Genomic DNA, 115343 nt, shown 5'->3' with positions numbered 1-115343 from the left:
TTTTCTATTTTACGCATGTTCTGGATTAGTTGAACGATCGGTTTGGTAATGCTGCCTGACAACCTAGCTCCCAATGCCAATGCAATAAGAAGCATAATTACAAAAATAGCGCTTACAAATTCTTTAATGATCGTAATGCTGCGAAACATATCATCGAAGGGGGTCATATGCAAATACGTCCAACCCGTATAAGAGGATTTGATTTGAGCAGCGAAAAAGGTTCCTCCTGAGTAGGTCGCAATCCCGTAAGGCTGCTTCCGGCCAAGCTCGGCCTGAATATCACTCTCACTCAAAAGTGGTGTTTCGGGATAAATCATCCGCCTTCCATCTGTAATCATCAGTTGTCCGTCACGGCCGGAGGTCTGCACACGATCTGCTACAATCCGGTCAATTCGCACACGAATCGCAAGCGTTCCGAGCCCATTCAGTGTAAAATTGGAATCGGTAAAGGATTTGAACTGCCGAGCTGCCAGCAAGGAGGAATGGCCTGCCGCATACCATGCATTGGAACCGTCATGTTCGTCTGCCAGCTCCGACAGGGTGGATCGAAGTTCTTGGGGAATACCTTCGCGGTTGCCCGCACTCATGACCTGTCCCTCTTTATCGATCACTATCATAGAATAGACATAGGTCTCAGAGCCGGCAAAGGCGACGAGCCTATTCGTTATTTTTTTACGCAGCACCATTTTGGCATAAGGTGACGTTTCCTTTTCCAATTGCAGCAAATAACGTTGAAGCTGCTCGTCCGTTGTTACCTTGAAAGTAACTTTTTCTACATCTTTCAGCTCATTTTCTATACCGATTGAAGAAATATTGAGTACTTCGGATGTTTTTTTGTACATTTGATTATCATAAATATGAAATACGTACTTAAGTATGACTGCAACAACTGCAAAATTAACCAGCATAAGTACCGTAATCAGTAGTACCATTTTATGATGGATTCCAGCATTTTTGTAAGCGCTTTTAAAGTAGGTAATCAGTGAATGTCGCCTCCTTTATAACATACAAAATACCCCATGCCTTGGTCATTCGGCAAGAGGTATTTGTATTTGCTTAGCGTTGATCGGTTGGTTTCGATTTGTCCGCCTTGCTCATATATTCGTCGTATCGGTCATCAAGTTCACGTGCCATACTCCGGTATTTACGCGTCTCCTCAACAATGGGATCGATATGAGTCTGAACCCGCACCTCATATTTAGGGCTGAGCCGTTCCCGCTTTTTGGCCTCATTCTCACGAATTTCGCCTTCCGTCAGCAGTTCACTGAGCTGGCGTTCCAATTCTTCGGATTGGCTCATCGCGATTTCCTCCTTCAGGATGATGGTCTACGTAGAATTATAACCCGGTTGCGTCTGCTTCTTTCAGCACTTGAATAAGTTGAGAATGAATAGCTGTATTCGTAGCTGCAATATGCCGTACACTCAGGTCATAAGGTCTGCCCAATGTATCGGTGATGGTACCGCCTGATTCCTGTACCAGCAAAGCGCCCGCTGCTACATCCCACGCATTTAAACCAATTTCGCAATAAGCCGACAGCCGTCCTGACGCTACATAAGCCAGATGCAATGCTGCCGAGCCCAGCGCACGAATACCACGTACTTGAGGTGTAAGAACCTGCGTAATTTTCATATTTAGCGGTTGTGCATACGTACGGTCCGGTGGGAAGCCAATGCAGACCAGACTATCTCCCAGTGTTTCTTCTCTCGATGCTTGCATGCGATTGCCATGTACATACGCGCCTTTTCCTTTTTCCGCTACAAACATTTCATCACGGGACGGATCATAAATGACCCCGACAATCACCTCTCCACGATGAGCCAAGGCAATAGACACACTGTAATACGGCAGACTGTGTACAAAATTGGTAGTGCCATCTACCGGATCAATAATCCATAAATATTCCTCTTCACGGGCAGCCTCTAATGCACGAGCCGAAGCTTCGGCTCCCGGCTCTACACTCTCTTCACCCAAAATGGCATGATCGGGAAAATGGGTCAGAATCAGTCTGCGAATCATCTGCTCTGCACCTTTATCTACCTCGGTCACTAGATCCGTAGGAGACTGTTTGGTATTCAAATGTTCAACAGTTCCCAGTCTGCTCTTAATCCATTCCCCGGCTTTGGATGCCGCGTTAATAGCCACGGCAGTATAGCTTTTTCCTGATACGATATAGGGAACCTTTTCGTTTTCATGTTCGTTCAACGTGTTCACTCTACTTTCTATATCATTGTTACGTGGTTTACGAATCTGCCCTACAGCACAGTCTCTTAACCATCTCTGTTTCAGTACAAGTTTGCTAGTTTACACATTCTAGTATACACAATAAACTGCATAAAGTTTCTCTAAATGGGAGCTTTATCCGCGAAATTCCACTTTCTAAGGCATAATTTCTACGGAAGCCCCATCCAGCACTTTAACCCCATTGCCTTCCTGAAGGTGCAGTTCATTCATCAATCCGAATAACGCTTCATCCTTAAGCTTGGCTTCAAGCATGACATCAATCCGATCCGTATATCCGGCAATATTGCGCAAAAAGGTAAGCAACGGCTCCACTAGAACACCGTCCGCATGGCCCCGGGGATCTTTTTCACTTTTGGGACTGGACGCATGGATTTTGGGCGGCAATGGATGATCAACAGAAGATCCGGCTTGGGCCAATTCCCCTTTCCAGGTATCCAAAATATCCGGCCATAGCTCCCACGGCTTTTCCCCCTCATTATTCACCCATTGATGATGAATATCGAGAACCATCGGCAACCCCGTCAATTTGCAAGCCTCCAGCGTTTCCACCGCATTGAACGTTTTATCATCATTTTCCAGCGTTAACCGTTCTCTTAACGAAAGATCCAGCGCACTAACCTGCTCTACAAAACGCTGACCTGAGGTCACCTTATCTCCGTATGCACCACCAATATGAATGTTGTTCTTGGCTTCGGCACCGAGCCCCATGGCCTCCAACATCGCTTTGTGGTACTTCAGATCATTAATGGAGCTCTCCAACACCTCAGGACGGGGAGTGCTTAACACTGTAAAATGATCAGGGTGAAACGATACCCTCATCCTATTCGCCTTGACATAGTTCCCTACCTCTGCAAAGTCAGCAGCAAGTGCCTGAAACGGGTCCCAATCCCGCAGATCCTGATGGGTCGCGAGCGGAATCAGCTTGGATGAGAAACGATAGACCTGGACATCACTCGCGCGATTATGGCGCAGCAGCCTCAAAGTATTATGGAGATTTTCGGCTGCTATCCTTTCTAGCTTGCGGATCGCAGCTTCTCGGTCTCCAATCTTGTTAAAGCTGGCCATTGTCATGGTTTTGGAGGGGGATGCATTTTGCACGGTAACCGACATGGCTACATAACCGAACCTTACGATCATAGGGTGTCTTCCTTTCAGCAGTCGCATTAGATGGTAAGGCCGCTTTCGTTCTGTGACCTAAAACCCTTTTCTACTGATCATACCCGGAAAAGCACCTGCTGATTCGGTGTTATCGTACAAATTGCAAGAAGGAAACAGCTAGGATTGCTGCTGTGCTCCAAAAAACATTTCATCCGCCAATGCGGTCTGAATTCTCGCTTCCTCTTCATTCAGCTTACGAATGAGAATCATTTCAACTTCGGTCACTTCATCGCCCTGGAAATTAATTTCGGCGATACAGCCCACAATCTGCACGATGGCTACTGCCACGTTATCCACGCTGTAAGCGATGACCTTCTGGCCTGTCGGAAACACGCGCAGCCCGGATTTAACCATTTTGCCACGTCCGTATTCCAGGAGTTCGTAAAGTTCTTGTTCGCTCTTGAATTTGCACACTGAGTTAAATTCAGTTTGAAAGCCCATGTGTAGCCGCCACCTTTCATGATTAAGGGTTTAGTGTTGTGCTCAAAGATATGCCATTTATATGAACAAAAAGGAGAGTGATCAGCTCCCCTTTGTTTCGTTTATGAGTTCTCGTAGTGCAACGCAGACCTGCGCTCATAACGCTCCAGTGCAAGAGCAATCATGCGGTCCAGTAGACTTGCATAGGATACGCCAGTTTCTCTCCACAGCAATGGATACATACTGAACGGTGTAAAACCAGGCATTGTATTCACTTCATTAATAAGGATATGTCCGTCCGAGCGTCTGACGAAGAAATCGGCACGGGAAATCCCGCAGCCTTCCAGAGCGCGGAACGCTTGCAATGCGGCTTCACGAATACGATCTGCCACTTCCTCATCCAACGGTGCTGGAATAAGCATTTGCGATTGGCCATCCGTATATTTGGCAGCGTAATCGTAATAATCACTCGACGATACAATTTCACCCGGTACAGAGGCAATCGGCTCGTCATTGCCAAGTACGCTGACCTCAATCTCACGGGCATCGACATACTCCTCGACAATCACCTTCAGGTCAAATTGCAAAGCCAGATCTACAGCCTTTTCCAGTTCTTCTCGGTTGCTGGCTTTGGAAATACCGACACTTGATCCCAGATTGGCCGGTTTGACAAAGCAAGGATAACCTAACTCGGTTTCCATGGTACGTACCAGATCATGACTGGTTTGGGCCCACTGTGTACTATTAAAATAACAGTATTTCACTTGCGGCAATCCTGCATGCTCAAACAGCTTCTTCATGACGCCTTTATCCATACCTGCTGCCGAAGCCAGCACTCCTGCACCGACATAGGGCATATCCGCCATTTCGAACAGACCCTGAATCGTTCCGTCCTCACCAAAGGTGCCGTGCAGCAACGGAAACAGCACATCCAGCGACTGCTCTCCGTACAGCTTGCCGAACAACGTATCTAATGCCGCCTTGGTGCCACCCTCTGCGCGTTCCAGCTTCAATTGCTCTACAGAAGCCAGAGGAGCGTTTAATAGCGCCCCTCTACGCCAATCGCCAGCCTTCGTAATATAAAAAGGAATAATCTCGTATTTCTCATAGTTAAAAGCGTTCATTACCGCATACGCCGTTTGCAGCGAAACCTCATGTTCGCCCGATTTGCCACCGTACACCAGCCCTACGGTCAATTTTTGATTTGCCATGCCTATCCTCCGCTTTCCTGCTTTCGTCATGTGACTGATTTGCATCACTGTACCTGTTATCCATCATCTCATTTAAAAATAGTCGGCGATGTGATAAAAGCGATATACCGTGTTGTCCGTCCACGCATACGAATTTTTATAGTCCCAATAACGATGTCTGGAGCTTACCGTATGTGCATTGACTAGCGGCATGCCACCCGCATCAAAGGCCGTTACCACCGTGCTGTGCTGGAAGGTTCCGTCACCATCCCAATCGTAAAAAATGACGTCCCCCAGCATGAGCTGCTCTGGGCGACTCACCTGCTCAGCGGTCAACCCCCATGAGCTGGAGCCCAAATACCGCTCTAGGCTGTTGGAGACCGCCCAACTATAGCTCCACAGCTCACGTCCGGCGACCCGTCCTTTATACCACCAGCCCGATTCTCTTTTACCAGTATAGTGGATCGGTGCTCCCCCTGCAAAGAGGCATTGCGAGATATAATTGGTGCAATCCACATCAAAACCTTCAAACTCCGGATTGAAGCTATCCCACCACTGATCTGCATAGGCTGCTGCTTCTTCGCGGCGATATCGGCTGGGACGTGCTGATGAACCAAAGCCCAGCACACCGCGATTCAGCAGCGGCAGATTCCCTCCTTGATTAAACGAAGCCTGTTCAAAAGGAACCTCTCCCCCCGCTGGCTTCCTTTCTGCCGGATCGCGCTCAATTCTCGCTACCTGCCAGGCTTCACCCTCGCGTGTGAACGTCAGACGCTCCCGTTCAATCCGATCCTCCCGGTGAGTCATCCCGCCCTTCTCATAAAAGAGTCGGACATGCAGTTGTACATCTACCACAGCCTCATCGGGGGTATCCTGCACCATTCGTAGCGGCTTGGCGCGTGTCTCGCTGCGTAGGGGAACAGCATCCCGTTCGTTGTACCACTGCTCCAATCTGGCCGCACGTGCTGCTCGTTCCATCCGCTGACCCACCTCCAGATACTCATCCGGCTGCGGTACACCATTCACCTCACTGCGATTGTATTGATTCACGTAAGCAAAAAGGGCCTGTTTCCATTCCCGCTCCCCCATCCCTATCCCTCCATATTCGTCCCGCTATCCTTTTCCGGGGATAACCGGAATGATGTATAACTTCCATTCTTGCATCTCTGGTCTGATATGCTCTCTATCTATAAGTATGAATCTCTAAAGCTTGGTATGAACATCGAAACGCGAGGGAGCGGAACGTTTTATTTTCCAATCTGCAATGTATCTTTTAGGCCAAAAAAACTTTACGGAACTGCCTGAAAACGGTATACTTAATCCAAAAGCAATCATTTTGAAATCACGTTTCATCTAATGAAACAAATTACATTGATCGCAACCTCTAACACGTAATGAACCACTGAAGATGTAATTGAGAACGCAACCAATTTAAACCAACTGTGCAAGACGTCGAAAAAACGACATCCCTATTTTCCCCCAAGCATCCACTTCAAGGAGGTAATACTTATGTCAGGAAAAGATCAATTCTCCATTGCCCGTAGTCTCGAAGTTAACGGTAAGCCTTATCGCTACTATAGTCTTAAGGCACTGGAGGAACAAGGAAAGAGCGGTGTTGCCAAGCTGCCTTTCTCCATTAAAGTGTTGCTGGAAGCTGCGGTTCGCCAATTTGACGGACGCGCCATTACAGATGAACATGTACAGCAGCTGACAGGCTGGGCTGAAGATCGGGACACCAACAAGGAGATTCCATTCATTCCTGCACGCATCGTGCTACAGGATTTTACCGGCGTCCCGGTGGTTGTCGATTTGGCAGCCATGCGTGATACAGTGAAAAAAGCGGGCGGTGATCCGAAACAAATCAATCCACTCGTTCCTGTCGATCTCGTTATCGACCATTCGGTCATGGTCGATGCTTTCGGTACCAGTGACGCGCTGGATTACAATATTAATGTAGAGTTTGAACGCAACGAGGAGCGGTACCGTTTTCTGCGTTGGGCGCAAACGGCGTTCAACAACTTCCGGGCCGTTCCGCCATCCACCGGTATCGTCCATCAGGTCAATCTGGAGTATCTCGCCTCCGTGGCCGCCACCAAAACCATTGACGGCGAAACGGTCGTCTTCCCGGATTCCCTCGTGGGAACAGACTCCCATACCACAATGATTAACGGCCTGGGTGTTGTTGGCTGGGGTGTCGGCGGGATTGAGGCAGAGGCGGGTATGCTGGGGCAACCGCTGTATTTTGTCACTCCCGATGTGATTGGCTTCAAGCTGACAGGCAGTCTGACGGAAGGCTCTACCGCCACCGATCTCGCGCTCACTGTAACGCAAATGCTGCGTAAAAAAGGCGTAGTCGGCAAATTCGTAGAATTTTACGGGCCTGGTCTGGCTAACATCAGCTTGGCTGACCGCGCGACGGTTGCCAACATGGCACCGGAATACGGCGCAACGATTGGCTTCTTCCCGGTCGATGCGGAAACGCTGGCCTACCTGCGCAGCACCGGACGTTCCGATGAGCAAGTAAGCCTCGTAGAGGAATATTACAAGGCGCAAGGCATGTTCCGCACATCCGATACGCCGGACCCTGTGTTCAGCGATACGATTGAGCTGGATCTGGCTTCGGTTGTACCGAGTCTCGCCGGACCCAAACGTCCGCAGGACCGTGTTGAGCTTAGCCGCATGAAAGAAACCTTTGAAGGCATTATCCGTACCCCAGTGGACAAAGGTGGCTATGGACTGAGCGATGAAAAAATCGCACAGAAGATTCCGCTCACCCATCCGGACGGCTCCACCAGCGAGTTGGGTACAGGAGCAGTCGTTATTGCAGCTATCACAAGCTGCACGAATACCTCCAATCCAAGCGTTATGCTCGGTGCGGGCTTGCTGGCCAAAAAAGCAGTGCAGCGCGGGCTCAAAAAGCCGGGCTATGTTAAAACAAGCTTGACACCAGGCTCCCTCGTCGTGACGGAATACCTGCAAAAAGCCGGATTAATCGGACCGCTCGAAGCCCTCGGCTTCCATGTGGCAGGTTACGGCTGTGCGACCTGTATCGGTAACTCCGGCCCACTTCCTGACGAAGTGAGTCAAGCCATCACAGACAATGATTTGACGGTTGGCGCAGTTATTTCCGGCAACCGGAACTTTGAAGGCCGTGTGCATGCTCAGGTCAAAGCCAATTATCTCGGCTCACCGCCACTGGTTGTCGCTTATGCGCTGGCAGGCACAGTGAACATTGATTTGGTGAACGATCCGCTCGGTTACGATCAGGACAATCAGCCAGTCTACCTCAAAGACATTTGGCCTACTTCTGAGGAAATCAAGGAAGCGATCAGCCTGTCTCTTAGCCCGGATATGTTCCGCCGCAAATACGAAAATGTATTTACTGCTAACGAAAAATGGAACTCCATTCCGGTTCCTGAAGGCGAACTATATGAATGGGATGAAAAATCAACTTATATTCAAAATCCACCATTCTTTGAAAAACTTCAGGATGGCGTACAAGATATCAAGGAAATCCGTAATGCCCGTGTGCTTGCCCTGTTGAATGATTCGGTCACGACAGACCATATCTCACCAGCAGGCAACATCGCCCCTTCCAGCCCGGCAGGACTGTACTTGAAAGAGCATGGTGTGGAACGCAAGGACTTCAACTCCTACGGCTCCCGTCGTGGTAACCACGAGGTCATGATGCGCGGTACATTCGCCAACATCCGTATCCGCAACAATGTGGCTCCAGGCACCGAGGGCGGCGTGACCAAATACTTGCCAACGGATGAGGAAATGTCCATCTATGATGCATCCATGAAATATCAGGCAGCCGATCAGAACCTGATCGTCATTGCTGGTAAGGAATACGGCACAGGCAGCTCTCGTGACTGGGCGGCCAAAGGTACGCTTCTGCTGGGCGTTAAGGCTGTCATTGCCGAAAGCTTCGAGCGGATTCACCGCAGTAACCTGGTCGGCATGGGTGTACTGCCTCTGCAATTCCAGGAAGGCTATGGCTGGTCCAGCTTGGGTCTGAACGGTCGTGAAACGTTTGACATTCTTGGCATCGACAATGACGTGAAGCCGGGTCAAGAGCTTACGGTTGTAGCTAAACGCGAGGATGGCACGAAGTTCGAATTCCCGGTAATTGCCCGTCTGGACAGTACTGTCGATATCGACTACTACCACAACGGTGGTATTCTGCAAACCGTATTGCGTCAAATGATTCAAGCTTAATATGTAACATTATACATGCAGAACCCCCGAGTGCAGATTCATCTGCGGTTCGGGGGTGTTTTTTTATCTGTATGAGACCCTATATAAAGTAAAAAAATAGGACAAAAAAAGCCGATCCTCTCAGGACCGGCTCCAACTGTGTTCTCCTATAACCTTACCTTCGCAAGCGAGTTACTTCGAAATATCCAAAAATCCCTCTCCAAACACGTCCCGCACGTCATGAATGGTGATAAATGCTGCTGTGTCGATGGCTTTCACTATCTTTTTAAGCGCTGACACCTCTTGTTTACTAATGACGATATACAGCACTTCTTTTGGATTTTTAGTGTAATAGCCGTGGCCTGACAGGACGGTAACTCCACGATCCATTTTCGTAATAACCATCTCAGCAATTTTATCTTGGTGCTCCGAAATGATCATGACCGCTTTTTTAGGGTTTAGTCCTTCGATCATGAAGTCCATCACCTTCGTACCAACGTACAAAATAACGATAGTTAGCATCAATTTTTCTGGACCAATAATAAAATAGGAAGAGAACGCGACAATCAAATCAAAAAACAGCAGGCCATAACTGATATTCCAATCCAGATACTTGTTGGCAATTCGGGCTAAAATGACCGTTCCCGCCGTAGTGCCACCTACCCGTACAATTAAGCCAATGCCGACCCCCACCAAAACTCCGGCAAATACAGCATTAATCGTCGGCTCATGCGAATCAATCCGCCAGTTGACCGTTAAATGTAAAAACAGCGAGTTAAAAGCGACCGCAATTATAGTGTACAGGGTCGTTCTCTTGTCCAAAAATTTATATCCGACAATCAACAGCAAGCCATTAATCACCAGATTAACGATCGAGGGAGACCACTGAAACAGGTAGTACAGGATGATCGTGACCCCTGTAACGCCGCCCTCGCCAAACTCATTCGGGATCACAAACAGATTAACAGCTAGCGCGAAAAAAAACGCACCCAGAATAATAAATGCGATATCTGCAATACTTTTTTTCATATATGCTCTAATCCTTTCTCTAACATTTCAAAGGATGAATCGCCAGATGGATTGGCTGACTCTTGTTGTCAAAATACGCTGACAACCAGTTCATGGTATCTACTACCAAACATAAAGTCAATACAACTTTGACACTTTAATTCGCCACCAGACTGCCTCAATCCTGACTTGGATTTCGCAAAAATTCTCCTTTTACAAGGTTATTCGACAAAAAAACACAATCCCGACTACTAAACTAAGAAAACGGGCCTCTAGCCCTTGTTTTAGACCTAGGCACATTTTCCTCTAAAACGACCATCCTCCTAATCGACATTTTGGACACATATGACCATCTTCCTGTTTTATGTCAAAAGCGTTTTACTTTGAAAAAATGTGGGTATAATGATTGAAACATTACCAAGCAACCTACTTAGCATTACGACATCAAGTACATACAAATAGTCCTATACAGACGTCCTAAGCAACTCAATCTGAATTTGACAATATGGAATTGGAGGAATGACCTACATGAATACAATGAACTTAACCGTCCACACCCTGATGCCCTTTCACCACCAATACCAACGTGCCAACGCGGTGAGTATGCAGAAGAAAGAAGATAGCTCGGAGAAGAAGCTCAGCTTTCAGGACATTTTGAATGAAAAAATGGGTAAAAAATAAGGCGCCGTTTATCCGGTTGCATGATCCCGCTTTACATAAGCTAAAAAGCCGTAGTTTCCTACATCGACTGTAGAGAACCACGGCTTTTTTTAATTCATGTGTTCCTAAACTCACACGTTCGTTTTACTGACCTCCATCCCGATACTGCTCTGCCTTCTCACGCATCCCGGCAGCTACTGCTTCTTGAGTGTTCAGCCCCTTATCCGCTGCATAGGCGCGAATGTCCTGCGTGATACGCATACTACAAAATTTGGGGCCACACATTGAGCAAAAATGTGCTTCCTTGGCGCCCTCTGCCGGTAGTGTTTCATCATGGTAGGACAGGGCCCGCTCGGGATCAAGCGACAGATTGAACTGGTCCCGCCAGCGGAACTCAAAGCGTGCCTTGGACAAAGCATCATCCCGCTGCTGCGCCCGTGGATGACCCTTCGCCAGATCGGCAGCATGTGCCGCAATTTTGTAGGTAATGACACCCTCGCGGACATCATCCTTATTGGGCAGACCCAAATGCTCCTTAGGCGTAACATAGCACAGCATGGACGTCCCGAACCAACCGATCATCGCCGCCCCGATGGCTGAAGTAATATGATCATATCCGGGGGCAATATCCGTCGTGAGCGGCCCCAAGGTATAGAAAGGAGCTTCCTTACAAATCTCCATTTGTAAATCCACATTCTCTTTGATTTTATGCATAGGGACATGTCCTGGCCCTTCAATCATGACCTGAACATCATGCTTCCATGCGATTTGCGTTAGCTCGCCCAACGTTTCCAGCTCTGCAAACTGTGCTTCATCATTCGCATCATAGATACTACCTGGACGTAGACCATCCCCGAGAGAAAAGGCCACATCATAGGCTCTCATAATTTCGCAGATTTCTTCAAAATGTGTATACAAAAAATTCTCCTGATGGTGCGCAAGGCACCAGGCTGCCATGATCGACCCGCCACGGGATACAATTCCCGTCATTCTATTCGCCGTCATCGGTATATACCGCAGCAATACACCCGCATGAATTGTAAAATAGTCCACTCCCTGCTCCGCCTGCTCAATCAGCGTATCGCGATACAGCTCCCACGTCAGCGCTTCTGCTTCGCCGTTCACCTTTTCAAGTGCCTGATAGAGCGGCACAGTCCCAATTGGTACAGGAGAATTCCGAATGATCCATTCACGTGTTGTATGGATATTACGGCCTGTGGACAGGTCCATAACTGTATCCGAGCCCCAACGCACAGCCCAGGTCATTTTCTCCACTTCCTCCTCGATGGAGGAGGTAACCGCAGAATTGCCAATGTTCGCATTGATCTTCACGTGAAAATGACGCCCAATGACCATTGGCTCACTTTCCGGGTGATTGATATTCGAAGGCAAGATGGCTCGTCCAGCCGCCAACTCCTGCCGTACAAACTCAGGCTCCACCCCTTCGCGGATCGCCGCAAATTCCATTTCTGGCGTAATGATCCCTTGCCGCGCATAATGCATTTGTGTCACTGTACGACCTTGCGAAGCACGAAGCGGACGGTTGGTCACGCCGGGAAATTCCACTGTCTCCCGTTTGAAGCCAGTTTTCAGTCCATTATCCTCCGGCTGTACAGCGCGTCCCTCGTAAGCCTCCACATCGCCCCGTTCCAGTGCCCAAGCTCGCCGTAATGGAGGCAGGCCCTGACGGATATCGACCTGATAGGCTTCGTCAGTCATGGGACCGCTTGTATCATATACACGCAATGGCTCATGATGCTCCGTGCCCTGCGGCGTATGTGTAGGATGAAGAGCAATTTCGCGCTCTGGCACGGCAATGTCCGGCCGTGAGCCTTGAATATATACCTTACGGCTCCCTGGAAAGGGCGTTACCCCATTGGCTTGATCCCCGTTTGTCTTCTCTACCTCAACTTCTTTTGTTCCTACCAATCTTACTTCGTTTGATTTCAATTCTGTTCCTTTTGTTCCTTCTGCTTCTGTCGGCTTCATTGTCCATTCCTCCCGTTTCGATGAAATGACACACCGATCCGGAACCATTCCCAGGGTGGCGCTGATCTATGCAAAAAAGCCGGTTCCCTAGGGAACCGGCTAATCTAACGAGGCAGCTATCCAGACAGTACGCATGTGGAATAATCCTATTCCAATGCGTCACCGTAGACAGCAGCCGCGTATACATTTCATTGGCCGATTACTTCCCTACGCTGGTATGATCCAGATCAGGTGCAAAGGGTCCGGAATCTTGCACGATTCCATCTCAGCCCGGCATTACAGGCTCCCCCAGTAACTGTGATACTTCTATTCACATGAGGCGGCTATAACAGACATCCCGCCATCCTTACCAGACTACTTTAAATTTATAGCTTTGGCAACCCTTCTAGGTTCACTTTACCAAGGAGACACTCCCCATCAAATCACTCTGCTTGCTTCAACTGTGTTCATTCTTGTTACGGAAGCATAAGCCCCATTTCCTTCGCCGCTTCAATCAAAATCGGAGCAAAGTCATGTAGCGTCTCGGGTGCAAGCCGACTGACCGGACCGGATACAGATAAAGCCGCAGTGACCTGTCCCTTCCGGTTTACAATTGGCGCAGCCACAGCAGCAGCCCCTGGCTCCCGTTCTTCATAGCTGGTCGCATAGCCCTTCTCGCGGATGTCCTGTAGCTGGGCTTTATAGACCTCCGGGTCTACCGAGGGCGGCCATTCATCCCCGCTTAGCAGAGCTTCCAGCTCCTGCGGCGGCATAAAGGCTGCCAGCACCTTGCTGGAGGCCCCTACAGCAAGCGGCATACGCGCACCTACAGGCGCGACCCTGCGAATCGCCTGATTGCTCTGCACGGCTTGTATGCGAATACGCATGCTGCCGTCCCGTAAGTACAAGCTGACCGTCTCGCCCAAACGGTCACGTAATCCTTCCATTGCAGGCTGTAACAACACCGCCGGCTCGTCACTTTGGGACAAATGCGTGGATAGCTCCCAAATGCGGAAGCCAAGTCGATATTTTTCCGTTTCGGCATTCCGAACGACAAAGCCCCGATCCTCCAACGTAGTCAGCAGCCGATGAACCGTGCTTTTATGTAGACCAATTTTGGAGGCAATCTCCGTCAGGCCAAGATCCGAATCTGCGGTAAAACACAGCAGTATATCAAGTGCACGCTCTACAGCGCGAACGGTTAATTTACGGTCTTCCATCGTGAACCGCTCCTCTTGTATCCATATTCGTTTCACACTATGAAACATGGTTACATAAATTATATAGAATAGTCGCGGCTACTGTAAACCGATGTTTTTGTGACAACCATATTACAGAACGAGAACAAACATCGACAATTCTTTGCATCATTTTTACTTTTCCGGTTCAGGCGTTGACTTTGGATAATCCCCATCATACGATAATAGGTATCTATACGGATCTACACTATCATTTTCAAGTGGAATTATACCTATATTCTATGAAACGAAGATCAATTTTATATAAGGAGGCTCTTACATGATTTCGACATCCCAGCGCAACTCTCAGCTACAGACCGCTGTTCAGGAGCCGTCCACCCCACTCTTTAATCCCCGTCTGCTGCGGTTCAAGCACGTTGTGATTGCTCTGCTGCTGTCGGTCGTCTTTTTTCTGTTGTTTTGTTTTATTGCCTTGCATGCTTACATCGCATGGGTACTTACGAATCCCACCGTTGCACCGCTGTACTCTAATCCGATGCAGGCCAAAAGCATGCCTTATGAGGAAGTCAGCTTCCCTGCCAAGGATGGTAGCCGCATGGTACAAGGCTGGTATATCCCAGCGGATCAATCGCGGAAAACGATTATTTTCAGCCATGGCTATGGAGCTAACCGCGAAGAAAGCTGGATTCCCATGTATGATCTGGCGCATTATGCCCACAGTTTGAACTTTAATGTAGTCATGTTCGATTATGGATTCGCGTCACAAAACAGCAAAGCAGTCGCGACCGGAGGCAAAGCGGAATCCCAGCAACTTCTCGGGGCAATTCAGCTTGCGAAGCAACGCGGCTCGTCGGAGATTATCGTATGGGGCTTCTCTATGGGGGCAGGAACCGCTCTTCAGGCGGGCTTGCAAACCAAGGATGTGGACGCAATGATTTTGGACAGCACCTTCCTGCTGGAACCGGATACGCTGTACCATAACATTCACAATCAAATTAATCTGCCAAGACATCCGTCTTTGGAAATTCTGGAGTTGCTGTTTCCAGTTTTGAACGGCACCAGCTTGCATCAGATTCCATATCAGGAGGTTAAAAAGGAAAACTATCCGTTCCCGATCATGTTTGTGCATGGTACACAGGATGAAAAAGCTCCTTATCCTATTGCGGAAAAGCTCGCTGCCAATCAAACTAATCCGCTTTCCAGTGTATGGATTGTTAAAAACGGGATACATGAGCTTATTTTCAGAGAGCACCCTCGTGAATATTTGCGACGGGTATCGACGTTTCTAAGCAGTGTACAGGAGCTGGAGGACAAGAAAACCGTCGCTGATGCCCACAAACAAACGACTACGAAGTAAATTTTTCGAAGAACTGTATTCTATTCTTCGCCTGGAAGAAGCCTGCCTATGGACACTTAACCCGTGCCGTAGCTGGGTTTCTTTTTCGTTTTCCATGGTTATCCATTGTTCTACGTAACAGATGTGACCGGATTAAGGGAGTTCATAGACATATTCCCGATGGGACAGCGAATATACTGGGTACGTATGCATCCAGGGCAGATCTGCCAGATCCGCCGGATAGCCATAGTAGGATACGGGAGGTAAAAAACGATGCTGAGTACTTATGGGTCTTTCCTGCCCTTACGTGTGCTGGAGGAAATTCGGCATTGGAAGCAGCAGGAAAGTTGGCATGTGGAAGTAATTAAATCCGCTACCGAGGGACTGGAGCCTACTTATGTACGGCTGCTGGATGATTGGCGGACTGTATTCGAACAGACGGAACGCACCGCCATAGAGTTGCTAGAAGAGCAACGGAGCGCACTCGATCCGGCAGATCAGGCGTGGCATCAGGAATGGAAACAGATGTCGGCTGCTCCACAAGCACATACACACGAATTCACTGAACATTCAAAACAGTCAAGGGGATTAGACGCGACATCATCTGTAAAGATACCATTGACAGAGTCAGCCTTAAACTCTCAGCCTGACTCACAAGAACTAAATCGTCGACTGGACGATTTGCTGCAAACCGCAAACCGTCAGTCACAGGAGTATGTACGACAGCTCGGTCTGCTGAGCGAGCACAGTCATGCATTGCGTCAGCAGCCAAAATCCGCCGGAGTTGTATTACACGCGGCACATGAAAGCCAATATTTCCTGATCTCGACAACCCCCTTTCAAGAACCCGGCTCCATCGCAAGGGCTGCTAGGTTGTATCATGTAGCGGAAGAGGGTGCGAATTACCCAGAGGAATCGTTTCGAGAACGGCAGGCAGGCATAAGGGGAGAAGGCGCATGGACGACTAAAAGCGTCAAATCCAGCCAAGCGCAACCTTCGGCAACGGAAAAAACCTCACCCGGCCGGCCGGTTCCTATTGGGGGACATCGGCTACCGCCGCTCCCTTACCCCTATAATGCGCTTGAACCGTATATTGATGAGAAAACGATGCGTATTCACCATGATAAGCATCATTTGAGCTATGTGAATGACCTGAATAAAGCGGAAAAGAAGCTGGAAGAAGCCCGAAAAACAGGTGATTTTGACCTCGTAAAACATTGGGAACGTGAACTGGCATTCAACGGCGCAGGCCATTATCTGCATACTCTTTTTTGGACGATCATGAGTCCTCAAGGCGGTGGAAACCCAAGCGGACCGCTGGCTGAACAGATTAAAAAGGATTTTGGCAGCTACGATGCATTCAAAAAGCAATTCAGCTCGGCAGCCGAAAAGGTCGAGGGTGGCGGCTGGGCTATCCTGGTATGGAGTCCACGCGCGGGACGGCTTGAAATTTTGCAGGCCGAAAAGCACCAGAATCTGACTCAATGGGAGTCCATTCCGCTGCTGGCGATAGATGTATGGGAACATGCATATTACTTAAAGCATCAAAACGAGCGCAACAAATACATTGAGGATTGGTGGCATGTCGTTAACTGGCCAGAGGTGGAGGCGCGCTATACCCAAGCCTCCAAACTGAGATGGCAACCCTTCTAGAGGTTGTTCAAAAAGTCGTCTTTCCATAACGAAGCTAATCAAGAAGCGGATTCGACGTCGAATCTTGAATTCAGCCAGGCCTTCCGTTGCTCACGTAGATCTGTCTACGCTCCCCTACTCAGTCCCTGGCTTCATCCAACCTTCTCGATCCTGAAAAGCCGACTTTTTGAACACGCACTAATAGGCTTCTAAGCTAAATAAAAATTACACCTGCAAATCGTATCGCTCTCTGAGCGCTGCTATTTGTTCGGTCAATCCTTCCGGGTGTACCAGCCAGCCATCGGCAGGTAAAATGGCTGTCCGGCTCTCAACAACACGGCGCAGAGATGCCGTGTACGCCTCAACAGACGGCACGCCAGCCAGCTCTGCCAGGCTACCCATCGTTGCTGGATTCACCCGAGGGTAATCCTGCTGCTGCACGCCTGCCGACGTGTCCCCGGCTGCCTCTGTATAGAACTGCTGCACCGCCTGTGCACGCTCTGCACCGCTGCCCTCAATCATCACGAAGGCTGTGATGATATACGCCTTGGCTTGGCGCCGCTGTGCAATGCCGCAAAACTTGCGGCCCCGGACGCTGACATCGTAATCCCCGGGACAGAAGGACCCGGGGATTTCTCCGGTCTGCGCCTCGCCAGACCACGGAACCAGCGCATCGGCAATTAGCGCTGCCATGAGCCGAAAATCTTCATGCAGGCTGATGGCCCGCTGTGGATTCGGCAGGATCAAGGACAGGTTCAGTACCCCCCTGTCCAGCATGACGGCTGCTCCACCCGAGGGGCGTACGCATACCGAGGTTCCCGCGTTGCGCACTCGCTCCATCGCCTGTGGGGCGTAGGGAAGCCTTCGGTCCCGGTGACCGATCACAAGCGCTGACGGATGCCGCCATAGATGCAAAATGGGTGTAGCTCCTTTCCCTACTTGCCGACAGGCCAACTCCTCCCAAGCCAGCGGAGACAAAACATCCTCCTGAGTGGCCGCGAGTGGCGTTTCAAACCACTGCAACTCAGGCAAAGCTGTTGTTTTTTCTGTTGATCTATGTACATTCTCCATACGTTATCCCCTATCTTAAAAATAACTGTTATCCATAGGCAAATCGTAATTTTAAGGTAGCTATCCCGTCGTCTCTATTTCTGATGTTAACAAAAAAAGGTGGCTACGCCTATGCGTAAACCACCCTTTTTTTGTTCATCACATAAACGTCTTGCGATGTTCGATCAATCCTTGAGCAGCGACAAAAACTCTGCGCGCTGCGCTGCATCATCACGAAACGTACCGCGTACTGCAGACGTTACCGTTTTGCTACCAGGCTTTTTGACACCTCTTGCACACATGCACAAGTGCTCGCCTTCCACGACCACCATAACCCCGTGAGCGGAGACCGCTTCATTTAAAATATCAGCGATCTGTGATGTAATACGCTCCTGTACCTGCAATCGGCGGGTCACTGCCTCTACCAGACGTGCAAGCTTGCTCAGTCCTACAATTTTGCCGCTGGGTACATAGCCGATATGCACTTTTCCGAAGAAAGGAGCCATATGGTGCTCACACTGGCTGTAATAGACGATGTCCTTCACGATCACAAGCTCCTCGTGATTCTCGTCAAATGTCACACCCAACGCATCCCGGGGATCAACCTCATAACCCGCAAATATTTCCTCATACATGCGCGCAACGCGTGCCGGTGTTTCCAACAACCCTTCACGCTTGGGGTCCTCACCGATCAGTTGTAAAATCTGCTCCACATGGTACTCGATTTTATCCCGGTTATCCGCAGCTTTGCGGTTAATATAATCTTTTACGCCAGCCACAGTAATCCTCCTCTATGCAGCAACCTCATGCGGCATCCGTGCTCTCGTTGCTCATTATTTCCGACGGCCCTGATTTTTACGCGGACCAGGCTGATTTTTGGAGAACTGTTGGTTCTTCATCATCTGCTGGGCTTTTTGCATTTGTTTCCCATTCAAGTTGTAACCCATCTGTTTGGCCATTTTTTGCAGCGTTTCAGGGTCGTTTTGCATCTTTTCAAGCTGTTTACGAAGATAATAAGCACCGATGAAAAATCCCCCAACCAAACCAGCAATCAGGGTAATAATCGGAATGACAATATTCCACACCACGAAGTCGTCACCTCTGTATATTTATATGAAACATCTTGAATTGCACGAACCTATCATAGCAAAACATGGGACAGCTAGCAAATCACTTTTTGCAAACATATGTCCTTATTGTTTCTCCAAATCCAGCAGCTTCGTCTTGACTGGTAAGCCTCCTGCATAACCGACCAAACTTCCGTTTGCACCCGATACCCGGTGACATGGAAATAGAATGGGTAACGGATTTTTGTTATTGGCTCCACCCACAGCACGTACCGCCTTGGCTCGTCCGATCGATTCCGCAATATCTTTGTAGGACACACTTTGCCCGTACGGAATATTTTGCAGTGCACGCCATACCTGCTCTTGAAAAGGAGTGCCTCTCAAATCATAGGCTATACTGAATTCCCGTCGTTCTCCCGCAAAATATTCACGCAATTGGTCTGCGGCTTCGCGCAGTTTTTCCGGCTCCTGCACATAGACATATTCCCCAATCCATGTTCGGGCCCATTGCTGAAGCAGTGCTTCCTTTGCATGAAAAACGCCATAGTCTATTCGGCACAGCCCCCGATCCGTAGCGCACAGCGTCAACGTGCCCACAGGTGTCTCCATCTCATCATAATAAATGGTGGTTGGACCCTGTGAATCCCCGGCCGTTACTTCTGATTTTGGTAATTCAGACGCCTTTTGCTGTTCTGCCTGCTCTTGTTCCTCTAGTTTGGAATGCGCTTGCGCGATCATTTCGCGTACTTTCTCATGTTGTTCCTTCTCTGATGCTTGCTTGATCGCTGTCATAGCGTTTTCCCCTCCTATTCGACTCAAAGCCCACGCCGCCGTGCCTCGCAGCTCGGGACGCGGATCATTCAATAAAACCTCCGTTAACTTGGGCACTGCGCTGATATCCTTGAAATTGCCCAGTCCAATGACTGCATTGCGTTGAATGGGCTTCTTCCCTCGCCAAGCCGCCGCACTTTGTCCAAATCGGTCTTTGAATTCACGGTTGCTCAAATCCAATAACGGCAGCAGCAACGGCTTCACAATTTCAGGATCGGGTGTAAGCTCGGGATGGTGATCCCAGTTGAGACCCCGATTTTTGGGGCAAACCATTTGGCAGGTATCACATCCGTACAGCCGATTCCCTATCTTCCGCATAAACTCCTCATCCAGAAAGCCCTTCGTTTGCGTCAAAAAGGACACACATCGCTGGGCATTCAGCTGTCCAGGACCCACAAGTGCGCCCGTAGGACAGGCATCCAAACATTTGGTACACTCGCCGCAACCATCCGTTACCGGTTCATCTGGCTGGAAAGGAATGTTCGTCAACAGCTCACCTAGATAAATCCATGATCCTAGCGTCGGTGAAATCATCATCGTATTTTTGCCGCTAAATCCAATCCCTGCGCGTTCCGCAACGGCTCGATCGGACAATTCTCCGGTATCCACCATGTTTTTCAATATGGCATCAGGTACCCGCTCACTTATAAAAGCCTCAAGCTTTTCCATCGCTTCGCGTAGTACCAGATGATAATCTTTCCCCCAGGCTGAACGTGCCAAAATACCACGGTACTTCCCCTTGTCCGACTTCGGCGGGTCCTTCATTTTGGAAGGGTACGCCACCGCAATAGCAATCAGAGATGCAGGCTGTGAGCCATACAGCTCCGGGTAGATCCGCTTATCAATATCTGGCTCTTCAAAGCCGGATTCATAGCCTTTCGCACGATGCTCTTCCAATATAGCTTTCAGAGACAGAAAGGGGTCGGCGGATGCGAACCCGATGGAGTCGATACCCAGCCCTGGAGCTGCCTCAATAATTTCCTGCTTGAGCGAAGCCCAAGTCGAAGCGGTTCCGGCAGCCGCCTGAGTCAATCCGCGTTGCATCCGATACTCACCTCTCTTCCACTTTTTATCATTACAGATATGAGGATTTGCAAAATTCTCATATCTCAAATTTCAACAGAAAACAGCAGCAGATGCTACCGTAAATTTTTAACAGCACTGGTCGCCAGAAAATCACAGCGATTATTCAGTTCATTGTCACTGTGCCCCTTAACCTTCACATATTCAACCTCATGCTTACCCATCAGTTCCCACAATTCTTCCCATAGTTCCTTGTTCTCCACTGGCTGATTTTTACTGTTGCGCCAGCCATTACGAAGCCAATTCTTAATCCAGCCCTGTTTGAAGCAATTGACGACATAGGCAGAGTCACTGTGTACTTTCACATGGCAAGGCTCCTTGAGCAGCTTCAGTGCTTCAATCACGGACTTGATCTCCATACGGTTGTTTGTCGTCATTTTCTCGGCACCTGACAGCTCTTTACGATGTTCCCCATACAGCAAAACAATCCCCCAGCCCCCAGGGCCCGGATTTCCCGAACAAGCACCGTCGGTATATACCATCACTTCTTTCATAATCCTCTTCCTTTCCTAATCGGTAACCGTCTGCTCCGTCATGATCCTGATCGGTTCGGACGTGTTCCGCATTCATTTCAGACTTTAGTTGCTCTATAGCCATTTCCACTCAGATATCGGCCAAAATATAAATTCTGCACGTCCCAGTAAATCTTGAGATTTAATGCTGCCAAAATAGCGGCTATCCTTGCTCGCTGCATTATGGCGATTATCTCCCATGACAAAAAAGTGCTCCGGCTCCACCGTAAAAGGACCATAATCACCATCCTCCACGTCAGAGTTGGTGTAAGGTTCATTTAGCAGTTCACCGTTCACATACAAATGATTATGTTCAACCCGAATTACATCTCCGGGAATACCTATGACTCTTTTCACTAAAAATCTTGGACTCGACAGCTTGGAATCGGGATCTTTTAAAATCACAATGTCCCCCCTGCCCGGATCATGAAAATTATAAACCAGCTTGTTGACGAACAAATGCTGGCTTTCCATTAACGTCGGCTGCATCGAATGTCCTCTGACCGTGGACAAGTTAAATACAAACAGGTTCAGAAGCAGCAAGACGACCATGGCGATCAGAAGAGTGACTAACCAATCGCGTATGTAACCAGAGCGACCTGCTGGTTTGGACGTTTCCGGCGAGGGAAGTGGGCCTGACGAAGGAGCCAAAGCGTCCATAATTAAACCTCCTCAACCCTGTTATAAATAGAAAAGCATATCCCGTACCCGATTGCAACGGTTACTCAGATATGCTCTAAATGTAAATATTATACTTAATGTTATTCAATTCTCTTTATTTCGATTCCCGATTAATGAGGCGCCAAAATACTCAGCTTCTGAAAAGCCTGTAAAATCTGGCTTGCTCCATAGCCCATCGCTTCGTACAAAGGCATGGCCGCACTGTTATGCTTGTCCCCTGCTACCCAAATACGGCTAACCTTACGTTGCTGAAAACGCTGCTCCATGGATTCCACAAGCGATTTGCCGATTCCCATCCGACGACGATCCGGGTGAATAGCGATACGATAGTAACAACCATCATTCTGATCGATCGTGCCGATCAAAGCACCAACGATCTCACCCTCTTCTTCTGCAACGATGATCAAACCGGAATCCCACGAAAGCTGACGTGCAAACGCACTCACCGTCTCTTTGTAGCACTCCTCTGACAAGGCAATTTGCATGAGTTCCGTTACTGAGTTCACATCACTTAATTGAAAGGAACGAACGTGCATAAGTAATATCTCCCTTTTCGTAAGCATAATAAAAAAATTGAGACAGCACCGTCATTTTTACATAAATCCTTAAATTTCTTATCATGGTGTTAATCACAAGGCATTATGATAAAAATGCATACGATCTGCTATATATGAAATGAAGAACAGGAAAAGGGTGTATGCCCTCAAGTTCGTCATGTCATAGACATGACAGATTATAGCAGACGACAAAAAAGCCGAAATTTCTGCTTCCTTGAACATTAAACCATACTTTTTGATGGAATACATCCCTTTTTCTCATGTAAGCGCTGTATATAAAGCGTTTACATTTTAATGTTCACAATTTACCTCTTATTACCTATGTATTATGTATTCCAATCGGGTTTTTGGACATGCTAACTACCAGGCCGTATTGCCCAGTTTGCTATTTTACAAACAAAAATGTTGATTAAATAGGCTGAATGCGGTTTAATATAACTGTCGAGGGTATTATTACATAGGAACACTTACCCAACCATATAACCAGGAGGGATTTTACTATGGCATTTCAATTACCAGAACTTCCTTACGCAAAAGACGCACTGGAACCGCACATTGATGCACTGACAGTAGAAATTCACCATGATCGTCACCATAACACATATGTAACGAACTTAAACGCAGCTCTGGAGAGCGCTCCTGAACTGCAAAGCAAAAGTCTGGAGGATCTGATCTCCAATCTGGACAGCGTTCCTGAAAGCATCCGCACTGCGGTTCGCAACAACGGTGGTGGACACCACAACCACAGCCTGTTCTGGGAAGTTATCGGTCCTAACGGCGGTGGACAACCGACAGGTGCTATTGCTGAAGCAATCAGCAACGAGCTGGGCGGCTACGACAAATTTAAAGAAGACTTCACTAAAGCAGCTACAACACGTTTTGGTAGCGGCTGGGCTTGGTTGGTTGTCGGCAAAGACGGCAAACTGGCGATCACTAGCACTCCAAACCAGGATAGCCCGCTGTCCGAAGGCCTGACTCCGGTACTTGGACTGGACGTTTGGGAGCATGCTTACTACCTGAAATATCAAAACAAACGCCCAGACTACATTGCAGCATTCTACAATGTAATCAACTGGGATGAAGTAAACAAACGTTACGCGGCTGCAAAGAAATAAGCCAGTAACAACATCTCTATCCTATAATAAAGGGCTGTCTCAAAAGTAGATTTTCTACGAATGAGACAGCCCTTTTGGCATTCCATGGTAAACTGATGGAGATGATTCTTAAATACAGTCCCTGGAGGTTGATGGATGCAGACTTTTTTTCGTTACAACTGGATAATTCGGGAACAATGGTACCGCTGGTGTGAAGAGGTGTCGCAGGAGGAATTACTGAAACAACGCGTCGGCGGAGTCGGCGGCATTCTAAAGACACTCTTTCATATCGTTGATGTGGAGTGGAGCTGGATTCAAACGATTCAGGGTAAACCCGACTTTCAGGAGAACTTCTCTCTGTATGATACGCTCGACAAAGTCCGTGAGCTGGATGCAAAGTTTCGACTCGATGTCGAGCCGTTCGTGCTCACCTGGCATGATGGTCTGGAACGAAAAAGGTTTGAAGATCACCTCCCGGACGGCAGAATTGTAATTGATGCCTGGGGCGAGGTGATGCGCCATGTCATTGCCCACCAAATTCACCATATTGGACAGTTGTCCATATGGTCTCGGGAGCTCGGCAAGCCTCCGGTTTCGGCCAATGTAATTGGCAAAGGACTGATTGAGAGCGATGGTAGCATCGATTAGCTTTAAGCAGTAAATATATATACATGTGAACAAAGGGCCGTCCTCCGTAGTTTTTAACTACGAAGGACGGCCCTTTTACTTTTTTTATATGTTTCACACTACATAAGAACTGCCTGCCGTCGCACACTCATCTGATACTGCTTAGGCGTAATGCCATATTTCTTTTTAAATAGACCAATAAAGTAAGAAACGCTCTCATAATTCAAATCAAAAGCAACCTCCGTTACATTTCTGTGATGGAGCCATTGCTTGGCGAGCTGCATCTTTTGATTCGTAATATAGTCAAGTGGAGTTAAACCGGTTATTTTTTTGAACTGATTCGTAAAATTGGCATGTGACATGTTGTAGTTATCCGCCAAATCCTTCACATGCCTGATGCCGGGCAGTTGCTCCTGAATGTCACGAATCGCGCGGAACACAGGATGTCGGTCATTCGTGAGCAAATGCTGTTCAAGCACCTGCATCTGTAGCAAATGGTAGGCCATTTCCTGAGCGCTTAGATCAATCAGGAATTTTCCACTCTCGGCAGGTTGTTCCATATATTGCTTGATCCGTCCCATGGAAGCGGTAAGTAAATCCGTCTTTTCGTTCAGCTCGCAGCGAACCACTGAATGAGTTGGAGTACTCTCTGAAACCTGAAATTCCTCCTCTACCACATCCCTCAGACGTTCCATTAACTGATCACTTAATTCAAATACCAGCGCCTTGGTGTGTTCTTTAATTTTCATTTCAACGCTGGACTGTGGAGGAAGTAGAATAATTTCCTGAGTATCATATTCAAAATGCTCCACTTCATTGATCTTGACTTCCTTCCTTCCCTCCAAAATAGTACACAGTTTCGGGTATTCATATGAAGCGTATTTCTCATAGTAATTCTCCGGAAGATCATAGTATAAAATTCTGATCAGATCGGTTTCATATCCATATTGAAGCTCACTATAACGATTAAAATCGCCTAAAGTCTTGGATTGTTCCATCCATCTCACCCTTTTAAAAATCACGATATTTTATAATAAAATGCGTTAGTTCCCCCCAATATGGGGCAGTATGATTAGGCTATAAGGATGGTAATGAAATCCTTTAACTCCATCATTATACCTCGACTTAACTCAAAATAATAATAAAGGTGGATGCATACGATGACAGGATCTTCAAAATTCATGATGCCGGGTATGAGTCTTATGGGCTCAGGTTCACTGGCGAATGCAGGTACAGAAATCGGAAAGTTGGGCTTTACAAATGCGTTGATCGTAACTGATAAGCCCTTAGTTGACATCGGTATTGTGAAAAAAGTAACAAACATGTTGGACGGTCTACACGTTACATCCGTCGTATACAGCGGTACTCAGCCAAATCCTACGGTTTCCAATGTGAATGAGGGATTGGACCTGCTGAAGCAATCCAAGTGCGATTTCATTATCTCGCTCGGAGGAGGGTCACCTCATGACTGCGCCAAGGGAATCGCTCTTTTGGCCTCTAATGGTGGACAGATTGGTGACTACGAAGGCGTGGATAAATCTGCGAAGCCTTCCTTCCCTTTGATTGCTATTAACACAACGGCAGGAACAGCGAGCGAAATGACAATGTTTTGTATTATTACGGATGAAGAGCGCCATATCAAAATGGCAATTGTGGATAAGCACACAACACCACTCATTGCTGTTAATGATCCTGATCTGATGATGGCCATGCCCAAATCTCTAACTGCCGCAACAGGAATGGATGCGCTCACTCACTCTATTGAAGCTTATGTTTCCACAAATGCTACACCCATCACAGATGCCTGTGCCCTCAAAGCCATTGAACTGATTCGGGACAATCTGGCTAGAGCCGTCGATGACGGAAACGACGTGGAGGCTCGCAGCCAAATGGCCTACGCTGAATTTTTGGCAGGCATGGCGTTCAATAATGCCGGATTAGGCTTTGTTCACGCGATGGCGCATCAACTTGGCGGCTTCTACAATCTACCACACGGTGTCTGTAACGCCATTTTACTGCCGCATGTAGAACGCTATAACGCCAAGGCCTCCGCCGAACGGCTTACCGACATTGCCCGTACACTCGGCGAGAAAACGGACGGTGTTACACCTGAAGAAGGAGCCAACCTCGCCCTGCAGGCTATCGAGAAGCTGGCTAAACGGGTCAACATCCCATCTGGTTTGGAAGAACTCGGTGTCAAACGTGAAGATTTTGCTGTACTTGCAGCGAACGCGCTTAAAGATGCCTGCGGAGCAACCAATCCGATTCAACCTACACAACAAGAAGTCATCGACATTTTTGAACAGGCCATGTAATTCAAAATAGTCAGAGCTCTTAACAACGAAGCCTTGCCTATACGTATCGTTATTTTATGAAATGTCAGACGGAATAAAAAAAGAACAAAAAAAGCTGCCGGGACTTATCCCGGCAGCTTTCGGGGACCTATACCAAGGTCCCTTTTTGCTTCGCATAATACTCGGTGATCAGATCGAGGAATACCTTGGGAAACGCCAAGGTGGCCATATCTGCCTCGCTGATCCAGCGGTACCCCGCTGGCAGCGCATTGCGCGTGTGCTCCGCCTGCTCAGCCAGCGTAATCAATGCACCCGGCTTCGATCCGGTGCTGTAGCTGGCCCGCTTCTCGGCAGCCAGCGGTTGTCCTCCCGCCTCCCCGGCAGGGGCGGCGACCTCTTCACACTGGAACACACGCAGGTTCCAGTGAATGTGGCTGAACGTGTGCTCCGCCTCACGTACAAACCGCACCGGGCGCGCAAGCACGCCCTCTGCCAGCAAATGAGCCGCCAAATGGTCCATGGCGGGCTCATCCGGCACCGGGCCGTTGTAGCCCTCCGGCCCGGCAAGTTCATGCGGCAGCTCCCACATGCGGGCCAACAGGCCCTTGGCCGGGCGCTGCCGTACGAGCAAGCGGCCGGCGTTCGCTCCGCTGCCCTCGATGAGAGCAACGGAGCGCGGCTCCAGCCGCGGCGGCTTCGCCTTGGTCTTGACTGGCAGTGTCTCCTCGCGACCTGCCAACCTGCCCGAGCAATGCTCCATGACTGGGCAGGTCAGACAATGAGGCGACTTCGGCGTGCAGACCAGCGCCCCCAATTCCATCAGAGCCTGATTAAAATCAGAGGCTCTTCCTTCGGGAATCAGCTCCCGTACCAGACTTTCCATATGCGCCCGCGTGCTGCCCTTCATAATATCCTCTTCAATGAGAAAATAACGCGACAGCACACGCATCACATTCCCGTCCACAGCAGGCTCTGGTCGGTTGAAGGCGATACTCATAATCGCCCCCGTCGTATACGGGCCTACTCCTTTCAGTGCAGCGACAGCTTGTGTATCATCCGGTACCTGCCCGCCGTGAAGCTCAACTACTTGTTTTGCCGCAGTTTGCAAATTCCGGGCCCGCGAATAATAACCCAGCCCTTCCCACAGCTTAAGCACATCCTCTTCGGGTGCTTCCGCCAGCGCTTCAATTGTAGGAAAACGTGCAATAAAGCGGTTAAAATACGGAATGACCGTATCCACACGCGTCTGCTGAAGCATAATTTCCGAGATCCAGATATAAAAAGGATTCCGATGGCGGCGCCACGGCAAATCGCGTTTGTTACGTGTGTACCAATTCAACAGTTCAAAGCTGAAATAACGCTTTTGTTCCAATGTATTTGTAGTCATCACATCACATCTCCTTATATTCGACAATCACAAAAGCAGAGGCAATGTTAGGCTGATGTGTAATACTCAAGTGAATGCTGTAATTCGAGTCACCTGTAGACGGCAACCTCAGTCTATCCCACGCGGATGAAGACAAATAAACTACTGGCTTCCCCCCAGGTTCCGGTAAAATATCCATATCGCCGAACCCAATGATTTGCCCAATTCCACAACCGAAGGCTTTCGTTATCGCTTCCTTGGCAGCAAAGCGCCCTGCTACGAACTCCGTTAGTCTACCCTTGCGTTCCACAGCAAGCTCACGTTCTGCCGGGGTCAGCACCCGATTCAAAAACGAATCTGCATATTTACCTGCCAAAATATGAGCCATACGGCTTATTTCCAGCACATCATGTCCAATTCCGTAGATCATTTGGGTATTCCCCGTCCTTTTTACTTTACTGGATCTATTGTAACAGTGCGTCCACACCCTGGCGAGTCACAAAGGCGTAAAAACAGCACCAAAATATGTTAAAATAAGAAAGGCTATAGGTGAATGTTTTGAAATTCAGCCGATATGCCCATTTTAAAAAATTCCCGTAGAAAGGAAGGATAGGATGTCAGAAACCATTATTGTTGAAGCAGGAACAGATGCGGTGATCCGCGCTTCCTGGTTTCCCGCTAAAAATACAGCCAAAAGCCTGCTCATCATCGCTCACGGCTACAAAGGATTTAAGGATTGGGGCATGTTCCCCTATATAGCAGAAGCATTGAGTATGGATAACCATGTTGTGACCTTCAACTTTTCACATAATGGCATAGGTGAGGATCTAGAGAATTTTACCGAGCTGGAAAAGTTCGCACGTAACACCTATAGCCGCGAACAAGAGGATTTGGAACTATTGCTATCCAATCTGAGAGCACGTCATGAGTTCAGAGAATTGCCGTTGTTTCTGTTAGGACATAGCCGAGGCGCGGGGAGCTGCTTTGTATATGCTCTAGATCATCCCGGCGAGATTGCTGGCGTCATTTCATGGAATGGCGTGACAGATCTTGATCTGTTTACTTTACCGCAAAAAGAAGAAATGCGCGCCAAGGGGCGTAGCTATGTGGAAAACGCCAGAACCGGACAACAGCTTCCGCTGGATGCTGTCATTCTGGAAGACCTGGAACAAAATCGCCAGCGTTTTGCCATTGTAGACAGACTTGCCAACAGCCAGCTCCCAGCTGTACTAATCCAGGGAACCGAAGATTCCAAACGTCTACGGGAAGGCTCTGCCCTGCTCACTTCCGTTCGTCCCGACATCGAATGGGTACAAATTCAAGGCGGCACTCATACCTTTAATACCGTTCATCCATTCCAGGGAGGCAGTCTTCCACTCGATCAGGCGATTACAGAAACCCGCCGCTTCATTGAGTGGATCGCCAATTAATTATTGCCCCTTCAATACAAACGGCGATCCGCCGGGCGGATCGCCGCATTTATTTACTTCAGGATTTTGCAAAATTCGATTCCATTCGCTCCAAGTGCAATATATAGACGAACTAGAACATTTCGATCTATATATTGTTTATTGAAGATCGCTTATTGGATTTTTGCAAAATCTCACTTGAGCATTTTACAATTCCATAATGATTAATGCTTAAACTCCTGGGATGCTTGTCCGCTTATGCGCTGTACGTGTAAAGAAGCTTTCCAGCTTTTCGCGTGCCGCCGGGTCAATTTCCTTGCCTTCCAGGTAGTCGCTGTTTGCTTCGTAGGAGATCCCCAGTTCTTTTTCATCCGTCTGGCCTTCCCACAATCCTGCTGTAGGCGCTTTGTCCAAAATGGCCTGCGGAACTCCGAGATAGCTGGCCAGCAAGCGCACCTGACGTTTGTTAAGCGTGCTAAGTGGCGTAATATCGACCGCTCCATCGCCCCATTTGGTATAAAAGCCTGTGATGGCTTCTGAAGCGTGATCTGTGCCAACGACGAGCAGATTCAGCTCATTCGCGAGTGCGTATTGTACCACCATACGTGTTCTTGCCTTTACATTCCCTCTCACTTGCGGAGTAATGGAACGCTCCAGACCGATATCCTTTAACGTATGCTCCACTTCCACGGCAACCTTGTCCACGGCTTCCTTAATGTTCGTTTCCCCAGCATATTTCAGGTCGAACGCTTTGGCTACCGCGTAGCTATGCTCGATATCTTCCTGTTGGCCATATGGCTGGAATACACCCAGCGTTTTGTATTCGTCCCCTTGCTCCTGCGTCAACTCATCTGTAGCCCGCTTGCACAAAGCGGCTGCTACGGCACTGTCAATCCCGCCACTGATGGCGATCAGCAGCCCTTTGCTTCCCGTTTTCGTTACATACGACTTGAGGAAATCCACACGCTTGCGGACCTCCACTTCTACGTTAATCGTAGGCTGTACTCCCAATTCAGCAATAATCTGTTCCTGCAAACTCATCAGATAAGCACCTCTTTTTTAGGAATTTCCTTCACAAGCCAACATGCAAAAGCCCCGGCAAGTTTCGCAGGCGAAAAATGCGGGGCATAGCTTGAGCAGTCTTACCGGCAAAAACGATCAAATGCACTGGTCAAATCAGCAGCGATCTGATCTGCCGAACGATCCTCCACCTGATGACGCTCGATGAAGTGAACCAGCTCGCCGTCTTTCAACAGCGCGATAGAAGGGGAAGACGGTGGGTAAGGTGCGAAAAATTCGCGAGCCTTTGCTGTTGCTTCCTTGTCCTGTCCGGCAAAAACCGAATACAGATGATCTGGCGTAAGATCATGCTTCAGTGCTTCAGCCACCCCTGGGCGGCATTGGCCTGCGGCACAACCACATACCGAGTTCACAACAACCAGCACTGTACCTTTAGCATTAGGCAGCTTGGCCTCCACATCTTCAGAAGTACGCAGTTCCTGAATCCCAAGATTCGTCAGTTCATCACGCATTGGCTGAACTGAATCTCTCATATATTGATCGAAAGACATAGACATATTCTTTCACTCCTTTTCCAAAAATCATGTATACTACGTTTCTAATTTCATCCTTTGCCGTAGTAAAGGCATGGACATCTAAACTTCATTATACAATCTTTTTCACGTAATTTGCAAAAATCCGGCTATATATTTGCACGATTATTTCTGTATCGAATTCATGACAGGAAACTCAGAATGGTCCCGGTAAGTCGGAACGGTTCTGCGCAATCGAACTTTAAACTGCGTGCCCATTCCCTCCACCGAATCTACGGCAATTGTACCGTGATGACGCTCCACTATACTTTGACATAAGGCCAGACCCAGACCTGTACCTTTCGTTTTGGTGGTGTAAAAAGGTTGGAACAGCTTTTCAAGCTGTTTTTGCGGAATTCCCGGCCCTGTATCCTTTACTTCTAGTTCCACAAAATCCCCTTCCTCATGAGTGGAAATGGTCAGCACTCCCTTTTCCCCCATAGCTTCCATCGCATTACGCGATAAATTAAGCAGCAATTGCTTCATTTCCTTAGGATTCAAATGCAGCATCGTCACATGATCCTCCAGCTTTAGCTCAATCGTCTGTCCCCTCAGATTCGCATCTGCCCACAATAAAGGCGTCAGCTCGCGAATAATATCATGCAGATGACATTGCTCCTTCTCGACAATTCGATTCTGGGCCAGTGAAAGAAAATCGTTAATAATCCCGTTCGCCCGGTCAAGTTCCTCCATCACAATGCGGTAATAATGGTTGAGGGATTCTGGGCTTTTCTCACGCATAAGCTGTAAAAAACCACGCACAACCGCCATCGGATTACGTATTTCATGAGTAATGCCAGCTGCCATCTGTCCAACCAGACTGAGCCTTTCAAAATTGCCCAGCTCACTGCGTAGCGTCTCCAGCTCTGTAATATCTTGCAAGGCGATAATGACACCTGTCGTTTGGTTTGCATGTTTATCCCGAATAGGAAGGAAACTTGAGAAGAATACTTTGGGGGTAACATTTATAAAATCAGCCCCCGCCTCTCCTTCCAACGCTTTCGCAACTCGTTCGTTAACCGCAGGCAAAGCGCTAAAACCATATAACGAGGTGAATGGACGACCTACTACCTCAGGCAGCGTAATGTAGGGATCGTAGTCCCGATAGAGTTCCAGCATCGTTTTGTTCATATGTATAACTCGTTCTTCGCTGTCCAAAGTAACCAGAGATAACGGCATCAAATCCATAACTTGACGCAGCTTATCCACTTCAATTAAATATTTGCTCGTAAACTCAGTCACATCACGCCGTAGCGCCAGCTTCTCAAAGGCATTATGCATCAGGCTCACGACCGTAAAACTTGCCAGTACCCCTGCACCTATATTCCAAAACGTTGTAAGTAAGTCAGGAATGTATACCGCAATATCCTGTTTGCCCCACAGTAGCGGAAATATCGCCTTAAACAGCATATCAGCCACAACATATGCGGAGATCAGGAGCTTTTTGTCCAACATTGTTCCTCTTTGAAAAAACTTGACATGCAGGAGCATAAAAGGAAAAAGGATAAAACCCGTTCCCACATACATCGGGGACATTTCTGTCGACTGGGCTATAATTAGGACTCCCATAAGTGCGGAAGCAGCAAGCACGAAGGCAGTGCGACGTCTACCGTACATGATGCCAACAGCAAGGGGAATAATACCGAGATTGGAAGGTAAACCATACGGAGACTGATATTGAAAGAGTGTACATAGCAATATGGCTGGCAAGCAACACAAATACAGTATTCCTTGATTGGGTCCAGGAAGCAAATTGCTGCCCCAAACCTTTTTCTTATCCCCATAATCCGTTAATATAGAGAAAAAACCCGCCGATATAACGGCAAGGAGAACTTGGAGCACACTTTCCTTCAACGCAATTAACAAGGACTTCTCCCCCTCATCATCTTTCCTTGACGCCGTTAGTTGAATTAAAGCACAGGCTACAATATATTACAATATATGTGTTAAAATCCCGGTGTAGAACGACAAAATATGCTAAATACCAGATGTATATAAGAAAAGCGTTTTTACGTATTTCAGACTCCTGAAAATTGAAAGATATATGCGTTTACTGTGCTCAAAGGCTATCTAAAGCGACGGTATTACGATATGATGAAAAATTGGTTACGCCGTTCTGAATTTTTTTGAAAATTTGTCGACGAAAAGGAAGAGGTTTATGACTTACGACGTTATTGTGATCGGAGGCGGCTCAGCCGGATTAATGGCTGCTGCTGCTGCCAGCGGTGAAGGTGCCAAGGTGCTTTTGCTGGAAAAGGGAAATAAACTCGGGCGTAAGCTGGGGATCTCTGGTGGAGGCCGTTGCAATGTCACGAATGCCAAAGAGCTGGACGAACTCATTCGGCACATTCCCGGCAATGGCCGATTTCTGCACAGTGCACTGGCGGCTTTCGGCAATCGGGATATCATCGCTTTTTTTGAACAGTTGGGTATAGCCTTAAAGGAAGAAGACAACGGGCGTATGTTTCCAGTGACGGACAAAGCCAAAACAGTTGTCGATGCTTTGATCAACAAGGTACGCTCTCAAGGAGTCGAGATACGGACAAGCTGTCCTGTTCAAGAGGTTATTTACAAGGAAGGTCATACGGCTGGGGTACGGCTACGTTCCGGTGGAATCCTACATAGCCGTAATGTCATTGTAGCCGTTGGTGGCAAATCCGTTCCGCATACAGGCTCGGAAGGTGATGGCTATGCATGGGCAGAACAAGCAGGGCATACGATTACGGAACTGTATCCAACAGAGGTTCCCTTGACCTCAGGCGAGACGTTCATCCAGACGAAAGAGCTTCAGGGACTATCCTTACGCGACATCAGTCTAACCGTATGGAATGCGAAGCAAAAGAAAGTTGTCGTCCATGAAGGAGATATGATTTTTACACATTTTGGTCTATCTGGCCCGACTGCTTTGCGGTGCAGTCAGTTTGTCGTCAAGGGAATGAAAAAGGATAAGGTGAACACGGTGTTGTTGACTCTCGATTTGCAGCCTCACAAACATGCCGATGAAGTCTACCGTGAGACGCTGGAATTGGCATCGGTCGATGCTAAAAAAGCGATCAAAAACGTGCTTAAGCCTTATTTGCCGGAACGCTTGATTCCATTGTTACTCCAGCAGGCCGAACTGCGTGAGGACTTGACCTATGATCATATTCCCAAGCAGCAGTGGCAAGAACTTGCTCATCGCATTAAGGCGTTTCCAATCCGTGTGAACGGTACGCTCTCTCTGAAGGAAGCATTTGTTACCGGGGGCGGTGTGAATTTGAAGGAAATTAATCCGAAAACAATGGAGTCCAAGCTGATGCCTGGATTGTTCTTCTGCGGTGAGATACTCGATATTCACGGTTACACAGGTGGTTATAATATTACAGCGGCGTTTACGACAGGGCATACAGCAGGAACCCAAGCGGCCGTAAGCGATTAAGACGCTGCGCGTAGGATTTGATCTTACGATCGCTGTTGCTTCTCCAGATTCAAATCCTCCGCTTCGCTAGAAACCGCCATTACAACTGCATTTTTAGGGAAAACAGGAAGTAAAAAGACTTAAATCAGTTGTATTGCTGATCTAAGTCTTTTTTGGGTACTCGCGTAAAAAACAAGCTCCATCTTGTTTTGAAATTTGCCGCTATTCTATACCTCAATAATGATAGGCAAAATCATGGGTCTTCTCTTCGTCTGACTGTAAATAAACCGGCCAACATCATCTTTTAACATTTGCTTAATCAGTCCCCACTGACTCATTTCGATTTCTGTTAACTCGTTCACTGTGGACATAATCGTGTCGTGGATCTGACTCATGAGCTCTTCGGAATCCTTAACATATACAAAGCCTCTTGAAATGACCTCTGGTGTTGCGAGCATTTGTTTCTCGTTTTTGCTCAACGTCATCACAATAATCAGCATTCCGTCTGAAGAAAGCTTTTTACGGTCTCGCAGTACAATATTACCTACGTCCCCTGTCACCAATCCGTCTACCAAGCTATTGCCGGCTGATACTTTGGGCCCGAGGGATGCCCTTCCCTCTTCGATTTGAACAGTGTCACCGTTATGGACGATAAATACATTCTCCATCGGAATCCCTACAGACTCCGCTAGCTGACGATGCTGATACAACATCCTGAATTCACCGTGTATGGGAATCAAATACTCAGGTTTCATCAGGGTCATCATTAATTTTAATTCTTCCTGGCTGCCATGACCGGATACGTGCATCCCTGTGGTACTGCCTGATCCATAAATAACGTTGGCGCCCAGTACGTACAGGTTATCAATGACCTGGGAAAGATTCCGTTCATTCCCGGGTATGGCCCCAGCAGCAATGATTACAGTATCACCAGGCAAAATTTCGATTCTGGGATGCAAGGAATTGGCTAGTCGGGACAGTGCAGCCATCGGCTCACCCTGACTTCCTGTACATAAAATGGCAATTTCTTCTGCAGGAAACCGTTCTGTTTCTCCCGCCTCAATCAACAAGTCCTCAGGCATGTGCAAGAAACCCAGCTCCTTAGCCACTGACACCACATTTATCATGCTGCGTCCCAGTAGAACGAGTTTCCTGCCTGTTTCTACAGCCGCGTCAATGACTTGCTGGACACGGTTCACATTGGATGCAAACGTAGAAATAAATACTTGCTGTTTGGCTCTGGCAAAAGCATCCAAAATATGTCCGCCAACCAAGCGTTCTGAAGGAGTAAATCCCGGTCTTTCGGCATTTGTACTTTCGGAAAGAAGCACTTTAACCCCTTGCTTTCCAATTTCGGCCATACGATGAAGATCGGGGAAAGGTCCACTGACGGGAGACATATCGAATTTGAAATCCCCGGTGTGGACCACATTTCCTTCCGGTGTCTGAAAAAAGACACCCAGGCAATCCGGGATACTGTGGACGGTAGTGAAAAAGGATGCCTGAATCGTTCCCGCTTGAACGATTGAATCCGCATCTATAAGATGAAGCTCCGCATCACGTAAAAGATTGTGCTCCCTTAACTTAATCTTAATTAGTTCGATGGTGAGCTTTGTGCCATAAACGGGCATATTAATCTGCTTCAGCAGATAGGGAATACCTCCGATGTGATCCTCATGCCCATGAGTCACAATGAGCGCTCTGACTTTATCCTGATTTTCCAGCAGATAGGTAACATCCGGCACAATGAGGTCAATACCAGGCAAATTCTCATCAGGAAACTTGGAGCCACAATCGATAACGACAATATCCTGATCGTATTGGATAAAATACATGTTTTTCCCGATTTCATTAACACCGCCTAGAGCAGCAATGAGTAATCTATTATCAGCATGCATCAATTTTATTTCCTCCTTAGGAAAATGCTATCCATATTATTCATTTTCCACGTAAACTTATGCACAAAAAGAAACCCTTGTCTCTAAAAGACAGGGGCTCTCACTTGATTTATTAGATACCCACCGCAGCCGAAATAGCAGCAAAAATAGCAGCAACTAACCACAGGATCGGGAATAGCTTGAAGATTACCTTTAGCCACTGTCCAAAGCTGATCCGGGCAATGGCCAATCCCGCCAGCAGTACTCCGCCTGTCGGTGAAATTAGATTGGTTAACCCGTTACCGAATTGGTACGCTGTGACTACTGCTTCACGATTGATACCTACAAGATCGCCAAGCGGTGCAAGTACAGGCATGGTTAGTGCTGCTTCCCCCGAAGAAGATGGGACTAGGAAAGTAATAATATTATGTGCAACCAACATAATGGTAGTGAACAAGTAACTTGGTAATCCTTCCAGAATGCTTGCGAGTGCATTCAATACGGTATCGATGATCATACCCTGCTCGGCGATGATCAGAATTCCGCGGGCGAGACCTATGATCACTGCAGCGTAGATGAATTCTCCACACCCTTTTACAAAATTCTCAGCTATTTCCTTCTGGCTCATTTTAGTAACTACCCCAACAAAAAGACCGAGTGCGAAGAAAAGGGCACCAATTTCAGTCATATACCAGCCTTTGGCCAAAATCCCCCAGACAATTGCTCCAAGCGTTACAATAAATCCACCTATTATTAATTTGTCCCGAAACGTGAAGACGACGTCCTCACCTGTATTTTCTTTTATAAATTGCTCACGATTTATAATATCACTCTGAAAAACAATGGATTTCTCCGGATTTCTCTTAACACGATGCGCATACCACATCGTAAAGGCAATAGAAATCATAGTAAATACAAGCCATTCAATAAATCTCAGCCAGAGCTGAGGATTCCCCTCCACTCCTGCAATCCCCTGGGCAATCAATACTGAAAATGGATTAACAGTCGAACCAACATAGCCAATTTGCGTTCCCAGAAATAGAATGAGAATAGCAGTCATAGAATCGAAGCCTAGGGCAAACATTAACGGAATAAAAATCGCATAAAGCGGAATAATTTCTTCGCTCATCCCAAAGGTAGAGCCTCCGAGACTGAATATAACCATGGCAATTGGAATAAGCAGAATCCCCTTATTCTTCAGCCGTCTGGCAAGAGCTGTCAGGGCACGATCGATGGCTCCCGTCTGCAGTATAATCCCGAAGGAGCCGCCCACAATAAGGACAAAAGAGACGACATCCGCGGCATTGATAATCCCCTCAATAGGTGCGCTTAGGATTTGGGGGAGTCCCTGTCTTAAATCACCGTTCTCACCAGTTTTGGGTACAGTGTGATAGGTTCCCGAAACGATCGCCGTTTTGGTCACACCGTTCACTGTCACTTCATTACGCTCAAATTGTCCGCTGGGCACAATCCATGTCAATGCAGCGACTGTAATAATAATCAAAAATATTAAAGTATAGCTATGGGGCAAGGATAATTTCCATTTCATATTCTTGATGTTCATGTTTATCCCTCATTCCAAGAATGGTTATACGTAACCTTCCCTCCCATAATGGTCAATATCACTTGGGCGTCCCTGATATCACCAGCAGATGCGTTAAGGAGGTCGCGATCAAAAACGGTGATGTCAGCATATTTTCCAGCCTCTAGCGTGCCTGTAACCTCTTCCATATAACAATGTCTGGCTCCATTAATGGTCCATGCCTTTAAAACTTCGGATGGCGGCATCCCCCGATCGGGATACCAGCCTCCAGTAGGTGATCCGTCCGGAAACAACCGATGAGAAGCTGAGTACAGTGAAGCGGGAACACTCGTGATAAATAAGGGCAGATCAGTCCCAATGGTTATTGGCACATTAGCCTCCAGCATAGATTTATAATTATAAAATCGGTTTTCATGACCTTTGCCTACCACAACAGGCATATAGGCCTCTTCATAGGTTGGATTCAGTAGCAGGATTTGAGCGTAGACTTCGGCAAAAATTTCGTTTTCGCCCATTCTGATCAGATCATCTGGATGAGGATACTCTAGATCACTGATCGAATGTCTGATAAGGTTATTACCTTGTTGTTCGCGGCATTTTTCAATCATGGATACCGCTTGGCGAATCGCAGCATCACCTTCTGCAGTTAGGCAGCATTTGATACCTTGGCTGTCTGCTTCCAGCACATAGGCTTCAATCTTTTTGTAGTCAACCGTCCTCAAAGTCGTTACTCCGGGCATATCTGCGTAAGGTTCCAGCATGTCCCCCGTATGATCAGCTACGACACCGTCAAGCATCAGCTTGTATCCTTGGAAACGAATAAGGTCTCCATTATAAAGTGCTTTATACTTCATACCGGTGGCAATATCAAGCGATTCAACAACGGGTTCAAGCGAGAAATGAAATCTGAGTGGCAGTTCCCCTGTTTCTTTCAAATCTTCTAGAATCGGCAGCAACTCGCTATGCCGGTCAAAGCCAATATCTTTTATGGAAGTAACTCCTCGTGCAGCTAGTATGCGGCAAAACTCCATAAACTCTTGTTTGACAAGGCTGTGGTCCTGCATCATAGCTTGGAGCAGCAAAGCGCGTGCCTCAGCACTGCATTGATCCGGCAGAAATTGATATTTCTCCTGAGCCAGTCGGTTCATCCAGCAGTAGCTTTTATTTAGGTTAATGGCAATTACCGCCCGATCAGGGAACAGCTCGTCCAACAAGCTTTGCTGAGGCAGCTTGCCCCATCCTTCCTTGCTCCAACCGTAAGCGGTTACATCTTTCCCTGGCGGAAGATTGTTTGCCGCTTGTAGCATGGATTCCACTGCTTCTTCGATCGAGGCTGCATGAGTCAAATCCACGCCCCGATGCATCGACATATATCCGGTAAAAAATACATGGTTGTCATGAACTCCTGGCATGATAAAAGCATCACCCAAATCACAGACAACCGTTCCCGCTCCTATCCAAGCTTGTGCTTCCTCGGGACGCCCCACTGCTGCAATACATTCTCCTTGCAGTGCAATAAACCCAGGTGAGGCTTCATTTTCCAAGCCATTAAAAATAGCATTTGAGAGTAAAACTTTGTCCGCTAATGTGTCATTCTTCCCTTGCACAATTTCACCCCCTCATTATTTATCCGCCCTATAACATAACGTAATATAACGTTATAATGTTACTTCTGCTTCTCTTATGAAGTGGAAGCAGAAGCTGTGCCGTACCTGAATAACATTACCTAACAGGCAACGGATTTATATTGAGAATTGATAACGGTCTCCAATGATGTACTGCTTACCTACATGAACAGGGCTTCCATGCTGATCATAAATAATCGTATGCATGTAGAATAAAGCCTGCCCGATAGCCGTCTCCAGCAGCTTTGCCTGGTATTCATCCGCCAAAGCGATTTGTAATATCGTTTCTCCTGGTTGGTTAGGATCGATGCTGTATTTATGTCGCAGCAGTTCGTATACAGAGCCCTTCAACTGTTCTTCCATTAGAAAAGAGAATCGGTCATAAGGATAAAAATTATTCTCCAGCATGAGCGGTCGATCACCGGCGTATCTTTTGCGCTGAATATATAACACTTTCTCTCCTTGTAGCAGCTGCAACTGATGTGCAATTTCCTCATCTGCTTCTATGATTTCACGTTCTGTGACCACACTGTGTGAAGAGAGGCCGTTGGATTTGCAGGCAGCTGTAAAGCTGATGATATGTTCAATCTTCCGCCCAATTTTGGGTACATTGACAAAGGTACCTTTTCCTTGACGTTTGGTCAGATAACCTTCATGAACCAATTCGGCAATTGCTTTTCTTACGGTAATTCGACTTACATTGTAGGTCTCGCTTAGCTCAGTTTCGGTCGGTATACGACTTCCCTGCGTAAATGTTCCATTATGAATAGCGGTTTTGACTGCTTTTTGTAATTGAATATATAATGGCTCTGCTTGGTCTGAATTCAACATAATGTGCCCTCACTTGTCATATAACGTTATATTACTCCCACTTAGAGTATCAAATGTTACATATTCTTACAAGTGAAGATATTTGAAAATATTTTATTAGTAACGGACGCCGTATCCGAAAGAACCTTCTACCAGACAGCTCTGGGCGGCAACCCTCGAGCCCTCTGCCATAGCGTCCTGAATGTTGTTATTTTTTAAAAAACTCAGTAAAAAGGCGGTTATATAAGAGTCTCCTGCCCCCATCGTATCCACAGCGTCAACGGAATCAGGCATTTGAAAATAGAACTTAGTACCATCATAGGCAATAGACCTATCTCCACCGCGTGTGGCTACCAGGATTTGCCCCTCTTTTTTTCGATTGGAGCGGATAAAGTTCTGTGTCTCTTCATCCGTCATATGGCTGCAAGAGAAGAAAGCGAAATCGGCATACGCAATATATTTCTCCACCTGTGCATCTACGAAATCATCCGAAAAGTCAAAAGAAAGAGGGATTCCCAGCATCTCCAATTCAGGCAGCAAGTGCCCTGTATGACTGTACAAGCCGGTGTGAATAAGGTCGAACCCGCCAACATAGGCCTTGTCATCTTCACTCAGCTTCAGCGGATGGAGACGTGTAACTCCTCCCTCATTGCTGCCCAGAAATACTCTGTCTCCGTCTTCCAGGGTTACACGTGCGCAGCCGTTCTCACCGCTGTGATATCTGCACCGTGAAATGTCGATTTCCAGCTCACGGAGAATGTGTTCTACATGCTGTGCTTCGTTATCATCTCCGAATACTCCTATAAAGGCTGCATCTACTCCCGCTTTTTTGGCAAATACACTAAAATTAAGCGCATTGCCGCCAGGATACATCATGCGCAGATGTACATATTTATCTACCACATTATCGCCAATGCCTAGAACTTTCATGATGGTTTCCTCCTGTTGGTAAGAGCGCTTAGTAAGCTACTTTGCCCATATAACGGCGAGTTTCCAGTGGGTGATTGCGTACATTTGCGAGTGCTTCACGATAAACACATACAATGCTGTAAAATAAAACCGGGTTAAAAAACTCGACGACCTCGTCGGCAATGGTTCCGATTCCAAGCTCCTTCGCATCGATCACTTCCACTTTCTCGGCATATTGACTCAGGAAAGTCCGTGCCCGCTCATCCAGTGCCCGTGTGCGTCCTTCGTTGATCATCAGAATAAATGGAGTTTCTTTATCCGTTACTTCAAACGGACCGTGGAAAAATTCACCGGAATGGATTGAAGCCGCATGAAGCCATTGCATTTCCATCAGAGAACAGATAGCAAATCCGTACGCATGTCCATAAGAAGCCCCGCTAGTCAGAATATAGAAGAGATCTTCATTGCGATATTTGTCAGCAAATACGCTCGCACGCGGTTCAACTTGTATTTTGGCCCGGTTAATAATTCCATTGATTGCTCCCAAGCCGTTCTGGAAAGCTTGATAATGCACATAGCCTTCAGCGATTTGAAGCAGTTCAACAGTAAGCTCTAAAATAATGGCCATAGGATTATTTTTGACATCGCTCTCATCTCCCCATTCGTAGAGGAATGAATAATCGGAATAATTGAGCAGTGTCGCTTCACTATTGTGGGTTAAGCCGATGGTGTAAGCGCCTTTCTCTTTGGCTGATTTAGCAGCCGCAACCGATTCCGGCGTGTTCCCACCATGGGAGCAAACGATGACTACTGAGTTTTTACCTAAACGTTTTGGCAGCGCGTGCACAAACTCATTCGCCGTATACATACCTGCTACCAACTTTTTTGCTTCACTATCCAGAAAATATTTTGAGGGATACATATCGACTAATGAGCCCCCGCAGGCTACTAAATAAACCTCTGAAATCTTCCCACTCGCTTGTTCATAAATCGTTTGAACCGTCTGATGTACATTCATTGTGATCTCTCCCTTTTGTATAACGTTATATAACGTATTGTTTACGAGATAAATATAAGCGCTTTCAATAAAAGTGTCAAGCCCAATTATTCGATCAAATAGACTTTTTTTATAACCTGTCATTAAAAATGCTCTAATCCTTTTGTGTACGGGATTAGAGCTCCTTTTTTAGTTTTAATTCATTGATAGTGGTTGGCAATAACGAGACTACTCCTGCAATATACGTACAAAAAAATGGTCTTACAGATGGGTTTGTCCGAATAAACTAATATAGACAAATACATAACATCCAATAATACTCAAGGAGGAAAAAGGACATTAATACGTTTATCAGTTATATTTTTCTTGGTTTGTCACTTTCCGCTCCCATTGGACCGATTAATGCCGCACAGTTGGATCGAGGTATTAAGAATGGGTTTTGGCATGCCTGGTTTATTGGTCTTGGTGCAATAACCGCAGATATAATCTATATGCTGCTTGTCTATTTGGGAATGATCCACCTTCTTAATGCCCCGTTTGTCAAAGCTTTTTTATGGTTGTTTGGATTTTTCGTGCTTGTGTATACAGGTCTTGAAAGTATTAAAAATGCTGGCGTGATTTCAGAGTCCGAATTACGGGGAAATGGTAATACCCTAACCAACTCATTCCTAGCGGGCTTCCTGATGTCATTATTCAATCCTCTCTCCGTCCTATTCTGGCTTGGGATTTACGGGTCCATACTCGCAAACGTCGCTAATTCATATCCAGTACAACAGCTAATGATCTTTAGCGGAGCGATTGTATTAGGTGTGCTACTCTGGGATGTGACTATGGCAGCCGCCTCAAGTATTTTCCGTAGGTTTCTAAAAACCGGATTGCTTAAAACCATCTCTTGGATGTCTGGATTATCTCTTATCGGTTTTGGCTTTTATTTTGGTGTACAAGCATTTCAATTACTTTTTTTACGCTAACTCTTGGCTTCTTGACAAAATTACCGAGATTCCTTGGTGGGCTTTCGGCGAACCCATTGTACGATAAGGTCACATACTGCAATTAACAAGACAAGCAATAAGCTGATGTACACTCCCGGGCGGCTAAGTTTATGAAAAAATGATCCGACCACAGCCATAGCTATCAACAATAATCCAATCCAACGTTTAATATGGTTTGATCTACTCGATTCCAGTAGCTTACCTGAAGACAGCAAAATAAAGCACCAATTATACAACAGCATTAAACCCGCTGCAGTAGTGATATACTCATATACTTTTCCCGGTAGTAGCAACGACATTACGATGGCTGAGATTAATCCGACGGAGATCAAACTAAGTGCATAAAGAGGATATTTATCCTTCCACTTCCGTGAAAATAATGTGGGGGCATCTCCTTCCTGTGCAAGCGTAAGCATCATAGATGTCTCTGCATATAGGGATGCTGTCATTGTTGAGAACCCTGCAATAATAAGCACTCCATTAAATAAATGAGGCACAAAAACCAGATGATCGCTGCTGAGCGCTAGCACAAAAGGACTTTCTTTCGGGTTAAAGGCACTTAATGGCACCATAGACACAGCCAGACCAATCGAAAGCACATACACTGCAACCAGTGTAACCAGCATTACTTTTCCTGCTTTAGGTGCATCCTCCGGTTTTTGAAGCCGATTTGACATAATTCCGAGCACTTCAATACCTCCATATGCATAAAAGGCAAAAATAAAAGATGACCACAATCCTATACCGCCGGTAGGGAAAAACTCTTTGTAACTGTTGGGGAGCTTTGGATTATATTTTCCTCCTCCGATCCAGCCTGCCAAAAGAGCAACGGCCAAGACCAGAAACATAACAATAGCCGCCATTTTAATGATGGCCAATACATTTTCAACTCGATCAAAACCCTTATTGCCAAAAAAAACAATCACAAGCCCTAAAATCCCGAAGCCTGCCGCAAAGATCCACATCGGTACCTGAGGAAACCAGAAGCGTGAGAATATAGATAGCGCGGTTAGTTGACTCCCATTGATAAGCAATTCTGAAAACCAATATACCCAGCCACTGCCGAATCCTGCCCAACTTCCAAATGCTTTTTGGGCATAGGAACGGAAAGAACCCTGTTCAGGATGATCTGCCGTCATTCGCGAAAGAGCATCAAACACTACATATGTTCCAACCGCTGCCAAAAAGTACGCAATCAGTACGGCTGGACCGCCAATAGAAATCGCTAAGCCGGACCCCAGAAAATATCCTGTACCGATAGTACCTGCAACTCCTAACAAGCTAAGTTGCCACCATTTTAGTTTTTGTTCTTTTTGCATATCAGACGGTTTGTCCATTAAAAAATCACCCTACTCCTAGATTTTGGGACAGATATCTCCATTCTTTAGATTGCCCTCTCCAATATATTTCATGTGAATGAATGACTCTTCTTTATCAATAAAAAAGCACCAGCTAACCCGTTCAAGGTTTACTGGTGCTTTTTACTTCACAAAACATTTGGAACATAAACAACCGCCTAATCGACATAGCGTCATCATTTGGGTCAAATATGGATGCTTCCAGAAAATCCATCCACTTCGTCCTCCGGTTGTTGATCAGAGCTGACGTTGTGCTCCCCCGTTGTGTTGCTATACGTTCGAGAGGAGCCGTTTTTATACGCTTCACTCCAATCCTCGTTGATTGTGTGCGCCGGGATAATCCAGTCCTCCGGGCTATAACCTGGATTTTGTACACCGACGTTTCCTTGCAGATCGGGAATTGCATCCGGTCTAGAGAAAAGAGTTCCTACCTCAATCATACTTCCTTCATAGGCTTGGCAAATCTCCAATGCAGACAGCACATCCTGGTTCTCAATATGAACACTGAGACCTGTGTCACCATTTGTGCTGGCGGAGTATCCAATTTCCTTTAATGTTTCACAGGCTTGGGCGGCTTGCTGCGGATCACGAAATTGAAAACGGAAAGAACCCGTATCCATGTGTTTCATCTCCTCTGAAGTAGCTTATTTTGTTAATTGGGGTTCATTAGTTTAGGTATGTTATTTTTAATATAACCAACCGGAACAGTATTTTTACATTCAAAGCCTTTATTTTTCAAAAATTTACTTTAAAGCTTTGAAATTAAATAGTTAAAAAAGCAGCTACTGTGACAAATCGCATGTTTTCGCTACGTAAATCCCTTTATGCTAGTAACAAGGGTATGGTTGCCCGGTCATCCGAGCCGAGCGGTCAAAGGATGCCCAAATCCATACATAAAGGCGGAATGAAGATGATAGATTACCGAACATTGGTGACACAGCAATCTATGCATTTGTATAGCGTGTTTGCCAAGTCATTCAAAAGTGTAAACGAACATGCGGTTGCTGGCATCAAAACGGTGGGCTTCAACCCAACGGCCTTCGCCGTGATGGAAGTTTTATATCACAAGGGCGCGCAGCCAATCCAACAAATTGGAGCAAAGCTGCTTCTGCAAAGCGGAAATGTCACTTATGTTATTGACAAGCTGGAAAGCCGCGGTTATTTGCACCGTCACCCGTGCGACCAAGATCGTCGGATTATATATGCAGAATTGACGGACGAAGGACAACGTGTCATGGACGAAATTTATCCTGATTATACACGTCAGATTGAACGTGCCTTTAGCGGAATCAGTGAAACCGAAAGAGATCAACTTATCGGCTTGCTCAAAAAATTGGGCCGTAGCGCTGATAACCTGTCACCTTATCACAAATAGAACGAATAGTAATTTTAGCAACTGATCGTTTGTGAATAAACGAACAATCTTATAGCTGTGCTAAACGAAAATTTAGATTTACACAGAAAAGTCCACCCTTATATTCATGGGTGGACTTTTCAAATACCTGAATAGAGCGAAATATGCCCAAGCTTACGAGCAGCATAACCTGCTATCGACTAAAATGTTTGACCACTACATTATTAAAAATTGCTGGACCGCCATCGGAAAACAGAGTGATTTTCTGATCCTCTAATCGTGGAAATATTAAGGAGGAAAAAGCTACTGCTCCATCATCGACAAACACTTCAATACTGGTTTTATCGACGAGAATGTTCAGGTGGACCTTTTTCTTATCGGGATCAAATGGCGCCTTACTCTCTACATATTTTCCACTCTGATCCGGCTGCCCAGTGTTCGCTCTGTTTACGTAAGAGTATTGACCGTCCACTGAGACACCCACATCGACATGGCGCTTGCCATCCGTCGACTCTCGAAGCCTCAATCCTACATTTTTAATCGTGGACCAAGAGACATCCGCCTCTAGCTGATAGGCATCGCCTGCTACCGGAAGCCGGTGAGTACCCTCTACTTTAATCGTTCCTAATGATTTTTTGGATGTTTGGAATCGCTCCAAATTGGGTATAGGCTGTGAAACCAAACGATATCCAGCATCTGCCGTATGTTTCAGTCGAATTTGGCGAACAATCGAATCCATTCCATTAAAGCCTTCCTTTAGGGTAGGCGTGTTATTGGCATAATCCCAATTGTTCATCCAGGCCAGAGCATAACGGTGACTATATTTATCTTTGTCTTTTCCTTCCTCGAACGTAACTGCACCATACCAGTCAAACCCATAATCCAGCCACCCAGGTTCACTGTGATCAGGGAGAAATGCTTCTCCATTAAAATCTCCCGTCCAGTAGGCATACGTGTTGGGTCCGCCTGTTGATTTGCTATTGGCGCTCACGCCTAGAATCCATTGATAGGTTCCATCATCCGCCCGCATCCGGTAAAGGTCAGGACATTCCACAAGTCCGATATTCTCCGTTTGAAAGCCGCTTGTATACCGCCAATTCTTTAAATTATCAGACTCATAAAAGCCAATCTTTGTTCCCTCTGCCATGACCATCACCCATTGATTACGTTGAGTATCTCGGATGATTTTGGGATCTCTGAAGTCCTTTGTACCGGGGTTGGGCATCACAGGCTTGTTGCGGTAAGAAGTAAACGTCTTGCCTTTGTCCTTACTGTACCACAAAAATTGTTCCTGCTTTCCGCCATCTGCGGAGGGCTGTGTCACAATGGCTACCAGCGTGCCTTTTCCAAACCCTGCGGTATTATTATCATCGATCACGACCGAACCGGACCAAGGATCTCCATTCGGGTTCGTATATTTGGGAATCGCCACCCCCTCATCTTTCCAATGAACCAGGTCGGTTGATGTGGCATGTCGCCATTCTGTACCGTTCTTTTTGGGATAGTCACGATTATACAAATAGTAATAATGATATTTTCCATCAAAATAAATGGGCCGTTGAGGATCATTCTTCCACTTATCCGGAACGGTAAAATGATAGGATGCCCGGTAGGTTGGTGTTGTATGCTTACTTTGATTAGCTTGATTTTTTGGATTTACAGCAGGTTTTTGGGGTTCGGCTGCATCCTGTTGGTACATACTCCATCCCATAGCTATAAATATAGTTAAGCCTGTGATGATTACAACGGATCGTATCCAAATGCTCTTGGGAGCTTTTTTTCTCATTATGACGATCCTCCTTACCTCTCATTGCATCGTTATGTATCGTCCGATGGACGACAGATCGGGTTGCTACCAAGCCGCCGCCTTCGGACATACTGCATATACCTACTTATTTCTTTCCATATTCATTTTGGTGTTCTTTTTTATCATTCGCTGGATCAATCGTGATTTGCCCTTGCTCCAAAATACCGTTTTTCACAACAGAGGTTTTCGAGCCTTTAATATTCAGCAGGAAGCTTGGTGCGAAAGTAGATTTGTGATCCGGGAAAAGCCCTCGATTAGTCATATAACTCGAAACGACTACGTTATTGCCTTTGCCTTGCGGGATAGCAAAATGGGCATACGTCCAGGTAATATCATCACGATCCAGATCCTGATGAAGAACGAGACCGGTTCCATTCAACGGTTTATAAGGCCCTGTCAAGGAAGTAGAAACATAACCCAGCATGTAAATATCATCGTCACCGATCGCATCTACAGTCACCTTGGAACCTCTCGTACTCGTAAATAAATACCACAAACCATTCATTTTGAAAACATTCGCCCGTTCAATTTCATCTGTTACCAGATTGGATGCAATCAAAGGGGGCATTACATTTTTCAACGTATAATCATCATTCAATTCAACGATGCCCAGTGCGCCGTTCGCCAGCTCAGCTCCTTTTTTCTTAGGACTTTGCTGCAGGTTAGAAAGCTCTTCACTGAAGAATTTCTTATTGCCGCCATAATAAGCTGAGTTTTGAAGCGAATCTTCGCCTTGGTAGCCTGTCTCAGTCCCTGTATTGGCTTCAAATATAATATATTTGTGGCCTTGATCCTCGACATAGTGAGGGTCTCTAAGGGTATGATTATCCATATCCACTCCGACGCTTTGCTGCACATTTTGATAGGTTTTCCCATCTCCACCGTCATAGATCGATTTCAAATCCTCGACTCCATCTACTTTCAGTGTCTTATCATCAGGCTGAGAGACATTAATTTGAGCCGTACTCAAGGTTTGCTTGCCGAATAATTTGTTATTCGGATCATAGGGCTGTCTGCTGGTATAGAATAAACGTACTTGTCCATCAGAGGTTAAGGTAGCTGAACCTGACCATTCTTCTGACTGATTTTTTAGAATCGGATCGTTGGCAAGCAATTTATCATTGTCCTTAAATACTCTGCCGGCATTTTTCCAGCCGCTAAGTGAAGTATCGCCCGCTTTTTGATAAAACAGGTATATGAATGTATCCTCGCCTCTTTTAGGATCGCCTGCTAATCCAAAAACGATATTATACCCTTTGTAATTGGCTACTGTGCCATCGGCATTTTGTAACGGCCAAGAGTCCCAGACATCGAAATCAATCAGCTTGCCTGAGCTATCGCGACCAATAGCAGAAGGAATATTCTTAATTGTAGAGGCATCGAAGGACGGAACCTCATATTTCTCTTTGCCTTGCTGTTTGAAAATATTCAGCATGTCATTACGCGTAATTTGCGTAAATGCATTGTCTGTTTTGAGATCAGATGCATCATTTTCCTCGGCAAAAGCCTGAACGCCGCCTCCTAACAGCAAGGTAGTTGCTACTGTTGCAGTGGCTGCTTTACTGAACCATTTGTTAAACTTCAAGTACTCCATCTCCCTTAATCTAATTATGCTTCTAGATTTGAAACCCAACTTTTTGGTTGGTAGGGCCATTTTATACGGTATGTCAAACGATTGATATAGACTGAAAAGCCCTATTATGTGAGGTAAGAAAACAGGCGCCTCTTGAATTTCATCCTCATATTTTCCTAGTAATTTTCTGAAAATCCCTTTTTTTTCATTCCTATTACATTCAGAAAAATTTGCTACTTGATTTTTTTTCGTGTCCCATTTTGCTAGGTTGGTTGCTTCATTCACATGCAAAATCGTTCTAAAATAAATCATACAAAGCCCAATTTGTAAGCGAATTCAAAAAAATGGTTCCTTAGTACCCTACAGCTCAATTCAGAAACATATTTTTTGTTACAATTTCTTAAGACTTTTTTACCATTTTGTTACCTATACCCTATGAATATATAGCAATCTCAAGGAGATTTTTATTTTCTTTTTGTATGCTGGGAAATTTTTTGGTCCTATACGAGATGGTTTTTTGTTGAATCAGTAGGAGGAGAGACCTTTGAATAAAGAGATAGCCCGGACTTTTATTCAAAGGTCCGGGCTATCTCTTTTATAATGAAAGATTTATATTATTTTTTATGCGTGTTCTCTTTGTGGTGTCTTTACGCGCTGATCTGCCTCTTCTTCCGTACCCGGCGGACGGTTCCGCAATCCGAGGACGACAAACCAGCTAATAACTGCAATAACGACCATGATAACGAACAGGGAATGCAGACTGTTTTCCAGTACAGAACGAAGTAATCCGGCAACCTTGTCACTTAGACTCTGTGAAGCATGAGGTGCAAGCAGACCGTTAATATCCTCCTGCGTTACCCCTTGCTGTGTAAGCTGTCCGTCTGCTGTCTGGGCAACAATGCGATAATTCAGCCATGAACCGAAGGCTGCAACCCCGATTGTTTGCCCCAACGTACGCAGAAACGTATTCAATGCTGTCGACGCGCCACGCAACTGAAACCCGACCGAGGACTGGGCAATAATCGTAAACACAGTCATCGAGAAGCCAAATCCCAGTCCATACAACAATGTAGACAGGAACAGCAGCCAGATCGGGGCCGTTTGGCCCATCAAGGTCATGACGAAGGCCCCCAATACAATCAGGGTCAGCCCAATCAAAGAGGTTCGACGTGAGCCCAGGGTCAGCAAAATGCGTCCTCCGATCATGGAGCCAAATAGCCAGCCTACGGACATTGGAGCCAGCGCGAGACCCGATGAAGCGGCATCTCCACCGTGTACACCTTGAATCCATAGTGGAAGATAGCTAGTCAGTCCGATCAGCAGGGTGCTGACTAACAATGCTGCGGCACAGGAAAAAGCGATATCCCGTATCCGAAATAGCTTTAGTGGCACCATCGGTTCCTGAGCGCGTTTTTCGATAACCAAAAACAAAATCAGGAACAAAATGGCTACGGCAGCCAAGGCTAGCAATTCAGGAGAAGCCCAACCGATATACTGCCCGCCCAGTGCCAATACGAGCAAGAGGGCCGTCATCCCGATGGTAAAGGTAACCGCTCCCGGCACGTCGATACGCGCGGTACGCTTGCTTACCTGTTCCCGCAGGTAACGGGCGATGAAGAACATAGCCAGCAATCCAAAGGGAACGTTAAAGCCGAAAATCCACTCCCAGCCAAAATAGGTAACCACATAACCACCCAAGAGAGGCCCGATCAGGGAAGAAATCCCCCATACGGAGCTGATCATGCCTTGGACTTTGCCGCGTTCCTCCATTTTGTAGATATCACCGATGATGGTAAAAGTAACAGGAATGACACCACCCGCACCAATACCCTGAATAGCCCGGTAGATAATAAGCTGCTCCATATTGCCAGCCAGCATACAAAGCAAAGAGCCAAGTACAAACAACGAACAGCCGATTAAAAAAATGGGTTTTCGGCCAAACAAATCGCTAAGCTTGCCGAAAATGGGTGTGGTCACAGCCATCGTCAGCAAATATGCCGTAAAAATCCAACTGAGCAAATTCACGCTACCCAGCTCACTAACAATCGTCGGTCCCGCCGGACCGATAACCGTTCCTTCAATTGCGGCCAGAAAAGTGGCCAATAGAACACCTGTCAGCACGAGTCCGCGCTTCATGGGTTTATCGTTTCCCAAGCAAATCACAAATCCTTCCCTTATAAAAACTGTGTTGTATCTGTACGGTTTGCCTTTCCAGGTTGGATTATTACCCGCACTGCATAATCGTAAACAGGCGGCCTATATAGGCCGCCTGTTTTGTACGATGTATATATATTATTGTCTACATATCGTTAATTTTTGTCAACTGTCATCGCATGATAAATCTCGCTATTTTCCACTTTATAGAGATGACCCTCTTCCATGCACAGAACATCGCTGGCAAAGCTTTCAGCCACCTGCATATCGTGGGTGATGACCAGAAAAGCCGCACCTTCGGCAGACTGCTCTGTGCACATACGGAGCAGAATACTCGCCCCTTCGTAATCCGTTCCTGCGGTAGGCTCATCCAAAATGTATAGCTTTTTGGGCAAGATGAACTGTGCCGCAACGCTCAAGAGCCTTTTTTCGCCTCCACTTAGCAGGAACGGGGAGGCATCCAGTCTGTGCTCCAGCCTGGCGGCGGCCAGCAAGCGCTGCGCCCGTTCCACATATGCCGCGGGAACCGGCTCCCCGGTCCGTAAACCAAGCTTGACGCGTACGCTATACAAGCACTCCTCCCACACCGTTGCAGCTGCAAACTGATGCTCTGGCTGCTGGAACACATAGCCGATTCCGGTAGCCAGCTGGTGAATTGGCAGCTTCGCCATATCCTGCCCCTCCCACCGCATGCACCCCTTCGGTGCTGGGAGTAGGCCCATGAGCAACTTGCCGAGCGTGGTTTTACCCGAGCCGTTCTCACCCAGCAGCACGGCTCGTTCACCGGGCGCAAGAGCTAGGCTCACGCCCTTTAGCGCTGCCCGCTGGCTACCGGGATAGGTGAAGGTCAATCCCTTCACCTCCAACAATGGCTGTCCAGCGCGGTCCGCCGCTGAGCCGGGATTCACCCCCGGCTCACGTGGCATGTCTCCCCTCCCTGCGGGAGAGGGGAGCAGCCCCAAGGCTGCCAGCTGCGCACCATGCTCGCGCAGCAGCGTTTCGGGCGGACCCTGGAGCTGCACGGTCCCGCCCTTCAATACGATGATGCGCTGCGCTGCCCGCGCGCCATCGTCTATGCGTCCGGACGCGGTAACCACCGTCCGGCCTGCCGCATGGAGCCGCCGACATAACTCTACGAAGTCGCATACAGCCGACGGGTCCAACTGCGCAGCTGCGTCGTCGAACACGACCAGCGGCGCTTCCAACGCCAGTACCGCAGCAATCGCGGTGCGTTGGCGCTGGCCTCCCGAGAGGCGCCGCACGAAGGAGCCGCGCTCGGAAGCTAGGCCGACGGCCTCCAGCGCAGCAGCAATGCGCTGCGCTATTTCTGTCGGAGGCACACGCAGGTTCTCCGGCCCAAAAGCAATCTCATCTTCGACGATTCCCTGCACCAGCTGGGCATCCGGGTCCTGAAGCACGACGCCGACAGTGGTGGCGACAGTAGCCAGATCAGCGGTATCGGGGTCCATCCCGTACACGGTCAGCTCCCCTGTCCGTTCGCCCTCACCGGAACGGGACAATCCGCCATGAAGCAGTTGACATAGCGTAGACTTTCCACTTCCACTAGCTCCGACAATGGCTACATGCTCACCCACTGCAATGTCCAGTGTCAGACCATGTAACGCTGGCTCTGCCTGATCATCATACCGATAGCCAAAATTCTTCAAGGATACGGCTATTTTACGGCTAGAATTATAATCGCTATGTTCATTCATAACTGAAATACCCTCGATCTCCATTGTTGAAGATATAACCACGTGCATAGCCACGGCTATGCACGTGAAGCGCGTCCCAGTTCAAAACGTTTTAACAGTCCCGTACGATTTAAGGCATCGCCCAGCACTTTCGTCAGCAGACCGCATAGGACAATGCCGCTCAGGATACGAACGACCAGTGCAATCGTCAGCACCTTCCAACCCCAATGCATATAGCCAAACATATTGGCTGCGACAATAAACCACAGCGGAACCATAGCCCCACCCACTAGCATCAGCGAAACTGCGTTCCAGCGCCGATACCGCAACAAGGCAAATACCAACTCAGCCGCAATCATATAGCAGACAGCCGCCGCGATAATAGAAGCAATTCCATAGGCAGATCCCATAAAAGACTGCACTACCGCGCCAAAAGCATAAGCAATAACCGCCGTACCCGGCTTACGAATAATATAATAGGCCAACAAGCCGTATATCATGTACAGTCCGACAATAGCGGAAGTTGCAATAGGCCCTCCCAGACTATTTAATGTTTTGTTAATGAGCGACAAATACACGGTCATGACGCCGTTCAACGTGGCTAGCATCGCCATGAGTACGATATCCAGCGTTGTAAATTTTGCAAACATACGAGATTCCTTCATATGTACTTCTTGACTCCTCTCCCTATCTAATCTATAAGATTACAGCTCTGATCCTTGTACAAGCTGCTACTGTATAAATGTATTCATTTGCAGCTTTATTGTCAACCTAATTATAATTAATAGGTTGACAATAAGAACAAAAATAAGAGGCTTCACTTTATAAGCTCCACCATAAAACAGCCGTAGTTAATACAGCAGTCATAGCACATAAATTGCCTACACGCCCATTGTTCAGTGTACGAAGATATGTCCGTTCTGCATAAGCGCCGAAACCTTTGCCCTCCATAGCCAGCGCCGTCTGCTGAACCCGTCTTACAGCATTCACCAATACGGCAGCCGCATACCCGCTCCACCATGATAACCGATTGCCCCACCCTCGTGGTGGTTCCTGTCCACGAACACGCCGTGCTGCCATAATGGTTCGCCCTTCTTCTTCCAATAAGGGGAGAAACGTTAGTGCCACTGAAATACCGAACGCAAACCGATAAGGAACACGCAAGCGCAGATTCAATGCCTGCACAAAATCTCGGGGATCGGTCGTCGAGAGATAGATATAAGATGCCAAAAACAACACAAAAATCCGCAACGTTAACGCCCCTGCGATATCCAGTCCCTCTGCTGTAATGACAATGGGTCCCCATGAAGCCACGGTATGTCCTTCTCGAATCGCTAGGATAGACAGTATAAAATACGGGATACCTAAACCAATCAGGAACGACATAGCCCGAAGTTGGCGTGCTAAGGTCAAACGTGCGCCCAAGCCAGCCACAGCAATCAGTACAGCCAAGAGTGCTGCTTCCCGCAACGTCGAATCCCATGCCATCGACAGGAGGCTAAAACATCCCACCCATATTAGCTTACTTAACGGCCCTAGCCTGTGCAGCGGCGACGAACCGCCGTTATACTGAAACAGCATTTCGTTGTGCCTCCAATCTGAGCCATTCTTCATGCAGTAAAGAATACATCAGCATATCCTTAAAACCTGTAGATGTATGCTGTACCTGCCGCAGCAGCCCTTCCTTTGTCCAGCCCATCGAGGACAGCAGGGCTTGCGAGCCTGTATTACGCGGGTCCACCAGCGCTTCGATCCGATTCAACCGAATCGTGTTATACCCGAATGACAGCACCAAGCGTAGCGCCTCGGTCATGTAACCCTGTCGCCAATAAGGCTTGGCTATTTCATAACCAATCTCGGCTTTATAGGCTCCCTCCGTCTGCCAATAATTAAAACCACAGCTTCCAATCAACTTCCCATTCTCCTTCAGCTCTATTCCCCAGCGCAGCGCATCCTCCGTCTTCGCCAGCTCATTCAACAGCTCAATCATATCCTCTGCATCCTCACGTCCTGACATACCAGAAAGGTTCATATAACGGTGAACCTCCGGGTCAGACCAGCAAGCGAACATCGTAGCCGCATCCCCACTTTCCATCCTTCGCAGCCGAAGACGCGGACTTTCCAGCGGTGGTATATGCCCCTTACATGCATATGCACACATGTTCAATCATCCTTCCAGCATTAAAATGACTAAATATACGCTACATTTAAGCATACACCTTCAACAAACACAACCTTATTTAAAGCTGAGAAGCTTATATATATAAATAGCCCTCCTGTTCCTAGGATTAGGAATTAGAAGGGCATCTTCTATATTATAAGAGATTAAACCGTTTAAGGGCTTGTCTTCCGAATCAAAAGTATTGAGCATCTAAGCCTTTAAGAAGAGACTCGGGTAGTGGTGCGCGTCGGTTTCTTCACAACATCCTTGTACAGTACGCCCAGCATCGACTGAATTTCCTGTAATTCATCGATCCCTGCACCAGTAATGCTGAACATATCATCATGAGGTGTCAGAAAGTTTTCCTGCGTCAGGTTTTCAAGCTCCTGCTTGACCTCACGTTCTCCTACACGGTAACCGCGCTCTTCCAACACAGGTTGAATATCTCTTACCGTGAGATCGTTCTGATGTGCATAAGAAAGCATCTGTATACGGATAAACAAGTTCTGAACATCTGCATGCATAATTGTAACTCCTCCCTGGCCTAGGCCAACCATGTTACACTGTTTTTACCCATAGAGGATAAGCTGGAAACAGATGAGGGCAACCCTTGCTGAATTACTTTTTATATTGTTTGCCCCGCTAAAACGTATAGCTTTCCCCTTCCCAAAATGATTCTGTACAGAGGTTAGAGTACGAAGAATACCGAAAGGTTACAAAGTGATTTTCCACTTGACTGAATAGATACAATCGTTATATCTTAAATTAATTAACCAATGGTAAAAGCGAATTGCATAATTACCTATTTTTGATAATATATACAACACTTAATGTAAAAATTTAATGTTAGGAGCGTGAACTCTACATGTTTCAAGCTATTCCTTACGAAGGCACACGTCATGAACAATTCGAATCGGTTCTTGGACAACTCCGGGCACTTATTCATGATGAATCCAATACCATTGCCAATCTGGCAAATGCTTCAGCATTACTTGGTCATTTCCTTCCAGATATTAATTGGAGCGGTTTCTATCTTTATGATGGCACTGAGCTTGTACTTGGTCCTTTCCAGGGCTTACCTGCATGTATACGGATTCCATTGGGACGTGGCGTATGCGGTACCGCAGCAGCTGAACAACGAACGCTTGTTATAGATGATGTACATGCGTTTCCAGGACATATTGCCTGTGACGCTGCTTCCAATAGTGAAATTGTTATTCCCCTTGTCAAGAATGGGGAACTGATTGGAGTACTGGACATTGACAGCCCACTAAAAGGTCGCTTTGATCACGAAGATCGTGTATTCCTAGAGGAATTTACGGCTATTCTGGTAGCCAGCCTATAACCAAAAATAGCGCATATATATCGTCTTCCTTCGCCACAATATAGGAGGGTCTGAAACCCAAAACTATCCGGCGAAGGAGATTGATGATTCATGTACAACAACATGGCTCCACAACAACAACTTCATCAATGTGAACAAATCATGCAGCAATTGGTACAACAAACACAGCAAGGAACTGCCATGTATCAGCAGTTGCTGCAACAGGAACAACAAAATGCATCCAGTCTTGAAAGCCTGGTGCAACGTGAACGAAGTGCAGCTCAAATGATCCAAACTGCAATTCAGCATCACCAGCAGGCTATGCAGCAGTACCAGCAAGTTATTCAACTGTGTAGTCAGTTGGAAAACTCTATTCGATCCAGTAGTCAAATGACTCAGCCCGGATTTGGCGATAGCTACGCCTCACGCAGTATGCAACCATCCTCCTATAATGCAGGAAGCCACATGAATCACAGCTTCCCGCAACACATGGGGACGACTGGACAGCATTATGTAAGCGGTAGTGGCATGCAGCAGTACGGAAACAACAGCCAGCAAGGCATGAGAGCGACACAAAGCAGCATGTAAACTGCTCTACACACAAAAAGGGTGAACAGTAGGCCATCGGAATTGGCTTGTTGTTCACCTTTTTTCAGACCTTTTACAGCCCTTCTTCCCCGCTTTGTTAATTTAATTCCCGTTCGGCTAGAACCTTCATCCCGTCTCGCAAATACTCAGCTAGTCCGGGACGATAGCCTTCATACATTTTACTGAAATCCTCATGCTCCACATACAAGTCTCCCAGCCCGCTATAAATTTCTGCTGTAGGAGTATAGAATCGGCTTACCCATTGAAGATGACGGCGGATCAGCGCCTGTACTTCTTCACTATTATGCTTCAATCCTTTATTCATGGCTTCGGCCAGCTGCCGATGAATCTGATCAGCCTCTGCCTGTGAATCCAAATAATCCTCTTTGCTCCAGTTCTTTGTCGCTGTCTTGCTTTCCTGAATTGTTTCCTGAGCCACTTGACCATAACGGTCTGTCAAATCACGTTCGTACATTTCCTGCTTTTCCGGGTTAAACCCTTGGTACATGTGCTCTGGTTTCATTGCTTGTTCTCCTTTCAAATGAGCCACCGTTTCGTCGATGGTCTGTAGGAGAGTATGCAAGCGGAAGACTTTGGCCTCGACCTTGGCTCGATGCTCCTGCAAAACCTCGGCTTTTTGTTCCTTGGTTTGCTCCAGCACATTTCCAATTTCAGATAAAGGCAAATCCAGTTCCCTGTACACCATGATTTGCTGAAGCCTCAAAAGTTGTTCCTGTTCGTAATAGCGATATCCATTATTTCCAATATGATGCGGTTTCAGCAATCCGATTTCATCATAATAATGCAAAGTTCGTACGCTGATTCCCGACAGATTAGATACTTCCTTTACCGTATAGGCCATTCCGCTTCACCTCCCTTGCTTGACAGTCTAGTGTCTCACGTGGCGTGAGAGTCAACACCCCCACTTGCCCACCTTGGTACTACACTTTTACCCGTTAAGCGTGTGATGAACCGTCCCTATGACAAGGATACAATCAATTCTTTTGTTTAAAGATCGTGATCAGACGACTCATATATTCACGCATATTTACAATTAAATTCGAGTCGCCATCATGAAGACACCAGTTGTACATGACCCCACGAGCTGCAATAAATAAGTAGTCTGTCATCTCTTCGGATGTCATGCTTTGATCCAACTCTCCTGCAGCTTGTCCTCTCTCTATAATCTGTTGAAGTATATTTTGCATATCACGACCCTTAGTAATGAAAAGCTTGTTATTAGTTGTATATAACTGTTTCACCGTCTCTAAACCAATATTCTGATTATATTCCGCATAAACTTCAAAATATTGAATAATATCCTGCACAATACTTTCTGAAGGTGGTTCATTCTTAAATTTCAATTCAAAGTAGCCATCCGCCTGTGCATACATCTCCACCAAAATATCACTTTTCGTCTTGAAATGATTATAAAATGAGCCCACAGACACTCCGGCCCTCCGGCAGATATCCTCAATTTTAATTTTTTCCAGACTCTTTTCATGCATTAGCTCTAATGTACTGTTATATATATTTTTTTTAGTCTGCAGGCTTTGCAGCTTTCGTCCACTCAATTGTTGGTTTGGCATTTACCTACTCTTCCTTTCTATTCTAAACATTCCTCTCTTCTGATGCCTTGTCCATGTTACTTAATTATAATAAGAAATGCTATTTTGTTTAATTGTGAAAACAATCACATAATAATGTCCACTACCGCTCTATACTGAATCCATTCAATGAATACATTCACTGAATGGATTCATTGAATGGATTCATAATTAGGAGGCATTGTTATGAAAGAAGAGCATCGAATTTTATTTGAGCCTATGAAAATTGGAAAACTAGAAATTAAGAATCGCTTTGTCATGGCTCCCATGGGCCCTGGTGGGCTTTGTGATGCCGATGGCACCTTTAATGAGCGCGGCGTCGAATATTATATTGAACGGGCAAAAGGCGGGACAGGACTGCTCATTACAGGTGTAACGATGGTTGAGAATGAAATTGAGAAATGTGCCCTGCCATCAATGCCCTGCCCTACTCTAAACCCCTTGAATTTTGTTAAAACCGGTAAAATGATGACGGAGCGGATTCATGCATACGGCACAAAAATATTTCTACAATTATCTGCAGGCTTTGGACGGGTAAGCATCCCTTCAATTGTAGGTAAAACGGCTGTCGCTCCCTCTCCTATCCCTCATCGCTGGCTTCCCGATGTAACCTGTCGTGAGCTAACTATCGATGAAATTCACACCTACGTCAGAAAATTTGCAGAATCTGCGGCTATTGCCAAAAAGGCAGGCTTTGACGGTATTGAAATCCATGCGGTTCATGAAGGCTATTTACTGGATCAATTTGCGATTTCATTCTTTAACCATCGGAAAGACCAATACGGCGGAAATCTGAGAAACCGCTTAAGATTTGCCATAGAGATCGTCCAAGCCATCAAAGCCGAATGTGGACAGGATTTCCCGGTATCTCTTCGATACAGCATCAAAAGCTTTATTAAAGATTGGCGTCAGGGTGGATTGCCAGGCGAAGAGTTTCAGGAACAGGGACGGGATATTGAAGAAGGAATTGAAGCGGCCAAAATATTAGAGGAAGCTGGATATGATGCTTTTAATGGTGATGTTGGTTCGTACGATTCATGGTATTGGGCACATCCACCAATGTATCAGGAAAAAGGACTCTATCTTCCTTATAACAAAATTTTAAAAACCATTCTAAAGGTACCTGTCATTACTGCTGGCAGATTGGATAATCCAGACTTGGCCAGCAAGGCTATACGTGAAGGAAAAACCGATATGATTGCACTGGGTCGGCCATTGTTGGCTGATGCTGACATCCCCAACAAAATCAAGGCCGGGAAAATAGAAAAGATTCGTCCTTGCCTCTCCTGCCAGGAGGGCTGCATGGGTCGACTGGCATCTTTTGCAACGATTTCATGTGCCGTTAATCCGGCTTGCGGCAGAGAAAAAGACTATGCACTCGGAAAAGCAGATCAGTCCAAAAAAGTCTTGGTGATCGGTGGAGGACCCGCAGGATGTGAAGCTGCCCGTGTAGCTGCTATTCGCGGACACCACGTTACATTATTCGATAAAAATAACCGATTGGGAGGTAATCTGATCCCGGGTGGAATTCCAGACTTCAAAGAAGACGATCATTTACTTGCGACCTGGTATGAAGGGGAGCTAAAGGATTTAAAAGTTGACGTCCAATTGAATACCGAGGTTAACCGGACTACCGTAAATGAATATGCAGCAGATGTTGTTATTTTTGCTACCGGCTCCTCTCCCAAAACCTTCTCCATTGGTACATCTACTAAGGTGTATTCCGCAGAAGAAGTTTTGCTTGGGAAAAAAGATCCCGGTGCTTCCACCGTAATTGTCGGAGGTGGGCTTGTGGGATGCGAAACTGCACTTTGGCTTGCTGATCAAGGTAAAAAAGTAACGCTGGTGGAAGTGCAAGAAGATATTTTAACCGTCGGCGGCCCTCTGTGCCATGCAAATGAAGATATGCTGCGTGACCTTGTTGCATACAAGGATATCCATCTCCTGACCAACGCCAAAATTGTCGATGCCAACGATCAAGAATTCGTTCTTCAAAATAAAGATGGTGAAGAAACGATTTTAAGCGCAGACTCAGCGATTCTGGCTGTAGGATATACTCCTCAGCAATCGCTTTATGAAGACATCCAAAATGAGGTTTCCGAGTCCTACTTAATCGGCGATGCCAAGCAAGTACAAAATATTATGTATGCTGTCTGGGACGCCTATGAGGTTACTAGAAATATATAATACCCCGCTACCTCCAAAGCCGTTTACTATGTAAGCAGGCGGCTTTGGCTTTTTTACCTTGCAGCAATTGCTTAGTTAAGAGAGGCTTTTCCCCATAACCACATGATCATAAAAAGCTATCTTTTGAATAATTTTCTCCAAATTGTGCTGCGTTTGTGCCACATGTGCTTCCACTTTCTTTTTGTGGGCTACAAGAAAATCTCTTCTCTCTTGGATTGTAGCTTCTCCTTTTCCATTTAGCTCAAGGTATGCCTTAATTTCTTCAATAGTCATCCCTGTATCTTTCATAGCCATCAGGAACCTAATCCAATCGATTTGTTTTTCGGTATATACCCTTCTTCCACCTTCATCCCGACCGACATCAGGTAATATGCCTTCTTTTTCATAATAACGAAGGGTAGATGCGGGCAATCCGCTCTTGATTTGAACTTCTTTAATGGAGTACATGGTTATTTCCCTCCTCGTTTTTTTATTTTCTCTTCAAGTCAGCTTTAACGATAAGTATAAGTTTTCATAGTAAAGAGTGCAAAATTAAGATTCCGATATTCGTCTAGCAGAAAAGCTAGCCCTCTCCCTGTCCTTCTTCTCTCAATTTCCCAATATAACTCCTAACATTCTCCTCCGAATGGTTCACTTCCCAATGATCCAACAGCCGATTAACCTCCTCATCCAGAGGGTTCAGCCGATAATAAAATATGGCCGCTCGTAATTGGTGATGCTCTTCGACAGGTTCATCGTCGGGCCAGTGGTACTCTTGCTTGCCATTCCCATCGGTAGTCCCTATAGCTCCATCCAGCAAGGGGGAACGGCCTTCTAGGCCTTCACCGCGGGCAATTGCTTTGAGAAAATCGGCATGCCTCATGGCAACATCCGGCGAACAACGGTACAAATTCTCGAAAATATCAAAGGCATCAATCGGATCGTATTCCAGATTCTCAAGGAAATGCCTTTGCAGCAGCGAAGCAACCTTCTTATTGCCCATCAGTCCGGACAGAAAATAGAACGTGGGCATTTGTGCCTCATAGCGAAACTCGTCGACATGGCTGATAATATCGTCCACAATCTGGTCGGTCTGAAGACCTTCACGTGCTAATCGAGTTAGTACCCGTACCGCCTTATATTGCGTCCAATCGTACACACCAAACGCCACCTCATACAGCATGGGAATCGATTGTTCCTTGTAATAGTAGATGATCTCAAAAATCGCATCCTGTTGAATATGAAGCCAGTCGCCCAAACCTTCGTACTTTCCCGCCAAGCTCTCTGGTTTCTGCAACTCCGTCCCAAAAAAATAACGCGGAAATAGAGCCAGTGCCTCTTCCCCCAGCATAGCAGCAGACTTCTTCGCCTCGATGGTAAATTCCACTGGTTGATCTATTAATCCGCCAACCTTTATAATCGCTGCTGGAATAGTAGTATCCAAATCGATTGCCACCACAGCTTTCTTATTCTTCTTCCAAAACTGAAGTATTCTCATATGTAATTCACATCTCCTTATCCCGTGTTACTAACAATTTCATTGCCAACTAGAATATCCTTTATGAATATATATCGGAAATTCTTTATAATCTCCTCAACACGTTTCCCCCAATAATAAAACATATTTTGGTAATTACTTGTATACTTTTCAACAGTTTACTAAATATATGCGATTGCTTCTCTAAGCCTATTCTTTTTTATCATAACTATTTAGTATTATAAGGATATAAAAAAAGGAGGTTATCATTTGAAAAGTACAGGTATGACACGTCCCCTAGATGCGTTAGGCCGTATCGTTATCCCCAAAGAAATGCGAATTTCCATGGATTATAATGTGGGTGATCCTGTTGAGATTTTTGCAGATGAGGAAACTGGTATTCTCGCCTTTCGAAAATATACTGGGGTGACGTGTAAAATGTGTGGTTCAACAGAACAATTAACTTATTTTAGAGACAGCTTTATTTGCGGGGAATGTATTGAAAGTTTAAAAAAGGGAATACATTTTAGCCCTATCCTAAGACCAGCCAAATCAGCTTTATCCAACTCACAACGATCTATTAAAGAGCCCAAACGTCTGCGGCGATCGACACAACAGATGATCGAAAGTCTAAAAGAATTAATGCAAAAACACCCCAATGCAGCACAGCACGAATATGCCAAAATACTTGAGGTTTCCCAAGCCCGTATATCCCAGCTCAAAAAAATGCTCTAACTACAGCTTGATACCCTACATAGATATACACCAGAGATTTCATCATGTGCAGCTACTTTTGAACCGTGATACGCAGCATCATAGCTAACCGACAAAACGCATGAACGTCCATGCGAAAATTCCACACTAGGTATAAAGAACCAGTGAATGACTTGCAAGCGAGAACGCCTATAAGCAGAAGGCTGTGCTACATTTAATAATGGTTCCTGAATTAAAAAATGACCTTCTTTAATTAGAGAAGGTCATTTCATTTATTTATTCATTTTTCTATAGTAAACCACCGCACACTTCTAATAGAGGTAGCTGTCCAGAAGGGATGGGCTGCCTTTTTTAATTAACTGGCTGACAAAAGGGATCGTTGCAAAAATGCTCCTTTTTGTACTTTTTTGGGACAATGAATTTTTTCAAAAGAATATCTTGTAGCAACATTGCCCATTCCAACAAGTACGTTTGCACATATGATGTTGCAAAATTCAATTTAAAGGAGAGATACACACCTTGTCTAAACATTCTTCTCATCGTTCGATGGGACCGTTACAACCACATTTCGCGACCACTACTGAAGTGAGCAATTTTGTTAATTTATGGGGAATATTTACTGTGAATGGTCAACAGATCGTTGCTTTTGTAAAAAGCGTAGATCCCACTAACAAATCAATGTTAGTGCTATATCCTAATGGCACACAGTCTTATATTGATGTTACTCAAATCAGTCAGGCACAAGGCCCTTATCCAAGTATGCCTTCTATTCCAGGACAAAGCGGTGGTCAGGGCGGCGGTCAAGGTGGTGGATCGCATTGGCCTCCTCATGGTCAGGGCGGCGGTCAAGGTGGTGGATCGCATTGGCCTCCTCATGGTCAAGGCGGCGGTCAAGGCGGTGGGTCGCAGTGGTGGCCTCAACATGGTCAAGGCGGCGGTCAGGGTGGTGGGTCGCAGTGGTGGCCTCAACATGGTCAAGGTGGCGGTCAGGAAGGTGGGTCGCAGTGGTGGCCTCAACATGGTCAAGGTGGTGGATCACAGTGGCCTTCCGGTGGATCTCGTAGCGCTAATCGGAAAAATCGGTAAAACTAATATCCCCCCCTTATTGTAGCAATTGCAGCTTGCCATGAGCGAGTGTCGATTGGAATACATTCAATATTGGACCAACCCAAAAGGCATCGCCGGTAGATGCATGCGATGCCTTTTGGGTTAGCTACTGGCTACTTCGATTCCCCTTATTCCTAATTCCCTGCCCCTAAAACATATTTCCATTAGGCTTTGCTGGCCATGTCTGCAATCTGGCGAAGCCACTTCTTACGCGTATCTTCATCAGATTGGGGTACCGACTCGAAAAATAGATGATACATGACGTCAAGTCCACAGTATTCAAATATGCCTTTGTCGGACGTCAAGCGAAGTGCTTGATCCATGCCATTGCTGGCATATTCCGCATGTGATTTTCCTTGCGTATTGAGGATAATTGCTTTCTTTCCCTTGAGCATTCCCATCTGCACTCCATTTACATATTTATAAGCAAATCCGTAAGAGAATACGCGGTCAATATATCCCTTCATAATGGCTGGCATCCCCGTCCACCAAATAGGATAAATAAAGGTGATTACCTCTGCCCATTGCAAAAATTCCTGTTCCCGTACAACATCTTCTCCGATTCCTCCAATAACCTCGCCGCTGCTAACCACAGGTTGAAAGTTGATTGCGTATAGATCACGAACAACCACATCATGTCCTTTTTGCTTTAGCCCCTCAACTGCTGTGGTCAAAATTGCATGATTAAAGCTTCCCTCGGATGGATGTGCGTAAATAATAAGATGCTTCATGTTCTCTCCTCCATTTACTTTAAAATAAGTGATTGATCAATTACTTAACTTCGTACTCCTTCAATCAACTGAATCTGCTCAATCCATAGTTCCGATAAAGATACGTTTGAGTAAACTTGAGCGGTATCCTCTCATAAATATCACCTCCGTTGCTTATTAATCCAGTTAGTGATTGATCAATCACTAATGATTGGCCTCAGTATAGTATATTCCTTTTTACTTTGCAAGTGCTCTTTGTTCAACTCTATATAAAAGATTGTAAAAAGATCTGATCCCAAGGCAGTGTTATTATCGCTGTTCAAAGAAAATAAAGTCCCCCAGTTGATGTCCATTAAGGTGTGATTTCAAGAATCACTTAATATGACTTTATGATGTCATGTTATAAGGTATATGCTATCGAGAGAGGTGAAGCTTATGCCGTTAAGTAGACATTTTGAAATCGTTTATATGTTACTCCATAAGAAAAAAGTGACTGCTGATGAATTGGCGGAGCATTTTGAGGTTTCCACACGAACGATTTATCGGGACATAGATGCCTTAAGCGCAGCTGGGATTCCCATCTACAGCAGTAGAGGCAAGGGTGGCGGAATATCATTGATGGAGGGTTATGTCTTTAACACCTCTTTACTGTCCGAGCAGGAACAAGATGATATCTTAATGGCCCTTCAGAGTGTGGCTACAGCTACCATCCCACAGGTAGAAGAAGTGCTAAACAAGTTGAGTAGGCTTTTTAAAAAAGACATGGGAAACTGGATCGAAGTAGATTTTTCGCCATGGGGAAGCCAAAACAGCCAGAGACAGCTATTCACTCTTATACGCAACGCAATAATCACAAGCCGTGTTATAAAGTTCCGCTATTATAATGTCGCCGGGGAACAGAGTTATCGTAGCGTCGAACCTGCCAAGCTCTTGTTTAAAGATAAATCCTGGTATGTGGAAGGTTACTGTTTAAATACCGAAAGTCATCGTGTATTTAAGATTAGCCGAATGAAAGAGATTGCAGTTACCGAAATTAGTTATGAGCCAAGAACGGTCGTAGCATCTACAGATACAAAGATGAACGACTTGCTTCATACCATTGAAGTAACTCTTCATATTTCTGCTCAAGGAGCTTACCGCGTACACGATGAATTTGCCGAGAAAACAATTACTCAGAAGGAAGACGGATCTTATTCCGTCACGGCACAATTTCCTGTAGGCAATTGGCTGGACAGTTATCTGCTGTCCTTTGGTCCCCTCCTTATAGAGGTCAGCCCCGAACAAGTACGTACAAGAATATTGTCTCATTTAGAAACGATGAAAAGAAATTTAAATGATCCTCTATAATATGACACCATGTAGTCATATTATCACTGCTATGATGAGTTTGAAGTTATCGCTCACAACATACTCACTATAGGAGGTTGAAGGATTAATGAATCCACATAAAACCATGCCACCGGCAGTAGAAACTTACTTTACATCAGCGAACAAATCCCCGCTTGAAGTATTTACTTCCGCTTTCGATAAAGATGCGTTGATCTTGGATAATCATCGCGAAATCAAAGGTATGGAAGCCATAAAATCATGGTGTGAAGCAGAAATATTGGAGCCCAATGTCACCTTCGAGATCGTGGATATGGATGACAGTAATAATACCATCGTCGTAATTGCGAAAGTAGACGGAGACTTTGATAAATCGAATCTTCCCGACCCACTCCTACTTAAACATCAATTTCTAGTAAACAACAATAAAATTAAAGAACTGATTATTACACTTCCATAAAGTAATTAAAAGAGGATTTTGCAAAATCCTGAAAAAAATAAGAAAGGGAAAACGAATATGCCCGCTTATGTTGTTTTTATACGTGAACAGAGTACCGATCAAACTGAACTCCAACTCTATTCTGAGTTGGCACCGGCAGGTTTGGCGGGACATTCCGTCAAACCCCTAGCAATGTATGGCGCATACCAAGTCCTCGAAGGACCCAATATTGAGGGGCTGGCCATCTTGGAATTCCCCACTTTTGAGGAAGCACAAGCTTGGTACTTTAGTCCAGCCTATCAAAAAGCCCTAAAGCATCGACTGCGCGGAGGGCGATACCGGGGTGTCATTGTCGAAAGTTTGTAAGATTCGCAAGACAAGTGAACTCGGAGTGGAGATACCTGGAGGTATATTTCTCAACCAAATCCTAAAATTTAGGAGGAATTATTCGCATGAGTTTTCAATTAGAAAGCATATTAAGTGAGTTTAAAGGCAAAAGGGCCTTGGTCACAGGCGGTACCAAAGGAATGGGAGAGGCTATTGCTAAGAGACTTACGGCTGCAGGTGCTACCGTAATAACTACGGCTCGAACGACTCCAGTTAATTTAGAAAATCCAGACCTGTTTATTCCAGCCGATATTAGTACGCCTGAAGGTGTAGATAAAGTAGTAAACAGTGTTCTTGAGCGCCTAGGCGGTGTAGATGTTCTTGTCAACAATGTTGGAGGCTCGTCAGCCCCATCCGGGGGAGCTCTTATCTTGACAGACGAGCATTGGCAGCAAACTTTTAACGCCAATCTGTTTGCTGCCGTCCGTTTAGACCGTGGACTGCTACCGGCTATGGTGGAAAAGGGTTCCGGTGTTATTATTCATATTTCATCCATTCAACGTCGCTTGCCGCTATATGATGCAACATTGGCTTATGCTGCAGCCAAAGCAGCTTTAACTACTTACAGCAAAGGGCTATCCAAGCAGTTTTCACCTCAAGGCATTCGTATTAATACAGTTGCGCCAGGCTTTATCGAAACGAAGGCAGCACAAAGTTTGATTGATCGGATTGCTGAGACGACAGGTGACCGAGAAAGTGCATTAAAGCAACTGATGGACTCGTTGGGAGGAATTCCAATTGGTCGTCCAGGACTACCAGAAGAAGTCGCTGAGCTTGTTGCTTTTCTGGTATCCGACCGGGCCGCTTCAATTACAGGAAGTGAGTATAATATTGACGGTGGAACAGTTCCAACGGTCTAAACCTCAAGCTAATTACGCTTTATCCAAATATTTTTCAGTCTAAACCTTTATTTTCATCTGACAATCGCGCAAAAGGTGAAAAAAAGCCCATCTAATGAGCAGACATACGCAAAACGTATTATCTATGTTCATCAGATAGGCTTTTAAATAACCACTACCGTTTAATAACGATCAGCTTTGTTTCCAGCATTTCTTCCATGGCATACTTTACGCCTTCGCGTCCCGTGCCACTTTGCTTCACACCACCATACGGCATATGATCAACACGGAAGCTTGGAATGTCATTGATCACCACGCCGCCCACCTCAAGCTTGTCCGCTGCATCCAACGCGGTCGTGATATTACGAGTGTAAATTCCCGCCTGCAGGCCATAGATCGAATCATTCACATGGTTTACGGCTTCATCTATAGAGCTAACAGAATGAATCAGCACAAGCGGGGCAAACACTTCACGACAGGACACCTTGGAAGTCGGGTCCACATTAAGCAAAACCGTCGGCTCCAAGATACCTCCCTTGGCTTGGCCACCCAGAGCAATCCTTGCGCCTGCTTGAACCGCTTCTTCCAGCCATTCACGGACACGTTCGACATCCTTGGCTGAAATAAGCGCGGATACATCCGTATCCGGCTCTAGCGGATCTCCAATTTTTAAACGTTGAGTTGCTTCGATAAATCGGGATACAAAGGTATCATACAGTTCATCAACAACGTAAATACGTTGAACTGAGATACATACCTGCCCCTGATTGGCAAAGGCTCCACTCACACAACGGTCGATGACCGCGTCCACATCCGTATCACGGTCGATAATAACGGCCGCGTTGGAACCCAGCTCCAGCGTGACCCGCTTCAAGCCAGCCTTGGAGCGAATTTCTGTACCGACCGCTGGGCTACCGGTAAAAGTGATATAGCTGACGCGCGGATCAGTGACAAGTACGTCGCCAATGGTTTTACCATCGCCGCTGATCACATTAAGAGCGCCCGCAGGCAATCCAGCCTGCTCCAGCAGCTCCGCAATCAAGTAAGCAGACAACGGCGTCTGCTCTGCAGGCTTCAATACGACCGTATTGCCTGCTGCCAGCGCGGGACCCACTTTATGAGCAACCAGATTCATCGGGAAGTTAAATGGTGTAATAGCTCCTACTACCCCTACAGGTTCTTTGAGCGTGTAGGCCATACGGCCCTCGCCGCCCGGTGCGGCATCCAGCGGAATGGTTTCCCCGTGAATCCGCTTGGCTTCTTCAGCTGCGAACTTGTAGGTTTGCACCGTCCGGTCAACCTCCGCCAGCGCAGCCTTCCATGGTTTTGACGCTTCACGTGCAATGATGCGCGCTGCATCCTCACGCCGCTCTTCCAGCAGGTCGGCCAGCTTCTCCAAAATGGCTGACCGCTGGTGCGCTGGCATGGCCCGCATCTCCGAGCGTGCATCAGAGGCCGCCTGAATAGCAGCCTTGGCATCCTCTGCTGTGGCCTCTGCCACCTCAGCAATGATTTTTCCGGAATATGGTGATTTCAACGTCGTGTACGATGAAGCTGCTTTCCATTCTCCACCAATAAATAAATGCTGCTGCATGCTTTTTCCTCCTTCTCTTGATATCAACGTTCCTTTTAACATCTATTTTACCGTCAACACCGGACAAGGTGCATGCTGAATCACCTGATGGCTCACGCTACCCAGTATCATTTCGGAAACAAGTCCTTTGCCTCGTGTTCCCATAATGATCAAATCCGTCTTTTCCTGCTTTGCACTTTCGCAAATGACACTCGCCGGATCACCATGACCCGCCAGCATACGGTAAGAAATACCCTCGTCCTTCAAATAGTCGGATGCAGGTTCCAAGATATGACGACCTTCCTCTTCGATCCGCTCATCCACATCAATCCCAACCGGGGGCTCATTCATGGACAAAGCCGGATTTACATGCAATACAGTCAGATGCGGATTCCCCTGAAGCTGCTTAGATAACGTTTTAGCTGTCTCCAACGCCTTCATAGCGTGTTCCGAACCATCAATCGCGACCAGAATATGTTTGTATTCGCTCATCCTCTTTTCCTCCTCAGAAGTTCGATCTTAGTGTGCATCCACCTGAATATCCTGCATATGTCGACGACGTACGATCAGCACAGCTACACCAATCAGTACCATCAATGCTCCAAAATAAAACGGGGTTTCTGCTGAGTACCACTCTGACAGCTTCCCTGCAAGCCACGGCGAAATTGCCCCGCCCAAAAACCGCATGAAGCTGTAGGCCGCAGATGCTGTCGAGCGCTCCACTGGAGCAGCCTGCATAACAGCAGTTGTAATCAATGTATTGTTAATCCCCAGAAAAATACCAGCTACAATGACGGCGACAATGACAGTCGTTGGCGAGCCAACTACCGTCCCGATCGCCATAACACCTAAATCAATGGCAAACAGCGTCAGCATGATACTAATGGAAGATACCACGCTCAAGCGTGCTTGAATCTTCGGTGCTACAAACACCGAGGTAAAGGCCAGCATAATTCCCCAGCCAAAAAACACATAACCTAAACCATGCTCGTCCAGATTCATTACATATGGAGAATACGCCATCAACGTAAAAAATCCAAAGTTATATAACAACGCTACAATACCGAGCGTGAGCAAAGCCGGATAACTGAGCGCTTTGAACGGATCGGCAATGGAACCGCGTTTTTTGGGCTTTGGAATCGAAGGCAGCATAAACGTAATGAACAAAAATCCCACTACCATCAGTCCGGCTACACCGAAAAACGGGCCGCGCCAGGAAATGGAACCTAACTCACCGCCCAGCAACGGACCTACTGAAATCCCGAGGCCCAATGCCGCTTCATACAAAATAATTGCTTTAGCTGTTCCAGAAGTGGACAGACCTACAATCGCAGACAACGCTGTTGCGATAAACAAAGCGTTCCCCAAACCCCAGCCTGCCCGGTAGCCCACAATTCCGCCAACTGAACTGGCGGTGCCGCCCAGTCCGGCAAACACAATAATAAACAAAATCCCGGTTAGTAGTGTCCATTTGACACCCAATCGACTAGATACAACGCCTGTAATCAGCATCGCAACACCTGTTACCAAATTATAGCTGGTGAACAGCAATGACACTTGGCTTTTCGTAGCATGAAGCTGATCGGCAATGGCCGGAAGAATCGGATCGACCAATCCCAGACCCATAAATGAAATAACACAAGCAAAGGCGACCGCCCATACCGCTTTAGGTTGAGACAGCAAGCCTGAGCGTTCTTTTAACTCTTCAGGTAATGCGTGTTGTGAACTCATATTATGATGTTACCTCCACATCTGAATGTAAATGTTCTTGTTATGACGGGTCGTGATCAAGTTCCTCATCCAGAAGAATCTTGCGTTCACGCACCCTAACCCGCAACTCCTCCAGCTCAGTCTGGAGCATACGGATGCTATTGATTTTTCCCTCCATTAATTCCAACTGTTCGTTCAGTGTACCTTCCATATCCTCCAACATGGCCCGTCGCTCGTTCGGTTGCAAATGCTCCGTTCGCTCGCGATATTCCTCCCGCTGACCCTTGAGCATTTCCGCTGCGGACATGTAACGCTGAAGCTCTTGCAAGGAGAATCCAAGTACTTCCTTGGCACTCACTATTTTTTTTAGTAAATCCACATCCTCCTGCGTATACAGGCGCATATTTCCTTCACTGCGCTGCGGAGAGGGCAATAAGCCGATTTCCTCATAATAACGAATGGTTCGCTTCGTCAGACCACTTTGCTTGGCGACCTCATCAATTTTATACGTAACCATGACACCCACCTTATGAAAAAGATTATATATAAATACTACGCCTCTATAACGTTAACGTCAACGTAAACTTTTATATAAAAAAAGAAACCGCCCCTGTTGGAGACGGTTCCTAGTTTGGCTTGCATGGTCATAGACCGAAGCATCGGTGCTCGAGCCCATGAATATCGGTTTAGATGAAAATGGTACGTGTGATGATAACCAGCAAAATGAAGAGTACCAGAATAACACCAGTGGAAGTAAACATATTGTAGCCGCCACCACCGCAACCTCTTTCTACTTCACCCATCTTATGTTCCTCCTCCCTCTGTCGATTACAACAAATCGCCCGAAATCAGATTCACGAGCTACGAATTAGATGACGAATGCTTTGGAAATAATAACGAGCAGAATGAAAAGTACCAGAATCGCTCCTGTAGATGTAAAAGCTCCATAACCAGCGCCTACTCCAGACATGGTGATTCCTCCCTTCATGGTTTACAAAGCATCTTATGCTTATGTCGTCATCCATGATAGGGACAAATGCCGCGCCTGCCGCCCAAATCTAGGTTGGGGTTGTACTGTCCTGTTATTCTTCGGACCCGAGCATGCCGTGATACAGGAGGTTTCGTGCCTGCTTGGCAAGCACAGACGGACTTTCACGTCCAGGCAGCAATTTAGTTAACGTCAGCCGTTCAATCAAGCCGATCACGCATTCTGCTGTCAGTTCAGGGTCCAGTTCCTCACGGCAGGAGCCCCATCGTTGCGCCGCCAGCAGATGCTTTTTGATATGCTCAGCCATTTCCGCCTTAATACGCACCGAATCTGTAGCCTGGTAAAAACCGACACGAGTGATCGCCGGATTATTAGACAACACACGAAAAATAGCTTCCAGAAACACCTGTCCCCGTCTCAAAATTTCAGCCTCGCTTAGGTCTGGGCCTATCTTCATGCTTTGTACCGTATCATTCACCAAAGTACCGAAGCTCTCCACAAGCTCCTCGTACAACTGTTCCTTGCTTTCAAAATGAATATAAAAATCCGGCTGCGTCAATCCTGCACGTGCCGCGATCGAACTTACCTTTGTCTGATAAAACCCCGTCTGAGCAAACTCTTCAGCCCCCGCTTCCAGTAACAACCGTCGACTCTCCCGACTTCTGACTCCTGCTCTCATCACGGTCTTGCCCCCTTACGCCACAAATCTATCGTATTATAAAGTTCCTTTGCAGTAAGAACAACGGGCTTGAGGATGATATATACCTGTCCTTCAAAAGTCCTAATACAGAAGGACTGAACGTTTTGGAAAATCAAGGGCATCTCCCTACAAGGTATAATTAACCAATCTGACGGTGAGCGAGCAGGAATTATTACATGGAATTCAAATATTTATACTTGAGGATTTTGCAAATCCTGACTTTCGATATATATCAGTGATGAGGACAATATTTGCGCATCATCTCAATCGTTGCCAGATCATCATCCAGCCCCCGTTGTTGCAAGCCGTCGATAATTTGCTGACGTTCCTGATCTTTAACATTTTGGCCGAATTTAAACTTGGCAGTCCATTCCTCCGGTACAATTTTGATCAGAGCGACCCCTTTTAAACGTGAAGCATACCGAGAATCGCTGGCATCAATCGTGTCATACCCGCCTTCCGGTTGCAGCTTGCTCATAAAAATGGAAAAGGCCGATGCTTTTTCTTCCAAATCCACTACATGCTCCGCATGACCACGCACGGTAATACTTTTAAAAAATGAAGTCGCCGGACATGCCATATGCTCATCCGTAAAATAAGATGGAATGAGCGCATATTCTTTGGCAGCTGAAAAAGTAACTCGATTATCCTCTTTCATCCGTTCCATCTTTTCTCCAGCACGGCTGCCATGAATATAAAAAACGCCATTTCCATAAGCAAAATTCAAGGGAACCACACGCGGAAAACCATCCTCGCTGTTCATGCCTAAAAATCCGAAACTGACCTCGCTTAGAAACTGCTCTATTTCCTCTAGTTCTGCCACCGTAAATTCTTTTCTTCTCACAGGGAACTCTCCTTCCATCTATTGACCAATGATACATTTCAGATTATGTTGAAAATGGATTCATAAAAAGATCCAATATGAACGAAAATGAGTGGCCCAATCGAAGGAGAAGAGTATGGATATTACGATTGCTTATCAGCGTGCGCTTCAAAAGTATCATTTAAAATATTTGGCATTGTATCATGCTCTTCGTGAGGGAATCCTTAATGGCTCCCTTGCCAGTGGTACGCGTCTGCCTTCCACTCGTGATCTGGCTGTGATGTATGGAATTTCGCGAGGGAGCGTTAAAGAGGCATATGATATGCTGTTGGCAGAAGGATATATAGATTCGGCAGTAGGCAGAGGAACCTTTGTTATGGAACAGACCGCGGTGCTGCCCGACAAATCTTTAATCAACCAGCAGAACCAGAATTCACCTGTTGTAAAACAAAAAGCCCCTGCTCTATCAGCTTGGGGACAACGAATCATGCAGATCGAAAGGGAACGAAACTTACAGCCGTCTCCTGCTTCTGCTACAAATAGAGACAGTGCGCAACAGCCTTTGATTTCTTTTCAGGCAGGAGAAGTTGTATTGGAGGGCAATTCACAGATCGCATGGAAAAGCGCAATGACTGCCGCTGGAAAAGATCTGCAAAAGCCCTCGGCTGACGCGACGACTGCACCAGTGAGCGGTGATGAATGGCTGCGTGAAGCGATTTGCCATCATGTTGGCAGAACACGCGGAATTACGGCCACGCCGGATCAAGTCGTATTATGCAGTGGTTCCATGGAAGTGATCACGTTATTAAGTCAGTTGCTTATTCATGAACAAGATCGAATTGTATTGGAGAATCCCTGTTATTCCGGTATCTACCGTGCAGTTACTGCCTCAGGCGGACAGATACATGCTGCTGAAATGGATCAACATGGAATTGTCCCACAGGATTGGGATTCCAAACTCCTATTTGTTACACCTGGACGACAGTTTCCAACCGGTGCAGTGTTGCCATTAACACGCCGTCAACATATTTTGCAATGGGCTGCATCCAAGGGAGCGTGGATCATTGAGGACGATTATGACAGTGAATTCCGCTGGGCAGGACGACCCATTGAACCATTAAAAGCACTGGATCGCACAGAATGTGTCATCTATGTCGGCTCCTTTTCCAAAAGCATGTTCAGCAGCCTTCGACTCGGGTTTGCAATCCTGCCCGTTGAATTAGCCCAAGCGCTGACAGCTGCCAAACGACTATACGATCCCCTGCCGCCTGCTCGCTTGGAACAGCGCGCACTGGCACGTTTTATGATGCGCGGGGACTACGTTCGTCATGTGCGTCGGATGACTCGAATATACAGATCACGCTACGACGTATTCCAGCGTGAAATACAGCAGTTAAGTGAACTGTTTCACTGGCATCAGAACGATTGTGGACTACATGCTTATGCCATCTGGAAGCATGAGTCTGCCCAGTATCATCATTTGATGCAGACAGCACGATTTTACGGAGTCACATGGCGTGATGCCGCCGATTACCAACTGACACCGGGACCTCCATCAGCCTGCTTTATCTTTGCCCATTTAACGGAGCAACAAATTATTGAAGGGTTTAACCGTCTGCGCCAGGCTTGGGACCATATTAAAAATCAGTGCGGAGTTCCCTTATTTAATCACTAGCCCCAACAGCCCTACAAATGATGAAGCCTGATGCGGTGAGATGATGCAGCCATTCAAATCTTCTATATCCACCTGCAACCCATCAAATTCGCAATCGCTCAGATCAATCCCTTTGAGCTTGGACCCGGATAGCATCGCTTGATCCAGATTGCAGCGGTTAAAAAAGGTTTTTTGTAGTGTTAAATGATACAGATCGGCACTTATTAAAGAACAATCCTCAAAACCAACTTGCTTTAAATTAGCAAAACGGAACATCGAATAATCCCCTAAGCAATCTGAAAAACGAACGTTTTGGAGCCTGCTTCTGGAAAAGTCTGTTCCAAGCAATTTGCAGTTTCTGAACTCTACTCGATGGATAAAGGAACCGGAAAAATTAACATTAGACAGATCGCATTTATCAAAAATGACGTCTGTCCATTCACTTTCCGGTAATGACGATTCCATGATCGTTACATTTTTAAAAGTCATCTTTTCTAATGAAACCTTAACCGCTTCCATATTATCCAAAATCATATCCTCTACAGACCCTATACTAAGTTCGTCTTTGGATCGTATGGAGCGCATTTCTTCATTTAATACGGGTAAATCCGCAGGAATCTTCGGTGACTCCATTTTAATTTTCATAATACCTCTACCTCCACGATTGAGAGCCCTCTAGGACATCTATATGAATCTATTTTCTATCAATTCTCATGCATAGGGTAGCAAAAGCATTTCTCACACATATATTAACGTTGTGAGCACTCTCACGAACCTTTGTTAGGAGGTTGATAGCATGGCAGTACAGCTATCTAATCAAGTGTTCTCCATCTCTGTCGGAGATTACGGGGATCTCTCTTCCTTGCGACTGGTAGGGGACACTTTTAATACCAACTATGTTATGAACAGTTCCAACGCACCTAAACAGAATACGGCGGATCATCAGTGGCTAGGTGAACTGATGTTCACCTATCGTCTCGGCAACGGAGCGTGGACTCGGGCATGGACAAGTAATTCTGCTGATGCGCGCCAGATCACCTCTTCTGGAAACAGTGTCCAGGTAGCCTATCAGAATTCATCAAACAATCAGGGAATACGTAATTTCATTTTACATGAAACTTATTCGTTGGTTAACGATTATTTGCATTGGCAAATGAAAGTAACGAACACATCTAATCAAACACTGGAGATCGGAGATTGGGGACTGCCGCTTCCGTTTAACGAGTACTGGTCCGGTGGCAATAATGAACAAATTTATGAAACCAGAGTACTCTCACACTCCTTTGTAGGCCATAATAGCTCCTTTATTACCGCCGGACGACCTAGCGGCATCGGACCGTATGTACTGCTGATCCCTGATGCCTCAACGGGTGCTGGTCTCGAATATCAGGACCATTGGAGAACTGAGGAGCATCCCGGCAGCACATGGGCTATGGAGCAAGGTGGCTGGTCCGAAGGGCTGAATGTGTTCTATATCCATTCCAATGTCATCAAGAGCACCAACCGTGGCTATCTTGGAAGCACCAGTCTGTCGCTGGCTCCTGGTGAAAGCAAAACGTATGCCTTTAAATTTTACAAGGTAGCGGACGAGCAGGCCGTAAAGGACAGGCTGTACAGTGAGGGACATGTGGATGTGACCGTGGTTCCGGGTATGATTTTCCCGACGAATCTCAAGGCCAAATTCGATCTGCATACCAGCAAATCCATTACCTCTGTCACAGCGCAATATCCGTCTGAAACGACCATCAGCTATCTGGAAACAGCCCCTACAAACCATAAAATATATGAACTTACACTGGGACGACTGGGACATAACAATATTACTGTAAACTATGGTAACGGCGAAAAAACCGTTCTCCAGTTCTATGCCATCGAGCCAGTCGAAGCTGCACTTCAGCGTCACTCTACCTTCATGGTCAACAGCACCCAATGGAACGTGCCGGGCGACCTGAGAGACAAGGTCTTTGATGACTGGATGATGCAGTACAAGGCTAGACGCAACAGCTTTGCTGGTTACTGGGGCTGGGGTGATGATTGGGGACTAACTCACGGCCAGTTTCTGGCGGAGAAAAACGTTCAGAAGCCCGTGGCATCTGAGATCAAGGCAGTCGATGATTATTTGGAAGTGGCCATCTGGACGAATTTGATGGAAGGCCATCATACCGATTATCTGGTTCCTGATTTCCTGATGCCGCAGCCTAACACGACACCGACGTACCGGGGCTATGCCTATCCGCACATTTATAATACGTTTTTTAGCATGTATAAACTTGCCAAGCTGTATCCCAACCTGATCAGCTATCGCAATAGCAAAAACACATATTTGCTACGTGCTTATCGTATTTTTAAAGCGTTGTATGAAGGCCCTGTTGCTTATAACTGGAACACGGGACTCATGGGTGAGCTAACTACACCTGATATTATTAAAGCGCTTCAGGAAGAAGGCTTGACCACCGAGGCTAACGACCTGATTGCCAAAATGGCTACCAAGTACAACAATTTCAAAAACACCACCTATCCTTATGGCTCTGAGTATAACTATGACAATACAGGCGAAGAAGCCGTATATACACTCGCCAAAATGAACAACAATACGACGATGATGAGCAAAATCAACGCCAAAACGCGTGCTGCACGCGGTCATATGCCTGTCTGGTACTATTACGCCGATCCGGTCACCATCACCGGAGAGAATTGGTGGAACTTCCAGTACACCACCTCACTTGCCGGCTATGCGATGGATGACTGGACACGTCGGCATTCGTCCAAGCCCGAAGTGGATCAGCGTCTATCCTATGCCGCCAAGTTGGCGAACGTCGGAGCGATTAACTCGGGACAGATCAGCTCTGATCCTTCCAACATCGGGGCGGTATCGTGGACATATCAGGCGGGCAAGGGCAATTATGGCGCACTTGGTCTGGACGGTGGCCCTCTCTTTAACGGATGGCGCGGCATGTCCGGGGAAGCCGATCTGGGACTGTTTGGAGCCATTAAAATCCTAAGTTCGGATGTTGCTGTAGATCCAATATTCGGCTTGTTCGGCTATGGCTGTGACGTTACAGAAAGCAGCAACAGCTACGCGATTACTCCAAAAGACGGTGTATTCCAACGTCTGCATCTGATCACCCAAAAGCTGAGTTTGGAGCTGAATCGGGATCAATATAGCTCGGCCATCGTGTCCAAGTCCAAGAACAACATCCGTCTGACACTGAAAAATATGACCCCAGGCACGACTCATACCACCGTTATGAGCTTGACCGGACTCGCGGCAGGTACGTATGACGTGCTCGTAGACGGCACCAAAACCGGCTCAGTCACGGCTGCTAACAGCTCTGCGACCACGGTCAGACTGAATATCGGTGCAGCAGCCAACTATGATATCCGTATCCAGTCGAGTACAGACAACCCGTCTCCCGCCGGAGATATTGTAGCCCGTTATGAATTTGACGAAACGGCCGGATCTACCGCAGCCGATTCGTCAGGTTATGGACAGCAGGCCAGTGTAAGTGGAGGCGCGTGGGGCGCCGGACGAAAAGGCAATGCCCTGCACTTTAACGGTACAGACGCCTATGCTAGCCTGCCCGGTGGTATCGTTAGCAGCATAAATGACTTTACGATTGCCGCGTGGGTACGGGTGAACACGCATAACGGCTGGGCACGCCTGTTTGATTTTGGAGCGGGCACGGATCGGTATATGTTTTTGACGCCCAAGGCCGAGGGAACCGGTATGCGCTTTGCTATCACCGTCTCGGGGAATGGAAAGGAACAACAGTTGAATGCGCCAGAGCTGGCAACAGGGGTTTGGAAGCATGTCGCCGTGACTTTGTCAGGCAATACTGGAATGATGTATGTGGACGGTGTAGAGGCGACACGTAACACCAACTTGACGCTGAAGCCTTCCAGCCTTGGACTGACAGACTGGAACTATATTGGGAAATCCCAGTTTGATGATCCCTACCTAAACGGTGCAGTGGATGAACTGATCATTTACAACAGAGCCCTGACCGCTCAGGAAATCCGGGGCTTGGCCTCGGCAAGCAGCACCATTACAGCCCATGATGTGGAAGCCCGTTCATATGCCGAAGGAGCAGATTAGAATACATTTACGCATTCGTTCATGCCGTTAACATTTTAGATTGTGAATGATTTGTACTGTGAATCATTTGTCTCGTGAACCATTTTCGTCATAAATGATTGGTATCGTGAATGATTCTTGCTATATTAGCTCCACCCCCCGGATTTCTTAAGTTAAGTCTGTAATCAGGGGAGAAATCCGGGGAAATGATGCTTTCGAAGCGAGCCGTCCTATGGAAAGCATTTAAAGCGACCGCTTTACCGGGACGATCAGCGACAACTTTTCCATCTGGAGAATGCTTAGCTCCGTCTAATGCGTGTCGTCCTTGGTCTTAAGCGAACCAGTTCCTCACTGGTGAGCTGCCTAGTATAAGAGCGAGGGGAAGATCCTGTATCTACCCTGAGCACCCTGCCTGCCCCGTTGGGGCGGGCTACCCGTGTGTTGAATACCTGCATGGCCCACTGCACCGGAAAGGCTATGGATAAGCGACCATCTGCAGTGCCTGCATAGTTAACCGCAGCTGCATAATTATCTGACTGTCTGAGCCATACAGAGCCGGAATCCCCAGGTAGTGATACGGGAGTCGTACCTCTAATAACCGTCTGATCTTCGAAGGTCAGTAAGCCCAACTCTCCACCATAATTGATTTGCAGGTCCGTATAGACGGACTCTACCGTGCCATTGACCCGCCCGGTCGTACGCCCTACCTTCTTCAATCTTTCCCCTATGCGATAAGCGGTCACATGACCCGGAATCGCTCCTACTGTAGCATAACGCGGATTGAGCAGGTTGTTACGGGTCGGAAGCGAAAGCGCCGCATCAATCAGGTTCGTTCCGGTGGGATTCAAGCGTACATAACGATAAAGCCGTCCTATACGATCCTGGGCAACCGTCCCCCCATCGGCTCCGCCTGGCTGAATTGTTGCCTCTCGATTGTCTGTATTGGAGGGATTAAGGACATGGTTATTGCTAAAAAGATAACGTGTCGCCGGCGCTCCAGTTGGGGCAACGATGAGTCCGGTTGAACCGGAGCCTTCAATCGTCCCGACACTGTAGCCGGCGATGACCGGGCGTATGCGCACTTTGTAGTCCGTGGCATTGGCTCTGATCTTTCCAGTCTTTACAATTCGGACTGGAACGTTCGTTTTCTTTCCTAATGCGGTGGCCGACAGGAGTCCAGTAGAGGCCGACGCTAGACGGTCCGTATACACAATGACAGCGGCTCCCTTTTTGGGATGGGCAGGGTCCCTGTACCCTACGCCAATGCCGTGGACACCGGACATTTTTAAGACTCGCTTGGCCATCCGCTTTTTCACTTGAAGCGCGGCCGAGAAGGTAGCCAACATAATCATCTCCTTTTACATTCAGATGAAATATTGTATGGCTAAGGCCGCTTCGCGTTCCATTTGAACATACGATCGCTGTATTGAAAGGCATATGAAAACATTCCAAAAAATGGTATACTCATTTCCGAAATTGATATCTTATCATTTGATTCTGATGTTTAAGGAGGTACTTTATGTTTTCAATCATGTTGACATACAGCATACAAGCAATTGCAATTTTACTAATTATCTTTGAAGTGTTGAGAAAAAACAGAAAAAAAATAGGTTGGGGATCACTTTCACTGCTTTTATCTCTTCTTGGCATGGTTGTTTCTTTCGAATTCGGCAATTACATATTAGGAGACCAGTTGCTTTCCTTTTTAGGATTGCCCGCCTGGTCTAACAGTGTTGATAATACTAGGTTTCACTACACCATTTTTCTATCCAGTATTTTTTTTATTCCCAGTTTAATCATTGGATATAAAAATCCTAAAGAGTTTGGAGCTACAATCGGAAAACGGATTTCCAGTATATATCTATTTTTGATCATCATTTCGCTTTTATTTTTTATTATCAGTATTTTGCATGATTGATTTCCAACGCTCGTAAGTACATATATTACTGATTTGAAAACGCTCTTGGGATTTATGCAAAATGCTCATTATCAGCATTTTCTCGAAGTAACATTGAATGTGCAGTCGTTCCAAAACAAAAGCCTTCCTTGTTTATAGGAAGGCTTTGATATTTATGATATGAAGGCGATGGGAAGTACCATCTGACTGCCCGTCGTCTCCAGTTATCCCTTAACCGCTCCTTCCGCAATGCCCTCCATGATGAATTTCTGAAAGAAGGCATAGATCAGGATAACCGGGATGGAGGTCAGCACGAGTGCGGCCAGAATAAGCGACCAATCCTTGTTGTACTCTCCAAACAGCATATTGGTCGAGAGAATCAGGGTGTAATGGTTCACATCCGTCAGCATCAACAATGGAAGCAAGAAGTCATTCCAAATCCACAGAAAATCCAAAATCGCGATGGTAACTGTGATTGGCAGCAGCAATGGAAATATAATGCGAAAGAATGTTTGAAACTCATTACAGCCGTCCATTTGTGCGGATTCTTCCAGCTCACGCGGGATGGATTTGACGAATCCATGATACAAAAAGATCGCCATATTCACACCCAAGCCGATATAGATCAGGGCCAAGCCGTACGTACTGCCTTGAACGGACAAATCTTTTGCCATCCGCGTAAGAGGTATCATAATAGAGTGAAACGGTACCAGCATCGATGCGACAAACAGGAAGAAAATCGCACTGCTCAGTTTCCCCTGTGTACGAGACAGCTTGTAGCCTGCCAGTGCCGAACAGATCACAATGCCACCAATGCCGATAAAAGAAATAATCGTGGAATTAAGGGCGCTGTTCAGCAAATGAGTCTGATGAAAAGCCTGACTGTAATTTTCAAAGTGAAGCTTCGTGGGCAGCGCCGTAAAGGATGCAAACATCTCACCCTGTGTTTTAAACGAGTTAATTACCGCCATGTAGATTGGGAAGAAGGACACGACAGCGCCCACGCACAGAATCAGCGTAATCAGCAAGGAATTGGCTTTTTTCAGCCTCATGCCTCCACCTCCCTCTTCTTCATGACACGCAGCTGAATCAGGGTGAAAATGAGAACGATTGCGAACAAAATAACGGATTTGGCGCTCGCATAACCATAACGGAAGTTGTTGGAGAACGCCTCCTCATAAATGTTCATCGTAATCACCTGTGTACTGCGCCCCGGCCCCCCGCCAGTCAGTCCGTATACGACCTCATACACCTTGAAGGCACCATTCAGCGTCAGGAAGAAACAGATCGTAATCGCATGGGTAATCATTGGCATCGTTACGCTTCGCAATGTCTGAAATGCATTCGCCCCGTCAATAATAGCAGCCTCCTTCAAGCTTTGTGGTACACCTTGAAGCGCAGCCAGATAGATGATCATCATATAACCGACACCATTCCAGAGCGACACGATAATAATTGAGAAGAAAGATACTTTCGGATCGCCCAGCCACGATTGGCCCAAAAAAGCGATAGCCGTCTTTTCGGCGATCTGTGGCAGCACGGAAGAAAAAACGAAGGTCCACATAAATGCGCTAATAATGGTACTGATCATATTGGGCATGAAAAATATCGTCCGGAAAAATCCTTTGGTACGTGTACGCGACTCAATCAACACTGCCAGTGCCAGGGCCAGTACATTTTGCAGCACAATCATGACCAATACGTATTTAAGGGTAAACCAAAGGGAATTGAGAAAATCGGGGTCTTCCTTCAACGATTCCACAAAGTTCCCCAAGCCGATAAAGCTGTAATTGGGATTCAATCCGTTCCAGTCTGTAAAGCTGTAGTACATGCCGCTGATCGTTGGAATGAGCAGGAAGATAGCATAAAAGATCAGCGCCGGGGCTGTAAACGCCAGTAACATGACGTATTTTTTATAGATTTTAAAAGGCATGGAGTCTCTCCCTCCCGGTGTAATTCTGTAGGTTACCGTTACTTGTTCACTTTGTTATACGATTTCCATGCCTTATCCAGCGCCTTAATTACGTCATCCTGCGAGAGCTGACCAGCATAATAGGATTGTAGCGATTTGCCTGCCTCGTCCTTGACCGCTTGCGGGATAGATGGATCTTGGTACGACTTGCCTGCTTTCACGTATTCGGTAGCGTCATTAACCCAAGGATAGCTTTTAAACGTATGCACTTTGGAGATCGGGTTAAATTTCAATGCTTCATAGAATGCGCTAGAATCCTTGTCATCCAGCACATAGTTAACAAAATCGAGCGCAACTTCCTTATTCTTGCTTGTAGAGGATACTGCCAGCGAAGTCGAAGTAGACAAATTAATCAATGTCGCATTGGGATCGTCATTGATCGGCAGCGGTGCTACCCCAAAATCCATCTTCGGATCCGATTTTAAAATCGTTTCCGCAAACCACGGCCCTTGAATCCACATCGCCGCTTTACCCGAGGCAAACGCAGCCGATCCATCATCCCCGCCGATTTCCAGCGCCTTGTCAGTACCGTTGCTATTCACCAGATCAATAATATCGAACATGCTCTTCATTTCGGAAAAAGAGCCTTTATCCTGATTCATCCGGTCGATAAAATCCTTATTCTGTGTGTTCATCATCGCACCTGCTGTCAGAGGCACGAACAGCTGTGGAATCCAGGATTCCTTGTAGGACAACAGGAACGGTTTTACATTATTCGCTTTCAGCTTCTCGACCACAGCCTTCATTTCGGTCAACGTTCCCGGCGGCTGCAAATCCAAATCCTTAAATATCTTTTTATTGTACAAGTAGCCCCATGAGATCGTCTCCAAAGGTACCGCTACGACCTTTCCGTCTTTGGTTGTCACCGAAGGCTTCACACTATCCATCAATTTGTTAACAAAAGGCTGCCCGGACAAATCCTCCAAATAGCCCGCTTTATAAAACGGAGGAATTTCATTCACCGCGTGCAAAGCAAATACGTCCGGCGCATCGTTGGATGCGAGTCTTGTCTTCAAAATTTGTGCGGCGTTGTCAGCAGGCGGCATCTCCAGTTGGACCGTAACGTCGATATTTTTATCTTTCTTCTCTTTCGCTACGAACGCATTAATGTATTTATCGTAGTGCTCCTTCAAACGGGGCTGAGCAATAAACATTTTGAGATTCACCGTTTTGCCGTCTCCACCGGAACCGCTGCTGTCACTGCCTGAAGAATTCGCTCCACACCCGGCCAATAACGTGCCAACCAGCATCGTGCTCAATACACCTTTCCACATTTTCATGAAAAATGACCTCCCCTATTTTGAAAATAACTGTTACCCATCGGCAAATCAGCTGTTATTCAAAGCAGCTATGCCGCCGGTCTTCAACCTCTATTCAGCTCTGTGCGAACTTCATAAAGGCCAAATTCCTTTGTACTGCTCATTTTGTATACGCTTTCATTATAGAGTGGGAGGTCACTTCTGCCATTGGACACCCTTAGCTTATTGAATTGGACTTTTTTAAACTTCCTTCCTCATTTCACCGGGTGCCATGCCAAAATGCTTTTTAAATACCCGATAGAAATAAGACACGTCCTCATATCCTGCCATCTCCGCAACTGCTTTAATTGAAATCTGTTTATTGGCCAGCCATTCCCGCGCCTTTTCCATTCTTCGCTCTACGATGTAGTCCGTTACATTTTGACCATACTCCTGCTTAAATACCTTGCTCATATACTCTTTGCTCACAAAAAAGTTTTTCGCCAACTGCTCCAGTGTAATCGGCCCAGCAAAGTGACTGTCGATATATCGCCGTACCTCTTCTAAATTCAGCTTGTTTTTGTATTTTCGCTGCCGAATGAGCTGATCCAGTTCCTGAACATAGCACGACGATACGAATTCCAACGCATGTTCTACAGAGGACACGGCATCCTGCGGCAGTGGAAATCCTGCCTTTGTCGTAGAATTATCCAGCCCGTTATCCGCTGCAAGCTCTTTCAGCAGGGAAAGAAGTTCCTGCACCAGCCTGCCTAGCATATGTGGACTTGGTGCTCCATAACTCTCCAACTCCTGCATAACCTGCCTGCAGGTTAAGTTCACCCCGTCACAGTTCAGCTCATTAAAATAAAGACGCAGCAGTTGCTTATACCGGGTCAGCTTGTGAAAAAACTCATAATCCAGCTCTGTCGCTTCTTGCTGCTGTTCAGCCACCTTGACCTCCAGATCGTTTTTGCATTTGAGTAGCACTGCATTCAGCTCTGCAGGATTGACTGGCTTTAGCAAATAATCAACGGCCTTATAGCGGATGGCATGTTTGGCATACGCAAAGTCATCATATCCGCTCACGACAATGATTTTCACATCAGGACAATGATTATTTAGCGCTTGCAGCAGCTCCACTCCGTCCGCACCCGGCATGTGCATATCAGTAATCACAATATGGGGAGCTAACTCCCCGACCAGCCTGAACGCCTCGTCTCCGTCTTCAGCCTCACCCACTACCAACATTCCAAGTTTTCCCCAAGTGCCAAATGTCTTCAGAATATCGCGATTCCACGGCTCATCGTCCACAATTAATACTCTGATCATACTTTTCCCTCCTCTGCTGAGGTGAATGGAATGCGAATGGTGACACGTGTACCGACTCCCTGCTCACTATCTATCGTCACTCCGTAGTGCATTCCAAAATTCATCCGTATGCGTGAAGACACATTGCTCAATCCGATATGACTACCCTGCGCCCAGATCGGTTCCTCCGACGCGTTTTCCAGCTTTGCCCGTAGTTTTTCCAGCTTGTCCGGGGCCATGCCGTTTCCATTATCGCAAACCGTAATACACACATCTTGTTTCATAATCTCCACCCGAATCCCCATTTGCCATGCCCCCGCCTTTCGATCAAGACCGTGCTGAAACGCGTTTTCCAACAATGGCTGAAGCGATAGCTTAGGCAGTCGAATATCCATCGCCTGTTCTTCCGTCTCCACCTGGAACACCAATCTTTGTGGAAATCGCCGTTGCTGGATGCGCATATAATGTCCCACATGGTCGAGCTCTGCGCGTAAAGAGGCCAAATCCTGAGGTTCCCGTACCACGTAACGGAACATCTCACTCAGCGACCGAATGACTTCATAGGTGTCCTCCGGCTTTTGAGAAAATACCATACTTCCGATCATTTGCAGCGTATTTTGCAGAAAATGTGGATGAATCTGCGCTTGGAGCGCTTTCAATTCAGCCGTCTTTTTTTGCAAATTTATACTGTATTCCGCCTGAATATGCTCGCGAATTCGGCCTGCCATCCCATGCAGACTTCTTTCCAGCAGCCCAATCTCATCCGGGCGTGTACTTGGCTGTCCAATCGGTCCTTTGATCATATCCAGCTCCTGTACGGAACGCGCCAAATGAACAATCGGACGTGCAGTCCGCCATGCGATGAAAACGGCAATGCAGATGGAAACCAGGATTGAAATCACGCCTACGATAATACCATACAGCATGGTTGAAAAGGCACTGTGGTTAATGGAGGAAGTGGGTACGATTTTGACCACCTTTAGCCCAACTACATCCAGATCATTATAGAACACATAATGTTCAGCAGTTTGAATCATCCCGGGGCCCGGCTTAACGTCACGAAGGGCTGTCAGCACACCTGCAGGTGGAGGCGACTGCCGAGCCTGTGCTGGATACATAACCCTGCCATCCGCATCTGTAATAAGCACCTGATGCTGATCCCCTCGTCCCAGCAGGCCCAGCGTCTGATCGAATTGCGACCACAATACATCCAATGAAATAGCCCCCGTCTGCTTCTGGTCTTCGAAACGCCGAATACTGCGCGTCAAAGTAAAGCGTTCCGGGTCAGCAGAGCTTGGACGAATCGAATAATCCTTATTCGCTTGCCACATCTCGGTATACTGTGGTGGAATACCGCTCACTGTCGTAATTTCATTTTGCATGCTATTGAAGGTAAACAGGGTTTGCGATTGCTTCAAATAAAGCTGGATGCCGATCACATGACTTCCGGCCGAATAATACACATTCGCCATCGTATTCAGCATTTTTCGCTGGGCATTAAATTGGCTCGAAAGATTGTCAGGCTCGCGCTCATTCAAATAATCGCTCAGATCAGGGCTGATCTGAATGCTGTAAATCAGATGATTCAGACGATCTAGCTGGTCGCTGATATAGATCCCCGTCCATTTCATATTGGACATGTTCGTCTCTACCACTTCAGTTTCCATGGAAGCTCTACTTTTTTCCGCAGCCAGCACCGTGACAGCAATGACCGGCAGCACAGATAGAACAATCATCGTCAAGATCAGCTTAAGCTGAATGCTACGTCGATACGGGGCCGTCAGCGCCCGGAACCAACGGACTGCTCGGGTTGGCATAGCGATGCACTCCTCTATTCAGCCATATGCGAAAACGCCCCGTAATTCGCAGGGGCGCTTCATTTACCGGATACTTCCGGAGAATACCTATATGATATTAATCGTAAATCGATTTCAGCTCATTATTCATCATTTACGCTTCTTCGATAATTATAACACCCCAAGGCTCTATTGAAAGCGTTTGTCCTTGGGTAACTGTACGCCCCCCGATTAACTCCTTGCCGTCCCCATGTGGATATACCACCGAGCCTGCTTGTTCGGAATAGTTAAAATAGTACCGGATTGTCCGTCCCAGCTCATTCGTGCCGGATTTAACAATGATCGGATAAGACGTTTCCTGATCCATTCCCCATACTCCCGCCTTTTTGGCTACAGAGCTGAATAGTTCGCGGATGACCGCTGGGCTGACGATACAGCCGATGTAGGTCGCTGTTCCCTGACCATAGCGGTTTTGCGTAATCGCGGCATATTTTCCCCAATGCGGGTGATCGTAATAGGCCAACACTTCGGCGGTCGTCGGGGTAATCAGCTCCATCCACGTATCTACCTGATTGTCCTCTGGTAGCACCTCAAAAGGATTATTTTTGAGCGTCACCTTCTTCGGCTCCACGAACAAGCTGTAATGAACGCCGCAGGCTTCGCTAATCACGCCCGGCTGCCGGGACGTTCTCACCTGCACATGCTCGTCGGTAAATCCGCTTCGGAATGTGTATACTATATGACCACCTTTCTCCACATATCGGTTCAGCTTCTCCAGTAGTTCGTCTGGGGCGGAATAGAGGACCGGGACGATCAAGAGATCATAGTCGTCAAACGATTCTGTTCCTGGATGAACAATATCCGTCCCAATATTCAGTTTATACAACTCGTCATACAAACGGCGTACGATGTCATTGTAATTCAACGGGCTGCTCATATTAAATTTAAACCAGTCAATCGACGTCAATGCTTCGTTGCTGACCAGAATCGCCGTTTTATTTTTCTTTTTCAGGTTGACCAAATGCGGAGACAATCTTGCAAAATCCTTCCCTATGGTCTGTGCTTCCTCATACACAGGATTCGGTTCAAAATCATGGCTGAGCAGACCCTTCCAGTAGGTTTCGAAGGAATTATGGATGGAATGCCAGTGCCAGTATGCCACCATATTGGCCCCAGAAGCCAGATGGCTGAACGCTTGCAGACGCAATTGCCCCGGATAGGGAACCCAGTGGGTAAAAGCCTGCGCTTCCGTTTCTAGCACTAGATAGTTGCTATTTTTCGTCGAACGCGCTACATCGCCACCGAAGGAAATTTCAATTCCAGTCAGGTCATCCTGTGATGGATGGTAAATATCCACCCCAGTCACATCAAAGGCTTGCGATGCCGCAAAGTGATCCACGTCTGGCTGAACACCAAAGGAATGACCTCTCCATTCAAAATCAAAGTTTTGCGTAACAAATTGGTCTTCCCGCTTATATTCATTCACCAGCGCGACCTGCCATGCTAGGAAATCCGTCACCAGCTTGCGCTGGAATTGGGAAAAGGCTGCGCCCAAACTTCCATTAATCGTTCCGACCACCGAAGGAAAGTCCTCCCAGCTATTGATGCGATTACTCCAGTAGTCCAGACCAAATTTGCGGTTTAGCTCCTCCAGCGATTCGAACCGCTCCCTCAAATACTTCACAAATTGCAATTGCACATTTGGACCGCTCGTGTGGTAATGCTTGGTCTCATTATCCGTCTGAAAGCCAATGACCGCCGGATGCTGACTCACCCGTCCGATCAGCTTGCGTATGATTCGCTCAGCATGGAACAGGTACACCGGGTTCGTAATGTCCATAATCTGGCGAGCTCCATATTTGCCCGGACCTTGAGGCGTTGTCGCCAATACATCAGGATGCTCCTTCACTAGCCATGTGGGTACAGCATAGGTGGGCGTCCCCACAATGACTTCGATACCCGCCTTATGCATGGCGTCCAGCACCCGATCCACAGAGGTAAAATCAAACACGCCGTTTTGTGGTTCATGCGTACTCCAAGTGGATTCAGCAATCCGCACCACGTTGATGCCCGCATCCTTCATCATTTGGATATCCTGGTCCAAACGGTCATAAGGCATATACTCATCATAATAGGCAACACCGTACAGTAGCTTTTTCATCAAGTCGTCCTCCAATTAGGTTCGTTAGGATTTAACAAAATTCGATTCCAGTCGCTCCGAAGCGCAAGATATAGACGAACCAAGCCGCCCTTTAGATTGGCTCGGTCAATGATCACACCGAAGAACGGAGCACTAAGGGCATCCCATATACGGGCTAGTACGAATAAAGTACCGATAATAGAAACAGATATGCCGACATAGTCCGTATAAAATAGCAACGCAAGCGATTTCTTTTATGTAAAAGCTTATACTATAGCATTTGTAAACGCTCTTTTATTATAGTTAAATGTTCGATACAATGAGATTGTCTAAGCGGTGTAAAATTTGCCCTAATCGAAGGTGATCTGATGATATTAAATCCTGATGTTGATCCAGCTCTATTTCATGACTGCCAATGGCTGCCCATTATTGACTGGAATGTGAAATTTTTTGGCGCCCATATTCACCGGGTCAAAGCGGATTGGTGCATGCCTGAGGAATCTCATATCGGTTTTGAAATTGCACTCGTTTTAGAAGGTCGTCAGGAAACGATTATGGAAAATAACGTATATTCGGTTGGGGAAGGTGATATTTTAATTATTCCGCCGGGTTTCAAGCATGTGAGTCAGTGTGTTTCCCCAAACGGCATGTACTATTTTAGCTCTCATTTTAATGTCGATGATCCATTGTTCCGTCAGGAAATGATTAAGAGCAATCAGCTCTTTTTCCCAGCGGGTACTGAAACGAATACCAAGCTGCAAAAGGTCGTCCATAGCTGGATTGGTATGGTGCAGGAAAGCGGAGAATATACGACAGCAGACCGTTTTCGTATGCAAATTGCCTTATTTGAGCTATTCGGGATATTCTCGCAAATGATATCTACCGGTTTGGAGCCCAGAATTGCGCCTTCATCCGTTCAATATGCCAAGGCCATCATGGAAGCCATTCAATCAAGGTTTAAGCCTTATCGGGAAGATGAATCTGACGAGCAAGCGTTCCGCCTTGAAGATGTGGCGGCTTCCCTCGGGATCAGTCCTGGCTACGCCCAGGAAGTATTTCGCAAGGTATACGGCTATTCTCCACGTCACTATCTATCGGAGACCAAGCTGCATGAGGCTAAGGTGCTGATCCAGCAGCCCAATCTGCCACTCAACAAGGTAGCTTCCCTGCTCGGATACTCCAGTTTGGCTCATTTCAGCAGACAGTTCAAACGCTGGACAGGCACCAGCCCACTTAAATACCGCCAGACGTTAAAGCCGATTACTGATGAACAAAGGATTAAGTTATAAGGACGGAAAGCAAAGGCTCCACCGTGTTATTCATACAAAAAAAGAGCGTGACACCGAATATTGCGGTTGTCGCGCTCTTTTCACTCAATTTTCTATAAGCTGTACCGTTGCCTTAATGATCTAAAATCTTGACCAAGTTCTCATTATTCGAATCACAGCCTAATATCCCCTATATGCTGGTGCACCACATACATCATCCCCATCAGGAATACGGCCAAAGCCAAGTAACCGATGCCGAATTTCCAGCGCGATGATGCGGGTACTTCGTAATATTTATCATTTTCAAACGGAATGTAATCAATCCCACACAGCAATCTGAGCTGGTACGCATCCGGCGTCGGTATATGTTCAACACCGTTCAGCCATACATGCTGGACAAGACACTGCTGTGGCAGCAGAATTGTCTGCTCCACATCCAGACTTTCCATGTACACTGTCACATACTGTTGCCCCTCCAAATCCGAGTAGGTATTAAAAGATAATCTGCGCGTGTGCTCCGGTCCGGGTAGCGGATATCCTTGTTCATACAGATGCTGTACATTCACCAGCGGCTTTTGCAAAAAGGATTGGACCTTAACCTCTTCTTTATTGCGCTTAACATATTTTTTGTACAAATCGTAGGCAAAGAACGCCCATATCAAGAAAAATAAAAAGGATTTTAGATATACTACGACTACAATTCCACCCAATAGGCCCACCAGCCACAGCCAACGCGTCACTGCCGTGGAAATCCGTCCTCCGTCGAGCGGATGAATCGGCAGCAGGTTGATCAGGTTCAGGAAAAACCCGACATACGAGAGCGCATACAACAGGGGACTATCTGTTGCATAGGCTCCTGCGTATACCGCCATAGCCCCAACCGTCCCCAGTAACGGGCCGCCCATGGCCACATAAGCCTCTGTCTGCGCATCCAAAGGTTGCCGTTTCATTGTGATCAGCGCACCGAGAAAAGGAATAAATAACGGTGCTGACACGGGAAGCCCCTTGCGCTTGGCGGCCAATACATGTCCCAGCTCATGCACAAACAACAGCAACACGAATCCGACCGCAAATCCCCACGGGTAAATGATCGCATATGTGCCAATCGTTAGCGCCATAGATATCAGCGCACCGCCAAATTTACTGAATTTTAAAAGGGCAAGTAACGACTTACCTTTCAGAAGAAGCAATGCTGCTGCACTACCAAGGTACCATTTGGATGAGCCGGATTTGGAATCGGTCTTTTTCTCTTCATTTTGCAAAAGTATCCGTCTCCTTTCTTTAACACTTCCATTGTATCCTGCTATGTGCAGCTTGTAAAAACTTCTCTAACCCACAGATAAGCGAACCGGGGTAGCCATTTATATTATTCCTCGTGCAGATTTCGATGTCCGCTTAAAGCAGCACGACGAATATAATATAGCTGTAGCCACCTGACAGGCTTTGGTTCAATGACGGACCAAGGCCTGTTTTTTTCTGCTCTCCTTTTTTTGTAAAGTTACGTTTCGCACGCAAGTGTCCATCCTCCTGTCTGTTCTGTTATCATGTAAGAAAACGGAATAACTCAGGAAAGGATTACGAATCATGAGTTTTGAACTTACCCGGCGAGCCATCAGACAACTATGCAGTCAAGCTGCTTATGACGACGGGGATGCCTATTACCGGGCCAAAAGAGTGGCCTTTACACAAATAGATCATGATGAAGGGGTATACGAAGCTACGGTCAAAGGAAGCAGCTTTTATGCTGTTGCGGCGATGATCCGATCCAATGGAAGTATCCGAGCAGAGTGCACCTGTAGCACATTTCAGAACACCGGACGATATTGCAAACATATCGCTGCTGTTCTCCTTAACGCCCATGATATACGCCGTGGAAAAAGTCTGTCAGTGCGTTCCTACGCCTCCAGACTTCATCCTGGTACTGCCCCAGATACAGCAGGAAGCATGGATTCAGACGGGATGTACACATCTACAGATACTCCGTATGATTACACTGCTAAAACGGCACGATCCTCTGACATCACACAAGGGGATCTCCAGCTGACCGACAGTATGTTAAAACTATTTGACCGCAAGAGACCGCTTCGCAGCACGCCTACCCTGCTGGATACTCGTGCGGTCTTGGATTTTCAGTTCGTGATCCGACCTTTTGCCTACGGTTACCAAAAATATATGTTTGGTGTAGAAATGAAGGCTGGTCCCAAACGATTATATATCGTCCAGAAAATTCGTCCGTTTCTGGATAGTATTGACCGTGGGGATAACTACATGTTCACGAAAAGCTTCTCGTACGAGCCTGAGTTGTACCGCTTCCGACCTGAACATGACGCTATTCTCCAGCAATTATCCCAGGTGTGCCACCATGAGCGTATGATTCGGGAAACCTCAGGCACGTATTCATCTTCCAGTAGCCATATGAGCGGAGAGCGAATGCTCCTCATTCCGCCTGCGGCTTGGGAAAAGCTGCTCCCCTTGCTGACAACAGCACAGGGCGTCTACTTTGAAATTCACGGAAACATGAGCGAGGGTATTCCCCAGTCCGACCTGATGCTTCCACTGCAATTTGAATTTGATGAGACCGGGACCGTAACCGACGGCTACCAGCTAAGCATACAAGGATTGGATGACTTGACCATCATGGAGGACTATGGTGTCGTCATTGCCGATGGCAAGCTTGTCAAACAGAAGGCCGATCCCTTACGGCGTTTGTCCGATCTAAAACGGATGGTAGAGGTACACCACAGGCGAAAAGTTCTGATTGCGCCAGAGCAGATGGAATCTTTTATGGACAAGGTTGTACCCGGGTTAATGAAGCTCGGACGTGTTCATATGACTCGGTCCGTCTCAGATCGGGTCACACAGCAGCCATTGAAGGCAAAGCTATATCTGGACCGGGTAAGAGACAAGCTGCTGGCAGGGCTGGAGTTCCAATATGGGGATATCATCATCAACCCGCTGGAAACAGATGCACGAACGCCTGGTAACGACCGAATTCTGATACGTGATGGGGAACAGGAGCAGCGGATTTTGGAACTGATGGAGCATAGCTCCTTTGCCAGAACAGACAGCGGATATTTTATGGAAGATGAAGATGCAGAGTATGATTTTTTGTACCATACCGTTCCGCAACTGGAAAAGCTGCTGGACGTCTATGCTACAGGTGCAGTCAAAGCGAAAATAAACAATACTTTGCCTACCCCAAGGATACGCGCGGAGTGGGATGAACGTACGGATTGGCTTGAATTTAAATTTGATATGGAGGGCATACCGGAACCGGAAATTCGCAAGTTGCTCAAATCGTTAGAGGAAAAACAGAGATATCACCGTCTGCCAAATGGCGCCTTGCTGCCGCTAGAAACAGAGGAGTACAAGGAATTGATTCGGTTCATGAATGAAACAGGTATCCGCAAAAGCGATCTGGATGCAGCGCAAATTCGTGTTCCCGTCACGCAAGGACTGTACTTAATTGATCCTCACGATCATGGGAAGAACCTGACTTTGGGTAAAACCTTTCGCCAGCTGCTGGAAAATATACGCAACCCTGACCATCTCGACTTTCCAGTTCCAGACATGCTTGCCCCCATCTTGAGAGATTATCAGGTTTACGGCTTTCAATGGCTTAAGACATTGGCGCATTACCGTTTTGGGGGCATTTTGGCAGATGATATGGGGCTGGGTAAAACGCTGCAAAGTATCGCCTTTCTCGTCTCAGTATTGCCGGAGATTCGCAGCCAGCAGCTTCCAGCCATGATCGTGTCCCCTGCATCACTGGTGTACAACTGGCGGAATGAGCTGGAGAAATTTGCTCCACACGTCCGCGTCACTATCGCAGATGGCAGCCCGGAAGAACGCGGCCGGATCATACGGGATGCCGCCAGTTATGATGTCGTCATTACGTCCTACCCGCTGCTACGGCGCGATGCAGATGTGTACAGCAAACCATCGTTTCATACGCTCATTCTGGATGAGGCGCAGGCTTTCAAGAACCATGCCACCCAGACAGCACAAGCTGTTAAGGATGTAAAAGCCCGTTACCGTTTTGCCCTGACAGGAACGCCTATAGAAAATACATTGGAAGAGCTATGGTCCATCTTTGACGTTGTATTTCCTGCGCTATTTCCCGGTGGGAAAAGAGTGTTTCACAACCTGCCTCGAAATGTGATTGCCAAGCGGGTTCGTCCGTTTCTGCTGCGCCGCCTTAAGAGTGATGTCCTCAAGGAGCTGCCGGAGAAAATCGAATCCGTGCAGGTATCCCGGCTTCTGCCAGATCAAAAAAAGCTGTATACAGCCTATCTGGCCAAGCTCCAGCACGAAACGTTGAAGCATCTCAACGAGGAAGGATTTCAGAAAAATCGGATCAAAATTCTCGCAGGTCTGACCCGACTTCGTCAGCTCTGCTGTCATCCGGGCTTGTTTATCGAAGGGTATACGGGAAGCTCCGCCAAATTTGAACAGCTGTTGGAGATCATTACGGAATGTCTCAGCTCCGGGAAACGGATACTCATTTTTTCACAGTTCACTACGATGCTTCAAATGATCGGACGCGAGCTTGCTCGAGAAGGGGTGTCCTACTTTTACCTGGATGGGCAGACTCCCGCTCCGGAACGAGTCGAGCTGTGCAGTCGCTTCAACGAAGGAGAACGCGAGCTGTTCCTGATTTCCCTAAAGGCAGGAGGCACTGGTCTGAACCTCACCGGCGCAGATACAGTCATTCTGTATGACCTGTGGTGGAATCCCGCTGTAGAGGAGCAGGCTACCAACCGCGCACACCGAATGGGCCAGAAAAAGGTCGTGCAGGTTATTCGTCTCGTCGCCCAAGGCACGGTAGAGGATAAAATGTATGAGCTGCAACAAAAAAAGAAAAACATGATCGACCAGGTCATCCAGCCGGGGCAAGAAACCCTTTCGGCACTGACCGAGCTGGAGATTCGCGAACTGCTCATGATCTAGCCGACTCTTCCACGCTTATTTATACGTTAGTATGACAATTCCACACGCAAAAAAGGTCCAATCACGGTAGAAATCTTCCCGTATTGGACCTTTTTGCTTCTAAATATGATTGTTTGGATCGAGCAGATTAATCCTGTTTTAATACTCTAGGTTCAATCGGAACCAGATTAGACTCAATCTGGGTGCGCTGAGGCTCATACCATTCAGGCAGCATTAGCTTGTGACCTAACTCATTCAATTCCTCATCCACGGTAAATCCGGGTGGATCGGTTGCGATCTCGAATAAAATACCGCCCCGCTCGCGGAAGTATACGGCATTAAAGTATTGGCGATCTACAATACCACTGGTCCCAAAACCATGCTGATGAACCCATTCGTTCCACACCTGATGCTCCGTATCGTCCTGCGCGCGCCAGGCAATATGGTGAACCGTACCGGCGCCGCCATTCCCCCACGGGACATCCTTGACCGGAATGTCGATCAGGTTGCCCAAATCACCTGTCGTCTGATAGCGGATGTAGCCTGCATTTGCGTCTTCTCCGATGGGAGTCATCCCCAAGACGTTCTCCAACACCTCTTGCGTATGCTTGGAATCCGCACTGTACAGTACCGCCCCGCCAAAGCCCTTGATAGCTTTATCCGTAGGCACGCCGCCTGCTGTCCACGTGTTCACCGGGCCATCTTCCCGCTCCACCAGCTCCAGATGCAAGCCCTCGTTGTCTCGGAACTGGATGAATGACTCGCCAAAACGAGTGGCCTTTGTGAAAGATACTTTCAAGCTGTGCAGACGGTTTTCCCAGTATTCCAAAGCACCGGACGGCACGACATACGTCGTAATCCCGACCTGTCCGCCTCCAATCTTACCCTTGCGTGTACCCGGAGCCGGAAAAAAGGTGATGATCGTTCCCGGGCTGCCCTCTTCATTACCAAAGTACAAATGGTATACTTCTGGAGCATCAAAGTTGATCGTCTTTTTAATCAATCGCAAACCAAGTACGCCTGCGTAAAAATCAACGTTGCCCTGCGGGTCTCCTGCAAAGGACGTGATATGGTGAATTCCAGCGGTTTTCAATGACATCTTTATCACTCCTTCATTAACATGTTGATTTATTTACACAAATGATTTACAAATTTCAAAACCCATTGTAGCTGACAAATTGTCCAACCGGCTTGCGATATCCCCGTGCCCGCTGACCCGATTCGTCCTCTTTACCCAAGGTAATCATCATCACGGGTACAAATTGCTCTGGAATATTCAGTACTTCCTGTACCTTCGCCGGATCAAAACCGATCATCGGGCAAGTATCCCAGCCTTTGTCCTTGGCAATCAACATCAATTGCATAGCCGACAGGCTGGCATTACGGATCGCTTCTTCTCTCTGGAAGACAGGTCCCCGCTCGCGATAAAACTGAGTCACCGATTCCACTGTACTATCATATTCCTGCTTGCTCAGGACACCTAAATTCAGGAATCCTTCGTTGAGGTCAGCTACCTTGGTATAAGCTTCTGTATCCCCCAGCACTACAATGGTTGCCGAAGCCGTTAATATTTTATACTGCTTACTTGCCTCATCATGCAGTCTTTGTTTGGTATCAGCATCCTGTACTACGATATAACGCGCATGCTGTAAATTAAAAGCTGATGGAGCAAACTTCACCAGCTGAAATATTTCTTCTAGTTCTTTTGCATCTATAGTAACATCAGGAATAAATTTAGAAGCCGATCTTCTCTCTTGAATAATATTCACCAGTTCGCTCATGTTAAGTTCCACTCCTTGATATTATTTTCAAATGAATTATCTTTAAATTAAGAATATATCTATTCGTGATTTCTGTCAAGTAAAACTATAATCATGTTAGTAAGTATTTTGGGATACAACCTAAGGACTTCACCAGCCCTTTACAAATCCGTTGCCCGTATTCTCATCGTAATCGCTTCGCGTTGCGCTTTGGTTAAGCTCTTGAAGACGAGCTCATACGAATGGTCGATCATGCTGTACAAATCCTCCATTGGGAAGGTAGCATCAACCTCAATCGTATTCCAATGCTTTTTATTTAAATGATAGCCTGGCTTAATCGCCTTGTTTTGTTCACGCAGATTTACCGCAATGATCGGATCACATTTCAAGGATAGGTGGCTAATACCGTCCTTTTCAGATAATAGAGCAAACATCTTGCCCCCAACTTTCAGTACTAGCGTTTCAGCACCGAATGGATAATCCTTAACAGCCTCTTTTTGGCTTAGACCATACGCTACAATTTGTTCATACACCAGCCTTCACTCCTCTGCTTGAGTCATCATCTATGAAACGATTTGTGCCCTATTATATCACGCTCTCCACATACAATAGTCCCATGCTACAATTAGAATATCTGTGCCAAAAGGAGAGGCATTATGGATACCATCACACACACATTGTTTGGCTTGGCCTTATACGGCGCAGTCAAAAAGCCGGATATGACGCGCAAGCAAAAAAGACTCCGTGGTCACCTTGAGCAAAAGCTCCCTCTGGACAGGCTTTCACACGGTGGCAAAGCTGCCATCCAAGGATGAGGCCAATTTAGATTCACTGTTTGCTGGCAATCCGAAGGCGCAGACGCTTGTGCAATGGTCGCCCTTCGTGGTTGTAGTAGACGACGGACAGCGTCTGGGCGTATATGACCCGCGTTTCTATCGGAAGGGTCAATCCTTTCTATATGATTTATGTGCTTGCGCAAGCCTGCTCAAGCCCTTGAAGTAATGCTTCCAGCTCCTGCCTAGTTTCAGCGTTTGTAATTTTCCCTTCCTGATTTAACTTCAATGTGATATGCGGAATAATGACCTTTCCATTCTCCACAATCTCTGCATTGATCATTTGCAATGTGAGCAGCAGCGAGGCATGCGCCAGATGGCCGCCCATAGGAGACGGTGACGCGCTAATGACCGCTGTAGGTTTATTTACAAATTCACCTGAAGATACGAGCCAATCCAAGGCATTTTTCAAAGCACCTGGCACCCCATTCCCATATTCCGGTGTACAGATCAGCACTCCATCCACTTGTTTCAATTGTTCCCGTAGCTCTCTTACGGAAACTGACCCCTCATCTACATCCAAGTCAGGGTTAAAATGCGGAAGATCCCCCAATCCATCATAAACTGTGAATATCATATTTTCAGAAGCCAGCTCAATAGTAGCCTTCATAAGCGCTGTATTGGAGGACTTTTGACGAAGGCTACCCGATATAGCCAATACCTTAATTTTCTGTTCCATCCGATCATCTCATTTCTTTTAACTTGATCTAATCTTACATATTCAGTGTACTATAATTAAAAAGTAAGTGAAAATTCATTAGATAATGGGTAAAAACAATAGATACAAGAAGGAGGAGATGTACATATGACCCCAAAGCAACATCCCATACGCGGAATCGACCATATTGGAATTACGGTACCTGACGTGGAACAGGCGACGACCTTTTTACAGGACGCTTTCGGGGCCGACATCTGCTACGATGCCCTCAACAAGCAGCAGCCTCCGCAAGAAGGAAAACAAGCCGAACAGCAATTAGGGCTCAAACAAGACGCACGCATCATTCACATTCGTCTGCTTCGCATCCATGAAGGACCGGGTATTGAGCTGTTTCAGTTGGAAAATAGCCCGCAGGCCCCTGCTACCCAATTAGCAGACTATGGTCTGCAGCATTTTGCTATCTACGTGGATGACATGGTAGTGGCAGCAGCACGTTTTCAACAAGCCGGAGGAACACTCTTGTCGCGTCCACATGCGCTAACCGGAATTGAAGCAGGAGCACGTAACCAGTTTGTATATGGAAGATCACCCTGGGGAATGATTATCGAGCTGATTAGTTACCCTGACGGTATTCAGTATCCCCAAGAAAGCGAAGTGTACCGTTGGACACCTCCTGCATGATGATGAACGTCAGCGATTCTTCCTATGAACAAAAGGGCAATAAAAAAATGCCTGCGGCTTCGCAGGCATTCGTGATGAATCAATAGTCACTATACAAGGGTGGAATCTGTAGTGCTGAATCAAGTATCCTTCTCTTGCTTGCGTTTTATCCCAATCAGATCAAGGAAGAAAACAAACAACGGAATACCTACAATCAAGCCCCAAATTCCAATCAGATGCTCAGAGAAAATAAGTACGACAAAGGTAAAGAAGATCGGTAAATTCGTTTTGGATGACATCAGCTTCGGATTTAAGAAATAGGCCTCAATCGCATGAATCACCACGATCAGAATAACTAGATAAATCACATATTGAATGCCGCCGACACTGAAAGCGATCAGGCCGAGCGGTGCCAGTGAGATAAACACACCTGCCACCGGAACCAATCCAAGTACGAAAATGATGAGCGCAAGACCGAGCAGATTAGGGAAGCCCATAATCCAGAGTGCAATCGTGGTCAATATACAATTAATAAGTGAAATCAGCAGTTGAGCCTCCAATACCTTCCCGAACGTATCCAGAAACATACGGCCAAAATGACCCACTTCCTTGAAAAACCAACCCAGCTTGCTATCTACAAACGTAGCTGTAAAACGTGTAATATATGATTTTTCCATCAGGAAGAACAAGCTCAAAATAATCGACACTAGAAGCTGTGTTCCCAATTGACTGACCTTCATCACTGCACTCAGGCCAGGCTCAAATAGCCGCTGAACATTCAGCGTGTCCATAAATTCGATAATCGTTTCGTTCCATTGATTACGATCAGGATACATATACGCTTGCTGAATCATGAGGTACACCTGCTTGACCTGTACAACGATTAGCGGCACCATTCTGTATACGCCCCACACCATAATCAGAATTAGCAACCCATACACCAGTAGCAGCACGATCATTGACGGCACATTGACGAACCGCTTGACCAGCTTATTCACTCCGTTATATATACTACCAATCAAGATCGTAAGCAGCAGTGTTAACAACATAATATTCATCATGCTTCTTAACATAAACAACAGCAAAACGATTATCGCAAGGACGGCTATCCGCCTGACGCCCGCATGATTCATCCAGTTTCTTACCATTCGTCTTTATTCCCTCTTTCCCACTTGACTGTCAACTTTGCAATCTTCCTGAGCATCAATTTTCTCTTTTTATCAATTTACTGTTAGCGATCAATAGAGAACCTACCATGACTAGGATAGCAATAGACCACCAGAATGTATTTTTAGCATCATCATGATCTACAATAATGAGCCTGATGACAGCCGTGATCCCAATATAGATAAAATAACGTAATGGAAAATGAAAATTGGTTTTAAAGTACTTAACTATTAATGCTATGAATTCAAAATACAAGAAAAACACAAGCAACTCTTCCGTGAATTCATAGTAATTTTTGTCGGCCTCTGTGTACAAAAAAACATAAGAAAAAATGGACCATGTTTCTTTTAGAAGTAAGAAGCTTAAAATCAGCCCGACCAGAAACAGCGAGATATTCAAGATCATTTGCAGAAAACTAGGTAACTTCTCAATATACTTCATTAATGCATTCAATACAGATCCCCTCACTGGTTGTACAGTATCTTTATTTATATTATCGGTGGTATACGTGAAAAATGCTACATTACTTTTGAGGTCACCTTAATGAAAGTTTATATTCGCCCCTGCAATATAACCAATGGAGATAAAGATAAGCGTCCATATTAGAGAACCTGCGCTTGCCACCAGCATATATTTTCGGACAGGCATCGCACTAATGCCCGACAAATAGCTTGTCGCATGTCTGACTCCTGGGATAAAATAACCAAACAAAATGGTCCATAACCCAAAGCGCGCAAACCACCCCTTAACTCTTGCAAATCGCTTTGGTGTCAATCCAACCCACTTGCCGTGCTTATCCACCAAGGGCTGACCCAGCTTTTTGCCTAGCGTGTAGCTGATCATCATCCCTGTCATTGCACCGATGAAGCTGACTAATATAGACACCGAATAATTCAGTACCATAATAGAAGATAAATAGCCGACAAACACCATAATAATTTCATCTGGAACCGGTAAGCCGATAATCCCAAGAGCAAGAAGAGCAAAAATAGCGATATATCCGTATTGTGTAATCATGCTGATGACCCATTCCATAGGGGAGCCACCTCCTGACCGATTATTTTTTGAAGGACGGAAAGGGAATACGGCTAACCATCAGGAACGACAGCACTACCATTAATGCAAGCAACAACCCCGGCTTCAAATGCTCACTCCATAAAAACATAAAGGACAAAATCACACCCGCCGCCGTAATCGGCATACCTACAAAGCCTTTGCTAAAAGCCATTAGGTTGAATCTTGCCAATCTTACCGCACCGCATATGACAAACAAAACAGCTACAAGCGGTCCAATCCAATGGGTATCTCCCAGCTTGTATAACAAGATCAAGAAAGCAGGAGCAACCCCAAATGAGACAACATCCGCCAGCGAATCGAGCTGTTTGCCAAAATCACTGGAGCAATGCAACAGCCTTGCCAGCAAACCGTCTAGTACATCCCATAAAGCAGCCACCACCACGAGAATAAAAGCGGTCATGTATTGCTCATGAATCGTGAAATACAGGGATAACACCCCTGCCCCCAGGTTTGCAATCGTGCACAGTGAGGGCAACCAATTCCATTTCATACTCTTAACTCCTTTGCCGTAGCTTAGCCTCCGAATATAACAACAAAACGGACGCCGTCCTTGGTATTCTCCACCTTATAGCGGAATTCGTGCAAATCTAAAATTCGTTTGACGATCGACAGCCCGAGTCCTGTCCCACCTGTCTGGCGGCTTCGGGACAGCTCGGCCCGGTAAAACCGATCCCATATCTGCTCCAGTTGATCGTCAGGAATGGTCTCACCTTTATTTTCAATGGAAAAAATACTGATTTCATCAGATCCTTCGATACGAATCGTGATCGAGCTTCCTTCCTCAGCATGCCGTATGGCATTGACAACAAAGTTGATAATCACCTGTTCCAGCCATCCTACATCGGCATGAATCGGCATCTCATTGGCGGGGATAATGACCACTTCCAGCTTTTTCTCCTTCAACAGATGAAATAGCTTGTCCACGACTTCCTCCACCAGCTCACTCAATATAAAGGTCGTCTTGCGGAGCTTGAGGGTTCCAGATTCCAATTTAGCGAGGTCCAGCATATCTTTGACCAATCGCTCCATTTTGTCCGCTTCCTCTACAATGACTTTCATATAATGATCCTGCTTCCCGGCACTAACCCCATCTTGTAGTCCTTCTGCGAAGCCTTTAATGATACTCAGCGGGGTTTTCAGTTCATGAGAAGCGTTGGCAAAAAAGTCTTGTTGCACAGCCTCCATCCTCTGCTTCTGTTCCATGTCCTCCACCAATTGCTGATTGGCCTCCTGAAGCTCGCGCAAAGCTGTGTCCAGGTTCTGGGACAGGGTATACATGCTGTAGGACAGGCTGCCCAGTTCATCATTCTGCCGGATTGGTGTATGGGCTGTAAAATCGAGCTTAGCCATTCGCTTGGCGGTATTATTCAAAGCAATGAGCGGACGGGTCACCATTCGGGAATAGAACAGGGACAAAATCAAAATGAGTGCAAATCCCCCGATACCCAGATATAGATAAAACCAGCGTAGAGCTTCATTCGTCTCACTAATTTCCTGCAACGATGTCACTGTAAACAGGAGGTCGATCTCGCCTGTGTCCTGACGAACAGGATGGACTATGACTGCATTACGTACCCCTGTCCAAGGTTCCGTCCAATCTTCCTCCAACACTTCGAAATTCTTAAGTTTCTCCAGATGCGCCTGTGATAAAGGGAACCATTCCTCCAGCGCACTAAACAGTAAACCTTGTCGCTGACTCCATGTTTTCAGATCCGGCAGTACAATCTCTGTCACCGTACCGGAAAACCTTACACTGCCATCTGTGCTTGCCTCTTCCGAAGTCGATCCTATATTTTTGAAACCAAGCTTCTGTATGCCGGTTGGATAAATTAAATTGGCGGTAGAGATACCTTCCGTTCCCAATCCCTCACCTTCAACCGTTACCGTATCACCGGGCTGAATCCGGGCAGCTCTCAGTTCATCTCCGTACTCACTCATAAACAGAGACAGCGATATTTTAACGATTTTACCATCTGCTGTTCTTAGATTGATATGAAACGCATCATCCAGCTTTACTTTTCCGTCCAGCGTTACAATCGCCAACTGGTTTTTATTCTGAAGCATAAAGCGAGCTGCCTCTCGCGAAACCCTGCCCGATCCCCAAGCCTCCTGGACATAACTTTGACCGAAGCTTTTCAAACGGCTTTCTACACGACCAATCTTCTGTTGCTGATAAAAATTTTCAAAAAACAGAAATTGACTTAAAATCACCATACCGTAAAAACACAGGAAAAATACAACCGTCATAATGAACAACTTAAAGGTAACTCCCCGTTTGTTCATTCTTCCTCCTCAAACCTATAGCCTGTACCAAAAACCGTGCGGATATGGCGTGATTCACGGCCCAGCTTACTTCTCAGCTTTTTGATATGCGTATCGACAACTCGTGTATCTCCTTCAAAGTCGATGCCCCACACCCGGTTCAGTATCGCATCACGTGAAATAACTATGCCTTTATTATGTATAAGCAGCCGCAGCAGCTCATACTCCTTGGGCGTCAGCTCGACTTCCGCCTGATCCACCTCAAGCCGATGAGCCATCGTGTTGAGAATGGCACTACCGAACCGCAAAATATGCGACTCTGGCTGTACATGTCCCTCCACCCTTTTCATCAGCGCGTTGGCGCGGGCGATCAGCACCTTGGGGCTGAAAGGTTTGGTAACGTAATCATCGGCTCCCAGTTCAAAGCCTAATATTTTATCATCATCACCGGATTTTGCTGTCAACAAAATGATCGGCACACCTGAACGGCTACGCACCTGGCGGCACACCTCCCAACCATCCAGTTCCGGCATCATAATATCGAGTATAATCAGGTCCGGCTGCACAGAATCAAGCCAGATAAGTGCATCTTTTCCATTGCCTGCTTCATAGACTTCCCAATTATTCTGTTTAAAATAATCAGCAATCACTTCACGAATACGTATTTCATCCTCCACGAGAAGAACTCTTTTCTTCAATCGACTTCCCTCTTTCGGTCATTCTAGGACACCAGCATATCAAAGACATGTGTACTTTATGTGTTCTTGACACTTCTTATCGGCAGAAGTTCTCATCCGCAAATTCAACCTTGGATTAGGGCAAATTTGTCGTGGCTCAGACCATCTCATCTCCTATGATCCTACCCTATAATAAGAAGAGATACAAAAAGCTTGAACAGGAGGGTAACGCATGAGTAATCAAACCATTCAGTGGTTTTCCACTTCCAAAGCTAAAGCTTGGCATTCCCAAGCTCATCAATTGACCAATACCCAAGAGAGTGCCAACCTAACCTTTACGAGAGAAACTCATCAGCTTGTCGAAGGCTTTGGTGGCTGTTTTAATGAATTGGGTTATGTGGCCCTGAACCATTTGGAAAAGAACGAACGAGATCGGGTGCTTCATTCTCTCTTTCATCCAGAGGGCGAGCACAAATTTGCAATATGCCGACTTCCTATTGGAGCGAGTGACTACGCGCTGGAGTGGTACAGCCACAATGAAACAGACGGCGACGTGGAGATGAAGCATTTTTCCATTGAGCGTGATCAGCAATATCTCATTCCTTTTATTCGGGAAGCGTTACAACTCAATCCAGACTTGAAGTTGTTCGCTTCACCCTGGAGCCCGCCAACATGGATGAAATCACCGAAAGCCTACAATTATGGCACTTTGCGCTGGGAAAAGGATATTTTGAAAGCGTATGCATTGTATTTTGTCAAATTTGTTCAGGCTTATCGCGAGGCAGGTATTACAATTCATCAGATTCATGTTCAAAATGAAGTCATTGCCGATCAGAAGTTCCCTTCCTGTGTATGGACCGGAGAGCAACTGCGTGAATTTATTCGTGATTATTTGGGCCCTGCTTTTGAGGAACACGGACTGGATACGGAAATTTGGCTGGGCACCATTAACGCTCCCGACCCGTGGGAGGAATTAATGAAAAAAACTTCGACCGGATTCGATGAGTATGCCCATACCGTGTTGAGTGACCCCGAGGCCTACAAATATATTAAAGGTGTAGGCTACCAGTGGGCAGGCAAAAATGCCATTCAGCGCACCGTTGCCAGCTATCCTGAGCTTCGTTACATGCAAACAGAAAATGAATGCGGTAACGGAGAAAACTCATGGGACTACGCCAAATATGTATATAATCTGTACCAGCACTACTTCACCAATGGAGTGAATGCTTATATTTACTGGAATATGGTTTTGGAACCGAAAGGTAAGAGCACATGGGGCTGGGAGCAAAATTCGATGATTACGGTTGATCCAGCGGATCGAAAACCTGTCCTGAATCCAGAGTATTATGTCATGAAGCATTTTTCTCATTTTGTATTACCAGGTGCCCGACGCATCGGACTTCGTGGCTCATGGACTGGAAATGCAGTTGCTTTTCAAAATACAGACGGACAAAGGGTGGTAGTCATCGCCAATCCGTTCAAGGAATCGCGTGTGCTGAATCTGTCTCTCGGTGAAACAACACACCGCTTGGAGCTGGAGCCGGAATCCTTTAATACTATCGTGATTCCTTCTTAACGCCACAGATTTCTGGACTCTTCCAGCTTGCACACATCATTAGGTATCCCTGTCCGGTCTATAAGTGTCCTAGCATATGTATAGTTTCCAAAATGGATGTATATCCTTTTGCGTATAGTAGCTATAAATAGTATACTTGGAATAACTACGGACAGGAGGTCGATGAATATCACTACTATAAAAGACCGGATTGATTTGAAGCTGATTAATTGTGATAAGGAATTGACTCTCGCGGTCATCGGTGGAAAATGGAAGCTGATTATTTTGTGGCATCTCGGTATGGAAGGCACCAAGCGGTTTGGTGAATTGAAGAAGCTAATCCCCCATATTACGCAAAAAATGCTGACCAACCAATTGCGCGAGCTAGAGGAAGATAAACTCATTCTGCGTAAAGTCTATCCTGTCGTCCCTCCTCATGTGGAATATTCACTGACAGAGCATGGCGAAAGCCTGATTCCGGTACTGAGAGCAATGTACGATTGGGGATCAAACTATCGCGAGAACGTGATTTGGAAAGAAGAAGAAGCGATACAGGACGTCACACCCGTGTGACCAACAAAACAAGCATTTTACGAAATGCTGAACTATATTTTTAGTAGAGACGACCCTGGGGAGATCTGGGGTTGTTTTTTTGTGATATAAAGACGTTCCCCAAGATAATAAAAGAAATGGATGCAAGTATCCGTTTCCATTGGCATTAAAGCTCGTTTTCCGCTACATATCCTCATTTTACACTTGTATTCGTGATTTACATTACATCCGCTGTGACGTATGATTCTTCCATCCCTATTTACAGTGAATCCGAGAAGGAGGCCGTTCTAGCATGAGTATGACGCTTGCCCAGCCCACAACGTCCCAAGCGATCCAATTACGCATTGGTTCCATGGAAATGATTCAATATGACTATCGTCAATTTCCTGACTCTAAACCCTATCAACACCATTGCTGTGGCTTGCTTACTATGTCGTGTAACGGCGCTCAAGGTCTGGCGGAATATGAGCTGCCTGAAATTAAAGGTGCCTTTGACCTTGTCCGCTGGGCTTCCGTGTTTACCTCGCTCAAGAGTCTGTCCTTAACCGAGGCTGAGCAATATATTCAGCACCATGCTGATCACTGGGGGCCTGATAAAACAGAGCTAGCTCTATCTGCCTTATCCGATCTGACTACCCATGCGAACCTGCACATTCTCTCCCCATCAGCGACCATACTCCCCCCTCGGATTAGTCGTTCATATCTTATCGAGCATGGCCTGGTCTACTATTCATTCTAAATATCGTCCACCACTCCACTAGCAATCTACTCTCCAGTTCACGTAAAAAAGCCTGGGACTGTTTATCACAGGCCAGGCCTTTACACTTTTAGCACAGAGTTAATTACACTTGCAGTTTACCTGCACGAATATCGTCTGTCATTCCTGCGTAAGGTGCTTGGGAAATTAATTGTTCGTTGTTCACACCCGCATTTTCGATGAATGTAATATCTGCAAATTCAGGAACCACATACTTCGGATATGTTTCATACTTTTCGCGCGATTCCTCCATCAGCGGAATAAAATCGTTTTGATAGCGCACAGTAATTTCCGGATGCTCATGAACCCATTTAGGGAAGAAAATAATGCCGTGCATACGTTTTTCCTCAGGCATAAAGTTCAGAGACACGTCAGTGCCTGTCGGTTCGGTCCACGATACTTTATACACATTTTCCACCAGTTTCACCAGATTGACCTTCTGATCACGTACCCAGCGGCCGCCTACCATACCACTATGAATGCGATAATCGATCGTATCTTCATTTTTAATATATATTTCGTACTCCCAACCATTCTCATAAGTGTAGATCATGTGGCTGCCGATAAACTTATCCATCTTGCATCCTTCTTTCCTAAATTATAAGTTTTTATGAATTGAATAGGAGACCAAAAATTATAAATATTCAATTCAAAACATGTAATATTAAACATGTTGTTAAATACATATAAATTGTAGCACTATGGTATACTAGTGTCAAATTACGTTTGACAAGGAGAGCTACGTTGAAACGCACATTAAAATACGCCATTTTGGGTCTTGTTCACAAAGAGGAAATGAGCGGCTACGATATTACGAGTCAATTCAAGCAGGAAATCGGACAATTTTGGAGCGCCAAGCACAGTCAGATTTATCCTGAGTTAAAAAGGCTGACCGAAGAGGGGCTTATAGAATATCGCACGTCTATTACAGGAGCCAAGCTGGAAAAGAAGCTGTACTGCATTACCCCCAAAGGAACCCAAGAGCTGACCGAATGGCTGTTGAGCCCCAAAGAGTTACCGGAAACGGAAAAGGATGAGTTTATGCTCATGCTGTATTTCTCAGCAGCCATCCCCAAGGAAGAGAACAAACGATTGTTCGAGGATCAGATAACCAAACGTAAAGAGAAGCTAGAGTATCTGTACGAAAGTAAAAAATCCCTCCAACAGCTGGACGAAAACCTTCAAGCCCCCGGTTCTAATCAATTTGGGCATTATCTGGTACTGAGCCGTGCCATTAATCGGGAAGAAAGCTATATTACGTGGCTGAAAGAAACACTATCCCTGTTTGAATAGCCTAAAAAACCTTCAACGCCACGTAGATTCGTGGTATTGAAGGTTTTTCTAAATAGGTACAAACTAGTCTGCCGTCGTAATCGAAGAGCCGTAATCTTCAATATGGATATCTGTACTAAACCGTACAGGAATGGTACTAAAAGTGGTATCCCAATCCTTTTTGACCTTACGCCAAACTTTAGGATGCTGAATCCTCAAGGCTTCTCCGAAACCTCCGACATCAACCTGCAGCTTTTGCATTTTAGCTAAGGTTTGTTCAGCTAATGTATTCACTTTCTCCTGAAAGAGACTCTCTTCTTGTCCAAGCACATTGTTGTTACGCAAATTTTCATTCTTTATATGCACCTCCGAGACACGTCCCTCTGAGGTCATTTTTACCTGAAAGAAAATGTCATCCCCCTGAACGATGGCCTTGATCTTGCTTTTCACTGCTTTGATCTCAAATGCTATGTTTTTACCGGTCTTCGGATCGCTGCTTTTCAGCACACCTCCCTTCAGATCGCCTTTGATCCACATAAGACCCTCAACCTCTGACTCATTCAGATAACCACCGTATGTTTGCGTCTTTCCCTTAATGATGCCCGCACCTGCGAGCTTGATTTGATTCTCTGCCGTAATGACATTGGGTAATATAAAGCTTCTTTCACCCTTCATGGGTCCGATCACTTTAACCAAGGCCATGGGTTTTATCAACCGTGCGTTTCGTTTCCGGTTTTGGAAAATATCCTTTAAAATATAGGCAGGAATCTGACCAGGAATTTTCTCTTGAAGCGCATGCCCCGCCTTTTCTGTACTAATCAGCAGCTGTACGCTGGGCCGAATGTCATTATCCCCTAAAAAAAAGTCCAGTAGCTCATACAACGGAATCTTGCGAAGCAGACTGGAGCTGATAATAATGGTTTTCAAATGTTGCCCAATGGGAGGACGATTGGTCCGCAAAGAAATTTCTCTTATCATTTCAAAAACAGAATCTCCTGTTTCCGTAATATTAAAAAATTTTTTGGCTTGTGGAGAGGAGCTGTTGGAGCCTCCGCTTTCCTCTGGAATAACAAATTGAAAGGTTCCTGTAATTAACTCCTTTTTTGGATAATCTCCCCCTTCCTGATTAATTTGTTTTTCTTGCGAGGATTCTTCTGCAATATCCAAAGCAATACCTGTCTCCAGATTTAGATCCTCCACTGGGGAGCTGCTCCAGCAACCTGAAAGTGTACAGCACATCAGGAGAGCCATCAATCCGAGTAATCCTCGAAAACGATTCATGAGCGTGCCCCCCTCCAGTATGAAATAAGCAATAGTGGCAGTGGAAGCAGCGCGAATAAAGCGAACGCTACATTCCCAATGACCGTTCCAAAAGAAAATAGCTCATTCAGGTTTTTGGGGATTTGGGACAGGACGTAGATGATCGGAAGCAAAATAAACAGCGCCTTGGAATAAGAGCTATTCAAAATTTGCGAAACTCCGAGCGAAGCGCAATAAAAAGCAATACTGAATGTAGCAAAAATTTGCATAATCCAAATAGACAACAATAGGGATTCGAACCGTTCCAATAACAGATACTCCACTTCAAAGCTGCGGGCCAAATCTAAAAATGGCCAGGTTCTGCTTAAGAGCCCTTCTATTGAAAAAGCGCCAATGCACAGGATCAGCGTAGCTGTATAAAAAGCGACCGCGATCCCAATCGCCAGTCCGATCGCCTTGGTTGCTTTCTCCGGTTTTTCCATCCGACAATAAATAAAAAGCAGGGACTCTGTCCCCGTTAATGTCAGGATTGTAGTCTTGAGCGTTCTGAGCACTGGCATTGCCCCCTCCGACAAGACGGGACGCAAATTATTCAATTCAAAAATATTTAAACTCAGCAAGCATATCAACAGAAAGATAGCCGCCGTAACCGGAAATACCAGTTGACATATTTTCCCCAATGCGCCCACTCCCCCCATGCATAGGTACAGAGAGAGCCACATAAAAGGTGCTGAAATCGCCCACGCCGGAGTGCCTTCAAGCAGAAAGAACGACGTTACTTCCTCCACAGATCGGATTTCAAATGCGGCTATACAAACAAAATAAATAACAATCAGCATGCCAATCCCTTTGCCAATGACTTTGCCTGTTATCCGCTGAACATACTGGTAAAAGGTGGTTTCTGGAAACCGTGAACTTAGTTTGATCATAATCCATCCAAACAGGAAAGTGGCCGCCCCTGCTAAAATGACAGATATCCACGCATCCGGTGTTTTTGCAACTTCAACAGCTACTCTGGGAAGGGTAAGCAACCCGGCAGCCAGCATAAAGCAAACCACAATTGCCGTTGTCTGTAACGTTGTAATCTTATCCGCTTTTTTCCCACGGGCCATCTTGCTCCCTCCTGTGTTGAGCTCATCCTTGTCGCTTAGGGTCTTTATGCTTCAATAGAATGGGTCTGTTTTTCATAAATTGCAACGGTGCTCGTATGAAGTAATCTTTCCAATCCTTCAACGAACGGGGGGTGGTCAGACTAAGGAACGGCACGCCGAAGCTGTGTAATTTAACCATATGAATGCTCAGCATCAGGAAAAACATAATCACGCCGTACAATCCGAAGGTGGCCGCCGTGAACATGGCTCCAAAGCGCATGACACGCATGGAGATGCCAGCGCTGTATACAGGGGCTGAAAAGGAAGAAATCGCCGTAACGGCCACCACAATAACGAGAATCGGACTTACAATCCCAGCGTCTACGGCAGCCTGTCCAATAATCAAACCGCCGACGATGCCCATCGCTGGACCGATGGGTTTGGGGAGCCGAAGTCCCGCCTCGCGTAAAATTTCAATGGAAATTTCCATTATCAGGGCCTCAATCAGCGTCGAAAATGGAACCCCCTGTCTCGCACTGATAATGGAAATGACCAGCTTGGTTGGAATCAATCCGGGATGAAACGAGATAAAGGAGATATAGAGCGCCGGGGCAAACAGCGATATGAAGGTTGCCATAAAACGAAGGAATCGAATAAGCGACCCCGGTATCCATCGTTCATAATAATCTTCGGGGGACTGGAGCATCATCCCGTACGTTACAGGCATAAGAAGCGCAAAAGGTGTACCGTCCAGCAGAATCGCCACACGTCCCTCCAGCAATGCAGCCATGACCCGATCCGGTCTCTCCGTATTTTGAATTTGCAGAAAGGGGCTAAGAAAATTATCCTCAATAAGCTGCTCCACATAGCCCGACTCCAATACCTCATCCATATCGATGGTTTTGACCCGCCGCTTTACCTCATCCACAAGCTCCGGGTCAGCAATGTCTCTGAAATACACCACCATCAACTGCTTCTCCACTCTTTTGCCGACTTTGAAGGACGACATGGCCAGTTCCGTACTTTCTCCATGCCTACGCAGCATCGCTGTATTATCGCTGAGGGTCTCGGTAAAACCCACTCGCGGTCCTCGCAGCACCGATTCCGATATAGGATCTTCCACCCCTCGTGTATTCCCTCTGGGTGTACCCAGCACAAAAGCACCCGGTATGCCCTGAATCATGAGTATGACTGAACCGAACAGCACCTTTTGCAAGGAGAACTGTACCTCTAACGTATACTCTGTCTCCGATACCAGCATGACCTGACGAATAAACATATCCCGAAGCTCTTTTCCTCTCGGGAGATCCTCCCCGCCTTGTCCGGAGCTGCCCCAATCCATCAGTGGCTTTAAAATGTTCTGATCCATGCCAGCCTTGTCTGTTAATCCGTCCACAAAAAAAAGTGTACCTACAGCGTTCAGTTTTCCAAGAAAAATAGATCGTTCGTTCACATCCGACATATCCGTGACGGCTTGTCTGACTTTTTCTACATTCGCTTCATAATCTTCGGTGAAGGTCCCCTTTACCTTCTCAGCCTCACTGACAGACGGATTACGATCTGCTTGCTGCGAACGGTCTTCTTCTTCTAAAAGCTTTAATCGTTCCATACGTCTGCTCTCTCGACCATCCAGCGCTTTAAGTTGTCGTACTGTCATAAAAATAATCAAAGGTATGATGAACAAAGAGAAGGCTTCTATCCACACATTCCATTTGGGTATATGAGTTCCGATGACCTGCCACACGTTCTTTCCTCCCTCACTTCAATTGGATTTGTATATAGATTTACCTGGATTAGAAAAAAGATGCATGAAAGATGGACTAGATGGAATAAATTTCTTTGCTCACAAAAGGAATAAAAAGGTGAATTTGATAGATGAACTGTAGTGCCAAAAGTGGAATTCCATGATAATATCTATTCATTCTATGACTAATGTCACAAATTTGTTGAATTCGTGGGCCATTATTCGAATCTAAAAAGGAGTTGTAGGTATGAAGAATCATTTTTGGAAGAAAGCCGCTGTGTTGAGTTTGTTAGCGGTCATTTTGTTAGGGGGAACGGCGATCAGTCCCAAACAGGCACATGCAGGTTATGAGCCTTATATTGGGGAAATTACGGTGTACCCGTACATGTTCGCTCCTAAGGGATGGCTAAAATGCGAGGGTCAGCTCTTATCTATTTCGCAAAATACAGCACTGTTCAGTCTGCTGGGCACTAATTTTGGCGGCGATGGAATGAACACATTTGCATTGCCTGACTTGCGCGGGGCTTCCCCGTTGCCAAATGTAAACTACTACATCGCAACCGAAGGGAACTACCCATCCCGCCCTTAATGAATGCGTTCATCGGTGGGCTAATTAATGAAGAAGAGGTGATGGCGTGCTCGAAGGCAATAACTTCACACGCAACAATTTGAAACCGTATCGCTTGCTGGTTCCATTGCTGCCATTCATCGGCGGTGCGTTCCTGCTCATAGGGACGAATGAGGCACATGCTGCTGGTTGGGAAAATGTGGTACTTAATAAACCAACCACATCCAGTGGCTATAGCCAGCCCTATGATCCCTCCAGAGCTGTGGATGGGTCAATCGGGCCGACAAGCCGCTGGTATCAAGCCAGCGACGGTGAGAAATGGATCCAGGTAGACTTGAGAGATTGGTATATCGTAGATCGATATGTTGTTACAGGTATGGGAGTCCATAACGGGTGGCAGGATCAACGTGATCCATACAGTTTCCGATTGCAAACAAGCAGCAATGGAAGTAATTGGGTGACTGTTGATACCGTCCAGAATAATGGGAGCTCTAATGTTGAAAAGAGCATTACTCCTGTAACTACACGATACTTGCGAGTATATATTGATCAAGGAAATGCAAGAAACAATCAGTGGGCTTCCATCATGGAATTCGCAGCTTATGGGGAGAGATTACCCGTTCCGCAGGCTCCGGGTCATTTTACAGGAACCAAAAATGGAAATACGGTGGAGTTAAGCTGGGATGCTGTTCCTTATGCAACTTCATACAAAGTCATACGAGATAGTGTAACCCTCTATACAGGTAACTTAACCCAATTCATAGACACTTCAGCATTGCCGCCAGGTGAAGCCCTTTACACGGTTCAGGCTGTAAATGCTAAGGGGGAGAGCACTCCCTCAGAGGTTAAAGTGAACATACTTACCGATGCCGAGAGAGTTGCACAGGCCAAAGCCGCTCTTGCTTTAGGCTTCGCATCTGGTGATACAGCTGATTCGGTATCCCAAAAGCTGACACTACCACTCGCTGGATTGAATGATACGACGGTGAGCTGGAGTTCGGATACTCTTGACGTCATTACGAACGAGGGAGCAGTCACACGCCCGCGGTACGATTTGGGTGACCGAAAAGTAAAACTGACAGCTACGATTGCGAAGGGAAGCGCCTCGGATACTCAAACTTTCGAAGTTACCGTACCGAAGATAACTGCACAAGATACTTTGGATCAAGCAGCAGACACCCTCTCGCTTGGCAATTTGTCTGCGGTAACAGAAAATATTTCTCTCCCTTTATCCGGTTATGGTGGAGCGCAGATCGAATGGTCCTCAG

General features: G+C 46.4%; 109 protein-coding genes and 1 riboswitch (2 of these 110 only partly in view). Of the genes, 34 read left to right on the top strand and 75 right to left on the bottom strand.

Annotated elements, in window-relative coordinates:
- From KAI37_RS03660 to KAI37_RS03630, 7 genes are all read right to left on the bottom strand, one after another.
- Nucleotides 1-932 carry the 5' portion of a sensor histidine kinase gene (locus KAI37_RS03660; RefSeq protein ID WP_258383041.1) on the bottom strand. It extends 799 nt beyond the left edge of the window, so the window shows 932 of its 1731 coding nt (coding positions 1-932); the start codon lies at nucleotides 930-932; its stop codon lies beyond the left edge, outside the window.
- Nucleotides 933-1056: 124 nt separating this feature from the next.
- The gene (locus KAI37_RS03655) at nucleotides 1057-1299 is read right to left on the bottom strand and encodes a hypothetical protein (RefSeq protein WP_076293115.1); all 243 of its coding nucleotides are present in this window, start codon (nucleotides 1297-1299) and stop codon (nucleotides 1057-1059) included.
- A 37-nt stretch (nucleotides 1300-1336) separates the two neighbouring features.
- On the bottom strand, nucleotides 1337-2203 hold the full coding sequence (locus tag KAI37_RS03650; RefSeq protein ID WP_023987010.1) for an inositol monophosphatase family protein: 867 nt from the start codon (nucleotides 2201-2203) through the stop codon (nucleotides 1337-1339).
- 174 nt (nucleotides 2204-2377) lie between these two features.
- The gene (gene uvsE / locus KAI37_RS03645) at nucleotides 2378-3379 is read right to left on the bottom strand and encodes a UV DNA damage repair endonuclease UvsE (RefSeq protein ID WP_076293116.1); all 1002 of its coding nucleotides are present in this window, start codon (nucleotides 3377-3379) and stop codon (nucleotides 2378-2380) included.
- A 138-nt stretch (nucleotides 3380-3517) separates the two neighbouring features.
- Nucleotides 3518-3841 carry a hypothetical protein gene (locus KAI37_RS03640; RefSeq protein ID WP_023987008.1) on the bottom strand — a complete coding sequence of 108 codons (324 nt, stop codon included), beginning with the start codon at nucleotides 3839-3841 and terminating at the stop codon, nucleotides 3518-3520.
- A 101-nt stretch (nucleotides 3842-3942) separates the two neighbouring features.
- The gene (locus tag KAI37_RS03635) at nucleotides 3943-5031 is read right to left on the bottom strand and encodes a D-alanine--D-alanine ligase (RefSeq protein ID WP_220030736.1); all 1089 of its coding nucleotides are present in this window, start codon (nucleotides 5029-5031) and stop codon (nucleotides 3943-3945) included.
- Between the two features lie 72 nt (nucleotides 5032-5103).
- Nucleotides 5104-6099: an amidase domain-containing protein gene (locus KAI37_RS03630; protein WP_023987006.1), complete on the bottom strand. Its 996-nt coding sequence runs from the start codon at nucleotides 6097-6099 to the stop codon at nucleotides 5104-5106.
- Between the two features lie 420 nt (nucleotides 6100-6519).
- On the opposite strand from KAI37_RS03630, the gene acnA reads away from it, so the two are divergent.
- Nucleotides 6520-9231, top strand: a complete 2712-nt coding sequence (gene acnA / locus KAI37_RS03625; protein WP_220030735.1) for an aconitate hydratase AcnA — start codon at nucleotides 6520-6522, stop codon at nucleotides 9229-9231.
- 171 nt (nucleotides 9232-9402) lie between these two features.
- Here the strand turns inward: acnA and KAI37_RS03620 are convergent, their stop codons facing one another.
- A complete protein-coding gene (locus KAI37_RS03620) occupies nucleotides 9403-10239 on the bottom strand; it encodes a YitT family protein (protein WP_023987004.1) in 837 nt (278 codons plus the stop codon).
- 507 nt (nucleotides 10240-10746) lie between these two features.
- Here KAI37_RS03620 and KAI37_RS03615 point away from each other — a divergent pair.
- Nucleotides 10747-10899 (top strand): hypothetical protein, encoded by a 153-nt coding sequence (locus KAI37_RS03615; RefSeq protein WP_010348453.1) that lies wholly within the window; start codon nucleotides 10747-10749, stop codon nucleotides 10897-10899.
- Nucleotides 10900-11022: 123 nt separating this feature from the next.
- Here the strand turns inward: KAI37_RS03615 and thiC are convergent, their stop codons facing one another.
- Together thiC and KAI37_RS03605 are read right to left on the bottom strand one after the other, a co-directional pair.
- Nucleotides 11023-12867: a phosphomethylpyrimidine synthase ThiC gene (gene thiC / locus KAI37_RS03610; protein WP_258383040.1), complete on the bottom strand. Its 1845-nt coding sequence runs from the start codon at nucleotides 12865-12867 to the stop codon at nucleotides 11023-11025.
- Between the two features lie 187 nt (nucleotides 12868-13054).
- Nucleotides 13055-13167, bottom strand: a riboswitch (TPP riboswitch).
- Between the two features lie 155 nt (nucleotides 13168-13322).
- Nucleotides 13323-14066 carry an IclR family transcriptional regulator gene (locus tag KAI37_RS03605; RefSeq protein WP_071639527.1) on the bottom strand — a complete coding sequence of 248 codons (744 nt, stop codon included), beginning with the start codon at nucleotides 14064-14066 and terminating at the stop codon, nucleotides 13323-13325.
- A 298-nt stretch (nucleotides 14067-14364) separates the two neighbouring features.
- Here KAI37_RS03605 and KAI37_RS03600 point away from each other — a divergent pair, with 298 nt between their 5' ends.
- Together KAI37_RS03600 and KAI37_RS03595 are read left to right on the top strand one after the other, a co-directional pair.
- Nucleotides 14365-15402 carry an alpha/beta hydrolase gene (locus tag KAI37_RS03600; protein ID WP_071639526.1) on the top strand — a complete coding sequence of 346 codons (1038 nt, stop codon included), beginning with the start codon at nucleotides 14365-14367 and terminating at the stop codon, nucleotides 15400-15402.
- A 252-nt stretch (nucleotides 15403-15654) separates the two neighbouring features.
- Nucleotides 15655-17034 carry a Fe-Mn family superoxide dismutase gene (locus KAI37_RS03595; RefSeq protein ID WP_220030734.1) on the top strand — a complete coding sequence of 460 codons (1380 nt, stop codon included), beginning with the start codon at nucleotides 15655-15657 and terminating at the stop codon, nucleotides 17032-17034.
- 204 nt (nucleotides 17035-17238) lie between these two features.
- Here KAI37_RS03595 and KAI37_RS03590 read toward each other — a convergent pair whose 3' ends face one another.
- The 7 genes from KAI37_RS03590 to KAI37_RS03560 all read right to left on the bottom strand — a co-directional run bounded on the left by KAI37_RS03590 (nucleotide 17239) and on the right by KAI37_RS03560 (nucleotide 22773).
- The gene (locus KAI37_RS03590; protein WP_220030733.1) at nucleotides 17239-18084 is read right to left on the bottom strand and encodes a lipoate--protein ligase family protein; all 846 of its coding nucleotides are present in this window, start codon (nucleotides 18082-18084) and stop codon (nucleotides 17239-17241) included.
- A 164-nt stretch (nucleotides 18085-18248) separates the two neighbouring features.
- Nucleotides 18249-18842 (bottom strand): GTP cyclohydrolase I FolE, encoded by a 594-nt coding sequence (gene folE, locus KAI37_RS03585; RefSeq protein ID WP_013308743.1) that lies wholly within the window; start codon nucleotides 18840-18842, stop codon nucleotides 18249-18251.
- Between the two features lie 54 nt (nucleotides 18843-18896).
- Nucleotides 18897-19151 carry a YneF family protein gene (locus KAI37_RS03580; RefSeq protein ID WP_013308742.1) on the bottom strand — a complete coding sequence of 85 codons (255 nt, stop codon included), beginning with the start codon at nucleotides 19149-19151 and terminating at the stop codon, nucleotides 18897-18899.
- Nucleotides 19152-19256: 105 nt separating this feature from the next.
- Complete coding sequence (gene queG, locus KAI37_RS03575; protein WP_076293121.1) at nucleotides 19257-21005, bottom strand: tRNA epoxyqueuosine(34) reductase QueG; 1749 nt, start codon at nucleotides 21003-21005, stop codon at nucleotides 19257-19259.
- Nucleotides 21006-21100: 95 nt separating this feature from the next.
- Nucleotides 21101-21538, bottom strand: a complete 438-nt coding sequence (rnhA, locus tag KAI37_RS03570) for a ribonuclease HI (protein WP_023986996.1) — start codon at nucleotides 21536-21538, stop codon at nucleotides 21101-21103.
- 93 nt (nucleotides 21539-21631) lie between these two features.
- Entirely contained in the window at nucleotides 21632-22216 is a 585-nt protein-coding gene (lepB, locus tag KAI37_RS03565) for a signal peptidase I (protein ID WP_071639522.1), read from the bottom strand.
- A gap of 131 nt (nucleotides 22217-22347) precedes the next feature.
- On the bottom strand, nucleotides 22348-22773 hold the full coding sequence (locus KAI37_RS03560; RefSeq protein WP_023986994.1) for a GNAT family N-acetyltransferase: 426 nt from the start codon (nucleotides 22771-22773) through the stop codon (nucleotides 22348-22350).
- A 521-nt stretch (nucleotides 22774-23294) separates the two neighbouring features.
- Between KAI37_RS03560 and KAI37_RS03555 the strand changes: the two genes are divergently transcribed.
- Together KAI37_RS03555 and KAI37_RS03550 are read left to right on the top strand one after the other, a co-directional pair.
- The gene (locus KAI37_RS03555) at nucleotides 23295-23909 is read left to right on the top strand and encodes a superoxide dismutase (protein ID WP_023986992.1); all 615 of its coding nucleotides are present in this window, start codon (nucleotides 23295-23297) and stop codon (nucleotides 23907-23909) included.
- Between the two features lie 135 nt (nucleotides 23910-24044).
- Nucleotides 24045-24536: a DinB family protein gene (locus tag KAI37_RS03550; RefSeq protein WP_071639521.1), complete on the top strand. Its 492-nt coding sequence runs from the start codon at nucleotides 24045-24047 to the stop codon at nucleotides 24534-24536.
- A 98-nt stretch (nucleotides 24537-24634) separates the two neighbouring features.
- Here KAI37_RS03550 and KAI37_RS03545 read toward each other — a convergent pair whose 3' ends face one another.
- Nucleotides 24635-25513: a helix-turn-helix transcriptional regulator gene (locus tag KAI37_RS03545; protein WP_071639520.1), complete on the bottom strand. Its 879-nt coding sequence runs from the start codon at nucleotides 25511-25513 to the stop codon at nucleotides 24635-24637.
- Between the two features lie 162 nt (nucleotides 25514-25675).
- On the opposite strand from KAI37_RS03545, the gene yiaY reads away from it, so the two are divergent.
- Nucleotides 25676-26830, top strand: a complete 1155-nt coding sequence (yiaY, locus tag KAI37_RS03540; protein WP_071639519.1) for an L-threonine dehydrogenase — start codon at nucleotides 25676-25678, stop codon at nucleotides 26828-26830.
- Nucleotides 26831-26957: 127 nt separating this feature from the next.
- Here yiaY and mutY read toward each other — a convergent pair whose 3' ends face one another.
- Both mutY and acpS read right to left on the bottom strand, forming a co-directional pair.
- On the bottom strand, nucleotides 26958-28196 hold the full coding sequence (gene mutY / locus KAI37_RS03535) for an A/G-specific adenine glycosylase (protein ID WP_220030732.1): 1239 nt from the start codon (nucleotides 28194-28196) through the stop codon (nucleotides 26958-26960).
- A 4-nt stretch (nucleotides 28197-28200) separates the two neighbouring features.
- Complete coding sequence (acpS, locus tag KAI37_RS03530) at nucleotides 28201-28605, bottom strand: holo-ACP synthase (protein ID WP_071639517.1); 405 nt, start codon at nucleotides 28603-28605, stop codon at nucleotides 28201-28203.
- 184 nt (nucleotides 28606-28789) lie between these two features.
- Here acpS and KAI37_RS03525 point away from each other — a divergent pair, with 184 nt between their 5' ends.
- Nucleotides 28790-29605: an alpha/beta hydrolase family protein gene (locus KAI37_RS03525; RefSeq protein ID WP_071559313.1), complete on the top strand. Its 816-nt coding sequence runs from the start codon at nucleotides 28790-28792 to the stop codon at nucleotides 29603-29605.
- A gap of 210 nt (nucleotides 29606-29815) precedes the next feature.
- On the opposite strand, the gene nadE is transcribed toward KAI37_RS03525, so the two are convergent.
- The 3 genes from nadE to KAI37_RS03510 all read right to left on the bottom strand — a co-directional run bounded on the left by nadE (nucleotide 29816) and on the right by KAI37_RS03510 (nucleotide 33042).
- Nucleotides 29816-30625, bottom strand: coding sequence for an ammonia-dependent NAD(+) synthetase (gene nadE / locus KAI37_RS03520; protein WP_071639516.1), 810 nt, complete (start codon nucleotides 30623-30625; stop codon nucleotides 29816-29818).
- 101 nt (nucleotides 30626-30726) lie between these two features.
- Entirely contained in the window at nucleotides 30727-31161 is a 435-nt protein-coding gene (locus KAI37_RS03515; RefSeq protein ID WP_023986978.1) for a BrxA/BrxB family bacilliredoxin, read from the bottom strand.
- 141 nt (nucleotides 31162-31302) lie between these two features.
- On the bottom strand, nucleotides 31303-33042 hold the full coding sequence (locus KAI37_RS03510; RefSeq protein WP_071639515.1) for a two-component system sensor histidine kinase NtrB: 1740 nt from the start codon (nucleotides 33040-33042) through the stop codon (nucleotides 31303-31305).
- A gap of 292 nt (nucleotides 33043-33334) precedes the next feature.
- Between KAI37_RS03510 and KAI37_RS03505 the strand changes: the two genes are divergently transcribed.
- Nucleotides 33335-34594 carry a BaiN/RdsA family NAD(P)/FAD-dependent oxidoreductase gene (locus KAI37_RS03505; protein ID WP_220030731.1) on the top strand — a complete coding sequence of 420 codons (1260 nt, stop codon included), beginning with the start codon at nucleotides 33335-33337 and terminating at the stop codon, nucleotides 34592-34594.
- Between the two features lie 206 nt (nucleotides 34595-34800).
- On the opposite strand, the gene KAI37_RS03500 is transcribed toward KAI37_RS03505, so the two are convergent.
- The 6 genes from KAI37_RS03500 to KAI37_RS03475 form a co-directional block, all read right to left on the bottom strand.
- The gene (locus KAI37_RS03500) at nucleotides 34801-36471 is read right to left on the bottom strand and encodes a ribonuclease J (RefSeq protein WP_071639513.1); all 1671 of its coding nucleotides are present in this window, start codon (nucleotides 36469-36471) and stop codon (nucleotides 34801-34803) included.
- 112 nt (nucleotides 36472-36583) lie between these two features.
- The gene (locus KAI37_RS03495) at nucleotides 36584-38014 is read right to left on the bottom strand and encodes a YfcC family protein (protein ID WP_220030730.1); all 1431 of its coding nucleotides are present in this window, start codon (nucleotides 38012-38014) and stop codon (nucleotides 36584-36586) included.
- A gap of 2 nt (nucleotides 38015-38016) precedes the next feature.
- Nucleotides 38017-39600 (bottom strand): amidohydrolase, encoded by a 1584-nt coding sequence (locus tag KAI37_RS03490; RefSeq protein WP_220030729.1) that lies wholly within the window; start codon nucleotides 39598-39600, stop codon nucleotides 38017-38019.
- A gap of 135 nt (nucleotides 39601-39735) precedes the next feature.
- Nucleotides 39736-40449, bottom strand: a complete 714-nt coding sequence (locus KAI37_RS03485) for a GntR family transcriptional regulator (protein WP_220030728.1) — start codon at nucleotides 40447-40449, stop codon at nucleotides 39736-39738.
- Nucleotides 40450-40545: 96 nt separating this feature from the next.
- Nucleotides 40546-41358: a PfkB family carbohydrate kinase gene (locus tag KAI37_RS03480; protein WP_220030727.1), complete on the bottom strand. Its 813-nt coding sequence runs from the start codon at nucleotides 41356-41358 to the stop codon at nucleotides 40546-40548.
- A 28-nt stretch (nucleotides 41359-41386) separates the two neighbouring features.
- Nucleotides 41387-42355: an SIS domain-containing protein gene (locus KAI37_RS03475; protein WP_071639508.1), complete on the bottom strand. Its 969-nt coding sequence runs from the start codon at nucleotides 42353-42355 to the stop codon at nucleotides 41387-41389.
- 317 nt (nucleotides 42356-42672) lie between these two features.
- On the opposite strand from KAI37_RS03475, the gene KAI37_RS03470 reads away from it, so the two are divergent.
- Nucleotides 42673-43305 (top strand): LysE family transporter, encoded by a 633-nt coding sequence (locus KAI37_RS03470; protein WP_071639507.1) that lies wholly within the window; start codon nucleotides 42673-42675, stop codon nucleotides 43303-43305.
- Nucleotides 43306-43325: 20 nt separating this feature from the next.
- Here KAI37_RS03470 and KAI37_RS03465 read toward each other — a convergent pair whose 3' ends face one another.
- Nucleotides 43326-44663 carry an amino acid permease gene (locus KAI37_RS03465; protein WP_220030726.1) on the bottom strand — a complete coding sequence of 446 codons (1338 nt, stop codon included), beginning with the start codon at nucleotides 44661-44663 and terminating at the stop codon, nucleotides 43326-43328.
- A gap of 206 nt (nucleotides 44664-44869) precedes the next feature.
- The gene (locus tag KAI37_RS03460; RefSeq protein ID WP_013308721.1) at nucleotides 44870-45304 is read right to left on the bottom strand and encodes a hypothetical protein; all 435 of its coding nucleotides are present in this window, start codon (nucleotides 45302-45304) and stop codon (nucleotides 44870-44872) included.
- A gap of 290 nt (nucleotides 45305-45594) precedes the next feature.
- Here KAI37_RS03460 and KAI37_RS03455 point away from each other — a divergent pair, with 290 nt between their 5' ends.
- Nucleotides 45595-46059 carry a MarR family winged helix-turn-helix transcriptional regulator gene (locus KAI37_RS03455; protein WP_013369372.1) on the top strand — a complete coding sequence of 155 codons (465 nt, stop codon included), beginning with the start codon at nucleotides 45595-45597 and terminating at the stop codon, nucleotides 46057-46059.
- Between the two features lie 172 nt (nucleotides 46060-46231).
- On the opposite strand, the gene KAI37_RS03450 is transcribed toward KAI37_RS03455, so the two are convergent.
- The 8 genes from KAI37_RS03450 to KAI37_RS03415 all read right to left on the bottom strand — a co-directional run bounded on the left by KAI37_RS03450 (nucleotide 46232) and on the right by KAI37_RS03415 (nucleotide 55951).
- Nucleotides 46232-47824, bottom strand: coding sequence for a glycoside hydrolase family 32 protein (locus KAI37_RS03450; RefSeq protein WP_220030725.1), 1593 nt, complete (start codon nucleotides 47822-47824; stop codon nucleotides 46232-46234).
- Between the two features lie 106 nt (nucleotides 47825-47930).
- Nucleotides 47931-49430, bottom strand: coding sequence for a glycoside hydrolase family 68 protein (locus tag KAI37_RS03445; RefSeq protein ID WP_104497318.1), 1500 nt, complete (start codon nucleotides 49428-49430; stop codon nucleotides 47931-47933).
- A 609-nt stretch (nucleotides 49431-50039) separates the two neighbouring features.
- Nucleotides 50040-51554, bottom strand: a complete 1515-nt coding sequence (locus tag KAI37_RS03440) for an MDR family MFS transporter (RefSeq protein WP_076293134.1) — start codon at nucleotides 51552-51554, stop codon at nucleotides 50040-50042.
- Nucleotides 51555-51727: 173 nt separating this feature from the next.
- Nucleotides 51728-53287, bottom strand: coding sequence for an ABC transporter ATP-binding protein (locus tag KAI37_RS03435; RefSeq protein ID WP_220030724.1), 1560 nt, complete (start codon nucleotides 53285-53287; stop codon nucleotides 51728-51730).
- Between the two features lie 56 nt (nucleotides 53288-53343).
- The gene (locus tag KAI37_RS03430; RefSeq protein ID WP_023986963.1) at nucleotides 53344-53931 is read right to left on the bottom strand and encodes an ECF transporter S component; all 588 of its coding nucleotides are present in this window, start codon (nucleotides 53929-53931) and stop codon (nucleotides 53344-53346) included.
- A 157-nt stretch (nucleotides 53932-54088) separates the two neighbouring features.
- Nucleotides 54089-54847, bottom strand: a complete 759-nt coding sequence (locus KAI37_RS03425) for an energy-coupling factor transporter transmembrane component T family protein (RefSeq protein WP_071639500.1) — start codon at nucleotides 54845-54847, stop codon at nucleotides 54089-54091.
- Nucleotides 54831-55427, bottom strand: coding sequence for a GNAT family N-acetyltransferase (locus tag KAI37_RS03420; protein ID WP_071639499.1), 597 nt, complete (start codon nucleotides 55425-55427; stop codon nucleotides 54831-54833). Before KAI37_RS03420 ends, KAI37_RS03425 begins: the two co-directional genes overlap by 17 nt.
- A gap of 218 nt (nucleotides 55428-55645) precedes the next feature.
- Nucleotides 55646-55951: a hypothetical protein gene (locus tag KAI37_RS03415; protein WP_023986960.1), complete on the bottom strand. Its 306-nt coding sequence runs from the start codon at nucleotides 55949-55951 to the stop codon at nucleotides 55646-55648.
- 341 nt (nucleotides 55952-56292) lie between these two features.
- Between KAI37_RS03415 and KAI37_RS03410 the strand changes: the two genes are divergently transcribed.
- Both KAI37_RS03410 and KAI37_RS03405 read left to right on the top strand, forming a co-directional pair.
- Nucleotides 56293-56772: a GAF domain-containing protein gene (locus tag KAI37_RS03410; protein WP_025719270.1), complete on the top strand. Its 480-nt coding sequence runs from the start codon at nucleotides 56293-56295 to the stop codon at nucleotides 56770-56772.
- 90 nt (nucleotides 56773-56862) lie between these two features.
- The gene (locus KAI37_RS03405) at nucleotides 56863-57339 is read left to right on the top strand and encodes a hypothetical protein (protein WP_023986958.1); all 477 of its coding nucleotides are present in this window, start codon (nucleotides 56863-56865) and stop codon (nucleotides 57337-57339) included.
- A 97-nt stretch (nucleotides 57340-57436) separates the two neighbouring features.
- On the opposite strand, the gene KAI37_RS03400 is transcribed toward KAI37_RS03405, so the two are convergent.
- Together KAI37_RS03400 and KAI37_RS03395 are read right to left on the bottom strand one after the other, a co-directional pair.
- Nucleotides 57437-58201 (bottom strand): MerR family transcriptional regulator, encoded by a 765-nt coding sequence (locus KAI37_RS03400; RefSeq protein ID WP_220030723.1) that lies wholly within the window; start codon nucleotides 58199-58201, stop codon nucleotides 57437-57439.
- A gap of 133 nt (nucleotides 58202-58334) precedes the next feature.
- Nucleotides 58335-58928 (bottom strand): TetR/AcrR family transcriptional regulator, encoded by a 594-nt coding sequence (locus tag KAI37_RS03395; protein ID WP_069080927.1) that lies wholly within the window; start codon nucleotides 58926-58928, stop codon nucleotides 58335-58337.
- 204 nt (nucleotides 58929-59132) lie between these two features.
- Here KAI37_RS03395 and KAI37_RS03390 point away from each other — a divergent pair, with 204 nt between their 5' ends.
- Nucleotides 59133-61133 (top strand): oxidoreductase, encoded by a 2001-nt coding sequence (locus tag KAI37_RS03390; protein WP_220030722.1) that lies wholly within the window; start codon nucleotides 59133-59135, stop codon nucleotides 61131-61133.
- Nucleotides 61134-61208: 75 nt separating this feature from the next.
- On the opposite strand, the gene KAI37_RS03385 is transcribed toward KAI37_RS03390, so the two are convergent.
- Nucleotides 61209-61580 (bottom strand): MerR family transcriptional regulator, encoded by a 372-nt coding sequence (locus KAI37_RS03385; RefSeq protein ID WP_071639495.1) that lies wholly within the window; start codon nucleotides 61578-61580, stop codon nucleotides 61209-61211.
- Between the two features lie 115 nt (nucleotides 61581-61695).
- Nucleotides 61696-62610, bottom strand: a complete 915-nt coding sequence (locus KAI37_RS03380) for a transcriptional regulator (RefSeq protein WP_258383039.1) — start codon at nucleotides 62608-62610, stop codon at nucleotides 61696-61698.
- Between the two features lie 249 nt (nucleotides 62611-62859).
- On the opposite strand from KAI37_RS03380, the gene KAI37_RS03375 reads away from it, so the two are divergent.
- Nucleotides 62860-63324, top strand: coding sequence for an AbrB/MazE/SpoVT family DNA-binding domain-containing protein (locus KAI37_RS03375; RefSeq protein WP_013308700.1), 465 nt, complete (start codon nucleotides 62860-62862; stop codon nucleotides 63322-63324).
- 498 nt (nucleotides 63325-63822) lie between these two features.
- Entirely contained in the window at nucleotides 63823-64389 is a 567-nt protein-coding gene (locus KAI37_RS03370) for a hypothetical protein (RefSeq protein ID WP_220030721.1), read from the top strand.
- Nucleotides 64390-64574: 185 nt separating this feature from the next.
- Here KAI37_RS03370 and KAI37_RS03365 read toward each other — a convergent pair whose 3' ends face one another.
- Nucleotides 64575-65141: an NAD(P)H-dependent oxidoreductase gene (locus KAI37_RS03365; RefSeq protein ID WP_071639491.1), complete on the bottom strand. Its 567-nt coding sequence runs from the start codon at nucleotides 65139-65141 to the stop codon at nucleotides 64575-64577.
- Nucleotides 65142-65555: 414 nt separating this feature from the next.
- On the opposite strand from KAI37_RS03365, the gene KAI37_RS03360 reads away from it, so the two are divergent.
- From KAI37_RS03360 to KAI37_RS03345, 4 genes are all read left to right on the top strand, one after another.
- Nucleotides 65556-66467, top strand: coding sequence for a helix-turn-helix transcriptional regulator (locus tag KAI37_RS03360; protein ID WP_220030720.1), 912 nt, complete (start codon nucleotides 65556-65558; stop codon nucleotides 66465-66467).
- An 88-nt stretch (nucleotides 66468-66555) separates the two neighbouring features.
- Nucleotides 66556-66906, top strand: a complete 351-nt coding sequence (locus tag KAI37_RS03355; protein WP_071639489.1) for a nuclear transport factor 2 family protein — start codon at nucleotides 66556-66558, stop codon at nucleotides 66904-66906.
- 18 nt (nucleotides 66907-66924) lie between these two features.
- On the top strand, nucleotides 66925-67251 hold the full coding sequence (locus tag KAI37_RS03350; RefSeq protein WP_258383038.1) for a DUF1330 domain-containing protein: 327 nt from the start codon (nucleotides 66925-66927) through the stop codon (nucleotides 67249-67251).
- A gap of 86 nt (nucleotides 67252-67337) precedes the next feature.
- Complete coding sequence (locus KAI37_RS03345) at nucleotides 67338-68132, top strand: SDR family oxidoreductase (RefSeq protein WP_220030719.1); 795 nt, start codon at nucleotides 67338-67340, stop codon at nucleotides 68130-68132.
- Between the two features lie 154 nt (nucleotides 68133-68286).
- Here KAI37_RS03345 and KAI37_RS03340 read toward each other — a convergent pair whose 3' ends face one another.
- From KAI37_RS03340 to KAI37_RS03310, 7 genes are all read right to left on the bottom strand, one after another.
- Nucleotides 68287-69705, bottom strand: a complete 1419-nt coding sequence (locus tag KAI37_RS03340) for an aldehyde dehydrogenase family protein (RefSeq protein WP_220030718.1) — start codon at nucleotides 69703-69705, stop codon at nucleotides 68287-68289.
- Nucleotides 69706-69747: 42 nt separating this feature from the next.
- Complete coding sequence (locus tag KAI37_RS03335) at nucleotides 69748-70176, bottom strand: universal stress protein (protein ID WP_071639486.1); 429 nt, start codon at nucleotides 70174-70176, stop codon at nucleotides 69748-69750.
- A 27-nt stretch (nucleotides 70177-70203) separates the two neighbouring features.
- Nucleotides 70204-71415 carry an MFS transporter gene (locus KAI37_RS03330; protein WP_220030717.1) on the bottom strand — a complete coding sequence of 404 codons (1212 nt, stop codon included), beginning with the start codon at nucleotides 71413-71415 and terminating at the stop codon, nucleotides 70204-70206.
- A 40-nt stretch (nucleotides 71416-71455) separates the two neighbouring features.
- Nucleotides 71456-71911 carry a MerR family transcriptional regulator gene (locus KAI37_RS03325; RefSeq protein ID WP_039270608.1) on the bottom strand — a complete coding sequence of 152 codons (456 nt, stop codon included), beginning with the start codon at nucleotides 71909-71911 and terminating at the stop codon, nucleotides 71456-71458.
- A 351-nt stretch (nucleotides 71912-72262) separates the two neighbouring features.
- Nucleotides 72263-72364: a hypothetical protein gene (locus KAI37_RS03320; RefSeq protein ID WP_014599460.1), complete on the bottom strand. Its 102-nt coding sequence runs from the start codon at nucleotides 72362-72364 to the stop codon at nucleotides 72263-72265.
- 112 nt (nucleotides 72365-72476) lie between these two features.
- Nucleotides 72477-73061 carry a TetR/AcrR family transcriptional regulator gene (locus KAI37_RS03315; protein WP_023986940.1) on the bottom strand — a complete coding sequence of 195 codons (585 nt, stop codon included), beginning with the start codon at nucleotides 73059-73061 and terminating at the stop codon, nucleotides 72477-72479.
- 253 nt (nucleotides 73062-73314) lie between these two features.
- A complete protein-coding gene (locus tag KAI37_RS03310; RefSeq protein ID WP_220030716.1) occupies nucleotides 73315-73926 on the bottom strand; it encodes a pyridoxamine 5'-phosphate oxidase family protein in 612 nt (203 codons plus the stop codon).
- Between the two features lie 115 nt (nucleotides 73927-74041).
- On the opposite strand from KAI37_RS03310, the gene pdxR reads away from it, so the two are divergent.
- Nucleotides 74042-75580 (top strand): MocR-like pyridoxine biosynthesis transcription factor PdxR, encoded by a 1539-nt coding sequence (gene pdxR, locus KAI37_RS03305; RefSeq protein ID WP_220030715.1) that lies wholly within the window; start codon nucleotides 74042-74044, stop codon nucleotides 75578-75580.
- Here the strand turns inward: pdxR and KAI37_RS03300 are convergent.
- On the bottom strand, nucleotides 75566-76204 hold the full coding sequence (locus tag KAI37_RS03300) for a pentapeptide repeat-containing protein (RefSeq protein ID WP_220030714.1): 639 nt from the start codon (nucleotides 76202-76204) through the stop codon (nucleotides 75566-75568). The genes pdxR and KAI37_RS03300 overlap by 15 nt on opposite strands.
- Nucleotides 76205-76355: 151 nt before the next feature.
- On the opposite strand from KAI37_RS03300, the gene KAI37_RS03295 reads away from it, so the two are divergent.
- The gene (locus tag KAI37_RS03295) at nucleotides 76356-79655 is read left to right on the top strand and encodes a DUF5695 domain-containing protein (protein ID WP_220030713.1); all 3300 of its coding nucleotides are present in this window, start codon (nucleotides 76356-76358) and stop codon (nucleotides 79653-79655) included.
- A 278-nt stretch (nucleotides 79656-79933) separates the two neighbouring features.
- Here KAI37_RS03295 and KAI37_RS03290 read toward each other — a convergent pair whose 3' ends face one another.
- Complete coding sequence (locus KAI37_RS03290; RefSeq protein WP_071639480.1) at nucleotides 79934-80980, bottom strand: hypothetical protein; 1047 nt, start codon at nucleotides 80978-80980, stop codon at nucleotides 79934-79936.
- A 173-nt stretch (nucleotides 80981-81153) separates the two neighbouring features.
- On the opposite strand from KAI37_RS03290, the gene KAI37_RS03285 reads away from it, so the two are divergent.
- A complete protein-coding gene (locus tag KAI37_RS03285) occupies nucleotides 81154-81552 on the top strand; it encodes a hypothetical protein (RefSeq protein WP_220030712.1) in 399 nt (132 codons plus the stop codon).
- A 203-nt stretch (nucleotides 81553-81755) separates the two neighbouring features.
- Here KAI37_RS03285 and KAI37_RS03280 read toward each other — a convergent pair whose 3' ends face one another.
- From KAI37_RS03280 to KAI37_RS03250, 7 genes are all read right to left on the bottom strand, one after another.
- Nucleotides 81756-82583, bottom strand: coding sequence for a carbohydrate ABC transporter permease (locus tag KAI37_RS03280; RefSeq protein WP_013308681.1), 828 nt, complete (start codon nucleotides 82581-82583; stop codon nucleotides 81756-81758).
- Nucleotides 82580-83464, bottom strand: coding sequence for a carbohydrate ABC transporter permease (locus KAI37_RS03275; protein ID WP_023986930.1), 885 nt, complete (start codon nucleotides 83462-83464; stop codon nucleotides 82580-82582). Before KAI37_RS03275 ends, KAI37_RS03280 begins: the two co-directional genes overlap by 4 nt.
- Nucleotides 83465-83502: 38 nt before the next feature.
- Nucleotides 83503-84783 (bottom strand): ABC transporter substrate-binding protein, encoded by a 1281-nt coding sequence (locus tag KAI37_RS03270; protein ID WP_069010949.1) that lies wholly within the window; start codon nucleotides 84781-84783, stop codon nucleotides 83503-83505.
- A 219-nt stretch (nucleotides 84784-85002) separates the two neighbouring features.
- Nucleotides 85003-86070: a response regulator transcription factor gene (locus tag KAI37_RS03265; RefSeq protein ID WP_076293138.1), complete on the bottom strand. Its 1068-nt coding sequence runs from the start codon at nucleotides 86068-86070 to the stop codon at nucleotides 85003-85005.
- Nucleotides 86067-87866: a sensor histidine kinase gene (locus KAI37_RS03260; RefSeq protein WP_220030711.1), complete on the bottom strand. Its 1800-nt coding sequence runs from the start codon at nucleotides 87864-87866 to the stop codon at nucleotides 86067-86069. The genes KAI37_RS03265 and KAI37_RS03260 overlap by 4 nt, the downstream gene beginning before the upstream one ends.
- 133 nt (nucleotides 87867-87999) lie before the next feature.
- On the bottom strand, nucleotides 88000-90006 hold the full coding sequence (locus KAI37_RS03255) for a beta-galactosidase (RefSeq protein WP_220030710.1): 2007 nt from the start codon (nucleotides 90004-90006) through the stop codon (nucleotides 88000-88002).
- A complete protein-coding gene (locus KAI37_RS03250) occupies nucleotides 90006-90224 on the bottom strand; it encodes an MFS transporter (RefSeq protein ID WP_258383037.1) in 219 nt (72 codons plus the stop codon). The genes KAI37_RS03255 and KAI37_RS03250 overlap by 1 nt, the downstream gene beginning before the upstream one ends.
- A gap of 129 nt (nucleotides 90225-90353) precedes the next feature.
- Here KAI37_RS03250 and KAI37_RS03245 point away from each other — a divergent pair, with 129 nt between their 5' ends.
- Nucleotides 90354-91274 carry an AraC family transcriptional regulator gene (locus tag KAI37_RS03245; protein ID WP_071639475.1) on the top strand — a complete coding sequence of 307 codons (921 nt, stop codon included), beginning with the start codon at nucleotides 90354-90356 and terminating at the stop codon, nucleotides 91272-91274.
- A 152-nt stretch (nucleotides 91275-91426) separates the two neighbouring features.
- Here KAI37_RS03245 and KAI37_RS03240 read toward each other — a convergent pair whose 3' ends face one another.
- On the bottom strand, nucleotides 91427-92515 hold the full coding sequence (locus KAI37_RS03240) for a site-2 protease family protein (RefSeq protein ID WP_220030709.1): 1089 nt from the start codon (nucleotides 92513-92515) through the stop codon (nucleotides 91427-91429).
- 322 nt (nucleotides 92516-92837) lie between these two features.
- Here KAI37_RS03240 and KAI37_RS03235 point away from each other — a divergent pair, with 322 nt between their 5' ends.
- Nucleotides 92838-96203, top strand: a complete 3366-nt coding sequence (locus tag KAI37_RS03235) for a DEAD/DEAH box helicase (protein ID WP_220030708.1) — start codon at nucleotides 92838-92840, stop codon at nucleotides 96201-96203.
- A 127-nt stretch (nucleotides 96204-96330) separates the two neighbouring features.
- On the opposite strand, the gene KAI37_RS03230 is transcribed toward KAI37_RS03235, so the two are convergent.
- The 3 genes from KAI37_RS03230 to KAI37_RS03220 form a co-directional block, all read right to left on the bottom strand.
- The gene (locus KAI37_RS03230) at nucleotides 96331-97281 is read right to left on the bottom strand and encodes a ring-cleaving dioxygenase (protein ID WP_220030707.1); all 951 of its coding nucleotides are present in this window, start codon (nucleotides 97279-97281) and stop codon (nucleotides 96331-96333) included.
- 55 nt (nucleotides 97282-97336) lie between these two features.
- Entirely contained in the window at nucleotides 97337-97963 is a 627-nt protein-coding gene (locus KAI37_RS03225; protein ID WP_039270528.1) for a nitroreductase family protein, read from the bottom strand.
- A 140-nt stretch (nucleotides 97964-98103) separates the two neighbouring features.
- Nucleotides 98104-98475: an MmcQ/YjbR family DNA-binding protein gene (locus tag KAI37_RS03220; protein ID WP_071639470.1), complete on the bottom strand. Its 372-nt coding sequence runs from the start codon at nucleotides 98473-98475 to the stop codon at nucleotides 98104-98106.
- Between the two features lie 123 nt (nucleotides 98476-98598).
- On the opposite strand from KAI37_RS03220, the gene KAI37_RS03215 reads away from it, so the two are divergent.
- Both KAI37_RS03215 and KAI37_RS03210 read left to right on the top strand, forming a co-directional pair.
- Nucleotides 98599-98757, top strand: coding sequence for a hypothetical protein (locus tag KAI37_RS03215; protein ID WP_220030706.1), 159 nt, complete (start codon nucleotides 98599-98601; stop codon nucleotides 98755-98757).
- Nucleotides 98732-98944: a hypothetical protein gene (locus KAI37_RS03210; protein ID WP_220030705.1), complete on the top strand. Its 213-nt coding sequence runs from the start codon at nucleotides 98732-98734 to the stop codon at nucleotides 98942-98944. Before KAI37_RS03215 ends, KAI37_RS03210 begins: the two co-directional genes overlap by 26 nt.
- Here KAI37_RS03210 and KAI37_RS03205 read toward each other — a convergent pair.
- On the bottom strand, nucleotides 98906-99454 hold the full coding sequence (locus KAI37_RS03205; protein ID WP_076293142.1) for an NADPH-dependent FMN reductase: 549 nt from the start codon (nucleotides 99452-99454) through the stop codon (nucleotides 98906-98908). The genes KAI37_RS03210 and KAI37_RS03205 overlap by 39 nt on opposite strands.
- A gap of 126 nt (nucleotides 99455-99580) precedes the next feature.
- Between KAI37_RS03205 and KAI37_RS03200 the strand changes: the two genes are divergently transcribed.
- Nucleotides 99581-100114: a VOC family protein gene (locus KAI37_RS03200; RefSeq protein WP_220030704.1), complete on the top strand. Its 534-nt coding sequence runs from the start codon at nucleotides 99581-99583 to the stop codon at nucleotides 100112-100114.
- Nucleotides 100115-100233: 119 nt separating this feature from the next.
- Here KAI37_RS03200 and KAI37_RS03195 read toward each other — a convergent pair whose 3' ends face one another.
- From KAI37_RS03195 to KAI37_RS03170, 6 genes are all read right to left on the bottom strand, one after another.
- Nucleotides 100234-101241 (bottom strand): AI-2E family transporter, encoded by a 1008-nt coding sequence (locus KAI37_RS03195; RefSeq protein WP_071639467.1) that lies wholly within the window; start codon nucleotides 101239-101241, stop codon nucleotides 100234-100236.
- 55 nt (nucleotides 101242-101296) lie between these two features.
- Nucleotides 101297-101713, bottom strand: coding sequence for a phosphate-starvation-inducible protein PsiE (gene psiE / locus KAI37_RS03190; RefSeq protein ID WP_025723919.1), 417 nt, complete (start codon nucleotides 101711-101713; stop codon nucleotides 101297-101299).
- Between the two features lie 87 nt (nucleotides 101714-101800).
- Complete coding sequence (locus tag KAI37_RS03185; protein WP_013308662.1) at nucleotides 101801-102295, bottom strand: DedA family protein; 495 nt, start codon at nucleotides 102293-102295, stop codon at nucleotides 101801-101803.
- A gap of 22 nt (nucleotides 102296-102317) precedes the next feature.
- Complete coding sequence (pssA, locus tag KAI37_RS03180) at nucleotides 102318-102827, bottom strand: CDP-diacylglycerol--serine O-phosphatidyltransferase (protein ID WP_025677988.1); 510 nt, start codon at nucleotides 102825-102827, stop codon at nucleotides 102318-102320.
- Between the two features lie 23 nt (nucleotides 102828-102850).
- On the bottom strand, nucleotides 102851-104620 hold the full coding sequence (locus KAI37_RS03175) for a sensor histidine kinase (RefSeq protein ID WP_220030703.1): 1770 nt from the start codon (nucleotides 104618-104620) through the stop codon (nucleotides 102851-102853).
- A complete protein-coding gene (locus KAI37_RS03170; protein WP_071639465.1) occupies nucleotides 104617-105297 on the bottom strand; it encodes a response regulator transcription factor in 681 nt (226 codons plus the stop codon). The genes KAI37_RS03175 and KAI37_RS03170 overlap by 4 nt, the downstream gene beginning before the upstream one ends.
- Before the next feature lie 211 nt (nucleotides 105298-105508).
- Here KAI37_RS03170 and KAI37_RS03165 point away from each other — a divergent pair, with 211 nt between their 5' ends.
- The 3 genes from KAI37_RS03165 (at nucleotide 105509) to KAI37_RS03155 (ending at nucleotide 108122) form a co-directional block, all read left to right on the top strand.
- Nucleotides 105509-106852 (top strand): glycoside hydrolase family 30 protein, encoded by a 1344-nt coding sequence (locus KAI37_RS03165; RefSeq protein WP_076293145.1) that lies wholly within the window; start codon nucleotides 105509-105511, stop codon nucleotides 106850-106852.
- A 162-nt stretch (nucleotides 106853-107014) separates the two neighbouring features.
- On the top strand, nucleotides 107015-107404 hold the full coding sequence (locus KAI37_RS03160) for a winged helix-turn-helix transcriptional regulator (protein WP_043882049.1): 390 nt from the start codon (nucleotides 107015-107017) through the stop codon (nucleotides 107402-107404).
- Nucleotides 107405-107675: 271 nt separating this feature from the next.
- Nucleotides 107676-108122 carry a hypothetical protein gene (locus KAI37_RS03155; RefSeq protein WP_220030702.1) on the top strand — a complete coding sequence of 149 codons (447 nt, stop codon included), beginning with the start codon at nucleotides 107676-107678 and terminating at the stop codon, nucleotides 108120-108122.
- 103 nt (nucleotides 108123-108225) lie between these two features.
- On the opposite strand, the gene KAI37_RS03150 is transcribed toward KAI37_RS03155, so the two are convergent.
- On the bottom strand, nucleotides 108226-108717 hold the full coding sequence (locus KAI37_RS03150) for a phenolic acid decarboxylase (protein ID WP_013308656.1): 492 nt from the start codon (nucleotides 108715-108717) through the stop codon (nucleotides 108226-108228).
- Nucleotides 108718-108884: 167 nt separating this feature from the next.
- Between KAI37_RS03150 and KAI37_RS03145 the strand changes: the two genes are divergently transcribed.
- Complete coding sequence (locus KAI37_RS03145; protein ID WP_220030701.1) at nucleotides 108885-109433, top strand: PadR family transcriptional regulator; 549 nt, start codon at nucleotides 108885-108887, stop codon at nucleotides 109431-109433.
- Nucleotides 109434-109496: 63 nt separating this feature from the next.
- On the opposite strand, the gene KAI37_RS03140 is transcribed toward KAI37_RS03145, so the two are convergent.
- From KAI37_RS03140 to KAI37_RS03130, 3 genes are read right to left on the bottom strand one after another with little or no spacing between them, the layout of a single operon-like run.
- The gene (locus KAI37_RS03140) at nucleotides 109497-110693 is read right to left on the bottom strand and encodes a Ger(x)C family spore germination protein (protein WP_076293148.1); all 1197 of its coding nucleotides are present in this window, start codon (nucleotides 110691-110693) and stop codon (nucleotides 109497-109499) included.
- Complete coding sequence (locus KAI37_RS03135) at nucleotides 110690-111784, bottom strand: GerAB/ArcD/ProY family transporter (protein ID WP_220030700.1); 1095 nt, start codon at nucleotides 111782-111784, stop codon at nucleotides 110690-110692. Before KAI37_RS03135 ends, KAI37_RS03140 begins: the two co-directional genes overlap by 4 nt.
- A 22-nt stretch (nucleotides 111785-111806) precedes the next feature.
- Nucleotides 111807-113507 carry a spore germination protein gene (locus tag KAI37_RS03130; protein ID WP_220030699.1) on the bottom strand — a complete coding sequence of 567 codons (1701 nt, stop codon included), beginning with the start codon at nucleotides 113505-113507 and terminating at the stop codon, nucleotides 111807-111809.
- 247 nt (nucleotides 113508-113754) lie between these two features.
- Between KAI37_RS03130 and KAI37_RS03125 the strand changes: the two genes are divergently transcribed.
- A complete protein-coding gene (locus KAI37_RS03125) occupies nucleotides 113755-114096 on the top strand; it encodes a phage tail protein (protein WP_071639458.1) in 342 nt (113 codons plus the stop codon).
- Between the two features lie 46 nt (nucleotides 114097-114142).
- Nucleotides 114143-115343, top strand: partial view of an immunoglobulin-like domain-containing protein gene (locus KAI37_RS03120; RefSeq protein WP_220030698.1) — the 5' portion only. The gene runs 2690 nt beyond the window's last position; only the first 1201 of its 3891 coding nucleotides appear in the window; it begins with the start codon at nucleotides 114143-114145; its stop codon lies off the right edge, out of view.

Origin of the sequence: Paenibacillus sp. S25 (assembly GCF_019454085.1) — a bacterium.
GTDB classification, from domain to species: Bacteria; Bacillota; Bacilli; order Paenibacillales; family Paenibacillaceae; genus Paenibacillus; species Paenibacillus polymyxa_B.
Note: the sequence above shows the minus strand (reverse complement) of the source record. Positions and strands in the feature narration are given on the sequence as shown.

What these genes read in the sequence shown, in the direction of transcription:
- KAI37_RS03270 (WP_069010949.1), bottom strand. Translation starts at nt 84,783, where the DNA reads ATGAAAATGTGGAAAGGTGTATTGAGCACGATGCTGGTTGGCACGTTA.
- KAI37_RS03525 (WP_071559313.1), top strand. Translation starts at nt 28,790, where the DNA reads ATGTCAGAAACCATTATTGTTGAAGCAGGAACAGATGCGGTGATCCGC.
- KAI37_RS03160 (WP_043882049.1), top strand. Translation starts at nt 107,015, where the DNA reads ATGAATATCACTACTATAAAAGACCGGATTGATTTGAAGCTGATTAAT.
- KAI37_RS03430 (WP_023986963.1), bottom strand. Translation starts at nt 53,931, where the DNA reads ATGAAGGAATCTCGTATGTTTGCAAAATTTACAACGCTGGATATCGTA.
- lepB (WP_071639522.1), bottom strand. Translation starts at nt 22,216, where the DNA reads ATGGACGCTTTGGCTCCTTCGTCAGGCCCACTTCCCTCGCCGGAAACG.
- KAI37_RS03480 (WP_220030727.1), bottom strand. Translation starts at nt 41,358, where the DNA reads ATGAAAGTTCTAGGCATTGGCGATAATGTGGTAGATAAATATGTACAT.
- KAI37_RS03360 (WP_220030720.1), top strand. Translation starts at nt 65,556, where the DNA reads ATGCCGTTAAGTAGACATTTTGAAATCGTTTATATGTTACTCCATAAG.
- KAI37_RS03495 (WP_220030730.1), bottom strand. Translation starts at nt 38,014, where the DNA reads ATGAACATCAAGAATATGAAATGGAAATTATCCTTGCCCCATAGCTAT.
- KAI37_RS03295 (WP_220030713.1), top strand. Translation starts at nt 76,356, where the DNA reads ATGGCAGTACAGCTATCTAATCAAGTGTTCTCCATCTCTGTCGGAGAT.
- KAI37_RS03265 (WP_076293138.1), bottom strand. Translation starts at nt 86,070, where the DNA reads ATGATCAGAGTATTAATTGTGGACGATGAGCCGTGGAATCGCGATATT.
- KAI37_RS03500 (WP_071639513.1), bottom strand. Translation starts at nt 36,471, where the DNA reads ATGCATGCTGATAATAGATTACTCATTGCTGCTCTAGGCGGTGTTAAT.
- KAI37_RS03315 (WP_023986940.1), bottom strand. Translation starts at nt 73,061, where the DNA reads ATGAGAGCAGGAGTCAGAAGTCGGGAGAGTCGACGGTTGTTACTGGAA.
- KAI37_RS03335 (WP_071639486.1), bottom strand. Translation starts at nt 70,176, where the DNA reads ATGAGCGAATACAAACATATTCTGGTCGCGATTGATGGTTCGGAACAC.
- KAI37_RS03615 (WP_010348453.1), top strand. Translation starts at nt 10,747, where the DNA reads ATGAATACAATGAACTTAACCGTCCACACCCTGATGCCCTTTCACCAC.
- KAI37_RS03285 (WP_220030712.1), top strand. Translation starts at nt 81,154, where the DNA reads ATGTTTTCAATCATGTTGACATACAGCATACAAGCAATTGCAATTTTA.
- KAI37_RS03340 (WP_220030718.1), bottom strand. Translation starts at nt 69,705, where the DNA reads ATGCAGCAGCATTTATTTATTGGTGGAGAATGGAAAGCAGCTTCATCG.
- KAI37_RS03245 (WP_071639475.1), top strand. Translation starts at nt 90,354, where the DNA reads ATGATATTAAATCCTGATGTTGATCCAGCTCTATTTCATGACTGCCAA.
- KAI37_RS03195 (WP_071639467.1), bottom strand. Translation starts at nt 101,241, where the DNA reads ATGGTAAGAAACTGGATGAATCATGCGGGCGTCAGGCGGATAGCCGTC.
- KAI37_RS03330 (WP_220030717.1), bottom strand. Translation starts at nt 71,415, where the DNA reads ATGAGTTCACAACACGCATTACCTGAAGAGTTAAAAGAACGCTCAGGC.
- KAI37_RS03545 (WP_071639520.1), bottom strand. Translation starts at nt 25,513, where the DNA reads ATGGAACAATCCAAGACTTTAGGCGATTTTAATCGTTATAGTGAGCTT.
- KAI37_RS03135 (WP_220030700.1), bottom strand. Translation starts at nt 111,784, where the DNA reads ATGGCCCGTGGGAAAAAAGCGGATAAGATTACAACGTTACAGACAACG.
- KAI37_RS03355 (WP_071639489.1), top strand. Translation starts at nt 66,556, where the DNA reads ATGAATCCACATAAAACCATGCCACCGGCAGTAGAAACTTACTTTACA.
- KAI37_RS03420 (WP_071639499.1), bottom strand. Translation starts at nt 55,427, where the DNA reads ATGTGTGCATATGCATGTAAGGGGCATATACCACCGCTGGAAAGTCCG.
- KAI37_RS03395 (WP_069080927.1), bottom strand. Translation starts at nt 58,928, where the DNA reads ATGCCAAACCAACAATTGAGTGGACGAAAGCTGCAAAGCCTGCAGACT.
- KAI37_RS03380 (WP_258383039.1), bottom strand. Translation starts at nt 62,610, where the DNA reads ATGAGAATACTTCAGTTTTGGAAGAAGAATAAGAAAGCTGTGGTGGCA.
- mutY (WP_220030732.1), bottom strand. Translation starts at nt 28,196, where the DNA reads ATGACTACAAATACATTGGAACAAAAGCGTTATTTCAGCTTTGAACTG.
- KAI37_RS03415 (WP_023986960.1), bottom strand. Translation starts at nt 55,951, where the DNA reads ATGCATGCAGATGTTCAGAACTTGTTTATCCGTATACAGATGCTTTCT.
- KAI37_RS03600 (WP_071639526.1), top strand. Translation starts at nt 14,365, where the DNA reads ATGATTTCGACATCCCAGCGCAACTCTCAGCTACAGACCGCTGTTCAG.
- KAI37_RS03260 (WP_220030711.1), bottom strand. Translation starts at nt 87,866, where the DNA reads ATGCCAACCCGAGCAGTCCGTTGGTTCCGGGCGCTGACGGCCCCGTAT.
- KAI37_RS03655 (WP_076293115.1), bottom strand. Translation starts at nt 1,299, where the DNA reads ATGAGCCAATCCGAAGAATTGGAACGCCAGCTCAGTGAACTGCTGACG.
- acnA (WP_220030735.1), top strand. Translation starts at nt 6,520, where the DNA reads ATGTCAGGAAAAGATCAATTCTCCATTGCCCGTAGTCTCGAAGTTAAC.
- KAI37_RS03255 (WP_220030710.1), bottom strand. Translation starts at nt 90,006, where the DNA reads ATGAAAAAGCTACTGTACGGTGTTGCCTATTATGATGAGTATATGCCT.
- KAI37_RS03435 (WP_220030724.1), bottom strand. Translation starts at nt 53,287, where the DNA reads ATGAATGAACATAGCGATTATAATTCTAGCCGTAAAATAGCCGTATCC.
- KAI37_RS03230 (WP_220030707.1), bottom strand. Translation starts at nt 97,281, where the DNA reads ATGTCATTGAAAACCGCTGGAATTCACCATATCACGTCCTTTGCAGGA.
- KAI37_RS03150 (WP_013308656.1), bottom strand. Translation starts at nt 108,717, where the DNA reads ATGGATAAGTTTATCGGCAGCCACATGATCTACACTTATGAGAATGGT.
- KAI37_RS03140 (WP_076293148.1), bottom strand. Translation starts at nt 110,693, where the DNA reads ATGAATCGTTTTCGAGGATTACTCGGATTGATGGCTCTCCTGATGTGC.
- KAI37_RS03505 (WP_220030731.1), top strand. Translation starts at nt 33,335, where the DNA reads ATGACTTACGACGTTATTGTGATCGGAGGCGGCTCAGCCGGATTAATG.
- KAI37_RS03595 (WP_220030734.1), top strand. Translation starts at nt 15,655, where the DNA reads ATGCTGAGTACTTATGGGTCTTTCCTGCCCTTACGTGTGCTGGAGGAA.
- KAI37_RS03320 (WP_014599460.1), bottom strand. Translation starts at nt 72,364, where the DNA reads ATGTCTGGAGTAGGCGCTGGTTATGGAGCTTTTACATCTACAGGAGCG.
- KAI37_RS03550 (WP_071639521.1), top strand. Translation starts at nt 24,045, where the DNA reads ATGCAGACTTTTTTTCGTTACAACTGGATAATTCGGGAACAATGGTAC.
- KAI37_RS03605 (WP_071639527.1), bottom strand. Translation starts at nt 14,066, where the DNA reads ATGGAAGACCGTAAATTAACCGTTCGCGCTGTAGAGCGTGCACTTGAT.
- pdxR (WP_220030715.1), top strand. Translation starts at nt 74,042, where the DNA reads ATGGATATTACGATTGCTTATCAGCGTGCGCTTCAAAAGTATCATTTA.
- KAI37_RS03385 (WP_071639495.1), bottom strand. Translation starts at nt 61,580, where the DNA reads ATGTACTCCATTAAAGAAGTTCAAATCAAGAGCGGATTGCCCGCATCT.
- KAI37_RS03215 (WP_220030706.1), top strand. Translation starts at nt 98,599, where the DNA reads ATGGATACCATCACACACACATTGTTTGGCTTGGCCTTATACGGCGCA.
- acpS (WP_071639517.1), bottom strand. Translation starts at nt 28,605, where the DNA reads ATGATCTACGGAATTGGACATGATGTGCTGGAAATAAGCCGTATGGCT.
- KAI37_RS03640 (WP_023987008.1), bottom strand. Translation starts at nt 3,841, where the DNA reads ATGGGCTTTCAAACTGAATTTAACTCAGTGTGCAAATTCAAGAGCGAA.
- KAI37_RS03555 (WP_023986992.1), top strand. Translation starts at nt 23,295, where the DNA reads ATGGCATTTCAATTACCAGAACTTCCTTACGCAAAAGACGCACTGGAA.
- KAI37_RS03450 (WP_220030725.1), bottom strand. Translation starts at nt 47,824, where the DNA reads ATGAGAAAAAAAGCTCCCAAGAGCATTTGGATACGATCCGTTGTAATC.
- KAI37_RS03405 (WP_023986958.1), top strand. Translation starts at nt 56,863, where the DNA reads ATGTACAACAACATGGCTCCACAACAACAACTTCATCAATGTGAACAA.
- KAI37_RS03165 (WP_076293145.1), top strand. Translation starts at nt 105,509, where the DNA reads ATGAGTAATCAAACCATTCAGTGGTTTTCCACTTCCAAAGCTAAAGCT.
- KAI37_RS03410 (WP_025719270.1), top strand. Translation starts at nt 56,293, where the DNA reads ATGTTTCAAGCTATTCCTTACGAAGGCACACGTCATGAACAATTCGAA.
- KAI37_RS03620 (WP_023987004.1), bottom strand. Translation starts at nt 10,239, where the DNA reads ATGAAAAAAAGTATTGCAGATATCGCATTTATTATTCTGGGTGCGTTT.
- KAI37_RS03205 (WP_076293142.1), bottom strand. Translation starts at nt 99,454, where the DNA reads ATGGAACAGAAAATTAAGGTATTGGCTATATCGGGTAGCCTTCGTCAA.
- KAI37_RS03155 (WP_220030702.1), top strand. Translation starts at nt 107,676, where the DNA reads ATGAGTATGACGCTTGCCCAGCCCACAACGTCCCAAGCGATCCAATTA.
- KAI37_RS03460 (WP_013308721.1), bottom strand. Translation starts at nt 45,304, where the DNA reads ATGGATACGGGTTCTTTCCGTTTTCAATTTCGTGATCCGCAGCAAGCC.
- KAI37_RS03485 (WP_220030728.1), bottom strand. Translation starts at nt 40,449, where the DNA reads ATGTTGAATTCAGACCAAGCAGAGCCATTATATATTCAATTACAAAAA.
- rnhA (WP_023986996.1), bottom strand. Translation starts at nt 21,538, where the DNA reads ATGAAAGAAGTGATGGTATATACCGACGGTGCTTGTTCGGGAAATCCG.
- KAI37_RS03390 (WP_220030722.1), top strand. Translation starts at nt 59,133, where the DNA reads ATGAAAGAAGAGCATCGAATTTTATTTGAGCCTATGAAAATTGGAAAA.
- KAI37_RS03275 (WP_023986930.1), bottom strand. Translation starts at nt 83,464, where the DNA reads ATGCCTTTTAAAATCTATAAAAAATACGTCATGTTACTGGCGTTTACA.
- KAI37_RS03425 (WP_071639500.1), bottom strand. Translation starts at nt 54,847, where the DNA reads ATGCTGTTTCAGTATAACGGCGGTTCGTCGCCGCTGCACAGGCTAGGG.
- uvsE (WP_076293116.1), bottom strand. Translation starts at nt 3,379, where the DNA reads ATGATCGTAAGGTTCGGTTATGTAGCCATGTCGGTTACCGTGCAAAAT.
- KAI37_RS03365 (WP_071639491.1), bottom strand. Translation starts at nt 65,141, where the DNA reads ATGAAGCATCTTATTATTTACGCACATCCATCCGAGGGAAGCTTTAAT.
- KAI37_RS03125 (WP_071639458.1), top strand. Translation starts at nt 113,755, where the DNA reads ATGAAGAATCATTTTTGGAAGAAAGCCGCTGTGTTGAGTTTGTTAGCG.
- KAI37_RS03200 (WP_220030704.1), top strand. Translation starts at nt 99,581, where the DNA reads ATGACCCCAAAGCAACATCCCATACGCGGAATCGACCATATTGGAATT.
- KAI37_RS03345 (WP_220030719.1), top strand. Translation starts at nt 67,338, where the DNA reads ATGAGTTTTCAATTAGAAAGCATATTAAGTGAGTTTAAAGGCAAAAGG.
- KAI37_RS03225 (WP_039270528.1), bottom strand. Translation starts at nt 97,963, where the DNA reads ATGAGCGAACTGGTGAATATTATTCAAGAGAGAAGATCGGCTTCTAAA.
- KAI37_RS03455 (WP_013369372.1), top strand. Translation starts at nt 45,595, where the DNA reads ATGATAGATTACCGAACATTGGTGACACAGCAATCTATGCATTTGTAT.
- pssA (WP_025677988.1), bottom strand. Translation starts at nt 102,827, where the DNA reads ATGAAATGGAATTGGTTGCCCTCACTGTGCACGATTGCAAACCTGGGG.
- KAI37_RS03185 (WP_013308662.1), bottom strand. Translation starts at nt 102,295, where the DNA reads ATGGAATGGGTCATCAGCATGATTACACAATACGGATATATCGCTATT.
- KAI37_RS03515 (WP_023986978.1), bottom strand. Translation starts at nt 31,161, where the DNA reads ATGTCTATGTCTTTCGATCAATATATGAGAGATTCAGTTCAGCCAATG.
- KAI37_RS03300 (WP_220030714.1), bottom strand. Translation starts at nt 76,204, where the DNA reads ATGAAAATTAAAATGGAGTCACCGAAGATTCCTGCGGATTTACCCGTA.
- KAI37_RS03465 (WP_220030726.1), bottom strand. Translation starts at nt 44,663, where the DNA reads ATGGACAAACCGTCTGATATGCAAAAAGAACAAAAACTAAAATGGTGG.
- KAI37_RS03400 (WP_220030723.1), bottom strand. Translation starts at nt 58,201, where the DNA reads ATGGCCTATACGGTAAAGGAAGTATCTAATCTGTCGGGAATCAGCGTA.
- yiaY (WP_071639519.1), top strand. Translation starts at nt 25,676, where the DNA reads ATGACAGGATCTTCAAAATTCATGATGCCGGGTATGAGTCTTATGGGC.
- KAI37_RS03280 (WP_013308681.1), bottom strand. Translation starts at nt 82,583, where the DNA reads ATGAGGCTGAAAAAAGCCAATTCCTTGCTGATTACGCTGATTCTGTGC.
- KAI37_RS03440 (WP_076293134.1), bottom strand. Translation starts at nt 51,554, where the DNA reads ATGAAGCGCGGACTCGTGCTGACAGGTGTTCTATTGGCCACTTTTCTG.
- KAI37_RS03290 (WP_071639480.1), bottom strand. Translation starts at nt 80,980, where the DNA reads ATGTTGGCTACCTTCTCGGCCGCGCTTCAAGTGAAAAAGCGGATGGCC.
- KAI37_RS03630 (WP_023987006.1), bottom strand. Translation starts at nt 6,099, where the DNA reads ATGGGGGAGCGGGAATGGAAACAGGCCCTTTTTGCTTACGTGAATCAA.
- KAI37_RS03560 (WP_023986994.1), bottom strand. Translation starts at nt 22,773, where the DNA reads ATGCACGTTCGTTCCTTTCAATTAAGTGATGTGAACTCAGTAACGGAA.
- KAI37_RS03475 (WP_071639508.1), bottom strand. Translation starts at nt 42,355, where the DNA reads ATGAATGTACATCAGACGGTTCAAACGATTTATGAACAAGCGAGTGGG.
- queG (WP_076293121.1), bottom strand. Translation starts at nt 21,005, where the DNA reads ATGCAACGCGGATTGACTCAGGCGGCTGCCGGAACCGCTTCGACTTGG.
- nadE (WP_071639516.1), bottom strand. Translation starts at nt 30,625, where the DNA reads ATGAGTTTGCAGGAACAGATTATTGCTGAATTGGGAGTACAGCCTACG.
- thiC (WP_258383040.1), bottom strand. Translation starts at nt 12,867, where the DNA reads ATGAAGCCGACAGAAGCAGAAGGAACAAAAGGAACAGAATTGAAATCA.
- KAI37_RS03235 (WP_220030708.1), top strand. Translation starts at nt 92,838, where the DNA reads ATGAGTTTTGAACTTACCCGGCGAGCCATCAGACAACTATGCAGTCAA.
- KAI37_RS03590 (WP_220030733.1), bottom strand. Translation starts at nt 18,084, where the DNA reads ATGGAGAATGTACATAGATCAACAGAAAAAACAACAGCTTTGCCTGAG.
- KAI37_RS03175 (WP_220030703.1), bottom strand. Translation starts at nt 104,620, where the DNA reads ATGAACAAACGGGGAGTTACCTTTAAGTTGTTCATTATGACGGTTGTA.
- KAI37_RS03325 (WP_039270608.1), bottom strand. Translation starts at nt 71,911, where the DNA reads ATGGTTACGTATAAAATTGATGAGGTCGCCAAGCAAAGTGGTCTGACG.
- KAI37_RS03635 (WP_220030736.1), bottom strand. Translation starts at nt 5,031, where the DNA reads ATGGCAAATCAAAAATTGACCGTAGGGCTGGTGTACGGTGGCAAATCG.